Here is a 111,111-nt window from a genome sequence, read left to right as displayed (position 1 = left end):
GCCCGGCCCGCCGCTTGCCGGCCATAATCCAGGACAACAGCGGCCCCATCCGGGAGGCCGGCCTCCAGGAGAACATCCGATGAGCCGATCCAAGGGTTCCAGCAGCCGTCGCAGCTTCCTGCGCCTGGCGGCCCTGCTGCTGCCCGCCGGCGCCCTGTTCGCCGGCCTGGCGCCGGCCGGCGCCGCGACCAGGCCGCGCAAACTCTACCTGGCCGGCCCCGACGTGTTCCGCGCCGACGCCGTCGCCCACGGCGAAGCGCTCAAGGCGCTCTGCGCACGCTACGGCTTCGAGGGCCTCTACCCGCTGGACAACGCCTTGCCGAAGCGCATCGCCGATCCGCGTGAACAGGCGGCCTGGATCTACCGCGCCAATCTCGGCCTGATCGAACGCGCCGACGCGGTGCTGGCCAACCTGAACTTCTTCCGCGGCGCCGAGCCCGACAGCGGCACCGCCTTCGAGGTCGGCTACGCCACCGCCCTCGGCAAGCCGGTCTATGGCTACGTCGACGACGCCGGCAGCTACGCCGAACGAATCCGCCGCCACGCTCCCGCGCTGGTCGGCCAGGACCCGAGCCGCGACCGCGACGGCATGGCCCTGGAAGAGTTCGGCCTGCCGCTCAACCTGATGCTGGCGGTGCCGGCAACGCTAGTCGTCGGCGACGCCGAGCAGGCCCTGCGCCAACTCGCCGGGCACCACGGCTGAGCCGGCCGAAAGACTCAGGGCAGGCGGGCGATACGCTCGGCGAGCAGGTCGAAGAAACCCTGGGCGTCGCCCTCGTTGATCCAGTTGACGTTGGCCGGCTGCTTGAGGCCGCCGTACCAGTCGGCCACGGTCTGGCCGAAGGTGATGCCCTCGCGGCTGTCGACCTGCACGTTGATCCGCTTGCCCTTGAACAGCGAGGGCTCGAGCAGGTAGGCGACCACCGTGGCGTCGTGCACCGGGCCGCCCTCCAGGCCGTAGTACTTGATGTCGTACTGGACGTAGGCGTCGAGGATGTCGGCGACGGTCTTGCCGGCCCGGTTGCCGAGGTTGCGCAGCCTGGCGATGCGCTCGGGGCTGGTGAGGATCTTGTGGGTCACGTCGAGCGGCAGCATGGTGATCGGCGCCCCGCTCTTGAGCACGATCTCCGCCGCGTGCGGATCGGCGAAGATGTTGAATTCGGCGGCCGGGGTGATGTTGCCGCCGTTGAAGTGGGCGCCGCCCATGATCACGATCTCGCGGATACCCTTGACGATGTCCGGGGCCTGGGTCAGGGCCAGCGCGAGGTTGGTCTCCGGGCCGAGCATGGCCAGGGTCACGCTCTTCTCCGGCGCCGCGCGCAGGGTGCGGATCAGGTAGTCCACGGCGTTGCCTTCGGCCAGCGGCTGCTTCGGCTCATGCACCTCGACGCCGCTGATGCCTTCGCTGCCATGCACGTCGGCGGCGTAGATCGGCGTGCGCAGCAGCGGCCGCGGGGCGCCGGCGTAGACCGGGATGTCCGGGCGCTTGCCCCACTCGCGGGCCAGGCGGGCGTTGCGCGCGGTCTTTTCCAGCGGCACGTTGCCGGCGACGGTGGTCAGCGCCTGGATCTTCAGTTCCTTCGGCGAGGCCATGGCGAACAGCAGGGCAATCACGTCGTCGGCGCCCGGATCGGTGTCGATGATCAGGGTCCGCGGCGATTGCGGCGCGGCCGTTTCGGCGGCGGCGAGGGGAAGGCTGGCGGGCATCAGCAGGGCGAGTCCTAGCAGCAGGCGGCAAAAGCGGTTGCGGGGGCGGGCGGCGCGTGACATGGGGGCGGCTCCTGGTGGGAATGCCACAGTCTAGCCAGTCGCGGGCCACGCGCCGACCTATGCAAACCGACAGAGGAAGCGTAGCGCTTCCTCCGTCGGCAACCGCGTCAACCGGCGATCAGCGCGCTCGCCGCCGCGCGGTGGCGAGCGATCAGCGCGGCCAGGTCGAGGCCCTCCACGGCACCGTCGACCACTCGCCAGGTGCCGCCCACCATTACCCGGTCGGCGCGATCGGCGGCGCACAGCAGCAGCGCCGAGAGCGGGTCGTGGCTGCCCGAGAAGCGCAGCTCGTCGAGCTTGAACATGGCCAGGTCGGCCTGCTTGCCGGGGGCCAGCTCGCCGATGTCGCTGCGCCCGAGCAGGCGTGCCGAGCCACGGGTGGCCCAGCCCAGGGCGAGCGCCGGGGTGATCCGCTCGGCGCCGTAGCGCAGGCGTTGCAGGTACAGGGCCTGGCGCGCCTCGAGGATCATGTTCGAGGCGTCGTTGGAGGCCGAGCCGTCGACCCCCAGGCCGATCGGCGCGCCGGCCGCCTCCAGCTCCATGGTCGGGCAGATGCCCGAGGCCAGGCGCATGTTCGAACTCGGGCAATGGCAGATACCGGTGCCCGCCTCGCCGAGCCGGCGGATCTCCTCGGCGTTGAAGTGGATGCCGTGGGCCAGCCAGGTGCGCGGGCCGAGCCAGCCGACGCTGTCCAGGTAGTCCACGGTGCGCAGGCCGAAGCGCTGCAGGCAGAAGTCTTCCTCGTCGAGGGTCTCCGCCAGGTGGGTGTGCAGGCGCACGTCGTGGCGCGCCGCCAGCTCGGCGCTGGCGCGCATGATCTCCGGGGTCACCGAGAACGGCGAGCAGGGCGCCAGGGCGATCTGCACGCGGGCGCCCTCGCCGCGCTGGTGGTAGCGGGCGATCAGTCGCTCGCTGTCGGCGAGGATGGTCTCGGCTTCCTGCACCGTCTGCTGCGGCGGCAAGCCGCCGTCCTTCTCGCCGAGGCTCATCGAGCCACGAGTGAGCATGGCGCGCATGCCCAGCTCCTCGACCACCCCGGCCTGCACGTCGATGGCCTGTTCGAGACCGCCGGGGAACAGGTAGTGGTGGTCGGCAGCGGTGGTACAGCCGGACAGCAGCAGCTCGGCCAGCGCCACCTTGGTGGCCAGTTCGAGTTTCTCCGGGGTCAGCCGCGCCCAGACCGGGTAGAGGGTCTTCAGCCAGGGGAACAGCGGCTGGTTGACCACTGGCGCCCAGGCGCGGGTGAGGGTCTGGTAGAAGTGGTGATGGGTATTGATCAGCCCCGGCAGGACCACGTGCTGGCTGGCGTCGAACTGGCTGGCGCAGGGTTGCGCGGGGTGCTGGCCGGCGCCGAGCAGCTCGACGATGCGGCCGTCTTCGACGACCAGGCCGCCGGCGGCGTCGAGGCCGTTGGCGGTGAAGATGGCGAGGGGGTTGCGAATCCAGGTGCGGGACATGTGCGGACCTTCGTCGGATCGGCGGGCCGGCGCGAACGCTGCCGGCCCTCGGTTGATGAGAGCCAGCTCAGTGTTCACCCTGTCTGCTGATCCAGGTCCGCGGGGCGACGGGATGCCGCGCGCGTGGCGATATCCTACAAGGGATTTCTGGAGAGGTGTAAGGCTTTCCTCCCGGCGGCGGCCGGGCGCGGTTTGATGGGGGTCAACGGACGCCCCCCGGCAGGGGCATAGAGTGGGGGACTGCATAGCTGAAAACGTAGAACGGAAGGAGCCCCGCATGAGCGAAGAACCCACTGTCAGTCCCCCCTCCCCCGAGCAACCCGCCGCGCAGCCGGCCAAGCCGGCCCGACCCGCCGCCCGCCGCGCCCCGCGCAAGCCGGCGACCCGCCGCCCGCGGGTGGCCAGCCCGGCGCAGAAGGCTCGCGAGGAGATCCAGGCGATCAGCCAGAAGCCGGTGGCCCTGCAGGTCGCCAGTGCGCCCCACGGCAGCAGCGAGGACAGCACCTCGGCGAGCCTGCCGGCGAACTATCCCTATCACACGCGGATGCGCCGCAACGAGTACGAGAAGGCCAAGCACGACCTGCAGATCGAGCTGCTCAAGGTGCAGAGCTGGGTGAAGGACACCGGCCAGCGCGTGGTGGTCCTGTTCGAAGGCCGCGACGCCGCCGGCAAGGGCGGCACCATCAAGCGCTTCATGGAACACCTGAACCCGCGCGGCGCGCGGATCGTCGCCCTGGAGAAACCCTCCTCCCAGGAGCAGGGCCAGTGGTATTTCCAGCGCTACATCCAACATCTGCCCACCGCCGGCGAGATGGTCTTCTTCGACCGCTCCTGGTACAACCGCGCCGGCGTCGAGCGGGTCATGGGCTTCTGCTCGCCGCTGCAATACCTGGAGTTCATGCGCCAGGCGCCGGAGCTGGAGCGCATGCTCACCAACAGCGGCATCCTGCTGTTCAAGTACTGGTTCTCGGTGAGCCGCGAGGAGCAACTGCGGCGCTTCATCTCGCGCCGCGACGATCCGCTCAAGCACTGGAAGCTGTCGCCCATCGACATCAAGTCGCTGGACAAGTGGGACGACTACACCGCCGCCAAGCAGGCGATGTTCTTCCATACCGACACCGCCGACGCGCCGTGGACGGTGATCAAGTCCGACGACAAGAAGCGCGCGCGACTCAACTGCATCCGCCACTTCCTGCACGCGCTGGACTACCCGGGCAAGGACCGGCGCATCGCCCATGAGCCCGACCCGTTGCTGGTGGGACCGGCCTCGCGGGTGATCGAGGAAGACGAGAAGGTCTACGCCGAGGCGGCCGCCGCGCCGGGCCACGCGAACCTGGATATCCCGGCCTGAGGCCGGCGGTCGCGCCAATGAAAACGCCCGGGGCGCTGTCGCGCTCCGGGCGTTCCGCTTTCGACAGGGGGATCACTCCGGGGCGGAGGTCCGGATCAGGTGGTCGAAGGCGCTCAGCGAAGCCTTGGCGCCCTCGCCCACGGCGATCACGATCTGCTTGTACGGCACCGTGGTCACGTCGCCGGCGGCGAAGATCCCGGGCAGCGAGGTCTCGCCACGGGCGTCGACGATGATCTCGCCGCGCGGCGACAGCTCGACGCTGCCCTTGAGCCACTCGGTGTTGGGCAGCAGGCCGATCTGCACGAAGATGCCTTCCAGCTCGATCGACTTGAACTCCTCGGAGTTGCGGTCCTTGTACACCAGGCCGGTGACTTTCTGGCCGTCGCCCTTCACTTCGCTGGTCAGGGCGCTGGTGATCACCTCGACGTTCGGCAGGCTGTAGAGCTTGCGTTGCAGCACGGCGTCGGCGCGCAACTTGCTGTCGAATTCCAGCAGGGTCACGTGGGCGACGATGCCGGCCAGGTCGATGGCCGCCTCGACGCCGGAGTTGCCGCCGCCGATCACCGCCACGCGCTTGCCCTTGAACAGCGGGCCGTCGCAGTGCGGGCAGAAGCACACGCCCTTGGCCTTGTACTCCTGCTCGCCGGGCACGCCCATTTCGCGCCAGCGGGCGCCGGTGGCGAGGATCAGGCTCCTGGCCTTGAGGCTGCCGCCGCTCTCGAACTGCACTTCGTGCAGCTCGCCGGCGTTCTTCGCCGGCACCAGCTTGCTGGCGCGCTGCAGGTTCATGATGTCGACCTCGTAGTGACGCACGTGCTCTTCCAGCGCCCGCGCCAGCTTCGGCCCTTCGGTCTCCTGCACCGAGATGAAGTTCTCGATGGCCATGGTGTCCAGCACCTGGCCGCCGAAGCGCTCGGCGGCGACGCCGGTGCGAATGCCCTTGCGCGCGGCGTAGATCGCCGCCGCGGCGCCGGCCGGGCCACCGCCGACCACCAGCACGTCGAAGGCGTCGCGGGCGGTCAGCTTCTCGGCGTCGCGGGCGGCGGCGCCGGTGTCGATCTTGGCGAGGATCTCTTCCACGCCCATGCGGCCCTGGCCGAAGACTTCGCCGTTGAGGTAGATGCTCGGCACCGACATGATCTGGCGCGCCTCGACCTCATCCTGGAACAGCGCGCCGTCGATGGCGACGTGACGGATGTTCGGGTTGAGCACGGCCATCAGGTTCAGCGCCTGGACCACGTCCGGGCAGTTCTGGCAGGACAGCGAGAAGTAGGTTTCGAACTCGAAGGTGCCCTCGATGCCCTTGACCTGCTCGATCACCTCCGCGTCGAGCTTGGTGGGATGGCCGCCTACCTGCAGCAGGGCCAGCACCAGCGAGGTGAATTCGTGGCCCATGGGGATACCGGCGAAGCGCAGGCCGATGTCCGCACCCGGGCGGTTCAGCGAGAACGACGGTTTGCGCGCATCGCTGCCGTCGGTCTTCAGGGTGATCTTGTCGGTCAGGCCGACGATGTCTTGCAGCAGGCCCAGCAGCTCGCGGGATTTGTCGCTGTCATCGAGGGACGCAACGATCTCGAACGGCTGGCTGACCTTTTCCAGGTAGGCCTTCAACTGGGCTTTAAGATTGGCGTCCAACATGGTTCAGCTCCTCGAAATTCGGGCAAACGGGTCCCCGGCGGATGGAACATCCGCCCTGCACGGCGCGTTGGCTGGGTGAAGGACGGACGATCCGGGAAGGATCGTCCGCCGGAGAGGCTGGCGGCGAATGCCGCCGGCGCGGTCTTAGATCTTGCCGACCAGGTCCAGGGACGGCGCGAGGGTCTTCTCGCCTTCCTTCCACTTGGCCGGGCAGACTTCGCCCGGGTGGGCAGCGGTGTACTGGGCGGCCTTCAGCTTGCGCACGGTCTCGCCGACGTCACGAGCGATCTCGTTGGAGTGGATCTCGACGGTCTTGATCACGCCTTCCGGGTTGATCACGAAGGTACCGCGCAGAGCCAGGCCTTCTTCCGGGATGTGCACGCCGAAGGCGTTGGTCAGCTGGTGGGTCGGGTCGCCGATCAGCGGGAACTGGGCCTTGCCGACGGCCGGCGAGGTTTCGTGCCAGACCTTGTGCGAGAAGTGGGTGTCGGTGGTCACGATGTAGACCTCGGCACCGGCCTTCTGGAACTCGCCGTAGTTGTTGGCGGCGTCTTCGATCTCGGTCGGGCAGTTGAAGGTGAAGGCAGCCGGCATGAAGATCAGGACCGACCACTTGCCCTTCAGGGATTCCTCGGTCACCTCGATGAACTTGCCGTTGTGGAAAGCGTTGACCTTGAACGGTTGGACTTGAGTGTTGATCAGGGACATCAGTCGTTCCTCTCTCAGTTGAATGGGGGTGTTTCAAATCGACTGGGAGAATCTTAACGGGGTTCGACAAAAATGCCCCATTGATTTAGGCCATCAGTGAAATTATCTAAATCTATCGAAGTATATATAAATAGTTAAAACAACTAATCGTACAACCCACCTCGGTCAGAGACCCGCCTTCCACGGCTGGCCCAGGGAAACCGGGGCGTAGAGCCGGGTGCGCAAGGCGTCGCGGGAGAGCAGGACCAGCACCAGGATGGTCGCCACGTAGGGCAGCATCGCCAGCAGGTTGGCCGGAATCGCCAGGCCGCCCCCCTGGGCCACCAGGTGCAGGATGCTGGCCAGGCCGAACAGCCAGGCGCCGAGCAGCACGCGGAATACCCGCCAACTGGCGAACACCACCAGCGCCAGGGCGATCCAGCCACGCCCGGCGGTCATGTTCTCCGCCCACATCGGCGTATAGGCCAGCGACAGGTAGGCGCCGGCCAGGCCGGCCATGGCCCCGCCGAAGAGCACCGCCAGGGTGCGCACGCGCAGTACCGGCAAGCCCATCGCGCTGGCCGCGTCGGGGTTCTCGCCGACCGCCTGGAGGACCAGCCCGGCACGGCTGCGCAGGAGCATCCAGGCGACCGCGGCGAACAGCGCCAGGCTCAGGTAGACCAGCGCGTCCTGGGCGAACAGCATGCGCCCGAGCAGCGGCAACTCACCCAGCACCGGCAGCGCCAGCGGGGCGAAGCCCTGCAGTGGCTTGCCGACCCAGGCGGCGCCGACGAACGACGACAGGCCGACGCCGAAGATGGTCAGCGCCAGGCCGCAGGCCACCTGGTTGGCGTTCAGGTACAGGGCGACCCCGGCGAACAGCGCCGCCAGCAGCATCCCGGCGAGCACCGCGAGTAGCACGCCGAGCCACAGGCTGCCGCTGGAGAAGGCGACCATGAAGCCGATCACCGCGCCGAACAGCATCATCCCTTCCTGGCCGAGGTTGAGCACCCCGCTCCTCTCGCAGACCAGTTCGCCCAGCGCCACCAGCAGCAGCGGCGTACCGGTGCGGACCATGGCGAACAGCAGGTTGTTCAGCAGATCGATGTCCATCGTGGTTCCTCGACGAAGCGGTTTCAGGCCAGGGCGTCGCGCAGTGCCGGGCGCTTGCGCCAGTGCCCGTGCAGGCGCGGGCGGTAGAGGATCAGCACGTCGCAGGCGAGGAGGAAGAACAGCATCATTCCCTGGAACAGCCCGGTCAGCGCCAGCGGCAGGTTGAGGCTCATCTGCGCGGCCTCGCCCCCCAGGTAGAGCAATGCCATCAGCAGGCTGGCGGCGAGGATGCCGAAGGGGTTCAGGCGGCCGAGGAAGGCCACGGTGATCGCCGCGTAGCCATAGCCCGGCGAGACCTGCGGCACCAGCTGGCCGATCGGGCCAGCGACCTCGCAGACGCCCGCCAGCCCCGCCAGCGCCCCGGAAAACAGCAGGACGAACCAGACCAGGCGCTTCTCGCGGAAACCGGCGAAACCGGCGGCGCGGCGATCCAGGCCGAGTACGCGGACCTGGAAACCGAGGAAGCTGCGCTGCGCCAGCACCCAGACCGCCGCCAGCGCCAGCAGGCCGAACAGCGCGCCGAAGTGCACCCGGCTGTCCTCGAACAGCGCCGGCAGGCGGCTGGCTTCGCCGAACAGCGCCGACTGCGGGAAGTTGAAGCCCTCCGGGTCCTTCAACGGCCCGTGCACGCCGTACAGCAGCAGGTTCAGCGCGATGTAGTTGAGCATGATGGTGGTCAGGATCTCGTTGGCGTTGAAGCGCGTCCGCAGCCAGGCGGCGAGCCCGGCCCAGAACGCCCCGGCAGCGCTCCCGGCGAGCAGCACCCCGGCCAGCGCCCAGCGGCTCTGCCAGTCGAGCAACTGGATCGCCACCGCGCTGCCGGCCAGGGCGCCGATCAGCAGTTGGCCCTCCGCGCCGATGTTCCACACGCGCGCCTGGTAGGCCAGCGCCAGGCCGAGGGCACAAAGCAGGATCGGCATGGCTTTCACCAGCAGCTCGCCGATCCCGTAGAGATCGCTGACCGGCTGTACCAGCACGGTATGCAGGGCCTGCCACGGATCGTGACCGAGACCGGCGAACAGCAGCGCGCCGCAGACCAGGGTCAGCAGCCCCGCCAGCAGCGGAGAGGCCAGTAGTATCCAGCGCGACTGCCGGCCACGCGGTTCCAGGGACAACAGCATCACAGGCTCCCTTGGGCAACGGCGCCGGCGACCGCCGCCGGCGCCTCGAATTGTCCGGCCATCCAGCCGCCGACCTGCTGCGGCGAAGCGCTCGCGGTGGCGACCACCGGGGACAGCCGCCCCGAACACAGCGCGGCGATGCGGTCGCTGAGCAGGAACAGCTCGTCGAGGTCCTCGGAGACCACCAGGATCGCCGTACCGGCATCGCGCAAAGCGATCAGCGCGCGGTGGATCAGCGCCGCCGCGCCGACGTCCACGCCCCAGGTGGGATGCGCCGCCACCAGCAGGCGCGGGCTCTGGAGGATCTCGCGGCCGAGGATGAACTTCTGCAGGTTGCCGCCGGAAAGACTGCGTGCCGGCGCTCCGGCTCCCGGGGTCTTCACGGCGAAACGGCGGATGATCTCCTCGGCCAGCGCCAGCACCTTGCGCCGCCGGACCAACCCGCGCTTCACCAGTCCCCGCTGGAAGGCGCTGAGCAAGGTATTGTCCGCCAGGCTCATCTCCGGCACCGCGCCATGCCCCAGCCGCTCGGCGGGAACGAAGGCCTGGCCGGCGCGGCGCCGCGCATCCGCCGCCAGGTGTCCGCCGGCAGTGCCGCCGAGGCGGATACGCCCGGCCTGGACGCGCGGCAGGCGGACCTCGCCGCTGAGCAGGGCGAGCAATTCATCCTGGCCGTTGCCGGCGACCCCGGCGATACCGAGGATCTCGCCGCTGCGCACCTCCAGGTCGAGGCCGGCGAAGGACACGCCGAACGGGTCCGGGTTGCGCCAGTGCAGGTCGCGCACCTGGAGGAAAGGTGCGCCGCCGGCGACTTTCGGATACTCCGCCGCCAGGCCCTCGGCGTCGCCCACCATCAGCCGCGCCAGCTCGAGATCGGAACATTGCGCCGGCAGGCACTGCCCGGCCACCCGCCCACCGCGCAGCACCGTGGCGCGCCGGCAGAGCGCGCGAACCTCGGCCAGCTTGTGGCTGATTAAGAGGACACTGCACCCCTCCTCCGCCAGACGGCGCAGGATGACGAAGAGATCCTCGGCCTCGCGCGGGGTCAGCACCGAGGTCGGCTCGTCGAGGATCAGCAGGCGGATGTCCTGCATCAGGCAGCGCACGATCTCCACCCGCTGGCGCTCGCCGATGGACAATCCATGGACCAGCCGGCGCGGCTCCAGCGGCATGCCGTAGCGCTGCGAGACCTCGCGGATGCGCGCCTCCAGCCGGCGCGGGCCGCCCGCCTCGGTGCCCAGGGCAAGGGCGATGTTCTGCGCCACGCTGAGGGTCTCGAACAGGGAGAAATGCTGGAACACCATGCCGATCCCCAGCGCCCGCGCGCCGGCCGGGTCGCGCACCCGCACCGGCTCGCCCTGCCAGAGGATCTCGCCGGCGTCCGGCCGGGTCACACCGTAGATGATCTTCATCAGCGTACTCTTGCCGGCGCCGTTCTCACCGAGCAGGGCATGGATCTCGCCAGCGTCGATGCGCAGGTCGATGCGGTCGTTCGCCAGGCAACCCGGATAGCGCTTGCTGATCCCGCGCAATTCGAGGCGCGGCGGCGCGGGGGAGGAAACAGTAGTCATGGCGGGCTCGGTCGGTGGCTCGGCGATTGCGCCGCCGTTGCAAATACCTGGCCAGGAAGTCAGGAAAGCCCCGTGGCGCTGGTTTCCCCGCTCGCCGTCAGTGGCGGCGTGGCAGCCGCCGGCACCACGCCGGGGCACGCCCCGCAGACCACGACGCATTTGCGAGCAGCGCGGCGACGAACGAACGTGGGCATTTGTCGCGAAACAGTCATCACCACCTTGCGCACAGAGTTATCCACAGCATGCCGACAGCCGCCCGGCATCCCGGGGAGCCATCCCCGCCGACCGTCCCGGCGAATTTCACGATTACCGTGGTGGACAGAAAACAGCCAACCCGGCAGGCCATGAACGCGACCCGGCGAGACATTTTTTCCAACACTTTGCCAACAGACTTATCAACAAGCCTTCAACAGCCGCTCAGGGGAGTACGGCGGAATACCGCCCGCCGACGAGACCAGCGCTCGGCTGAATCCCCGGAGGAGACCCGGCGGCATGCATACAGCACAGTTTGCCAACAGCTTTTCCACAGGAATCGCGCCGATCGAGAGCGTCCGCGAAAATGCCTCAAGGATGTTCCCTTTCAGCGTCCGCTGGCCCGTGAACACTGGGTTTCCCGGCTTTTCAGCGAAGTCCGCGGTGATCGACGGGGGCATGCTCGGCGCGGCCATGCACGGCTGCGCTGTCCACAGTCTGGCGACGCACCATTGTGGCGCCTCCCACATCGCCCTTTCCCTGGGTTTTTCGCCGGCCAGGAGAAATCCTGCGGCCCCGCCTGAAGCCTTTCCGCCAGCCAGCGAAGCAACTTTTTCAGTGGCTAATGCGAACAGCTTTTCCACAGACAAACCCACAGAAGGGCCGGTCGCCGGCCGGGCATTTCGCAAGGCGTTTCCATGGTGCCGAAGCACTTTGCGCGGACTACCTGCCGGAGGCCGGAAGCACGCTGCCCGCGACGGCTCGCCCGGCCCTTCGCAGAAACTCTGCACACAGACTTATCCACAGCATGCGCACAGCGCATAATGACAAAGCCGGGGACCCGATGAAGACTCCGCTGGCGTTCTTCGCCGATACCTCCGGCGGGGCATCGCGCGCCAAGGGCGGGATATTTCCACCGATTTTCCGGACTAAAAGAGGCGAAAGCCCTTTCCTGCGGCAGAGGAGATGAACGATGCGGTATCGGCTGGCAACTTCGTCCCCCCGCTTGCCCTGTGTTCCGGTCACGGCGCACGCGCGATGAGCAGCTCGGCCCACCGCGGGCGCATCCTGCATTTCCTCGGCGACCCGGCGAAGCTCGGCGACAAGGCCTGGGAGTATTTCGACGACGGCCTGCTGTGGATCGAGCACGGCCAGGTACGTGCCCTCGACCACGCCGCCTACCTGCTGCCACGGCTGCCCGCCGGCCTGGCGCTGGAGGAGCATCCGGGACGCTTGCTGCTGCCCGGCTTCGTCGACTGCCATGTGCACTATCCGCAGCTCGGGGTGGTCGCCTCCTACGGCACCCAGCTGCTGGACTGGCTGGAGGCCCACACCTATCCCGCCGAGCAGCGCTTCGCCGATGCCGGTTATGCCACCGTCCAGGCCGAGCTGTTCCTCGACGAACTGCTGCGCCATGGCACCACCACCGCGCTGGTATTCGGCACTGTCCATGCGGTGTCCGCCGAAGCTTTCTTCCAGGCCGCGCAGAAGCGCCGCCTGCGGATGATCGCCGGCAAGGTGCTGATGGACCGCAACGCCCCGCCGGCACTCTGCGATACCGCGGCCAGCGGCTACGCCGAGAGCCGCGCGCTGATCGAGCGCTGGCACGGCAACGGACGCCTGCAGTACGCGGTCACCCCGCGCTTCGCGCCGACCTCCTCGCCCGGGCAGTTGGCCGCGGCGGCGCGCCTGCTGGACGAGTATCCCGGCGTCTACCTGCACAGCCATCTCTCGGAGAATCTCAAGGAAGTCGCCTGGGTCGGCGAGCTGTTTCCCCAGGCCCAGGACTACCTCGACGTCTATCACCGTGCCGGGCTGGTCGGTGAACGCAGCGTGTTCGCCCACGGCATCCACCTGTCCGAACGCGAGTGCCGCTGCCTGGCGCACAAGAACGCGGCGCTGGCGCACTGCCCCAGCTCCAACCTGTTCATGGGTTCTGGCCTGTTCGATCTTGGCCGCGCCCAGCAGTACGGCATCCGTGTCGGCATCGGCAGCGACGTCGGCGGCGGCACCAGCCTGTCGCTGCTGGCCAACCTCGCCGACGCCTACAAGATCCAGCAATTGCGCGGCGCCAGTCTCGATCCGTTCCAGGCTCTCTACCTGGCCACCCTCGGCGGCGCCCGGACGCTCGGCCTGGACGGCCTGATCGGCAATTTCCTGCCCGGCCGCGAGGCCGACTTCGTCGCCCTCGACCTCGCCGCCACGCCGATGATCGCCCAGCGCATGGAGCATGCGCGCGGACTGGCCGATACCCTGTTCGTGCTCAACACCCTGGGCGACGACCGCGCGGTGGCGGCAACCTGGGTGCTGGGGGAGCGGCGCCATGCGAAGGGGTGAGCCTCACCCACGCTGGATCGGCCTGGCGCTCCTCCACCGCCCCTCGCCCGGATGAGCAAAGGGCGCATACCGCGCCAATCTGCCGGCATCACTCCAGCCAGATCCTCATGACACCGCCACCGCCTCCAGGAACCGCTCCAGCACCAGGTTCGGCCGGCGGCCCTTGCGGGTCACGATGGTCAGCGCGATGGCGTAGTGGAAGCGCTCCGGCAGCAATGGGCGGAGCATCCCGGCGGCGACCCAGTCGGCGGCGTAGTGCGACGGCAGGTAGCCGATGAAGTTGCCGGTCAGGATCAGGAACGCCATGCCCTCGCGATCCGAGGCGCTGGCGCTGTTGTTCAGCTCCTGGTGGCGCGCCTGGGCTTCGGCGGGCAGGCGGTAGCTGGGCGCCACGGCGTCGGCGGCGAGCACCTGGTCCACCGCGATGTCGCCGTCGGCGCGCTCGAACAGCGGGTGGCCGCGGCTGCAATAGAGCTGCGCGTGCTCGTCGTACAGCGGCAGGTACTCCAGGCCCGAGAGCGGGCTGATCAACGGCACCACGCCGACATGCAGGTGACCGTCGAGCACGCCCAGCTCGATCTCGTTGGGAGTGGTCATGCCGATGTTGATCCGCACCTGTGGCCCCTGTCCCTTGAGCGTACTGAGGGCGTGGGTGATGCGCATCTGCGGCAGGGTCACCAGGTTGTTGATGATGCCGATGTTGAGCTCGCCGCGCAGGTGCTGGTGCAGGTCGTTGACCTCGGCGCGAAAGCCCTCCAGCGCCGCCAGCAGGGTCTGGGTCGCGCGATAGACCTCGCGGCCCTCGTCGGTCAGGGCGAAGCCGGCGCGGCCGCGCTGGCACAGGCGCATGCCCAGGCGCTTCTCCAGGTCGCCCATGTGCAGGCTGATCGCCGAGCGGCTGAGGCCCAGGGTGCTCTCGGCGGCGGAGAAGCTGCCGCACTCGACGATGGTCTTGAAGATGCGCAACAGGCGGATATCGAAATCGCTGACCTGGCCGAGCGAAGGGTTGCGGGATTTGCCCATTATTGTTTTACCCAGTCGAAACCAAACGTGAGAAGAATAAGCTTTATCTAACCTTTCGTCAGGGCCAAGCTTGATCCAAACGCTCCGCCGCCGCGTGCGCGGAACCCTCCAACAAGAAAGCCCGAGGATCGAACGATGAACCAGCCGCTCAACGTGGCCCCGCCGGTTTCCAGCGAACTCAACCTGCGCGCCCACTGGATGCCCTTCTCCGCCAACCGCAACTTCCAGAAGGACCCGCGGATCATCGTCGCCGCCGAAGGCAGCTGGCTGACCGACGACAAGGGCCGCAAGGTCTACGACAGCCTGTCCGGCCTGTGGACCTGCGGCGCCGGCCACTCGCGCAAGGAAATCCAGGAGGCGGTGGCTCGCCAGCTCGGCACCCTCGACTACTCGCCGGGCTTCCAGTACGGCCACCCGCTGTCCTTCCAGTTGGCCGAGAAGATCGCCCAGCTGCTGCCCGGCGAACTGAACCACGTGTTCTTCACCGGTTCCGGCTCCGAATGCGCCGACACGTCGATCAAGATGGCCCGCGCCTACTGGCGCCTGAAGGGCCAGCCGCAGAAGACCAAGCTGATCGGCCGCGCCCGCGGCTACCACGGGGTCAACGTCGCCGGCACCAGCCTCGGCGGGATCGGCGGCAACCGCAAGATGTTCGGCCAGTTGATGGATGTCGACCACCTGCCGCACACCCTGCAACCGGGCATGGCGTTCACCCGCGGGATGGCCCAGACCGGCGGGGTCGAACTGGCCAACGAACTGCTCAAGCTGATCGAACTGCACGACGCCTCGAACATCGCCGCGGTGATCGTCGAGCCGATGTCCGGCTCCGCCGGCGTGCTGGTGCCGCCGGTCGGCTACCTGCAGCGCCTGCGCGAGATCTGCGACCAGCACAACATCCTGCTGATCTTCGACGAAGTGATCACCGCCTTCGGCCGCCTGGGCACCTACAGCGGCGCCGAATACTTCGGCGTCACCCCGGACCTGATGAACGTCGCCAAGCAGGTCACCAACGGCGCCGTGCCGATGGGCGCGGTGATCGCCAGCAGCGAGATCTACGACACCTTCATGAACCAGGCGCTGCCCGAGCACGCGGTTGAATTCAGCCACGGCTACACCTACTCCGCGCACCCGGTGGCCTGCGCCGCCGGCCTCGCCGCGCTGGACATCCTGGCCCGCGACAACCTGGTGCAGCAGTCCGCCGAGCTGGCGCCGCACTTCGAGAAGGTCCTGCACGGCCTGCAAGGCGCGAAGAACGTCATCGACATCCGCAATTGCGGCCTGGCCGGCGCGATCCAGATCGCCCCGCGCGACGGCGATCCGACCGTACGTCCGTTCGAGGCCGGCATGAAGCTCTGGCAACAGGGTTTCTACGTGCGCTTCGGCGGCGATACCCTGCAATTCGGCCCGACCTTCAACGCCAGGCCGGAAGAGCTGGACCGCCTGTTCGACGCGGTCGGCGAAGCGCTCGACGGCATCGCCTGATGAGCGGCCGCCCGCAAGCCGTACCCACCGTGCAGGTGGACAACGCCGAGGTGATCGTGACCGAATGGCGCTTCGCCCCCGGCGCGGAAACCGGGCGCCACCGCCACGGCCACGACTATGTGGTGGTACCGCTGACCGACGGCACGCTGCTGCTGGAAACCCCCGAGGGCGACCGCCACGCGCCGCTGGTCGCCGGACAGGCCTACTTCCGCAAGGCCGGCGTCGAGCACAACGTGATCAACGCCAGCGCACACGAAGTGGTCTTCGTCGAGACCGAGATCAAATGATCCGCACCCGCTCCCCAGGGAGCGGGTAAAGGGAAAGGGCCACGGCCCTTTCATCACCCCTAGCGAGAAGAGAAAACAAGATGGGCATGCTCCAACACCTGATCAACGGCGAACTGGTCGCCGACAGCGGCCGCAGCGCCGACGTCTTCAACCCCTCCACCGGCGAAGCCATCCACAAGGTCCCGCTGGCCGACGGCAAGACCCTGCAGAAAGCCATCGATGCCGCCAAGGCCGCCTTCCCGGCCTGGCGCAACACCCCGCCGGCCAAGCGTGCACAGGTGCTGTACCGCTTCAAGCAACTGCTGGAGCAGAACGAGGCGCGGATTTCCAAGCTGATCAGCGAAGAGCACGGCAAGACCCTGGAAGACGCCGCCGGCGAACTCAAGCGCGGCATCGAGAACGTCGAGTACGCCTGCGCCGCCCCGGAAATCCTCAAGGGCGAGTACAGCCGCAACGTCGGCCCGAACATCGACGCCTGGAGCGACTTCCAGCCGATCGGCGTGGTCGCCGGGATCACCCCGTTCAACTTCCCGGCGATGGTGCCGCTGTGGATGTACCCGCTGGCCATCGCCTGCGGCAACACCTTCATCCTCAAGCCCTCCGAGCGCGACCCCAGCTCCACCCTGCTGATCGCCGAGCTGTTCCACGAAGCCGGCCTGCCGAAGGGCGTGCTCAACGTGGTGCACGGCGACAAGGAAGCCGTGGACGGCCTGATCCAGGCGCCGGAAGTGAAGGCCATCAGCTTCGTCGGCTCGACCCCGATCGCCGAATACATCTATGCCGAGGGCACCAAGCGCGGCAAGCGCGTGCAGGCCCTGGGCGGCGCGAAGAACCATGCGGTGCTGATGCCCGACGCCGACCTCGACAACGCCGTCAGCGCGCTGATGGGTGCCGCCTACGGCTCCTGCGGCGAGCGCTGCATGGCGATCTCGGTGGCGGTATGCGTCGGCGACCAGGTGGCCGACGCGCTGATCGCCAAGCTGGTGCCGCAGATCAAGGCGCTGAAGATCGGTGCCGGCACTTCCTGCGGCCTCGACATGGGCCCGCTGGTCACTGCCGCCGCGCAGGCCAAGGTCACCGGCTACATCGACAGCGGCGTGGCCCAGGGCGCGGAGCTGGTGGTCGACGGCCGTGGCTACCAGGTCGCCGGCCACGAGAACGGCTTCTTCCTCGGCGGCAGCCTGTTCGACCGGGTGACCCCGGAAATGACCATCTACAAGGAAGAGATCTTCGGCCCGGTGCTGTGCGTGGTTCGCGTCAACAGCCTGGAAGAGGCCATGCAACTGATCAACGACCACGAATACGGCAACGGCACCTGCATCTTCACCCGCGACGGTGAGGCCGCCCGCCTGTTCTGCGACGAGATCGAGGTCGGCATGGTCGGCGTCAACGTCCCGCTGCCGGTGCCGGTGGCCTACCACAGCTTCGGCGGCTGGAAGCGCTCGCTGTTCGGCGACCTCCACGCCTACGGCCCGGACGGCGTGCGCTTCTACACCCGGCGCAAGGCCATCACCCAGCGCTGGCCGCAGCGGGCCAGCCACGAGGCCTCGCAATTCGCCTTCCCCAGCCTCTGAAGGCTGACGACGACAGGCATGGTCGGTGACGACCATGCCTTTTTTCTTTTTCCGCAATCGGGAGTCCGCTACGTTCCACCGCCGTGAAACCTCACCCACGGCCGCGCCCATGGCGTCGCCCACAAGGCGGCCCAGACCTTGCCCAAGAACAATTAAAGGGTCTCAACGATGTCCAAAGTCGTACTGGCTTCACAACTGCCGGACAAGCGCAGCGCCTCGCTCGCGCCCGGCCTGAAACAACGCCACGTCACCATGCTGTCGATCGCCGGGGTGATCGGCGCCGGCCTGTTCGTCGGCTCCGGCCATGCCATCGCCGCCGCCGGCCCGGCCGCCCTGCTCGCCTACCTGATCGCCGGCACCCTGGTGGTGCTGGTCATGCGCATGCTCGGGGAAATGGCGGTCGCCTCCCCCGACACCGGTTCCTTCTCCACCTACGCCGACCGCTCCATCGGCCGCTGGGCCGGCTTCACCATCGGCTGGCTCTACTGGTGGTTCTGGGTGCTGGTGATCCCCCTCGAAGCGATCGCCGCCGCGGCCATCCTCAACGCCTGGTTCCCGGCCATCGACACCTGGATCTTCGCCCTCGCGGTGACCTTCCTGCTCACCGTCACCAACCTGTTCAGCGTGGCCCGCTACGGCGAGTTCGAGTTCTGGTTCGCGCTGCTCAAGGTGATCGCCATCATCGCCTTCATCGTCCTCGGCGCGGTGGCCATCGTCGGCGGCCTGCCGGAGCGCGAGGTCAGCGGCCTGTCCAGCCTGATGGTGAGCAACGGCGGCTTCGTGCCGAATGGCTACGGCGCGGTGCTCGGCGCCCTGCTGACGACCATGTTCAGCTTCATGGGCACCGAGATCGTCACCATCGCCGCCGCCGAGTCCAAGGACCCGGCGAAGCAGATCACCCGCGCCACCAACTCGGTGATCTGGCGGATCGGCCTGTTCTACCTGGTGTCGATCTTCATCGTGATTTCCATCGTGCCGTGGAACGACCCGCTGCTGATCCAGGTCGGCTCCTACCAGCGCGCCCTGGAGCTGCTGGACATCCCGCACGCCAAGCTGATCGTCGACCTGGTGGTACTGGTCGCCGTGGCCAGCTGCCTGAACTCGGCGATCTACACCTCGTCGCGGATGGTCTTCTCCCTGGCCAGGCGTGGCGACGCCCCGAGCGTGCTCAAGCTGACCAACACCGCCCACGTGCCGCGCCCGGCGGTGCTGGCCAGCACCGCGGTGGGCTTCCTCACCACCATCGTCAACTACTTCGCGCCGGAGAAGGTCTTCACCTTCCTCCTCGCCAGCTCCGGCGCCGTGGCGCTATTGGTGTACCTGGTGATCGCCGTGGCCCAGCTGCGCATGCGCAAGCAATTGCAGGCCAGCGGCCAGCCCATCGAGTTCCGCATGTGGCTGTATCCCTGGCTGACCTGGGCGGTGATCCTGTTCATCGTCGCCGCGCTGAGCACCATGCTGGTCATGCCGGAGCACCGCCACGAGGTGTTCGCCACTGCCCTGCTGACGATATTCACCGTCTGCCTCGGGCTGCTCAACGCGCGACGCAAGCCGCGCCTCGGCGAGGACTACGCCGGGAAGACGGCGCGGGTCTGAGCCCACCACCGGGGTGGCGCCACCCGGCCCGGCCCCTCCTCCCCATGGAGAGAGAACCCGGACAGCCCTCCAAAGAAAAGCCCGGCCAATGGCCGGGCTTCTTCAGGCAAGAGGTCGTCTCAGACCTTCCTGACGAATTCAGATTTCAACTTCATCGCGCCAATGCCGTCGATCTTGCAATCGATGTCGTGGTCACCGTCCACCAGGCGGATGTTCTTCACCTTGGTGCCGACCTTCACCACCAGCGAGGAGCCCTTCACCTTCAGGTCCTTGATCACGGTGATGGTATCGCCGTCCTGGAGGACGTTGCCCACCGAGTCCTTGATCACCTTGCCATCGTCGGACGCCGTAGCGGCCTCGTTCGGCGACCATTCATGGGCGCACTCAGGGCAGACCAGCAGCGCGCCATCCTCGTAGGTGTATTCGGAATTGCATTGGGGACAGGGCGGCAGCGTGCTCACGGCATTCTCTCTTCAGCAGGGGGACGAAAACCGCAGATTATATAGGGTTTCTCCCTGCCCTGCCGATCCGCCTCAGAGCCCCTTGGTCTTCGGCACGCCGACGGCCGGCCCGGGGAAGTCGAGGGTGCCCTTTTCGCTGAAGCGCACTGTGCCGAACAGGCCTCCGGCGAGCTTGCCCTTCACCACGTAGGGCAGGCCCCGGGTCGGAGCGTTGTTGCTCAGGCCCCAGGCCTGGCGGAAAGCGGAAAAGGCGGAGACGGTCAGTGGCACGCTCACCACCCGCTCGCCGAAGCGCGGCACCTCGCCGGCCTGGTCGCTGACGCCGCTGGCCAGGGGCTGGCCGTTGACGTCGAGGTCGAGGGCGATGCCGTTGTATTCGATCGGCTGATCGTTGGGGTTCTGTACCCGCAGCTTGACCATGAAGCGCATCTCCATGCCTTGCCCCGGCAGGGGTTCCAGGCCGACCAGGTCGATACGCAACGGATCGCGCTGGCCGAAGGTGCTGCAGGCGCTCAACAGGGCGCCCAGGCACAGGGCCAGCAGCAGGCGGCCGAGGTTCGCGGGCAGGCGCATGGGTTCTCCTCCTTGGGTCGAATGTACGTGCATGGTGCCACAGCCGGTAGAATTCGCCGCGCAGCCGGTCCGGCTGCGCCAATGGACAAAGGACATGCCCATGCCTACACACGTTCTGCGCGGCCTCGCCGCCGCCCTCCCGCTGCTCCTCGCCGCCTGCTCGGATCCGGCTCCGTCCAGCGAGGAGATCGCCCGCCTGCTCACCGAGCGCGGCTTCGACAAACCCGCCTGCGCCAGCTCCACCCTGTTCAAGGCGTTCCCGGTGACGCTCTCCGACAGCTTCTCCGGCCCCGGCCCGGCGAAAGGCAACGCCGCGGTCTACGACGCCCTGGTCGGCGTCGGCTTGCTGCAACGCGACGGCGATACCTACGCCCTCACGCCCGCCGGCCGCGAGGACTACAAGCCCGAGTTGAAGGCCTTCTGCTACAGCAGCGGCTTCGACGTCAGCGTCCGCTCGGTAGACCCCGCCAAGCCCGACGACCACGGCCCGGCCGTGGAAAAGGGCTGGCTCGTCACCGTCGAGGTCAGGCCACGCGGAGTGAAGGACTGGGCGAAGACCCCCGAGGTGCTCAAGCAGGCCAGCCTGACCACCCTGCAACAGATCACCCAACCGCAGGTCGGCCAGGTCTCGCTGGTCAAGCCGCGCGGCGAGGAAGGCTACAAGCTCGTCAACACCCGCTTCTCGCCCAGGCGGGGCTTCCACTTCAATCAGGCCTGGTAATCCCGCGCCGCCCTTCCGCCCGCCCCGCTCGGGGCGGGCTCCTAATCCAAGCCACTGATCGATAAAGGTTTTTTCGTCGGACGAAACAGCCTGGCATTTGCTCGCCCGATCGCTTTCGTATACATTCGTTTTCACTGTAAACACCGTATACATCGAAAACGAAGCTGATCAGAAAATGAGCACCGTAGTCTCGTTCCGCGCCGATGATGCCCTGGTCGCGGCCCTCGACGAACTGGCCCGCGCCACCCACCGGGACCGTCCGTACCACTTGCGGCAGGCGCTCGCGCAGTACCTGGAAAGGCAGCAGTGGCAGGTCGCTGCCATCGATGAAGGCCTGGCCGATGCCAATGCCGGTCGCCTGCTGGAACACCTCGAGATCGAGAAGCGCTGGGGGCTGCAATGAGCCTGAAGTGGACTCGCAAGGCGGCCGCCGACCTGGACGCCATCTATGACCACTACGTGGTGCTGATCGGCCCGGAGAAAGCGCTGAAAGCCGTCCAGGACATCGTCGAGCAGGTGAAACCGCTACAGGAGGTGGCCAACCAGGGCGCGGGGCGACCCAGCGAGGTGCCAGGCGTACGCACCCTGGCGCTGGAGCGCTGGCCGTTCAGCGCCCCATTTCGGGTAAAAGGCAAGGAAATCCAGATTTTGCGCATCGACAGGGTCGAAATTACCCCCTGAAAGTGGTCACACGGTTACAAGATGTTTCAAAACGAATATTTATCTTGACTTGTACGAATTTCTTTATTTCGAACGAAACATCCATAATTCACAAATAATGGACATTTTTCGACCAACCCAATGAGAATGATTGACTTGCGACCACGGTTAGCTGATCAGTTCTTTAATTGACTTGTTCTTCGCTCCTATCTGCGTCCGCATTTTCCGAAAGTCGACGCCCTCGCCCGCTGGGCACGCTTTCCGGCGCTTTTTCCCTGGCGGAGGTACCCATAAGGAGGAACCGGCTTGGATTCGCTGAAAGGCATGGCGATCTTCGCCACTGTGGTGGACAAGGGCTCGATGGCAGCCGCAGCGGAGAGCCTGGGCCTGACTCCTTCGGCAGTCAGCCAGCAGATCCGCAGGCTGGAGAGCCGCGCCCAGGTCACTTTGCTGCATCGCACCACCCGCCGGCTGACCCTGACCGAAGCCGGCGAGGCGTTCTATCGCAGTTGCGCGCAGATGCTGGCGATCGCCGAGGAGGCCGAGCGACGGCTTGGCGAATGGCGCGATGCGCCGGTTGGCGAGTTGCGCCTGGCAGCACCGGTGGGGCTGTCCGGCTCGCTGATCACCCAGGCGCTGAAACCGTTGCTGGAGGATCACCGCCAGCTGCGCCTGCAGCTGTTCTTCCAGGACGAACGCATCGATCTGGTCGCCGAGCGCATCGACCTGGCGATCCGCGTCGGCAATCTCGCCGACTCCAGCCTGGTGGCGCGCCATCTCGGCGACTGGAACAACATCCTCTGCGCGGCGCCGGGCTACCTGCGCCAACGCGCGCCGCTGAAACGCCCGGAACAGTTGCTCGAGCTCGACTGGATCGCCCTGAACACCGCCAGTCAGTTCAACCTCCTGACCCTCACCGGCGCCGATGGCGAAGTCTGCAAGCTGCGCCTGGAACCACGGGTCGCGGCCAACGGCATGCTCGCGGTGCGCCAGTTCACCCTGGATGGGCTGGGCGTGTCCTGCCAGCCGTTGCCGGAGGTCCGCGAGGCCCTGGACGCAGGTCGCCTGCAGCGGCTTTTGCCGGAGTGGAAGTTACCGGACCTGGGGATCCATGCGGTGACACCGCGGCGTGATGCCCAGCCGGCCAAGGTGAAGGTCGCCATCGAAGCGCTGCGGCGGGCATTCGCTACGGGGTAGGGGCGGCGGAGCTGACCGGCGGATCGCCGGCCGGCTCCAGGTGCCGTCAGGAGAAGCGGCCGAGGGTCAGGGTGACCTCGCCGATGCCGCTCCGGTGGCGTTGCCGCCGCTGCTGATACCGGCGTAGTTCTGCGACGCCGGCGTGAAGTGCCGGGTTTAAGTGGCGCCGGATTTCCGGGGATCATCCCAGCTGAAGGTACCCATCCTGGTGTTGCCGTCGTGGCAGTCGAAGCAGCCCCGGGTACCGGACGCGGCGTTCTCCCGTCCGCAGGAAGCGATCCACTGCGGGCTGCCGGCCTGCACGTTCATGCTGCTGTCTTTCTCGGCCGAGATTTCGTCGTCCCTGTTCGAGCAGCGGCAGAACATGCCCCATTGCAGGGTGGCGTTGCGGATGCCCGCCGTACCGATGGAGTTGGATACAACGACCTTCACTGCGATCCATTCTGCGTATGCCATGTCGATCTCCATTGACCATGCGCTCACAGGTTCCTGCAGACATACGGACAGGACCGGGCGCTCGCAACGGACCCTTGGCTACGCCGACCAGCACGGTGCCCCCGATCTGTTTAACCACGGGATGGCGAACAGCCACCCCCGCCTGCCAGATATGGTAGGCGGAGGAGGGTGGGAATCAGGCCTCCTGGCGCTTGTCCTGCCGACGGGCGCTCATGCCGAACGCCTTGCGCAGGTCGGTGGTGGGCGGTGGCAGGAAGCGCATGCGGGCGAACAGGCCGCGCAGGTACTCGTCCATCAGCTCGGTGGCCGCCACGCTGTCGCCGGCCTCCAGTGCATCGAGCAGGCCACGCTGCGCGACGCAGGCCTCGACACTGTAGACCGCGCCCTTGTTCAACGCGATGTCCAGCGAGGCACGCGCCACCAGGCCGCGAACGAAGCCAAGCAGCAGCGGATTCTCGGTGCATTCGGCGAGGCGCAGGTGGAAGCGCCCGGCGAGCCGGATCACCCCGGCGCTGTCGCGCGCCTCGAGACAGGCCTGTTCCTCGTCGACCAGCGCCCGCAGCTCGGCCAGGGTGGTCGCGTCCACCCCCTTGCGCAGCTGGCGCAGCACCTCGCTCTCCACCAACAGGCGCGCCTCCAGCACCTGCCGCGCCTGGCGCTCGTCCGGGCGGGCGACACTGGCGACCTCCTTCGGCGCCATCACCACCGCGCCGTCCTCGGCGAGGCGGGTGAGGGCGCGCTGGATGGTGCCGTTGCTGACCCGGAAGATCTGTCCGAGGGTTTCCTTGCTCAGCTTGGCGGCCGGCGCCAGGCGCTTTTCCAGGATCGCCGTGTAGATGCTTTCGTAGACGAAATGGCTGGTGGGGCGCAGCGCGGCGCCCTGCGGGGTACGTGCTTCGAATCCGACCATGATCACACCTGTCGAGTCATGCTTGTGGGCCGTCGCAGGCCCCGGACGAGAACCGTCCGGCCACCGCGGCGGAACCAGGTTGGAGACGTGGCGCGGGCGCTCAGCCCTGCGGCAGGCGCAGGTCGATGTTCAGCCGCGCGCCTTCGTTGAGGATGTGCTGGCGCATCGCCTGGCTCGCCCGCTCGCTGTCATGCTGGCGGATCGCGCGGAGGATCGCCTCGTGCTCCTGGAGGATCTCCTCGGCATATTCCGGCTGCCGCCGCACCAGGTTGTCGCTGCGCTCCAGGGCGCTGCCGATCTGCTCGGATACGCTGAGGAAGATCGGGTTCGAGGTCAGCTTGACCAGGCGCCGGTGGAAGGCCGTGTAGGCCTCCACCACGGCCTGCGCGGCGCCGTCCTCGACCGCCTCGCGCAGGTCCAGCAGCAACAGCCGCAGCTCGCTGATCTCGGCGGCGCCGGCGCTCTGCGCGACGATGCCGACGATGAACGGCTCCAGCGCGTAGCGCAGTTGCAGGACGTCCTCCATGGTGGCCTCGCCGGGTGCCGCGACCTCGCGCAGCGGCTCGCTGCGCTCGAGGACCATCACGCCCTTGCCCGGCATCGAACGGACCACGCCGAGGGTCTCCAGGACCATGATCGCCTCGCGCAGGCTCGGCCGGCTGATTTCCATCTGCTCCGCCAGCTCGCGCTGGCCGGGCAGCATCTGGCCGGCGACCCAGCGGCCCTGCTCGATGGTGTCGAGCAGGCGCTGGGCGACCGCGTTGACCAGCTTGGACGAAGAAAACATGTCGCCTCCCTTTACGTGCGAATCTGACTTCCCATCATGCCGCGGCCTCAGCCCTGCAGCTTGCCTTCGCCGGCCACCACGCCGCGCTCGAGCGGCTCACCGCCGGTCCTGGCCGGCGCCTCCAGGCGCCCGTCGAGTATGGCCTGGGCGCGCGGCAGGTCGATGTCGTTTTCCCAGCGGGCGATGGTCACCGTGGCCACGCAATTGCCGATCAGGTTGGTCAGCGCGCGGCCGATGCCCATGAACCAGTCCACCGAGAGCACCAGCACCAGCCCGGCCACCGGGATCGCCGGCACCGCGGTGAGGGTCGCGGCGAGGATCACCAGGGCCGAGCCGGGAATGCCATGGGCGCCCTTGGAGGTCACCAGCGACACCAGCAGGATGGTGAGCAGGTCGGTCATCGCCAGCGGCGTGCCGGTGACGTGGGCGATGAATACCACCGCCAGGGTCAGGTAGATCGAGAAACCGTCGAGGTTGAACGAGTAGCCGGTGGGAATCACCAGGCCCACCGTGGAACTGCGGATACCCATGTGCTCGAGCTTGCGCATCACCTGCGGCAGCACCGCGTCGGAGGAAGCGGTGCCCATCACGATCAGCAGTTCCTCGCGGAAGTAGCGCAGGAACGGCAGCATGCGCACCCCGGAAAGGCGCAGCACGCTGCCGAGCACGGCCATGACGAAGACCAGGCAGGTGGCGTAGAACACCAGCACCAGCGCGCCCAGGTGGCTGAGCGAGTCGACGCCGTAGCGGGCGGTGGTGAAAGCCACCGCGCCGAACACGCCGAGCGGCGCCAGGCGCACGATCATGCCCATGATGCGGAACACGATATGGCTGAATTCGTTGATCAAGCGGGCCACCCCGCTGGCCTGCTCGCCGACCAGGTTCAGGGCGCTGCCGAACAGCACGGAGAACAGCAGGACCTGGAGGATGTCGTTCTCGGCGAAGGCGCTGAACACCGAGGTCGGGATCAGGCCCATGAGGAACGCCACCGGGCCGTGGATTTCCTGGGTGCGCCCGGTGTACAAGGCGATGTCGCCGGCGGGCAGCTCGTTGAGATGGATGTTGGCGCCGCTACCCAGGCCCAGGCTGTAGGCCACCACCAGGCCGAGGACCAGGGCGATGGTGGTGAGGATCTCGAAGTAGATCACCGACTTCAGGCCGATGCGGCCGACCTTCTTCAGGTCGCCGGCGCCGGAAATGCCGTTGACCACCACGCAGAAGACGATCAGTGCGATGAGCATCTTGATCAGCTTGATGAATCCGTCGCCCAGCGGCTTCATCTGCACGGCCAGGTCGGGAATGCCGACTCCGCACAGGACGCCTATCACCAGGCCAATCACGACTTGCAGGAATATCGAGCGGGAACAGCGCTTGATGAACATCGCAGGAGTCTCCATTCGGCGCTTCCATCGGGCCTCGCGGAGGCGGGCGATGAAGGCATTTTTATTGTGGTATTACCGGTCTGACCAGTTCAGCCTATACGCAAAGAAGCCGGCCTGACAAGCCACCCACGGCGAGCGCGACGAATGGCTGGCAGCCGCGAGGAGCACGGGCCACAGCCGCGGGGAGAGCGCCTGGAGGGGCGCAACGCGGCGAGCCAGAGCGGTTCGCCGCGGGAGAAGGACAGTCAGTCGGCGAGCGCCTCGGCGACGAAATCCAGGCGGTCCTGGCCGAAGAACAGCCGGTCGCCGACGAAGAAGCTTGGCGCGCCGAACACGCCGCGCCGCACCGCCTCTTCGGTGGTCGCCTTGAGCCCCGCCTTGACCTGTTCGTCGCCGACCAGGCGGAGGAACTCATCCGGGTCGAACCCGGCCTCCGCCAGCACCTGGGCGACCACCTCGGGCTTGCCGAGGTCCCGCTGGCGCACCCACAGCGCTTCGAACACCGCCTTCAGGTAGGGATGGAAGCCTTCGCCGCCGAGATAGCCCTGGGCGCCGCGCATCAGCGTCAGGGTATTGATCGGGAAGGCCGGGTTGAAGACCAGCGGCACGCCGTAGCGTTGCGCATGGCGCGCCAGGTCGTGGAGGGTATAGCGCCCCTTGGCCGGCACCTCGATCGGCGAATGGTTGCCGGTGGCCTTGAACACGCCGCCCAGCAGCATCGGCCGCCAGGCGATGGTCGCGCCGCGTTCGGCGGCGATGCGTGGCAGTTGGGTCCAGGCCAGGTAGGTGGTGGGGCTGCCGACGTCGAAGAAGAACTCGATCTGTTTGTTCATGCGTGGCTCTTTCCGTGGCGGGGATCAGAAGGTTTCCGTCCAGGGGCGCAGGTCCAGCTCGTGCACCCAGCAATCGCGTGGCTGGCAATGGATCTGCCAGTAGGTCTCGGCGATGTGCTCGGGATCGAGGATGCCGTCCTGCTCCTTGCGCTTGTACAGCTCGGGCAGGGTTTCGCGGATGAAGTCGGTGTCGATGGCGCCGTCGATGATCGGATGGGCGACGTGGATGCCCTTGGGCCCCAGCTCGCGCGCCATGCTCTGGGCCAGGGCGCGCAGGGCGAACTTGGCGCCGGAGAACGCGGCGAAGTGCGCGCGGCCGCGCAGCGAGGCGGTGGCGCCGGTGAAGATGATCGTCCCACGCTGTCGCGGCAGCATCACCCGCGCCGCCTCGCGGCCGGTAAGGAAGCCGCCGAAGGCGGCCATTTCCCAGACCTTGCGGTAGACCCGTTCGGTGGTTTCGGTGATCGGGAACCAGACGTTGGCGCCGACGTTGAAGATCACCGCCTCCAGCGGCCCGACCTCGCGCTCGATGCGGGCGAAGAGATCGATCACCTGCTGCTCCTGGCGCGCGTCGCAAGCGCAGGCCAGGGCCTCGCCGCCTTGGTCGCGGATGGCCTGCACCAGCGGCTCCAGCTTCTCCGCGTTGCGCCGGGCGACGCAGGCCACGTAGCCCTCGCGGGCGAACCGCCGGGCGATGGCGCCACCGGTGGCGTCGCCGGCGCCCATTACCAGAACCGCTTTGCGTTGGGTCATTGCACAGGCCTCCCTCTTATAGTTCTTTTTTAGAACTTATATTGAGGGATAGTTGGTTCTTTAAAGGAACTTGTCAACTACCGAGAGTGGGGGCTCTGCGCCTGCGCTGCGATTGGTTTGCTCTTCCCGGCCTTGAAGGGAAGTGGGGCCGTGCGGAGGGGCTTGGAACGATGGCGCTTCACCCCAGTAGGGCGGCGCCAACGGCGTTATCCGCCGATTCACCGGACCGGCCAGGAAACGCCAGTTGCCGAATGGCCGGCGCAGCCTCGATCCTTTCCCTGAAAGCAGAGGAAACCGCGTGGGGCAACCCGGGGCGATGGCAGGCTACCCCAGGCAAACGGTGTATCGGTCAACCCCGCCGTAACAGGCGTCCACGCCAGAACAGCCCCTCGCGCACCGTCACGTCCCGCGCATGCAATGGCTCGCCGCATTCGGAACAGACCAGCACCCCATGCATGTGCTGGCCGCACTGCTTGTGCACGTGCTCCAGCGGCGGGCCCTCGACGCCGGCGAGGTGGCGGTCGCCCCAGTTCACCAGGGAGAGGATCGTCGGATAGAGCTCCATCCCTTTCTCGGTCAGGCGATATTCCTCGCGCAGCGGCTTCTCCTGGTAGGGCGACTTGGCCAGGATCTCCGCCTCCACCAGGCGCTTGAGGCGGTCGGCGAGGACGTGACGGGTCACGCCGAGACTGCGCTCGAAGTCGTCGAAACGGCGAATGCCCAGGAAGCAGTCGCGCAATACCAGCAGGGTCCAGCGATCGCCGACGATCGCCAGTACCCGCGCCAGCGAACAGGGTTGTTCGCTCAGTTCTTCCCAACGCATGAGACACCTCCAGCCGTTCGCCACAGGATAGCCGCGTGGGTTCTGAAACGAAACCGACCCGCCACGCCTTTCCAGCGGCCCGCCGCCCATGGCATAACCGCGTTCCTGTCCTCTGCTCCGGAATCCCGACCATGTCGCTCGACTGGACCTGCAAGCACCACGCCGACCTCACCCTGAAGGAGCTCTACGCGCTGCTGCAATTGCGCACCGAGGTCTTCGTGGTGGAACAGAAATGTCCCTACCAGGAGGTCGACGGCCTCGACCTGGTCGGCGACACCCATCACCTGATGGCCTGGCGCGACGGCCAGTTGCTGGCCTACCTGCGCCTGCTCGACCCGGTTCGCCATGAGGGCCAGGTGGTGATCGGCCGGGTGGTCAGCTCCTCGGCCGCGCGCGGCCAGGGGCTCGGCCACCAGTTGATGGAACGCGCGCTGCAGGCGGCGGAGCGGCTCTGGCTGGACACCCCGGTGTACCTCTCGGCCCAGGCCCACCTGCAGGCCTACTATGGCCGCTACGGCTTCGTCCCGGTCACCGAGGTCTACCTGGAAGACGACATCCCGCATATCGGCATGCGCCGCGCCTGAGGCGGGTCGCCCCTGGACGGGGCGGGGAGGGTCAGGCCTGCGGCTTGAGCACGCCGGGCAGCTGGGCTTCCAGCTTGGCGTTGTTCAGCGGCGCGCGGATGAAGCCGTGCTGCTCGCCGTCCGGGCCGATGATCACCAGGTTGCCGCTGTGGTCGACGGTGTAGTTGGGCTTGCTGGTGTCGGCGGGGATGTAGGGGATGCTCAAGGCGTTGGCCAGCTTCTGGATGTTCTCCGGGGTACCGGTGAGGCCCTGGAAGCCGGCATTGAAGTAACCCAGGTATTGCTTGATCTGTTGCGGCGTGTCGCGGTTCGGGTCGACGCTGACGAAGACCACCTGCAGGTCGTCGCGCACGCCCTGCGGCAGCTTGCCCTGCAGTTCGCGGAGCTGGGCGAGGGTGGTCGGGCAGACGTCGGGGCAGAAGGTGTAGCCGAAGAACAGCAGGTGCCAGCGCCCCTTGAGGCTGTCGGTGCCGACCGTCTGGCCGTCCTGGTTGGTGAACTCCAGCGCCGGCACCTTGCGCGTCTGCGGCAGGATCACGATGCCGGCGTCGAGCAGTACCGTGGGGTCGGCCTGGCGCTGGGCGGTGAGCACCTTGTGCACGGTGAGGCCGAGGACCAGGGCGACCAGGGCGGCGAGGACGAGGGCGGTCTTGTTGACTCGAGTCATGGGTGGGCAAGGCTCTAGAGTGGGATCAGAGAAGCAGCTTCAGCGGCAGATAGTGGTCCACCAGCAGCGCCATGAACAGCAGGAACAGGTAGACGATAGAGTACTTGAAGGTCCTTATCGCCGCATGTGGCCGGCTGTCACAGTAGAGCGCCCAGGCCCAGTCGAGGAAGCGTGCGCCCAGGGCCAGGGCGCAGAGCAGGTAGACCAGCCCGCTCATGTGGATGACGAACGGCATCAGGCTCACCGCGAACAGCACCAGGGTGTAGAGCAGGATGTGCAGCTTGGTGTAGCGCTCGCCGTGGGTCACCGGCAGCATCGGGATGTCGGCCTTGGCGTACTCGTCCTTGCGATGGATGCACAGCGCCCAGAAGTGCGGCGGAGTCCAGGCGAAGATGATCAGCACCAGCAGCAGCGGCTCGGCGCTCAGGTGGCCGGTGATGGCGACCCAGCCGAGCAGTGGCGGCGCCGCTCCGGCGAGCCCGCCGATGACGATGTTCTGCGGCGTGGCGCGCTTCAGGAAGCCGGTGTAGAGCGCCGCGTAGCCGAGCAGCGAGGCGAGGGTCAGCCAGGCCGTCAGCGGGTTGGTGAAGGCCAGCAGCACCGCCATCCCGGCCAGCGCCAGGAGCAGCGCGAAGCCCAGCGCCATGCTCGGCGACACCCGGCCCTCGGCCAGCGGGCGCTTGTGGGTGCGCGCCATGATCGAGTCGATGCGGCGGTCCACCACATGGTTGACCGCCGCCGCCGCGCCGGCGCAGAGGCCGATGCCGAGGTTGCCGAAGATCAGCACCTGCCAGGGCACGAAGCCATCCAGCGGTGCCTTGGTGGCGAGCAGCATGCCGATCAGCGAGGTGATCAGCATCAGCACCACGACCTTGGGCTTGGTCAGTTCGAGGAAGTCGCGCCAGGTCGGCTGGCTGTGGCGATCGATGACGGTGGCCATATCCTTACCTCCATCCTTCTGTCTGTCAGGCGGCCTTCAGCCGCGAACCCTGCGCCGGCGGCAGCGTGCGGCGCACGCGCAACGGCGACGGTGCCGGCGCGCGGACGCTGGCCGGCGCGCGCAGGCGGTAGTTGACCAGCACCAGGCTGAGCAGCAGCAGGGCGCCGCCGCCGTTGTGCGCCACCGCCACCGGCAGCGGCAGGTGCAGCAGCACGTTGCTGATGCCCAGGCCGACCTGCAGCGACAGGCCGAGCAGCATCAGCGCGGTCGGCCAGACCAGGCCGCTGCGTTGCAGGCGCCAGGCGAGCAGCAGCAGGACCAGGGTCACGCACAGCGCGCCGACCCGGTGGGTCATGTGGATCGCCGTGCGCGCGTCGCTGTCGAGCTGGCCGCCGAGGTAGTTGGGGCCGATGTGCTGGGTCAGGTGGAAACCGTTGGCGAAGTCCATCCGTGGCCACCACTCGCCGTGGCAGGTAGGCAGGTCGATGCAGGCCACCGCCGCGTAGTTGCTGCTGACCCAGCCGCCGAGGGCGATCTGGCCGATCACCAGGAGCAGGGCCAGGCCCGCCAGGCCACGGGTCGCCGCCGGGTAGCGGCGCGGCTCGAGACGCCCGGACAGGCGCAGGACGAGGAGGAACAGCAGCGCCAGGGTGGCGAAGCCGCCGAGCAGGTGGGCGGTGACCACCTGCGGCCAGAGCTTGAGGGTCACCGTCCACATGCCGAAGGCGGCCTGGGCGATCACCACCGCGAGCAGCAGCAGCGGCAGCTTCAGCGGCTGCCCGTCGCGCCCGCGGCGGACCAGAGCGTGCAGCGCCAGGCCGAGGATCAGCAGGCCGAGGGCGCCGGCGAAGTAGCGGTGGATCATCTCGTTCCAGCCCTTCTGCGCCTCCACCGGGGCGTCGGGGAAGTGCAGCTCGGCGTGGGCCAGTTGCGCCTCGCTCAGCGGCACGTGGACGAAGCCATAGCAGCCTGGCCAGTCCGGACAGCCGAGGCCGGCGTGGGTCAGCCGGGTATAGGCGCCGAGCAGGACCACCACGGCGGCCAGCAGGGTCGCCAGCACGGCGACGATGAAACCGGGTTTGCGCGTTGCGCCTGTCATTCGCGGGCCCCTTTTTCTTGTGGTTCTGTCCTCGGCGGACCGGCGCCACGCCGGCCCGCTCCGATCAGCCGATATGCGAGAGCTTGAGCAGCAGTTGCACGTCCTTCAGCAGCTTCTTGCCGTTGGCCTTGGCGTCGTAGCGCAGCACCAGGTTGCCGTGCGGGTCGACCACCCACAGCAGCGGCCGCTCACCGCCGCCGGCCTTGTCGTACAGCGCCGGATCCAGGCCGTAACGTTGCAGGCGCGGGTAGTCCAGTTTCACCAGGTTGGCGAAGTCCGCCGGCAGCTCGCCGCTGGCGGCTAGGGCGTGGCCGGCACGCGAGGCTTCGCGGCCGAGGGCGATATTGACCTGGCGGGCCAGGTAGACCAGCCGCTGGCAGTCCTCGGCGCAGCTGCCCGGCGCGGTCACCAGCAGTTGCCAGCGCTCGTCCTGGCTGCGTCCCTGCACGCCGAGGTCGGCGGGATTCTGGCCGGTGCCGATCAGCGCGCCGCTGTAGCTGCGCCCCTGCGGTACCCAGAAATTCCACTTGTACATGGCGCTGGCGAGCAGCATCGGCCCCACCACCAGGCCGATGATCGCCAGCAGTTGCAGGCGGCCGCGGGCGCGGCGCGGACGTTCAGGCATCGGAATCGCGAGACTCATGGTTTTTCTCCCGTGCGCGGCGCACGCCGAGGTAGAGGTAGAGGGCGAGCAGGGCCGCCGCCAGGGCGAACCACTGCGCGGCGTAGCCGGTGTGCCGCTCCGGCGGCATCGAGACCAGCGGCCAGTCGGTGTCGAAGCTGGCGTCGCCCGGCTCCAGGCGGATCTCCCAGGGCAACCCGGCGCGACCGAAGTCCCGCCACAGCGCGGGGATCTCCAGTTGGGTCACCAGGCGCGGCCAGCCGACGGCCGGCGCGTCGGCCAGGTGCAGGCCGCCGGGTGGCGGCAGGTAGGTCCAGGCGTCGAGCAGGAGGACGCGATCCGGAGTTTCCAGCGTCGGCGGCGAACGCCGGTCGCTCCAGGGCACCCAGCCGCGGTTGACCAGCAACCAGAGGCCGCTGGCCTGGTCGTAGAAGGGTTGCAGCACCTCCACCCCGGCCTGGCCGTTGCGCAGGCGGTTGTCCAGCAGCAGCGTATGCCGCTCGTCGAAGCGGCCGTGCAGGCGCACGCGGACGTACGCCGGGTCGCGCAAGCCCTCTAGCTGCCCGGGCGACAGCGGATCGGCGTCGCGCCGGGCCTCGTAGCTGGCCAGCAGGGCGCGCTTCTCGTCGGCCCGCTGCAGTTGCCAGGTACCCAGCCAGAGCAGCACCGGCAGCAGGCCGAGGACCACCAGGGTCGGCAGCAGGCCGGGGCGGAACGCGCCGCGCATGCTGCGTCTGTCGTTGCGTCCGGCCTCCGCGAGGCGCTGGCTATACTGCATGAATCCCCCCATCGCCGGAGTCCCACCATGTTGAAAGTGGCGATCGTCCTGCTACTGCTGGCTACCCTGGTGAGCCTGTTCAGTGGCCTGTTCTTCCTGGTCCGCGACCAGGGTCATGGTTCCCGCGTGGTCAACTCGCTGACCGTGCGCGTGGTGCTCGCCGCGGCGACCCTGGCGCTGATCGCCTGGGGCTTCTACAGCGGCGAGCTGAACAGCCACGCGCCCTGGCATTTCTGATTCCTCCGGTGGCGGTCAGATCACGTAGACGAAGATGAACAGGCCGATCCAGACCACGTCGACGAAATGCCAGTACCAGCTGGCGGCCTCGAAGCCGAAATGGTGCTCGGCATCGAAGTGACCGCGCAGGATGCGGATCAGCATGATGCCGAGGATCAGCGCGCCGAGGGTCACGTGGGCGCCGTGGAAGCCGGTGAGCATGAAGAAGGTCGAGCCGTAGATGCCGGCACCGAGGGTCAGGCCCAGCTCGTTGTAGGCGTGCACGTATTCCTCGGCCTGCAGGACCAGGAAGGCGATCCCCAGCAGCACGGTCAGCGCCAGCCAGGCCTTGAGCGGGCCGCGCCTGTTCTTCTTCAGGGCGTGGTGGGCGAAGGTCACGGTGAAGCTGGAGGTGACCAGCAGGATGGTGTTGATCAGCGGCAGCTTCCACGGTTCGATCACCGCGCTCGGCGGCGGGAACAGCTTCGGGTCCGGGGTCTGCAGCAGCGGCCAGCTGTACTGGAAGTTCGGCCAGAGCATGTGCGCCACGCCCTTGGCACCCTCGCCGCCGAGCCAGGGACCGGCGAAGTGGCGGACATAGAAAAGCGCGCCGAAGAAGGCGGCGAAGAACATCACCTCGGAGAAGATGAACCAGCTCATGCCCCAGCGGAACGAGCGGTCCATCTGCGCGCTGTAGAGCCCGGCGCGGCTTTCGCGGATGACGTTGCCGAACCAGCCGAACAGCATGTAGGCGATGATCAGCCCGCCGACGAAGAAGATCCACGGGCCGTGGGATTCCTCGTGCCCGGCGGTGAGGTCGTTGAACCAGGTACCCAGGCCGAACACCGTCACCAGCAGGCCGATGCTGGCGATGATCGGCCACTTGCTCTGGGCGGGGACGTAATAGTGTTCGTGGCTTGCCATGTCGTTCTCCCTATCGTCCCGCAACCGGTACGGGCGGATTGCGCGCAGTGATATCGAAGAGGGTGTAGGCCAGCGTCACGTGCCGCACATCCTTGGGCAGATCGCGGTCGACGATGAAGCGCACCGGCATCTCGATGCTCTCGCCGGGTTGCAGCACCTGCTGGGTGAAACAGAAGCATTCGGTCTTGTGGAAGTAGGCGGCGGCCTCGGCCGGAGCGATGCTCGGGATGGCCTGGGCGGTCATCGGCTTGTCGCTCGGGTTGCGCGCGTAGAACACCATCTGGTTCACCGCGCCGGGGTGCACCACCAGTTGGTCGCCGGCGGAGCGGAACTCCCAGACCATGTCGATATTGTTCGAGGTCATGAACTGCACCTTCACCTCGCGCCCCACGTCCACCTGCTGCTCGCCGCTGTAGGCGCTGCCGGCGGTCTTGCCATTGATCCCCAGGGCCCGGCACATCACGTCGTAGATCGGCACCAGGGCGAAGCCGAAGGCGAACATCAGCACGGTCACCAGCAACAGGCGGCCGACCAGGCGGCGGGTATCGACCTTGGCATCGCTCATGGCACGCTCCTCACTTGACCTCGGGCGGGGTGCTGAAGGTGTGGTAGGGCGCCGGCGAGGGAATGCTCCACTCCAGGCCCTCGGCGCCATCCCAGGGCTTGGCCGGGGCCGGCTTGCCGCTGCGGATGCACTTGATGACGATGAACAGGAACAGCAGCTGGGTGGTGCCGAACATGAAGGCGCCGATCGACGAGACCATGTTGAAGTCGGCGAACTGCAGGTTGTAGTCCGGGATCCGTCGCGGCATGCCGGCGAGGCCGACGAAGTGCATCGGGAAGAACGCCAGGTTCATGCCGACGAAGCTCATCCAGAAGTGCAGCTTGCCGAGGGTCTCGTCGTACATGTGGCCGGTCCACTTCGGCAGCCAGTAGTAGGCCGAGGCGAAGATGCCGAAGATCGCCCCGGGCACCAGCACGTAGTGGAAGTGGGCGACCACGAAGTAGGTGTCGTGGTACTGGAAGTCCGCCGGGGCGATCGCCAGCATCAGGCCGGAGAAGCCGCCGATGGTGAACAGGATGACGAAGGCCACGGCGAACAGCATCGGTGTCTCGAAGGTCAGCGAGCCCTCCCACATGGTGGTCACCCAGTTGAACACCTTCACCCCGGTGGGCACGGCGATCAGCATGGTGGCGTACATGAAGAACAGCTCGCCGGTGACCGGGATGCCGACCACGAACATGTGGTGCGCCCAGACAACGAAGGAGAGGAAGGCGATGCTGGCGGTGGCGTAGACCATCGAGGTGTAGCCGAACAGCGGCTTGCGCGCGAAGGTCGGGATGATCGCGCTGACCGCGCCGAACGCGGGCAGGATCATGATGTACACCTCGGGGTGGCCGAAGAACCAGAACACGTGCTGGAACAGCACCGGGTCGCCGCCGCCGGCGGCGCTGAAGAAGCTGGTGCCGAAATGGATGTCCATCAGCATCATGGTCACCACCCCGGCCAGCACCGGCATCACCGCGATCAGCAGGAACGCGGTGATCAGCCAGGTCCAGACGAACAGCGGCATCTTCATCAGGGTCATGCCCGGCGCGCGCAGGTTGAGGATGGTGGCGATCACGTTGATCGCGCCCATGATCGAGCTGATCCCGGCCAGGTGGATGGCGAAGATGAAGAAGGTCACGCTGTGCGGGGCGAAGGTGGTCGACAGCGGCGCGTAGAAGGTCCAGCCGAAGTTGGGGCCGCCGCCGGGCATGAACAGGGTGCTGACCAGCAGGCCGAAGGCCGCCGGGAGCAGCCAGAAGCTGAAGTTGTTCATCCGTGGCAGGGCCATGTCCGGCGCGCCGATCATCAGCGGGATCATCCAGTTGGCCAGGCCGACGAAGGCCGGCATCACCGCGCCGAAGACCATGATCAGGCCGTGCATGGTGGTCATCTGGTTGAAGAACGCCGGCTCGACGATCTGCAGCCCGGGCTGGAACAGCTCGGCGCGGATCACCATGGCCATCGAGCCGCCGAGCAGGAACATCATGAAGCTGAACCACAGGTAGAGGGTGCCGATGTCCTTGTGGTTGGTGGTCAGCACCCAGCGCATCAGGCCCTTGGCCGGCCCGTGGTGGTGGTCGCCGGCATGGTGGTCGGGCGTATCGATCACAGCACTCATGGCGGTCTCCTATTGTTGTTTCTGCTTGTAGGCGACGACGTCTTTGGGGTGACCATGTCGCCGTCGTCGTTGCCCCAGGCGTTGCGCTCGTAGGTGATCACCGCTGCCAGGTCGACCTCGTTGAGCTGCTTGCCGAAGGCCGCCATGGCGGTGCCGGCCACGCCATTGAAGACCACTTCCAGGTGATGTTCCTTCGGCCCGGTGACCACCTTGGAGCCCTTCAGCGCCGGGAACATCGGCGGCATGCCCTGGCCCTCGGCCTGGTGACAGGCGGCGCAGATGGTGTGGTAGACCTTGTCGCCGCGGGCGACCAGTTCTTCCTTGGTCCACTCCTTGCTGGTCAGTTCCTTGACCTTGGCCGCCTCTTCCTTGCGCTTGGCCAGCCACTGGTCGAACTCGGCCTTGGGCTTGACGTCGACCACAATCGGCATGAAGCCGTGGTCCTTGCCGCACAGCTCGGCGCACTGGCCACGGTAGATGCCGGGCTCGTCGACCTTGGTCCAGGCCTCGTTGACGAAGCCGGGGATGGCGTCGCGCTTGACCGCGAAGGCCGGCACCCACCAGGAATGGATCACGTCGCTGGAGGTGATCAGGAAGCGCACCTTGGTGCCCACCGGCAGCACCAGCGGCTCGTCCACTTCCAGCAGGTAGTGCTCGTCCTTCGCCTGCTGGTTGCGGATCTGCTCCTGCGGGGTGGCCAGGTTGCTGAAGTACTCCACATCCTGGCCCAGGTACTTGTACTGCCACTTCCACTGATAGCCGGTGACCTGCACGTCCAGCTCCGGCTCGGAGGTGTCGTAGATGTGGATCAGGGTGCGGGTGGCGGGCACCGCCATCACCACCAGGATCACGAACGGCACCACCGTCCAGAGAATCTCCACCGTGGTGCTCTCGTGGAAGTGCGCCGGCTGCTGGCCGGTGGAGCGGCGGTGGACGATCATCGACCAGAACATCGCGCCGAAGACCAGCACGCCGATCACCACGCAGATCCAGAAGATGGTCATGTGCAGGTCGAAGACGGACCGACTCACCTCGGTAGCGCCCGGGGCCATGTTGACCGTCCAGGCGGCGTTCGCCTGGCTGATCGCCGAGAGCAAAAGGAAGCCCATCCAGACTCGTGGATGTCGCAGCATTCGGGTTCCCCTTATCGTTGTTTTTATCCCGCCGGCAGACGCCAACGGCCAAGGGGTGGACCGCCAAGACAGCGAACTTTGACCGTCTCACCTCGGCACACAGCAAGGCAGGCCGGGTTCATCAGGTTCAGCATTCGAGTGGGAGTATAGACAGCGGCTGCGACATAACAACGCAGCGTAAAAACGTCGCTGGAAAGTGCCGATTATTCTCTAAAAGCCGCGGGCGGCGTGGCTTTGCAGGCGAATAGTGGCCGCCTGATATATCATCCTCGCATAACCATCGGACGATTATGACAATCGCGTCTTAGCCGGCGCGCGCCGCCGGCTATGTTTCACCTCTTCCTCACCATCCCCGTTGTATGGGAGAACCCATGAACACCGCCGCCCTCCGCGAGCTCATCCAGCAGGCGCACCTCAGCGAAGCCCGCCACGGTTACCTGGCTGATCTGATAGCCAGCCGCCTGCCCCACCTGCACCGCACCATCCGGCCGCAAGGAGAGAACACGGAAGACATCCTCACCCGCTTCGTCCACGCCTATGTCGAACAGGTACCGGACCTGCTCGACGCCGCCAACAGCGTGGCCCGCGAGGCCGGCATAGAGGACCGGATCAAGCCGGTGCTGAAGGTCGCCGAACAGTTCTTCCTCACCCCGCCGGCGCTGCTGGCCGGCCACGACGGCCTCGACGCGCTGCTCGACGAGGCCTACCTGGCGCACCGCCTGGTGGAGGAAGTGAACGACCGCTACATCGCCCATTTCGGTCAGGCGCTGATCCCGCTGGACACCACCGTGGCCAACCTGGTGGCCCACCAGCTGATCGGCGAGCCCTTCGCCAACCAGCTCGATGAGGCCGTCCGCCACGCGCTGGAGCACATGCTCGACGCCGATACCTTCGACGCCGAGTCGGCCCGCGCCTACCGCGAGAACCTGAAGAACCCGCGGGTGGTCGCCGCCTGGCAGCAGTGGCCGTGCCTGTCCAGGCAGCTCGGCGTGGAACTCAGCCTGGGCTGACCGCTCCGCCGCTGCGCGCGCCGCCCAGCCCGGCGTTGCTGCGCAGGCGACCCTCCAGGCGCCGTTTCAGCGCGCGCGGCTCGATCACCAGGCGCGAACCCTGCACCGGCGCCATCCGCCCCCAGTCCTCGAGCAGCTCCATGCAGGCGTGATCGACGTAGCTGAGGTTGTCCATCGGCACGTGCAGGGTGGTGCCCGGCTTCACCTGGTCGAGCATCCGCGACAGCGCCGGCACCTTGAGGAAGGTCGCGGCGCCGCTCAGGCGCAGCTCGGCCTCGTGCTCGCCGGTGTAGCGCAGGACGATCTTCAGCCGCGCGGCCTTCAGCACCAGCTTCAGCAGGGTCAGGGCGAAGCCCACCAGCACGCCGGTCAGCAGGTCGGTGAAGACGATCGCCAGGGCGGTGGCGGCATACACCAGCATCGGCATCCGTCCGTAGCGACCGAGGTTGCCCAGGGCCTTGAAGTCGACCAGCTTGATCCCGGTGTAGACCAGCACCCCGGCCAGGCTCGCCACCGGGATCTGCCGCAGCAGGCTGCCGAGCAGGAGGACGAAGGCCAGCAGCCAGAGGCCATGGAAGATCGCCGAGGCGCGGGTCCGCGCGCCGGCGTTGACGTTGGCCGAGCTGCGCACGATCACCCCGGTCATCGGCAGCGCGCCGAGCAGGCCGCAGAGCATGTTGCCGACGCCCTGGGCGGACAGCTCGCGGTCCATGTCCGAGCGCGGGCCGTCGTGCAGGCGATCCACCGCCGCCGCCGAGAGCAGGGTCTCCGCACTGGCGATGAAGGCCACCACCACCGCCGCCAGCAGCAGGGAGGGATCGGCCAGGGCCAGCAGGTCGGCCGGGCGTAGCCAGTCGATGGCCTCGCCGAGGTTGGCCGGTACCTCGACCCGCCGCACGTCCAGCGCCAGCCAGAGGCTGGCCAGGGTCGCCAGGCTCACGCCGAGCAGCGCGCCGGGTAGGAAGCGCAGGCGTTGCGGACGCAGCTTGTCCCAGCCCCACATCACGGCGATGGTGCCCAGCCCGAGCAGCGCCGCGTCGAGGCCGCTGTCCATGCCCAGCGAACCGAGCGCGGCGAACGCCGCCTGGGGGAATGCCAGCAGGTTGTCGAGGCCGGAGGCCTTGGGCGCCAGATCGAGCATCACGTGCAGTTGCGAAAGGACGATGAGGATGCCGATGCCGGCGAGCATCCCGTATACCACCGCCGGCGAGGTCACCCGGAACCAGCAGCCCAGGCGCAGCCGCCCGGCGAGCAGCTGGATGGCGCCGGCGAGCAGCAGGATCGGCCCGAGCATGGCCACCCCGTAGGTACGCACCAGTTCGAAGACCAGCACCGCGAGGCCGGCCGCCGGGCCGCTGACCTGTAGCGGCGAGCCGGCCAGGAAGCCGACCACCAGGCCACCGACGATGCCGGTGAGCAGGCCCTTGGCCGGCGGCATCCCGGAGGCGATGGCGATGCCCATGCACAGCGGCAGGGCGACGAGGAACACCACCACGGAGGCCATCAGGTCCCGTGGCAACGTGTCCCGGAGGGACGGAAACACCTTTGAAACATGCATGGCACAGTTCTCCTGCGAATTTTTTTCCACGACGAGGGAGCGACGCCGGGGCGGACCCGGCACCGGTTGTGTGTGCGCAGTGTGTTTTTCTTGTAATAGCGACCCGTTCAGCCCCGGAACGGGGCTTCCCAGAGGTCGTCCATGGCAGGAACGGCGAAAGGTGACGCGAAAACGCTGTTGTTATCCGGCGGCCCGCACGGCCGCCGCTGTCATTGGTTCAGGTAGCGCGGCGCGGGCGTGGCCATCGGCACCGGGTGTTCGCCGTCGAGCGGCAGGAAGCGGCCCTGCTTGGCGTCATAGGCGCGGATCTGCGCGCTCTCGATGTCGTACACCCAGCCATGGATGAACAGCTGCCCGCTGGCCAGGCGCGAGGCCACCGAGGGGTGCGTGCGCAGGTGGTCGAGCTGCGCCACCACGTTCTCTTCGGTGAGCACCCCGAGGGTGTCGTGGTTGGCGCCGCAGTCGCAGTTGTCCGCCACCACCGTGCGCGCCACTTCGGCATGGCGCAGCCAGGCCTTGACCGTCGGCATGCGCTCCAGCGTCTGCGGGTCGAGCACCGCGCGCATCGCGCCGCAATCGGAGTGGCCGCAGACGATGATGTGGTGCACGCCCAGCGCCAGCACGGCGTACTCGATGGCGGTGGAGACGCCGCCGTTCATCTGCCCGTAGGGCGGCACCACGTTGCCGACGTTGCGGGTGACGAACAGGTCGCCGGGGGAACTCTGGGTGATCAGTTCGGGGACGATGCGCGAGTCCGCGCAGGTGATGAACATGGCCCGCGGCCGCTGGCTCTTGGCGAGCTTCTTGAACAGTTCCTGCTGCTCCGGGAAGACCTCCCGGCGGAAGTGCTGGAACCCATCGACGATCCGTTTCAGCGCGTCGTCCGCGCTTTCCTGTTCCGGTGAATCGGTCTTAACGCCCCGCATACGGTCTGGCATGGTTCAGAACCTCGATGAGTGGATCGATTGAATTTTCCCACGTCTGCCGACGCTTTCCCCATAGGAAAAAGGCACAACAAACGCAGAGCAACCTTCGTGACCGTTCGGTCACTTCCGGTACTCAACGCTAATGCCAGAAGCTTAACCATAAATTAAAAGAAGCCTCTATCTCGCACTTTGTAAGCTTTTTTCACGATATTTCCAGACGATATCGGCAGGCTATCATGGCAAACGAGTGGCATTCCCATTCATCCCGCATAAGAGGTGAAAGGTTTCAGTCAACCGGCAGGCTTCGTGCGGGGAAAATCGTCGAATGGGAAAAGCCGGTGCGAGCGGATAGCACCCGACCCGCCGCTGCCGGCGACAGCCAGCTATCAGAACAGGGCCAGTTGCCGGCGCACCGGCGCGCTGGTGGGAGACAGCGGCAGGCCCGGCACGAAGCGCGCCAGCAGGCACGCCGCGGCCATCCGCTGGCGTTGCTGGCCATCGCGCAGGACCTCGCGGCAACGCGCCTCGCCCAGCGGCTCGCCGAGCAGGTAGGCGCGCCCGGCGACGAAGCGCGCGCCGTTGTCCCGCCACCAGGCGGAGACTCGCTCCGCCTCCGGCCAGGTAAGGTTCTCGTCGTCGTCGAGGGCGACGTTCTCGTCGTCGGGATCGTCGTTGGGGCCAGGGTCGTGGTCGGGCAGAACCTCCAGCTCCAGGTCGAGCAACGCCAGGTCGGCACCAGTGATCAGGCTGAAGGCCTCGCCGGCGACCCGCGCCAGGCTCTCGTCGCGCATCTGCTGGATCAGCCACGGCACCGCCACCGGATCGCCGAACAGGCCGGTGGCCTGGATGCCGATCCGCCGCGTCTCCGCCGCCTGCATCAGTTGGCGAATCCAGGCCATGCTGGTATCGCGCGGCTGCCAGGCGAGCAGCACCATGGTCGCCGGCAGCTGGAACGGGCCGGGCTGCCCGGCGAACGCACGCAATGGCCCCAACGCCTCCTCGTCGCCCATCTGCGCGGTAGCCCAGTTGGCCCAGAAGCGCAGGCTCGGGTCGTCGTGGGCGCGGTAGGCGCGGATATCCGCCATCAGGTCGCGCCGACGCAGCTCGCCGGCGGTGCGCGCGGCGCGCGCCAGCACCGCCGGGTCGGCATGGCCGAGGGCGGACAGCAGCGCCGGCCCCGGATCCTGCCGGTGCATGCCGCACGCGGCCAGGCCGAGGCTGCGGAACAGCGGTTCCGGCGAGGCCAGCAGGCGCTCGACCCAGGGCTGCACGCGCTCCCAGTCGAGCCAGCCGAGGGCGGCGGCGAAACCGCGCCGGGCTTCCCTAGACTCCGCCAGGCAGGCGCGCATCCGCCCGATCACCGCCTCGTCGCCAGCCTGCATGGCCAGCGCCGCGAGGGCGAACGCCTCGCCCTGGGCATGCGCATCGAGTTGCTCGAACAGCGCTTCGTATCCAGCCTGGCCGGCGATGGACAGGCCATCCAGGTGCGCCTCGATGCGCTGGTCGAGTTCGGCGAGCTCTTCCAGGTCGTAGTGCGGCGCGCACACGGCGTAGTCGCGGAGCAGGGCGAGGAAGGCGGCTTCCTCGGCGTGCTGATCGAGCATAGAGACGATTGGCAGGCTCATTCTCGGCATCGCTTCGTTGATCACTGAATCTCGAGAATCCGCTTCCAGGATTGTCCGTCGAACTCCATGACATCTTTCGCTCCGACCGACCACATGATTCCGTCTGCCGCGCTCAGGTGATAGCAGGAGGCTGGGACATCATCGCCAAAGTCCACTCGCTCCAAGCGTCCGTCCACCAGCCGATAGACGAAGTGCGTCGAGGAAACGTAAAGGTGGCCGTCGAAGTATTCCATGCCCCAGAGGTCCTCCCGAGTGGACTCATGCTCGATGATTTCCCACTTGTCGCCGCGACCACGCAACAAGGTGCCCAGTTGTCCACAGGCATAGGCGTAACCGTCGCCAGCGCAACGCACCTTGTACAAGGCGAGGTTGGTGGGGCTGCTTACCTGAGTGAAAACAGAACCATCGTAACTCCAGATTTCTCCCTCCCAGCCAACCGTATAGATTTCCTGTTCGCTGAAGCCATCGATGGATTCGAAGCTGGTGTCGGTTAGCGCCACATCTCCGCCCTGGGCAGTCTGATCGATGCAACGCCATACCCCTTCATCTTCACGAACATAAGCCTGACGACAAGTGCCCACGGCATAAGCGCGCCCCCTGGCGACGCCTCTCACTTCCCTCAACGGTCCTCTCGAACGAGGATCCCTACCGCTGTTCGAAATCGACTCATCGCTCTGGGAGCCACCTCCCATTACCCGCACCTGGCCCTGGACGCCCAGCGCAACATAACGCTCACTCGGAAGATGGCAGACCGTACCCGAGCAGGCCAGCCAGTCCAGGCTCGCAGCTCCCGGCGTACCACGGTCGATAGTGAACAGGAGGGTGCCAACCAACCCCTCTTGGATATCCTCATCGCTGGTAGCCAGCAGATAGGCCAGATCCGAATACCGAAGTACGCCGGTACTCAGACTGAACCCACTGAAGCGGCGGTCATTCGCATCCATGAATTGCTCCTGATTATCTGAGAGTTACTTGTTCGAACATCTCGACACGGGCAGCGGCCCTCTCACCGACATCACTGGTCATTGAGGCATTCGCCTTGATGGGCTTTTCCGCCCCGTCATCCTTTGCGGTGTCGTGATACTTGTTCAGTTGCGCCTCCAAGCACTCCTGCGAGCAGTTGGAGTCCGGAAAAGTCTTTCGCGCCGCTTTTGCCCCTACCTGGGTAGCTCGCCCTCTCGGCCATTCCCCCTTGTCATCTTGCTCATGCAGTGCAACCACGCCTCTCCGCGTATGCAATTGTCCATGCGTCGCCGTCGTCTGGTTCGGCCCCTCGGCGCAGATACAAGGCGCCTTGTTGGTCTGGTACTTGCTCCAGCCGGTTATTTTCTTCCCTTTGCGCGGGCCGAACGAGGCAGCGTCAACCAAGTGGTCGCCGGTCTGCCCAGGGCAGCAGCGGTTCGGCCTGTAAGGGGCCAGGAAACAGCGCAAGGCCTTCTGGCAGGGGTCGTTATTGATCTTTTCGGCCAAGGCGGAAAATTCGCGTTGCACCTCCTGATGCCGACTCTGGTAATCGGCATTGTCCTTGAACTTGTCACCGGCTTTTTTCTTGGCGGCGGCACGAGCAGCGGATGCCTTTTTCAAGGCGGAGATATCCGGGCAGACCACCTTCTTGCTGGTGTCTCCACAAGCATCCTTGGCACGCGTCCTCTCATCGTCGCACTGACTCAGGCCCTTGGCGTAGGCCATGCGGTCGGCATAGGTCCAGGTCATGGTATTTCCCGGTTGGGAACCGTGATTGTGAGTCGTCAGATCCATGTGCCGGACAACGTTCTTGCTCTCGAACTTCACGTTCATCGACCAGGAGGTGAAGTACACCTTGCCCTTGATCTTGCTGGTAATGACCCCCTTCTTCGGCGCCCGCCCGGCTTCATCGCCATAGCTGGTCTTGAAGTAGCTCTTGTTCTTCAGCATCACTTCCTTGCGGGTGATCCGAACGGTCCGGGTTCCCTTGGTCGTGTCCTTTGCCAAACCCGTATTGGGATAGGGGATCGGCACCCCCATCGGCGTCGGCGGCGCCTGCGGTGGGGTGAAGCAGACGTCCGGGAAGGCCGCGATGGACTTGCCGCTCGCCGCCTTGCAGGAGATCTCCATGTCGTTGGCGTACACCTCGTTGGCCATCAGGCAGCCCTCACCCGTCGATAGCTGAGCAGCGCGGCGGCGCGTTCGCCGGCGTCGTTGCCCAGGTGGCAGAACACGTTCGGCCCGTCGCCGTAGCCCTTGCGCGAAGCGGCCAGGGCCACGGCGAGCAACGCCGGACCGATGGCGGCGCCGCATTCGCCGATGCAGTCGGCGGGGTGCCAGAGGTCGAACTTCGGCTTGAGCACGCGCAGGTTGCGGCTCAGGGTCAGCGAGGCTTCCTTGAAGTAGTACTGCTCGCCGGAAATATCGGTGAGCCGGTAGTCCATCTGCTCCAGGCCGCAGCCAGCCTCGGCGAGGGCGGCGCGCACAGCCTGGGTCAGGCCGTCGGCGCGTAGCGGCAGGTCCTCGCTCTCCACCGTGGCCTTCTCGATGCCGAAGCCGAGGCCGATGCAGAGCAGCTGCGGCGCCTCCTCGTGGAGCGGCGCGGCGACCAGCACGGCGGCAGCGCCTTCGCCGGGAATGAAGCCGTTGGAGTTCTGGCTGCTCAGCAGCCGCTCGCGCGCTTCGTAGGCCGCCAGGGTCGGCCCGTTGAGGAAGGAGTCGACGCCGGCCAGCAGGACCTGCCGACAACCGCCCTGGACCAGCTTGCGCGCGTTGAGCAGGGCCACCGCACCACCGACCCGGCCACGGGCGATAAGCGCCGAGGAGGGGTGGAAGCGTCGTCCCAGCTCGTTTTCCAGGTCGCGCAGGAAGGACTCGTCGAGCCCCGCGCAGCGTCCGGGACGGTCGCCCTCGGCGACGCAGAGCAGCAGCGGCAGCTCCGTGCAATCGAGATCGGGCTGGCCGCGCAAGGCCTCGTCGATGGCTCGCGCAGCCATCTTCAGCAGCTTGGCGCGGCCGCGCCAGGGCTGCTCCAGCGGCACGCTGGCGGCAAGCAACCATTCGCCGCCCTGGTCGATGAAACGGGTTTCCTGGAAGTTGTCCAGGGCGCAGCGGATCGCCGCGCAGCTGGCCGGCGCGCTGAGACCCACCGCGCTGACCATGCCGGAAGCGACGATGCTCAGGGCCTGGCTCATGCCTCGTCCTCCTCGGCCTGGCGGCTGCGTGCCAACGCGGCAAGCGAGGGGTAGTAGTCCTTGCCCAGCTCGCGGGCGCGCCACCAGGCGGCGGACTTGCTGCCGACCAGCACCTGGGCGATCTCGAACAGGTTGCGCTTCAACGGCCGGCGAATGCGCCAGGTGACTTCCACGCGACGGGCGTCGCAGTCCACCAGCAGGGTATCGATCCGTGCCTGCGCGGTTTCGTGGCCACCCTTTTTCAGGAAGAAGGTCACCGGCACCTCCCTGCGCGGCACGCGGAAGGCCGCGCGCTCCTCGCCGGTGAGGTTGAGTAGCAGGACCTCCTCGCCGCCGCGCAGATGGTCGGTCCACTGGTCGGCCGGCGCGGACTGGAAGTAGCGCTCGTCGAAGTCGGCGGGCAGGAACGGGAAGCGCTCGGCCAACCAGGCGTCGTCGTAGCGGCCGGCGAAGCCGACCCGGGCCTGCCAGTGGCGACCCAGCGGGCCGAGCGCCATCGGCGTGAAGCGGCCGTGGGGGCTGTCCACCGGCTCGCCGAGCTTTTCCGTGGCCGGCATCGGCGTGCCGACGATCTCGGCGGTGTCGGCGCTGCGTGGAAACCAGCCACATCCGGCCGGATTGGCCATGTAGCAATCCATGAAACCGGGGTTGTCCGGCGAGGCATGGCTGCCGCCGAAGGCGCTGGCATAGGAAATGTCCTGGCGCTGGAACGGCTGCGCGACGCCCGCACCGGCACCGAGCAATCCCGGCTCCCACTGGCGCGGCCCATGCACCGTCAACGCCTTGCCGACCCGGCCGACGCGGATGCCCGCGGTCAACTGCTGTACCGGCCGCCCACCGGGCGCCTGGGCGCTACCCAGCACCAGCACATCGCAGAACGGCTTGAAGGGGACGAAGTCGCACTCCCGGCGCGGCGCGGAAAGCCCCGGCTCGCCGAAGAACTCGTCCATCATCAGCAACGCCTGCTGCTCGTCCAGCAGGCGCGCCTCGCGGCCGTCCAGCGGCAGGTCGAAGCTGCCCTTGGCGATCACCACCAGCGACTCCCGGCCTGCGGCGTCGAGCCCCTGGTTGTAGGCGGCGGCGAGCGGGGTGGCATTCAACAGTTCCATGTCGGGCCCGCCGCGTTCAGTTGATCTGCACCGAGCCGCCCTTGATCCGGTTGACCCCGGTGGACCGGCTGGAAAGGTAGGCGCCACGGATGATCACCTTGCCGGCACGGGTCAGGGTGATGCTGGCCTTGCCGCAGCGCAGGACGATCTCGCGCTCGGCGCTGAACTCCAGGCGTTCGCCGTCCAGCTGCGCGGACGCTCCCTGCGGCAGGCGCTGGATACGCCCGATCAGCAGGGGCTGGCGCGGGTCGCCGGCGACGAACATCAACGCTACCTGGGCGCCGATGTCGGCGCGACCGAGCTGGGTGGTGGTGGCCGCCGCCAGGCCGTGCTCGTTCGGACAACCGGGATAGGCGACCACCGGCGCGGCGGCGTCCGGCACGTCGAGGAGGATGCCGATGACCACGCCGTCGAGGCGGGCGGGGAGGGCCGACGCGGGCCCCGGTAGATGGATCTCGACACTCATGCGCTGCACTCCCTGGCTCTGCGCCGCTTCAGTTCTGGAGAATCTTGCGACCCTTCATCACCACGTTCTTGTCGGCCTTGATGTTGATCGCCCCGGAACCGTCGATGGTGATGTTCTTGCCGCTGATGACGATGCTGCCGTCCTTCTTCATGCGGATGCTGGCGGCGCCGGTGACCAGGGTGATCGAGTCGCCGGCGTTGAGCGTGAAGCTCTTGCCCACGTCCAGGCTATCGTCCTTGCCCACCGAGGTATCGCGGCCCTGGCCGACGCTGCGCGACTCGTTCTTGCCGATGCTCGTGCTCTGGTTGCCGCCGATATCGATGCTCTCGTTGGCGCCCACCGACTCGCTGCGGTCGGCGCCGATGCTGATCGTCTCGTTGTTGCCCACCGACTCGCTACGGTTCGCGCCGATGCTGATGGTCTCGTCGTTGCCGACGTCCTCGGTGCGATTGGCACCGATGCTGATCTTCTCGTTGCTGCCGACCTTCTCGGTGCGGTCGACGCCGATGCTGATGGTCTCGTTGCTGCCGACGTCCTCGGTGCGGTTCGCGCCGATACTGATCTTCTCGTTGTTGCCGACCTTCTCGGTGCGGTCGACGCCGATGGTGATGGTCTCGTTGTTGTCCACGGTCTCGGTGCGATCGTGCTTCACGTGCACGGTCTCGTCGTGGTCGATGGTCTTGGTCCGGTCGTGGCCGACCCAGTGGGTCTCGTCGTTCTCGACCTCGATGTCCTGGTTCTTCTCGGCGTGGATGAACAACTGCTCGGCGCCCTTCTTGTCCTCCATGCGGATCTCGTTGAAGTTGGCCGGCGTGCCGCCCTTGCTCGAGCGGCTCTTGGTGCCGCTCTGGGTGGCGTTCGCCGGCAGCTCGTAGGGCACCGTCTGCTCGGCGTTGTAGACCCGCCCGGTGATGATCGGCCGGTCCGGGTCGCCTTCGAGGAAGCTGACGATCACCTCCTGGCCGATCCGCGGGATCTGGATCGAGCCCCAGTTCTTCCCGGCCCAGGCCTGGGACACGCGCATCCAGCAGGAGCTGTTCTCGTTCGACTGGTCGTGGCGGTCCCAGTGGAAGTGCACCTTGACCCGGCCGTACTGATCGGTCCAGATCTCCTCGCCCTTGGGCCCGACCACCACCGCGGTCTGCGGGCCGCGGACGATCGGCAACGGGGTGGTCGGCAAGGGGCGGTAGGCCTGGCCGCCATCGATGCAATCCAGCTCGCTCTCGAACTGTGCGCCGACCCCGCCGCCGCCGGTCTCGTAGAGTTCCTGGACCACCCGGTACTCGGCGCCGACCACCAGGTACTCGCGGTTCTGGTCCTCGCGCGGGTAGCCGCTGAGCTTGAACAGGTGGCCGGAACCCAGGCCACGGGCGCGGCCGCGCAGGCGCACCCGCTCGTAACGCGCCTGCAACGCCTCGATGCGGGTCCGCGCATACTGCTCGCCGTCCTGGCTCTGCACGTACTCGCCGGGGTAGTCGTACAGCGGGTAGTCGGCCGCCACATGCGAACGGGCGATGTTCGAGCGCACTTCCAGGCGCGCGCCGGGGCGCTGGAAGTCGTAGTCGTTGAGGCTCAGCGAGCCGGACTGCACCTCGCGCGCCATGTGCCAGTCGTAGAAGTGGTCGCGCTCGCGCTGCTCCAGGGTCGGCGGGTAGTAGGGCACACTGGCGTAGCCCGGCGGGCTCCGGTGCGCGCCATAGGCGTCGGAGAGCACCAGGATGTGACGGCTCTGCTCGTGGCGGAACCAGTAGTAGATGCCCTCCTGCTCCATCAGCCGGCTGACGAAGTCGAAGCTGGTCTCGCGGTACTGCACGCAGTATTCCCACTCGCGGTAGGAGCGACTCAGGGCATCCTCGAAGTCGGAGAAGCCGAGGTCGCGGAACACCTGCTTGATGATGTCCGGGACCTTCTGGTTCTGGAAGATGCGGCAGTCGGAGGTGCGCGTGAGCAGCCACAGCCAGGGCCGCAGGGTGACCTGGTAGCTGGCGAACTGGCCATTGCCGGAACCCTGGCTGTAGGCGGCGACGATGCCGTGGAAGTGGCGCCGGCTGCCATCGTGCAGCTCCAGCGCCAGGCTGGCCGGCTTGCCCAGCAGGCCGTCGAGCTGCAGGTCGGGGTCTTCCGAGATCAGTTCCAGCTCGTAGGCGAACGGCCGGCCGAGTTCTTCGCGGCCCTCCATTCGCTGCAGTTGCAGGACATCCGCACCGAGCGGACTGTCCACCCGGACCAGGCGGGTCTGTTGCGCAAGTGCCATGAAATCATCCTTGATCCACGTCCATCACTGGCGCCGTTCGGACGGCGTCACCCACGCAGCATAGGCGCTGATGGGGCGGGAAGGGAGATGCGTGGCACAGATTCCGACGAGTGCCCCGACCGACGGCGAACAGGCACAGGGCCATCATCGAGCGGCGAAGCCGCACAGGAAAACCTTGATTCCCAGGCAACATTCCGTAAAGATTTTGTCCAGCAACGACGCACTCAGAATCCTAGGGAAGGGGTTAACACGGTGACGCTCTATCGCCTCCACGAAGCCGATCTCGAGATTCCCGATGCCTGGCAGGACCAGAGCATCAACATCTTCAAGCTCCCCGCCAGCGGCCCCGCCCGCGAAGCCAGCTTCGTCATCAGCCGCGACGCCAGCCAGGGCGACGCGCCCTTCGCCGACTACGTCGCGCGCCAGCTGGAGAACGCCGAGAAACAATTACCCGGCTTCAAGCTGCACAAGCGCTGGGATATCAACATCCACGGCCACGCCGCCGTGCTCCTCGACTACCAGTGGCAGCGCGAAGGCCGCGACCTGATGCTGCGCCAGGTGTTCATCGAGCGCCGCCCGGCGGTGCTGATCACCACCCTGACCACCACCCCCGGGGACCTGCCGCACCACGAGCCGGCCTGGAAGCAGGCGATGCAGACCCTGGTTCCGCGCCCCGCCGGCCACTGATTCGAGCGCCAACGCATGGATGCGCAAGCCGCCGCCCGCCTGGGCGACGAGATCGCCCACGGCTTCGGTGTCGCCGCGATGGTCGCCGGGGCCGTGGCCGGAGCCCTGATCGGCGCCGCCGTGGTCGCCGCCACTGCCGCCACCGGCGGCCTGGCCGCGGTGATCCTGGCCGGCTCGATCGCCGCCGGCGGGCTGTCGATGTTCCAGATCGTCAAGGGCCTGACCACTATCTTCGAGCTGCCCGAACCCACCACCGGGGTGCTCATACGCGGCAGCTTCAATGTCTACGTGAACAGCCGCAACGCGATGCGCGCCGGCGACGACGTCTCCGCCACCTGCAGCGGCCTGCCGCTGAACCATCCGCTGTGGCCGTTCCCGGTGATCATCGCCGAGGGCAGCGCCACCGTGTACATCAACGGCAAGCCCGCCGCGCGCTTGCAGAGCAAGATGGTCTGCGGTGCGCACATCAAGACCGGCAGCCAGGACACCTTCATCGGCGGCCCCACCGAGCGGGTGGCCTTCGTCCTCGACCTGGAGGAATGGCTGCACACCGGACTCGAGGCGCTGGGCCTGGCGGCCCTTGCCGGCGGCCTGCTGCTGGCGGCGATGGCCGGGGTCGCGGCGCTGGCCGGTTTCGTCGCCATCGGCGGGCTGATGATGGGCGGCATGGCCCTGCTCGGCGACCTTGGCGATCGCCTCGGTCCCGGTTACCGCGATCTGTTCCAGGGCGTGGCGGGGATGGCATTGCTGGGCTTCGGGCCGAAGATGGCCCGGCTCGGCCGGGCCTCGGCGGCCGGCGAGGTACGCACGCCCGCCTACAAGCGCGGCAGGACCGAAGCGGATATCCTGGGCCTGGCCAAGGGCAAGCGGCCGCCTCCCAGCGAGTACCTGAAGAAGTCCTATATCGACAAGCACCTGAAGGTGTTCAAGGAAGAGGGCGGCGCCTTCCTTTTCACCACCGACGACATCGCCAACCCGAACTACACCTCGTTCAACCCGAACAAGTTCGTCATGGCCAAGTCCGACCTGAACTCCGTGGTCGCCGAGTACAAGCGCACCGGCGACGTCTCCGTGCTGGAGTCGGCGCTGGGGTACGATCCAGGCTCGCTGGCCGGCAAGGAGATCTACATGCTGAACCTGGAGAACCCGAAGGTGCTGATGCCGACCGGCAACGAGGGCGGGGTCAACTCGCTGTGGCGGCCCGGCGGCCTCACCCACCCGGGCGGCATGCGCGAAGCGGTTCTGGACAATGTGGCGATCCCCCATGGAAACGATGTAAACGTACTGATGTCGACCCACGACATCGCGAGAATCCAATGAGCATGAACCCGGACAACGTTCTGACCCTGGCATTGGCCAACGACGAGCTGGATCGCTTCCTCGTCGGCGAACCCTTCTACTTCCTCGAGGCCCGCAGCGACAACGAGGAGCCGCAGAACGTCAGCCAGGCGTTCGACCAGTTGCTGATGCCGTACTGGCGCGCCACCCGCGATCCGGACTTGCCCTTCCGCTTCGTCGCCGCGCTGCTGAAGATCCTCGCCACCTATCCCGATCGCAACCGGGCGATCTACGTCGCCCAGAACTGGATCTGGTACTACCGCTTCTGCCTGTCGAAGAAACGCGCGAATCCGCAGGGCCCCTACGGTGATCTGTTCGAGGTCGACCTCGGCGCCGTCGCGGTCGCGCTGAAGCGGCAGCTCGAGGCGAACAAGGACGAGCTGATCCGCGACACCCGCTGGGCCGGCGCGGCCTGGAACAGCAGCAACGGCCTGTGGGGGCCTCTCCTGCGCACGTCCACGACGGTACGCGACAAGCTCGGCGGGCCGGATTTCGTTCCCGACAATCCATGAGGCGCCGACGATGGTGCCGCTCGGGCATCAACCGAACCGCGCCGCGCTGCACCGGATCGGGATCGGCGCGATCGCCGTGAAGGAATTCGACGAGACCGATGTCGAGCTCGCCGAAGCGCTCAAGGCTGCCCACTAGGTCGCCGTGCGCAGCGCACGCGGCCTGAAGATCGACCAGACCAGCGAGAAGCGAACGATGAATTTCCAGGCCCACCTGGCCAGCCGCGGGGAATACCAACGCGGCTTTCCCCTCCGCTGAGCCGTCTCAGGCCTTCGGCGGCGGCGGGAACATCGCCTGCACCTGGCCGTCGATGGTGCCCTGCACGCCCTTGCCGTTGGCGTCGACCTCGCTGGCGCCGCCGGAATTGAGGTCGAGGCGGCCGCCGGTGTCGATGTTGCCGTTGCCGCTGGCGTAGAGGTTGAAGGCGCTGCCGGAGATGTTGATGGTGCCGTCGGCGTTGAACTCCACCACGCTCTTGCCGCAGACCAGGCGGATCTGCGCGCCGGCCTCGATCAGGTAGGTGCCGCTGACGCTATCGCTCTTCGCCCCGCCCACCAGCAGGGTGTCGTTGAGCTTCACCGCGCGGGTGCGGTTGTGGCCGATGCGCGCCAGTTCGTCGTTGCCGACGCTCTTGTTGCGGTCGTGGCCGACGATCAGCGAGGCATCGTTCTCCACCAGGTTGTCCTGGTTGCGTTCGGCATGGATGTACAACTGCTCGGCGCCCTTCTTGTCCTCCATGCGGATCTCGTTGAAGTTGGCCGGCGTGCCGCCCTTGCTCGAACGGCTCTTCATCCCGCTCTGGGTGGCGTTCGCCGGCAGCTCGTAGGGCACTGTCTGCTCGGCGTTGTAGACCCGCCCGGTGATGATCGGCCGGTCCGGGTCGCCTTCGAGGAAGCTGACGATCACTTCCTGGCCGATCCGCGGGATCTGCATCGAACCCCAGTTCTTCCCGGCCCAGGCCTGGGACACGCGGATCCAGCAGGAGCTGTTCTCGTTCGACTGGTCGTGGCGATCCCAGTGGAAGTGCACCTTGACCCGGCCGTACTGGTCGGTCCAGATCTCCTCGCCCTTGGGCCCGACCACCACCGCGGTCTGCGGACCGCGCACCACAGGCACCGGAGTCTGCGGCAAGAGACGGAACGACTGGCTGGCGTCGATACAGTCCAGCTCGCTCTCGAACTGCGAGCCGGCGCCGCCGCTGCCGGTTTCGTAGAGCTCCTGGACCACCCGGTATTCGGCGCCGACCACCAGGTACTCGCGGTTCTGGTCTTCGCGCGGATAGCCGCTCAGGCGGAACAGGTGCCCGGCGCCGAGGCCGCGCACCACGCCGCGCAGGCGCACGCGCTCGTGCTGCGCCTGGAGCGCCTCGATGCGGTTGCGCGCGTACTGCTCGCCGTCCTGGCTCTGCACGTACTCGCCGGGATAGTCGTACAGCGGGTAGTCGGCCGCCGCGTGCGGCCGGGCGATGTTCGAACGTACCTCCAGGCGCGCGCCGGGGCGCTGGAAGTCGTAGTCGTTGAGGGTCAGCGAACCGGGCTGGACCTCGCGCGCCACCTGCCAGTCGAAGAAGTGGTCGCGCTCGCGATGGCCGAGGGTCGGCGGGTAGTACGGCACGCTGGCGTAGCCGCCAGGGCTGCGATGCGCGCCGTAGGCGTCGGAGAGCACCAGGATGTGGCGCTTCTGCTCATGGCGGAACCAGTAGTAGATGCCCTCCTGTTCCATCAGCCGGCTGATGAAGTCGAAGCTGCTCTCGCGGTACTGCACGCAGTATTCCCACTCGCGGTAGGGGCGCGTGAGGGCATCCTCGAAATCGGAAAAGCCGAGGTCGCGGAATACCTGCCTGATGATCTCCGGCACGCTCTGATTCTGGAAGATCCGGCAGTCCGAGGTCCGCGTCAGCAGCCACGGCCAGGGCCGCAGGGTGGCCTGGTAGCCGGCGAACTGGCCGTGCCCGGCCACCTGGCTGCAGCGCGCGACGATGCCGTGGAAGAAGCGCCGGCCGCCGCCGGGCAGCTCCAGCGAGAGGCTCATCGGCTTGCCGAGCAACTGTTCCAGCGGCAGGTTGGGGTTCTCCGAGACCAGGTGCAGCTCGTAGGCGAACAGCCGCCCCAGTTCCTCGCGGCCCTCCATGCGCTGCAACAGCAGCACGTCCGCCCCCAGCGGGCAATCCACCTGGACCAGGCGGGTCAGTTGCATCAATCCCATCGACGCTCCTCTCTACTGCTGGTCTCGATGGCGCTCAGTCGGCCGTGGCGAAGTCGTAGTGGAACTGGTTGTCGCGGCTGCTGATGCGCACCCCGGCCAACGGCTTGCCTTCGAGCATGCGGGTGAGGAACTCGCGGCTCATGTCCGGCAGCAGCGTGTTGGTGAGGATGGCGTCGATCATCCGCCCGCCGCTCTCGGTCTCGGTGCAGCGCGAGACGATCAGGTCGACGACGCCCTCGTCGAACTCGAACGGCACCTTGTGGGTCGCCTCCACGCGCTTCTTGATCCGCCCCAGTTGCAGGCGCGAGATGGCCTTGAGCATGTCGTCGCTGAGCGGGTAGTAGGGGATGGTCACCAGGCGGCCGAGCAGCGCCGGCGGGAAGATCTTCAGCAGCGGCTCGCGCAGCGACTTGGCGATGGCTTCCGGCTCGGGCATCAGTTCCGGATCGGCGCAGAGGCTGGCGATCATCTCGGTGCCGGCGTTGGTGGTGAGCAGGATCAGGGTGTTCTTGAAGTCGATCAGCCGGCCTTCGCCGTCCTCCATCACGCCCTTGTCGAAGACCTGGAAGAAGATCTCGTGGACGTCCGGATGGGCCTTCTCCACTTCGTCCAGCAGCACCACGCTGTAGGGCTTGCGGCGCACCGCCTCGGTCAGCACGCCGCCTTCGCCGTAGCCGATGTAGCCGGGCGGGGCGCCCTTGAGGGTGGAGACGGTGTGGGCTTCCTGGAACTCGCTCATGTTGATGGTGATGACGTTCTGCTCGCCGCCGTACATGGCCTCGGCCAGCGCCAGCGCGGTCTCGGTCTTGCCCACCCCGGAGGTGCCGGCGAGCATGAACACGCCGATCGGCTTGCTCGGGTTGTCGAGGCCGGCGCGGGAGGTCTGGATGCGCTTGGCGATCATCTCCAGCGCATGGTCCTGGCCGATGATGCGTTTCTTCAGGTGGCTGTCGAGGTTGAGCACGGTTTCGATCTCGTTGCGCGCCATGCGCCCGACCGGAATCCCGGTCCAGTCGGCGACCACCGAGGCCACTGCCTGATAGTCCACGGTCGGCAGGATCAGCGGTTCCTCGCCCTGCAACGCGCTCAGTTGCGCCTGCAGTTCCGCCAGCCGCGCATGCAGCGCCTGGCGCTGTTCCTCGTCGAGACGCGCCTCGCCTTCGCCCAGCGGCACGCCGCCGGCGTCCACCGCTTCGGCGGCGGCACGTAGACGGGCGCGGGTCTCCAGCAGTTCGTCGACCAGGCGTTTTTCCTCGGCCCAGCGCTGCTCCAGGCCGGCCAGGCGCTCGCGCTCCTCGGCCAGCAGGGTCTCGGCGTTGCGCTGGCGTTCGCCGGTGGCGACGCCGATGGCGCTCTCGCGGCGGATGATCGCCAGTTCGGTTTCCAGCGCCTCGATGCGCCGGCGGCTGTCGTCGACCTCGGCCGGCACCGCGTGCAGGCTGATGGCGGTGCGCGCGCAGGCGGTATCCAGCAGGCTCACCGACTTGTCCGGCAGCTGGCGCGCCGGGATGTAGCGGTGCGACAGCCGGACCGCCGCCTCCAGCGCCTCGTCGAGGATCTGCACCTGGTGGTGCTGCTCCATGGTCGAGGCGACGCCGCGCATCATCAGGATCGCCTTGTGCTCGGACGGCTCGTCCACCTGCACCACCTGGAAGCGCCGGGTCAGCGCCGGGTCCTTCTCGATGTGCTTCTTGTACTCGGCCCAGGTAGTCGCCGCCACGGTGCGCAGGGTGCCGCGCGCCAGGGCCGGCTTGAGCAGGTTGGCGGCGTCGCCGGTGCCGGCCGCGCCGCCGGCGCCGACCAGGGTGTGGGCTTCGTCGATGAACAGGATGATCGGCTTCTCGGAACTCTGCACATCTTCGATCACCTGGCGCAGGCGCTGCTCGAACTCGCCCTTCATGCTCGCCCCGGCCTGCAGCAGGCCGACGTCGAGGGCGCGCAGTTCGACGTCCTTCAGCGCCGGCGGGACGTCGCCGGCGACGATGCGCAGGGCGAAGCCTTCCACCACCGCGGTCTTGCCGACGCCGGCCTCGCCGGTGAGGATCGGGTTGTTCTGCCGGCGGCGCATGAGGATGTCCACCAGCTGGCGGATCTCCTCGTCACGCCCGACGATGGGATCGAGCTTGCCGCTGCGGGCCTGCTCGGTGAGGTCCACGGTGAAGCGCTTGAGCGCCTCCTGCCTGCCCATCGCGCTCGGCGCCATGGCGCCGCTGGCCTCGCCCGGGGCGGCGCCGGCGTTGAAGCCGTCGCTGGCCGACAGGCCGTTCTCCGGCGAGGCGCCGACGTACTCGTCGAAGCGCTCGGTGAGCGCCTCGACCTTGAGCTTGGCGAATTCCGCCGACAGCCCGGTGAGGGCATGGCGCAGGCTCGGCGTCTTGAGGATGCCGATCACCAGGTAGCCGGTGCGCACCTGGCTCTCGCCGAACATCAGGCTGCCGTAGACCCAGCCGCGCTCCACCGCCTCCTCGACATGGGAGGACAGGTCGGTGATCGAGGTCGAGCCGCGCGGCAGGCGGTCGAGGGCCTCGGTCAGGTCCTTGGCCAGGCGCGCCGGGTCGATCCCGGACTGGCGGACGATCTGGTGCAGGTCCGAGTCCGGCAACTGGAGGATCTGGTGGAACCAGTGCACCAGCTCGACATAGGGATTGCCGCGCAGCTTGCAGAATACCGTGGCGGCCTCGATGGCCTTGTAGGCCAGGCTGTTCAGCTTGCCGAACAGCGCAACGCGACTGATCTCACTCATGTTCCTTCTCCTTGTGCTCATGCGGCCGCGCAGTGGCGTACTGGCGGGCCAGCAGTAGATCCCTGGCATCCTGGCCGGGATCGCCCAGCCAGGTGTTGAAACCGAGCCGCCCGCCGCCCTGCAGGCCCAGCGGGGGTATTTCCTGGCGTTGCAGGACCAGGTTGACGTCCCAGTCCAGCTCCTCGCCCAGGTATTCGGCGACCCAGGCGGCCAGCTCGACGAAGTGGTCGCCGTCGGGCAGGAAGCGCTGGTACTGATCGAGGTCCAGCGGCCCCAGGCGCAGGCGGAACTTGTGCTGGCGATCCCAGACATGGGTGCCCAGGCAGACGTCCATGCCCAGGCTCGTCGAGTCGACGCCGAGGCGGCTGCGCTCGGGTAGCTCCAGCCACTGGCCGACGTACTCCTCGACCGCCACCGGGACCTCGAAATACTCCGCGAGGATCACCCGCAGGCCGTCCGGGTAGCGGGTCTGCGCGGCGAGGTGGCCGGTGTAGTAGTAGCGCGCGGTGTCCGCCAGCGGCACGCGAGCGCGCAGGCTCGGCATGCCGCGCCCGGACAGCGCGGCGAGGCGTGCCGACCAGTAGTCGTCGTCGATCCGGTCGTGGCTGATCTCCGGTCGCGCCTCCGCCCAGGCCCGGTAGAACAGGGTCAGCAGGCGGTGGTGGAAGACGTCCATGAAGCGCTTGAAGGTCGCATCGTTGACGTTGCGCTGGCGTTCCCGGGCGTATTCGGTGAGGTGCAGCGGTAGCGGCCCGTTGGGCCCGGTGAGGCCGAAGAAGAACTGGTCCAGGCGCGGCGCCGCGTCGGCGCCGGCCTGGCTCACCGAGGCCAGGGTCGAGGGCGCGAAGGTGCAGTCGGGCTTCTGCCCGAGGCGCAGCGGATCGTCCGCCAGCCGCACCGAATGCCCGAGGCGCGGCAGTTGCGGCGACTCGCACTCGATGCGCCGCAGCGCCTGGAAGAAGTCGTAGTCCCAGGGCGCCGCCGCCATCCCGGCGAGCAGGCTCAGAGGTTCGGACGGCTGCCCGGCTTCGCCTGCCATCTCATCACCTCGCCCCGTTCGCCGGTGCGCAGCACCGTCTCGGTAAAGCTGTTGATCGACACGTAGCGTGCCAGGAAGCGCTCGAACACCGCGCCGAGGAGGAACACCCCGGTACCGCGGAACGCGTTCTCGTCGAAGTCCAGGGTAATCTCCAGGCCGCGGCCGAAGACGATCGGCCCGGGCATCGGCAGGCGCCGCGTGCAGGGCTTGCTGCTGACCTCGCGCAGGCCCTCGATCTGCAATTGCAGCGCCGGATCGCCGCTGTCGCCATAGAGCCGCAGCAGTTCGCGCAGGGCGGCGGCGCCCTGGCCGCGCTCGGCCAGCGACAGGTAGTTCAGCGACAGCTGGCTGATCAGCCGCCAGGCGCTGGCATCGTGGGCACGGCTGGCGCGCGGCCGGCTCGGTCCGGCGAGGCAGCGCACCTGCATGACCGGCGCGCTGTCCTCCAGGGTGAAGTCGCTCCTGTGCGCGCCGATCGGCATGAACAGCGGCAGGTCGCGGTTGGTGCACAGCGCGGCGATGCCGAGCTGGCGCAGGTCGTGGCGATAGGGCGCCTGGCTGGCGTCGACCAGGGCGACGAAGGTCTCACTGCCGACATAGGTCGAACGCGGGCCCTTGCGCCGCTGCTTGCTGGACAGCACGCGCGGTTCGCGGCGCACGCTGAAGTAGGCCTGCTCACGACCGTAGCGCGCCGGATCGCGCACCGCGTAGAACGGCTGGAAGGGTTGCTCCGGACCGCTGCCGTGGCCGCTGACCTGCTGCAGCGAATGCACCTCGAAGTCCAGCGGCCGGGTGCGGTCGACGATCACATGGTGCTCGTTGACCCGGTCGGACAGGTGGATGCGGTCGCAGCGACGCGGGAACAGGTTGATCGCCGGGGTGCAGAACGGCACCAGTTGCTCGGCGTCCACCGTGCCCTCCAGGCGCGCGTCGTGCTTGCCGAACAGCACGATCAGCTCCAGTTCCTCGCCGGCGCAGCGACGCAGGGCGCGATTCAGCCCGGAGAACTCGACGAACAGGAAGCGCGCCGGCAGGGCGAAGTATTCCTGCAGCAGGCGGTAGCCCTGGAACGCCCGCGGCACCACCGGCAGCAGCGCGTCCTCGTCGTCGAAGCCGCGCGGCCGCAGGCTGCTCGCCGGCAGGCGCTCGACCCAGGCGTTGTCCGGGGCGCGGACGAACACCGCGCAGGCGTTGCCGAGCAACTGCTCGTAGAGACGATAGGGCTGTTCGTCGGCCCCGTGCAGGTAGAGCGGCAGGGCGTCCAGCGACAGGCTGTGGAACGGAATGCCGGCGCCGCTGCGCAGGCGGATGCGCAGGCCGGCCTTGGCCCGCGGCTCGCTGGCGGCGAGACGCCCGAGCACCGCGGCCGGGTTGCCGAAGTAGTCGGCCTGGGCCACTTCCAGCGGCCACAGGGTCACCGGGTGCGCGGTGCGGTACTCGCAGGCGGTCTGGTCCTCGGGGCCGAGCTGGCCACGCAGGGAGGCCCCGCGCTCGACGCTGAAACCGCTGCTCAGGGCGCCTTCGTTGGGGTCCGGGCGCAACTGCACCACGGTCATCGAGGGGGTCGGCGCCAGGTAGTGCGGATAGGCGATTTCCAGCAGGTTGTGGGTGAAGGTCGGGTATTCCGCGTCGAGCTTCAGCTGGACCCGCGCGGTGAGATAGGCGAAGCCTTCCAGCAGGCGCTCGACATAGGGGTCGGCGCACTCGAAGCCGGACAGCGACAGGCGCCCGGCGATCTTCGGGAATTCCTCGGCGAATTCCGCGGCGCTTTCGCGGATGTGTTGCAGTTCCTGGTTGTAGTACTCGAGCAGGCGCGGGTTCATGCACGCCTCCGCTCGCCCTGGGCGACCCGCACGTGGCCGGTCTCCAGGTCCAGGTTGGTGGTCAGCAGCAGGCGCAGCGGCGCTGGCTCGGCCCAGAGATCGCCCTCGATCTCGAAGCTCAGGGCGTTGTGGTCCATCTCGCCGGGCAGCAGTTGCGCGCGCACTCGCAGCGAAGAACGGATGATGCGCGGCTCGAAGGTGGCGATGGTCTCGGTGAGCAACGCCTCGATGGCATGCACGTCGACGCTCGACGCGGTGTGCCCGGCCAGCGCCGGCAGCCCGTAGTTGAGCACCGAGTTGCCGGCCGGCATGCGCGCCGCCAGGTCGTGGTCGAACAGCGAAGTGGTGTTGAACAGCCACGCCAGGTCGCGCAGCACCGAGGCCTTCAGCTGGCTCAGGGTCAGCACGCGGCGCTCCGCGGCTTCCTTCAGGTTGCCCGGTTCGTCGTCGGTGAGGCGGTCGAGCAGCGACGGCTGCAGGCGCTCCTGGAGGGTCAGCTCGGCCATGTCAGGCGTCCGTCGCCTCGAAGTCCAGGCGGCGCAGGTCGAACAGCGCGGTTTCGCCGGCGTCGGTGACGAACAGCCGCTGGCCGAGCGGCAGGCCGCTGTCCAGCCACTCGGTCTTGCGCCCGAGGCGCGCGGCGTCGTCGCCGTGCTCGACGGTTTCCGCGTAGCGCGCCGGCAACAGCGCGACGGTGGCGCCGCCGTTGGCCAGGGTCAGTTCGGCCGGCAGCCAGACCAGGTCGCGCAGGTCGCTCGGCGCCTCGACCTGGAGGCTGCGCAGGTTGCTCATCGGCAGCCAGGCATAGCGGCCGTTGACGATCACCTCGAGTACCGGGCCGAGCCGGGTGTCGGCGTCGGCCAGCCAGGCGAAGGGCGTCTCGCCGATCCGCCCGGGCACCGCCGGCGCCGCGTCGAAAGCCTGCTCGCGCAAGCCCTGGGCGGCTTCGCCATGGCCCTCGGCGTCCAGGCTCAGGGCCTGCAGCAGCGGGGCGATCCATTCCGCCGGCTGGCCGAGGATCACCGGGGTCAGGCGCCCGGCGAACACCTCGCGGCGCAGCGCCTCGCATTCGATGGCGGTGGAGTAGGTCTGCACCATCGGCAGTGCCGAGGCGTCCAGTTCGCCGACCACCTTGAGCTGGTTCAGCGCCCGCGTCCACTGGCCCATCACCGCCAGCAGCTGGAACAGGAAGATCCGCAGGGTGGCGTTCGACGGCTGGCTGCGCACCTGCTCCTGCAAGGCTTTCAGCGCGTCGTCCAGGCGCCCGGCACGCAACAGTTCTTCGGCGATCATCGCGTTACTTCCCTGTAGCCGGGAGCCCAGGCGCCCGGAACGAGTGAAGGGTCGGACACGGCGCCCGACCCGGTGCAATTGGGTACCTCACGCGGGAGGTCAGGCGGGCGCACCGGCCAAGGCCTGGCGCGGCCAGGCCATGACCGGTGGCCGGCGCATCAGGCCTGTACGTTCTGGCGAATGTTCCAGCCGTACTTGATCGGACCGCCGTCCTTCGCGCCATCGGCCTTCTGCGGCTGGTAGTCGACCTGGACCTGGGCGAAGTTCAGGGTCACGTTCTCGGTCAGGCGGTCTTCGCCGCCGCTGCCGCCGGTGCTCACCGAGGACACCAGGACTTCCTTCAGGGTGATGATCAGGTACTCGACCTGGTTCTCGCCGCCGGCCTTGCGGATGGTCAGCTTCGCCTGCGGATAGTGCTTGCCGCTGGAGCAGGCCATCATCAGGTTGGGCGTGGACTTGTCGATGTACTTGGTGAACGACAGGTCCTGCACGTTGACCTTGCCGGCGCCGCCGCCACCGCCCATGTGCATCGACCCGGACTGGGACATGCCCCAGCTCCATGCCAGCACGTCGATTTCCTCGGCGTGAGTCTTGTCCTTGGACTCACCCTTGACGTCGCCGATCTTGATGAACATATCAACAGCCATCTTTCCTCCCGTGTGGCTCGCGCCACTACGCTATGCAAGCGCCCGCCACCATGGCAGGCGCTGTCGTTGAACGCCTCAGGCCTCTTTGGCCGAAGGCAGCTTGGATACCAGGCGTAGCGATACAGTCAGTCCCTCGAGCTGGTAGTGCGGGCGAAGGAAGAACTTCGAGTTGTAGTAACCCGGGTTGCCTTCGACTTCCTCCACCACCACCTCGGCCGCCGCCAGCGGGTGCTGGGCCTTGGTGGTCTCGGTGGAGTGGGCCGGGTCGCCGTCGACATAGTTGAGGATCCAGTCCTGCAGCCAGCGCTGCATCTCGTCCTTCTCCTTGAACGAGCCGATCTTGTCGCGAACGATGCACTTCAGGTAGTGGGCGAAGCGGCAGGTGGCGAACAGGTAGGGCAGGCGCGCCGCCAGGTTGGCGTTGGCGCTGGCGTCCGGATCGTCGTACTCGGCGGGTTTCTGCAGCGACTGCGCGCCGATGAAGGCGGCGAAGTCGGTGTTCTTCTTGTGCAGCAGCGGCATGAAGCCGTTCTTCGCCAGCTCCGCCTCACGACGGTCGGAAATGGCGATCTCGGTCGGGCATTTCATGTCCACGCCGCCGTCGTCGGTGGGGAAGGTGTGCGCCGGCAGGCCCTGCACCTCGCCCCCGGACTCGACGCCGCGGATCCGCGAACACCAGCCGTAGAGCTTGAAGGAACGGTTGATGTTGACCGCCATGGCGTAGGCCGAGTTGGCCCAGGCGTACTTGCTGCTGTCGGCGCCGTCGGTCTCTTCCTCGAAGGCGAACTCTTCCACCGGGTCGGTCTTCGCCCCGTACGGCAGGCGCGCCAGGAAGCGCGGCATGGTCAGGCCGATGTAGCGGGAGTCCTCGGACTCGCGCAGCGAGCGCCAGCCGGCGTATTCCGGGGTGGTGAAGATCTTGGTCAGGTCGCGCGGGTTGGACAGTTCCTGCCAGGAACCCATGCCCATCACCGTCGGCGAGGCGGCGGAGATGAACGGCGCGTGCATCGCGGCGGAGATCTTCGCCATCTCGCCGAGCAGCTCGACGTCCGGCGGCGACTGGTCGAAATAGTAGTCGCCGACCAGGCAGCCGTAGGGCTCGCCGCCGAACTGGCCGTATTCCTCTTCGTAGAGCTTCTTGAAGATCGGGCTCTGGTCCCAGGTGGTGCCCTTGAACTTCTTCAGGGTCTTGTGCAGCTCCGGCTTGGAGATGTTCAGCACACGGATCTTCAGTTGCTCGTCGGTCTCGGTGTTGTTGACCAGGTAGTGCAGGCCGCGCCAGGCGCTTTCCAGCTGCTGGAAGTCGGCGTGGTGCATGATCAGGTTGACCTGCGCGGTGAGCTTGGCGTCGATCGCCGCGATGATCGACTCGATCGACTTGATCGCGTCGTTGGAGATCAGGCTGGTCTGCTCCAGGGCGTGTTCGGCGAGGGTACGCACGGCGGTTTCCACCGCCTCGCGGGCGCGCTCGGTCTTGGGCTTGAATTCCTGCAGCAGCAGGCTGGCGAACTCGCTGGTCTGCTCGGTGGTGGTCTGGCCCTGGGCCAGGTTCTCGGTGCTCAATTCGGCCATGCTGGAATCCTCTTACGCCTGCGGCTCGTCGTCTTTGGGCTTCGGTGCGCTGGCCAGGGCCTGCAACAGGGCCGGGTCCTTGATCGCCTTCATGATCATGTCCTCGGCGCCGGTCTTGCCGTCCATGTAGGTCAGCAGGTTGGCCAGCTGGGTGCGCGCCTCGAGCAGCTTGTTCAGCGAGTCGACCTTGCGCGCCACCGCGGCGGGGCTGAAGTCGTCCATGCTCTCGAAGGTGATGTCCAGGCTCAGGTTGCCTTCGCCGGTCAGCACGTTCGGCACGTTGAAGGCCACCCGCGGCTTCATCGCCTTGAGCCGGGCGTCGAAGTTGTCCGCGTCGATCTCCAGGAACTTGCGGTCGGCGACCGCCGCCTGGGGCTCGGCGGGCTTGCCGGCGAGGTCCGCCATCACGCCCATGACGAAGGGCAGCTGGACCTTCTTCTCGGCGCCGTACAGCTCCACGTCGTACTCGATCTGCACGCGTGGCGCCCGGTTCCTGGCGATGAACTTCTGACTGCTGGTAGTGCTTCCCATCTCGTTTCTCCCTCGCGCGACGGCGGTTGTTAGCGCCGGCGGAATCGCCCCGGCGGCTTGCAGCGTTGGCCCGGACGGCCGCTAGGCGTTACTCGTTCTCCGGGCCCCGCAGGGTTTCGAACTGAGTGATCCCATCGGGGATGAGATTCCTCACGATTTCGGCGAAGTCCGCCGTCACCAGCGTCTTGGCGCGCTTGAGCAGCACCGGCACCGGGCTCGATGGCTCGTGGCGAACGTAATACTCGAGCAGGCGGTCGAGCTGGCGCAGGACATCCTCGCGGTTGCCGATCTCGCCGCTGGCGCGCGCTGCCGGCACGGCGGCGGCGACAGGCGCTGCGCCGGGCTCTTCGGCGGGGGCCGCTTCGGCGCCCGGCACGACGGATGCGCCGGCGCCCTGCGGGCCGTACAGGTCGAACACCTGGAGGGCCTGGCGAAGCAGTTGGCGAAGGGGGGCGAGGTCGAGGCCCTGGGCCGAGCCGACCCGTTCGGCGACACCGCCCTCGATGGCCAGGGCATGTTCCTGGGCGCCTTCCAGGGCGCGCCGGGTGGCGGCCAGCGCATCGGCGTCGGCATCGGCGAAGGCGCCGGCGATCTGCTCGGGGCTCAGGGTCTCGCTGGCGAAGCGTTGCAGGCCGGCGGCGTTCAGCGCGGCGCGCAGGTTGACCGGGCCGAACGCCCGCGAGCGCACCAGCGGGATCGCCCAGACCAGTTGCAGCAGCGGCTCGGCGACCAGGCCGGTGAGGGCGTTGATGCGGAAGGTGGGGTCGTTGTCGTCATCGGCGTCGAGCAGCGGATAGACCCCGTCCCAGTACTGGTCGAGCAGTTCGCGGACCAGCAACAGGCCCTCGGCGAGCCCGTCCAGGCCGTCGAGGGCGACATTGCTCTGCAGCAGCAGGTTGGCCACCCGCAGGTCCTTGCTGCGGCCGAACAGCTCGCAGGCCAGCGCGCGCACGCGCGGCCACTCCGGCGGTTCGGCGGGCAACACGGCGTCGCCCATCTGCCGCTCGGGCTGGCCCTGGGCGATGCGTTCGAGCTCGAGGAAGGCGGCGTCGTACTCCAGGTCCTCGCCACAGGGCGAGTCCGGGGCTACGGCGGCCAGCAAAACGGGTACATCCAGCACGGTGACGATCTCCCTATCATCGGAGCCGCTACGCGGCCCTCACCTTCGCTTGTAAGATCCACTCCGTCGGATCTTGTAGGAGCCATTGATGAATATCGGATGACTCGAAAGGTTGGCAAAATTCTTGTGGCATGCCGCAATGCTTGTCAAGGAAGGCACAAGGCCACTAGTTGCATGACACCGCAGATCGGACAAATCTTTTAAAGACGTAGGATTAGTCTTTTATAATCCGGTACAACCCGATGTGTCTTCCCGAGGCGACGAAACGCCGGAAAGCCATTGGGCCAGCCTGGATGCGAACCGAAACCCCTCGGGCACGAGGGTGGGCGCCTGGAAGAGCCGGGCGCTGGCAATGCAAGGAGTAGCAATGCCGCTGCGATTGACCATCACCAGCTACCACAAGCTGACCCCCGGTCAGTGTTCGGAAAAGGTACTGGACCAGGGACAGCTGACCATCGGTCGGGGCCCGGACAACGACTGGGTCCTGCCGGACCCGGAGCGCCTGGTCTCCAGCCGCCACTGCACCATCCTCAACCGCGACGGGGTGTACTACCTCACCGATACCAGCACCAACGGCGTGCTGCTGGTCAACGCCGGACATCGCCTGCGCCGCGGCAACAGCGAACCGCTGCAGGACGGCGAGACCGTCCGCCTCGGCGAGTACGACATCCTCGTCCAGCTCGGCCACGACATCGCCCTGCCCGGCAGCGGCAACCCGCAGACCGATCCATTCACCAGCTTCGATGCGCTGATGAGCCGGCAGAACGCCGCCACGGCGCCGGCATTTCCCGAGCCGGCGGCCACCCCGCACCCGGCGGTGGCGGCGCATTTCCAGGGCGGCTCGCCGCTGGATACCAGGCCCGACCTGTTCGACTTCCTCACCCCGCCGCCGCCCGGCGCGGCACCGCGCCCGGACCACGTGCCGGCCGAACAGCACGACTTCCGCCCGCCGGAACCGGTGATCCCGCCACCGCCCGCGATCACTCCGGCGCCAGCGCCCGCTGGCGGCGCGCCGCTGATTCCGGCCGACTGGGACCCGTTCGCCGAGCTGCTCGGCAATACGCCCGCTGCGGGCCCGGCGCCTGCAACGGAACCCCTCGCCACGCCGCTGCCGACGCCGGAGCCGGCACCCCTGGCGATGCCCTTCGCCGACCCCGGGATCACCCAGCAGCCGCCACAGCCACAGCCACAGCCACAGCCACAGCCACAGCCACAGCCACAGCCAGCGAGCGTGGCGCCGCCGACGCCGCCGGCAAGCGCCGCCCCCACGGCCGGCGCCGACCTGCTGCAGGCGTTCCTGCGCGGCGCCGGGATGACCCAGCTGAAGGTCGACCCGGCCGGCGCCGAGGCGCAGATGGAAGCCATCGGCCGCAGCTATCGCGGCCTGGTGGAAGGGCTGGTCGACGTGCTGCGTGCGCGCGCCAGCCTGAAGGGCGAGTTCCGCATGGCGCAGACCATGATCCAGCCGGTGCAGAACAACCCGCTGAAATTCGCGCCGAACGTCGACGAAGCCATGCTGCTCCTGCTGCGCCGCGACAACCAGGCGTTCATGGCGCCGGACCGCGCGGTGGCCGACAGCTTCGAGGATCTCAAGGCGCACCAGCTGGCAGTGATGGCCGGCGTGCAGGCGGCCATCCGCCACCTGCTGGCGCGCTTCGAACCGGCCGCGCTGGAAGCCCGCTTCGGCAAGCCGGCCGGGCTTTCCGGCCTGCTGCCGGGGGCCCGCCAGGCACAGAACTGGGAAAGCTTCACCGAGCTCTACGCGAAGATCCTGCGCGAGGCGGAGGATGACTTCCAGGAGCTGTTCGGCCGCGAATTCAGCCGCGCCTACGAGGAACACAGCGCTCGACTACGGCGTTCCTGACGCCGACGAACACTAGGAGAAACAACGTCAATGAGGACGACACCATGCAGAAACTGATGATCGCGCTGTTCGGGCTGCTGCTCGCCGCCTGCTCGTCCAGCCCGCCGGAAACCCCGCCGACGCGGGTGGTGATCTGGCTCCACGCCGCGCCCAACCTCAACCCGTCCGCCGCCGGCCAGGCGGCGCCGCTGCGCCTGCGGCTGTACGAGCTGAAGAAGGACACCGCGTTCGGCCGCGCCGACTACTTCGCTCTCACCGACAACGCGCCGTCCACGCTCGGCGGCGACCTGGTGGAGCAGGACGAGTTCCTCCTGCGTCCGGGCGAGGAGCGGCGCATCGAGCGCACCCTCGACGAGCAGACCCGCCAGCTCGGCTTCGTCGCCGCCTACCGCGACCTCGACCGCGCCACCTGGCGCCAGGTCCTGGACATCCCGGGGCAACGCACCAGCCATCTCGACGTCACGCTCGGCGCGCAGGCCATCGGCATCGTCGCGCGTCCCGCGCCCTGAACCTTCGGAGTTCCCTATGTCCTGGAATAACCGCGTGGTGTGGTCCGAAGGCATGTTCCTGCGGCCACAGCATTTCCAGCAGCACGACCGCTACCTGGAAACCCTGGTGGATGGCCGCTGCCGCTCGCTCCTGGCGGGTGGCTGGGGCTTCTCCGAACTGAAGCTGGACGACGCCCTGCTGACCCAGGGCAAACTCGCCGTGCTCAGCGCCCGCGGCGTGCTGCCGGACGGTACGCCGTTCAACATCCCCGCCGACGACCCGGCGCCGGCACCGCTGAACGTCGAGGAAAGCCTGCGCGACGGCATCGTCTACCTCGGCCTGCCGCTGAAACGGGTCGGCACCCGCGACACGGCGGAGGAGGGCGAGGCCCTCGGCGGCGCCCGCTACGTCAGCCAGGTGCAGGAAGTGCGCGACGACAACGCCGCCTTCGAGAGCCGCGCGCCGGTGGCCCTGGGCAGCCAGGCGTTCCGCCTGCTGACCGAGCGCGACGGCCTCGGCGAGTACGCCGCGCTGGGCATCGCGCGGGTCCGCGAGAAGCGCGCCGACCAGGCCCTGAGCCTGGACGAGGACTACCTGCCGCCGGTACTCGATATCGCCGCCGCGCCGCCCCTGGCGTCCTTCGCCAAGGAACTGCTGGGCCTGCTCCACCAGCGCGGCGAGGCCCTCGCCGGACGGGTGGTGGCCTCCAGCGCCGGTGGCGCCTCGGAGATCGCCGATTTCCTGCTGCTGCAACTGGTCAACCGCGCCGAGGCGCTCACCGGCCACCTGTCCCGCGTGCGCCCGCTGCACCCGCAGGAGCTGTACCGCGAGCTGGTGGCCCTGGCCGGCGAGTTCTGCACCTTCACCGCCAGCCAGCGGCGTCCCGAGGAGTACCCGGTGTACAACCACGACGACCTGGCCGCCAGCTTCGCCCCGGTGATGCTCGCCCTGCGCCAGGCGCTGGCGACGGTGATCGACGCCAAGGCGATCGCCATCCCGATCGTCGAGAAGGCCTACGGTGTGCATGTCGCCATGCTCAGCGACCGCAACCTGATCGACAACGCCAGCTTCATCCTGGTGGTGCGCGCCGACGTGCCCGGCGAGACCCTGCGCGGGCACTTCCCGCAGCAGGCCAAGGTCGGCTCGGTGGAACACATCCGCGACCTGGTCAACCTGCAGCTGCCGGGCATCGGCCTGCTGCCGATGCCGGTGGCGCCGCGGCAGATCCCCTACCACGCCGGCTCCACCTATTTCGAACTGGACCGCGGCAGCGCGCACTGGAAGCAGCTGACGCACTCCGGCGGCTTCGCCTTCCACATCGCCGGCCAGTTCCCCGGGCTGAACCTGGCCTTCTGGGCCATTCGAGGATAAGCAACGATGTCCCCCATCGACGATCCCTTCGGCACCCCGGCCGGCGGCGGCAACGGAAGCCCGCCCGACGACCGCACCATGATCATGCCGCGCCCCGGCGGTCGCGCGCCGGAACCGGCCAGCGGCCCCCGCGCCGGCGACCCCTACACGCCGCCGCCGATGGCCAGCCTGGCACCGCTGGCCAGCCGGGGCGACGGCCTCAACCCGCTGGAGCAGGCCGCCGGCCCGCTGCTGGCGATGCTCACCCGCCTGCGCAGCACCATCGCCCACCCGGCGCCGGCCAGCCTGCGCGCACAGCTGCTCGGCTACCTGCGCCAGTTCGAGGAGAAGGCGCGCCAGGCCGGGGTCGCCGCGGACGAAGTGATGCTGGCGCGCTACGTGCTCTGCACCGCCCTCGACGAAGCGGTGCTCAGCACGCCCTGGGGCAGCGCCAGCGACTGGGGCAAGCAGAGCCTGTTGATCACCCTGCACAACGAGGCCTGGGGCGGCGAGAAGGTCTTCCAGCTGCTCGAGCACTGCCTGCAGAACCCGCACCAGCGCCTGCATCTGCTGGAGCTGCTGTACCTGTGCACCAGCCTCGGCTTCGAAGGCCGCTACCGGGTCATGCACGACGGCCGCAGCCAGCTGGAGACGCTGCGCGAGCGCACCGCGGCGGTGATCCGCAGCACCCGCGGCGAATACGAGCGCGAGCTGTCGCCGCACTGGCGCGGCCTCAGCGTGATGCGCGACCGCCTTTCGCAATACCTGCCGCCGTGGGTCGGCATCGCCATCGGCCTGGCCCTGCTGCTGGCCCTGCTGTTCGGCCTGCGGATGAAGCTGGCCGCCGACGCCGAGCCGGTGTTCAGACGCATCCACGCCATCGGCGAGATCCCGGTACAGGCCATCGACCGCCCGGCGATCCAGCCGCGGGTGATCGAGCGGCCGCGCCTGGCGCGCTTCCTCGCCGAGGACATCAAGGCCCAGCGGGTGGCGGTGGAAGACGCCGTCGATCGCTCGGTGGTGACCATCCGCGGCGACGAGCTGTTCGCCAGCGCCAGCGCCAGCGTGCGCGACGAGTTCCAGCCGCTGCTGCTGCGCATCGCCGACGCCCTGCGCAAGGTCAAGGGCCAGGTACTGGTCACCGGCCATAGCGACAACCGGCCGATCGCCACGCTGCGCTACCCGTCCAACTGGAAACTGTCCCAGGCCCGCGCCCAGGAGGTCGCCGACCTGCTCGGCGCGACCACCGGCGAAGCCGGCCGCTTCACCGCCGAAGGGCGCAGCGACACCGAGCCGGTGGCGACCAATGCCAGCGCCGAAGGCCGCGCACGCAACCGCCGGGTGGAAATCACCGTATTCGCGGAGGGTGCGCAATGAAAGGCTTCCTCAACTTCTTCACGCGCTGGGTGGTGCCGGTGCTCGGCCTGCTCGCCCTGAGCCTGGTCATCTGGTTCCTCGGCCCGCTGCTGCGCCTGGGCAACTACGAGCCGCTGGCCTCGGCGACCAGCCGCTGGGCGCTGATCGCCCTGCTGTTCCTGGTCTGGATCGGCTTCCGCGTGCTGCGCATCGTGCAGGCCCGGCGCAACGCGGCGAAGGTCATGCAGAGTCTCGCCGAGGTCAGCGCACCGGACGCCGCCAGCGTCGCCACCGCCGAAGAGCTGGCGACCCTCAAGCAACGCATGGACGAGGCCCTGGCCCTGCTCAAGCGGGCCAAGCTGGGCGGCAGCGAGCGGCGCAACCTGTACGAGCTGCCCTGGTACGTGATCATCGGCCCGCCCGGTTCGGGCAAGACCACCGCGCTGATGAACTCCGGCCTGGACTTCCCGCTCGCCGCGCAGATGGGCGCCGGGGCGATCCGCGGGGTCGGCGGCACGCGCAACTGCGACTGGTGGTTCACCGACGAAGCGGTGCTGCTGGACACCGCCGGCCGCTATACCACCCAGGACAGCCATGCCCAGGTGGACAAGGCCGCCTGGCTGGGCTTCCTCGACCTGCTCAAGACCCAGCGCAAGCGCCGTCCCATCGATGGCGCGTTCATCGCCATCAGCCTCTCCGACCTGCTGCTGGGCAGCGACGCCGAGCGCGCCGCCCACGCCCAGGCGATCCGCGCGCGGATCCAGGAGCTGTACCAGCAGCTCGGCGTGCGCTTCCCGATCTACGTGATGCTGACCAAGTTCGACCTGGTGCCGGGCTTCATGGAGTTCTTCGACAGCCTGAACCGCGAGGAGCGCGCCCAGGTCTGGGGAATGACCTTCGCCCTCGACGACGGCAAGAGCGCGGAAGGCCCGCTGGCGGGTTTCGCCAGCGAGTTCGCGCTGCTCGAGCAGCGCCTCACCGCGCGCCTGGTCGAGCGCCTGCAGCAGGAACGCGACCCGGCGCGGCGCGACCTGGTCTACGGCTTCCCGCAGCAGTTCGCCGCCCTGCGCGAGTGCCTCGGCGAGTTCCTCAATGGCGTGTTCAAGCCCAACCCCTACGAGGAACGCCCGCTGTTGCGCGGCCTGTACTTCACCAGCGGAACCCAGGAAGGCAGCCCGATCGACCGCCTGATCGGCAGCATGGCGCAGTCGATGAACCTCGACCGCCAGCACCTGGCGCGGCAGACCGGCACCGGGCGCAGCTACTTCATCGAGCGGCTGTTCCGCGAAGTGGCGTTCGGCGAGCGCGGGCTGGTCGGCACCAACCCGAAGGTCGAGCGCCGCCGCAAGTGGCTGACCATCGGCGCGCTGAGCGCCACCGCGCTGGTGGTGCTGGCGGTGACGGCGGTATGGATCGCCAGCTACCGCGCCAACCAGAGCTACATCGCCGCGGTCGACCAGCGCGTCGACCCGCTGGCGCGCGGCATCGAGTCGCTGAGTCCGGCGCAGCGCGACGTGCTCGCCGTGCTGCCGCAGCTCAACGCGGTGCAAAACCTCGCCAACGACGCGCCGGGCTGGGCCGAAGGCTACGGGCTGTACCAGGGCGACATGCTCGGCGAGGAGTCCGCCAGCGTCTACCGCAAGCTGCTGATCGCGGTGTTCGCCCCGCGCCTGGTGACCCGCATCGAGGAACAGCTGCGCTCCGGCGGCAGCAGCGACTTCCTCTACGAGGGCCTGAAGGCCTACCTGATGCTCGGTAGCCCCGACCACTACGACGCCGACTTCATCAAGGCCTGGATCAGCCTCGACTGGGAACGCAACCTGCCGCGCGACCTCTCGCCGGAACAGCGCCAGGCGCTGCACGCGCACCTCGACGCGTTGCTCGAGCGGCGGCCGCCGTCGGCGCGCCTGGACCAGGACCTGGTCGAGGACCTGCGCCGCCAGTTGCAGCAACTGCCGGTGGCGCAGCGGGTCTACGACCGGGTCAAGCGGCAGAGGCTGCCCAAGGACGTGCCCGACTTCCGCATCAGCGACGCCGCCGGCCGCGACGCGCCGCTGGTGTTCGCGCGCAAGAGCGGCAAGCCGCTCACCGACCCGCTCAGCGGCTTCTTCACCTACCGCGGCTACCGCGAGGTGTTCCTCACCGCCAGCCTCAGCCAGGCCGGCACCATCGCCGAGGAACAGTGGGTGCTCGGGCGCAACCTGAACGATGCCGGCGACGCCGCCAACCTGGCCCTCGACGTGCGTCGCCTGTACTTCCAGGACTACCTGCGGCAGTGGGACGACCTGCTCGCCGACCTCACCGTGGTGCCGATCACCAACGTCACCCAGGCCGCCGACGTGCTGCGCATCCTTTCCGGACCGACCTCGCCGTTCCGCAAGCTGCTCGAGGCGGTGGCCCGCGAGACCGACCTGCAGAAAGGCGACCGGCTGGTCGCCGCGCAGGTGAAGAAGGCCGCCGACGGCACCGTGGACAAGCTCAAGCAGCGCCTCGGCTCGCTGGTCGGCCAGGAAGAGGAGGGCGTCCGCGAACAGCCGCAACAGGCCGACAGCGACCCGATCAGCGCGCACTTCGCCGAACTCAACAGCCTGGTCAGCAAGGGCGAGGGCGACAACGAGCCAGCGCCGATCGACAGCCTGCTGGAGGACATGAACACCCTCTACGTACAGGTCAGCGCCATGGCCGGAGCCAGCGGCGACTCGCTGCTCGGCGACGCCAAGAACCAGGTGGCCGCCGCCGCCTCGCGCGTGGCTCTGAGCGCCGAGCGCCAGCCGCCGGTGGTCCAGGGCCTGGTGAAGAAGGTGGTCAACTCCACCACCAGCAGCATGATGGGCAGCGTGCGCAACCAGCTCAACGCGGCGTGGATCAGCGACGTGGTCAGCGTCTACCGGCAATCCCTGGCCGGGCGCTACCCGATCGCCGCCGGCAGCTCGCGCGACGCCACCCTGGAGGACTTCGGCCACTTCTTCGGGGCCGGCGGGGTGATGGACAGCTACTTCCGCCAGTACCTGCAACCCTACGTCGACACCTCCGCCAGCACCTGGCGCTGGCAGCCCGGCGCGGCGCAGAAGCTCGGCATCAACCCCGGCGTGCTGCACACCTTCCAGCGCGCGGCGGCGATCCGCGACGCCTTCTTCCGCTCCGGCGGCATGCAACCGACGGTGCGCTTCGAGCTCAAGCCGGTGACCATGGACGCGGCGATCAGCCAGTTCATCCTCGACCTCGACGGCCAGCAACTGACCTACGACCACGGCCCGAGCCGCCCGGTGGCGATGCAGTGGCCGAGCGCCAACGGCCTCGGCGTGGTCCGCCTGACCGTGACGCCGCCGCCCAGCAGCGGCCGCTCCGGGCTGACCCTGGAAGGCCCCTGGGCCTGGTTCCGCCTGCTCGACCAGTCGGACCTGGAGCGCGGCAACTCGCCGGACCGCTTCACCCTGCGGCTGCGCATCGACGGCTCCAGCATCGCCTGCGAACTGCGCGCCAGCAGCGCCTTCAACCCCTTCAAGAGCCGGGTCGTGTCCGGTTTCAGCCTCCCGGAGCGCCTTTGAACAGCGTCGGTTTCTACGGCAAGCTGGCCGGCCGCGGCGACTTCGTCAGCCGCGGCCTGCCGAACACCTTCGTCGAGCCCTGGGACGCCTGGCTGGCCAGCGGCATGCGCGCCAGCCAGGACGAACTCGGCGCGGCCTGGCTCGACGCCTACCTGACCAGCCCGCTGTGGCGCTTCGCCATCGCCCCCGGCCTGCTCGGCGACGATGCGGTGGCCGGAGTGGTGATGCCGAGCATCGACCGGGTCGGCCGCTACTTCCCGCTCACCGTGGCCTGCCTGCTGCCGGCGAACGCCGACCTCGGCGCGCTGGTCGGCGGCGACGACGGCTGGTTCGAGCAGGTCGAGGGCCTGCTGCTCTCCACCCTGGAACCGGAAGCCGAGGTCGAAGCCTTCGAGCAGGCGGTGGCGCAGCTCCCGGCGCCGCCCTGCGGCCCGCGCATCGAGCAGTCGCTGATCAGCGGCAACCTGCTGCGCAGCGAGGCGGTGACCCCGGCACAGCGCCTCGCCGCACTGGCCCAGCACGCCTGCGACGGCGCCAGCCACTGGTGGGGCCGCGGCTCGGCGCGGATTTCCGCAGGCCTGATGCGCTACCAGGGACTGCCGCCGGCGCCGGCGTTCGGACGTTTTCTCACCGGCGAGGGCGAGGTGATCCCGCTCTTTCCCGGCATACCCGGTTAAGGACAACTGATGGTGCCCAACTCAGTCAGCTACTACAGATCGGCCAGCTACAGCCACGTCGGCATGGTCCGCAAGGTCAACGAGGACGCCAGCCTCGACGCCCCCGAGTCCGGGCTCTGGGTGGTCGCCGACGGCATGGGCGGCCACGCCGCCGGCGACTTCGTCAGCAGCCTGATCGTCGACACCCTGCGGCGCATCCCCGCCGCCTCCTCGCTACCGGCCTACGTCGGCGCGTTGCGCACCGGCCTGGCCCAGGTCAACGAGCGGGTCCGCCAGGAGGCCGGCCTGCGCGGCGTCAGCGTGATGGGCAGCACCCTGGTGCTGCTCGCCGCGCGCGGCAACCAGGCAAGCTGCCTGTGGGCCGGCGACAGCCGCCTGTACCGCCTGCGCGGCGGCGTGCTGGAAGCCATCTCGCGGGACCACAGCTACGTCCAGGAACTGCTCGACAACGACCTGATCAGCGAGGACGAGGCGCGCCACCATCCGCGCGCCAACGTGGTCACCCGCGCGGTCGGCGTGCACGAGCGACTGGAGCTCTCGGAAGCCGCGCTGCACGTGCTGCCCGGCGACAGCTTCCTGCTCTGCAGCGACGGCCTCAACAAGACCGCCGACGACAGCGAACTGCGCGACGTGCTCGGCCACAGCGATCCCTACGCGGTGGTGCGCAGCCTGGTCCACCTGGGCCTGACCCGCGGCGCCCCGGACAACATCACGGCCCTGGTGGTCAGGGCCTTCTGAGACGGACATGGACATAGAACTTCCGGGTTTCGACATCGAACGCGAACTGGGCGAAGGCGCCATGGCCACGGTCTACCTGGCCACCCAGCGCTCGCTGCAACGCAAGGTGGCGCTCAAGGTCATGGCCGCGGCGCTGGCCGCCGACCCGAGCTTCGCCGAACGCTTCCTGCGCGAAGGTCGGACCCTGGCGCGGCTGTCGCACCCGAACACGGTGACCATCCACGACATCGGCAACGTCGGCAGCTGCTACTACATGGCCATGGAGTACCTGCCCAACGGCACGCTCAAGGAGCGTATCCAGCAGGGCCTCGATCCCGAGCTGGGCCTGGCCTACGTGCGGCAGGTGGCCGCCGCGCTCGGCTACGCGCACTCCCAGGGCCTGGTGCATCGCGACGTGAAGCCGGCCAACATCCTGTTCCGCGCCGACGGCACCGCGGTGCTCTCGGACTTCGGCATCGCCAAGTCGATCGAGGACAATACCCAGTTCACCCAGGTCGGCTTCGCCGTCGGCACCCCCAGCTACATGAGCCCGGAGCAGGCCCGCGGCCAGGAGATCGACGGCCGCGCCGACCTCTACGCGCTGGGCGTGGTGCTCTACGAGATCCTCACCGGCAAGCTGCCCTACAACGGCAAGGATTCGCTCTCCACCGCCCTGGCCCACCTCACCGAGCCGCTGCCGGAACTGCCGATCGAGCAGGGCCGCTACCAGGACATCCTGCGCCAGTTGCTGGCCAAGGACCCGGCCGAGCGCTTCCCCACCGCCGGCGCGCTGATCGCCGCCCTCGACCGCCTGGCGCCGAGCGCCCTGGAAGCCACCCAGATCCGTCCGCTGGCGACGCCGCAGGGCTCGCCGCGAGCGACCGACCCGCCGCCGGCCGGGCCCGCGCCCATGCCGCCCGCCGACCTCGGCGGCCTGCAACCGGTGTCGATCCAGTTGCCGCCGGTCACGCCCAGCGCCGGCGGCGCCACGCCGCCTCCACCTCCGCCGTCGCAAGCGGCGAAACCGCCATCGCCCCCGCCGCCTCCGTTGCCGCCGGCGAAGCCACGTGCCGGCGGCAGCCGCACGCCGCTGATCGCCGCCGCCGCGGCCGCCGTGCTCCTGGCGATCGGCGGCGGCGCCTGGTGGCTGCTGGGCTCGGGCGACGCGCCGAACGCTGCCGATCCAGCGCCGCTGGGACAGACGCCGACGGACAAGCCGCCGCAGCAGACTCCGATGGCCGACGCCGAACAGGACGGCGGCGAGCGTCCGCTGCTGATGCCGGGCAAGAAGACCCTGTTCCAGCGCGTCCTGACCAAGCCCGGCGCGGCCATCTCCGCCGAGGCTGGCGGCCCGCCCCGGGCCGGCGCGGTGCCGGCCTTCTCGGTGCTCTACGTGTACGCCCGCAAGCAGGTCGGCGGCAGCCCCTGGCTGCGCGTCGGCGCCTCGAGCAACGGCGCGGGCGACGGCTGGCTGCCGGCCAGCGCGGTGAGCGACTGGAAGCAGAGCCTGGTGCTGAAGTTCACCGAACGCTCCGGCCGCGCGCCGGTGATGTTCCTCAACAGCGCCGAGCAGGTCGAGCGCCTGCTCGGCGATACCCGCGCGGCGCGCGACACCCTGACCCAGGCGGTGGACCACGAGGGCGATCCGCAGGTGGTCGCGGTCGAGCCCAACGACCGGGCGATCCCCCAGGACCAGTTCTACCTGCTGCCGATCTTCGATTCGAAGGAGAGCTTCGACGCCGACGGCCAGCCGGCGCAGTTGCTGGAGGTCGCCTCGATCGACCCCGGCGGCAGCGCCGCGGCACCCCAGGCGCCGGGCCAGGCCGGGCAGGGCGGCGCCAGCGGCGCGGCGAGCGACACCTTCCGCACCGGCATCGTCCTGGTGGTGGACACCTCGGTGTCGATGCAGCCCTACATCGACCGCGTGCGCGAGGTGATCGATGGCCTGCAGCGGCAGATCGGCGAGCGCGGCGACCTGGACAAGGTCAGCTTCGGCCTGGTCGGCTTCCGCAACAACACCGACAAGACCCCCGGTCTGGAATACGTCAGCAAGACCCTGGTGCCGCTGCAACCGGGCAACGACGCACAGCGCTTCGCCGAGCTGAGCAGCCAGGTGCGCGCCACCGACGTCTCCAGCCACTCGTTCAACGAGGACGCCTTCGCCGGGATCATGCAGGCGGTCGACGAAATGGACTGGTCGCCCTACGCCGGGCGCGTGGTGCTGCTGGTCACCGACGCCGGCGCGCTGCGCAAGAACGACCCCCTCGGGCGCACCCAGATGAACGAGGCCGAGGTCCGCCAGGCGGCGCTGCGCAAGGGCGTGAAGATCTATGCCCTGCACCTGCGCACCCCGGCCGGGAAGAACAACCACGGCTACGCCGAGCAGCAGTACCGCAGCCTCACCGCCGACGCCAACCCGAAGATCGCCGACCTCTACATCCCGGTGGCCGGCGGTGAGGTGAACGCCTTCGGCAACACGGTGAAGGAGATCGGCACGGTGTTCGCCGACCTGGTCCACGACGCCGGCAACCGCAAGCCGCAGGCGCCGCGCTTCGACGCCGCGCCGAGCGTGGCGAGCAAGTCGGCGGCCATCGGCTACGCCATGCAGATGGAATTCCTCGGCCGCCGCGACCCGGTGCGCGCGCCGCAGGTCGTCACCGCCTGGACCGCCGACCGCGACCTGACCAACCCGGCGCTGCCGGCGTTCCAGGTCTGCGTGCTGCTGAGCAAGCTGCAACTCAACGAATTGCAACAGTCGCTGAAACTGATCGTCGACGCGGCCAAGCGCACCCAGACCTCGCCCAAGGACTTCTTCCAGGAGATCGCCAGCGCCAGCGCCTACATGAGCCGCGACCCGGCGCAGCTGGTGAAGGGCAGCAACCTGGCGCAGAGCGGCGTGCTCGGCGAATACCTGGAAGGCCTGCCGTACCGCAGCAAGTCGCTGAACATGACCCAGGACCTCTGGTTGTCGCTGAGCGTCGCCGAGCAGGAGGACTTCATCGACGAGCTGGAGTCGAAGATCCGCCTCTACGAAACCTTCCACAACGACGTCGCCAACTGGGTCCGGTTCGGCGACGCCGACGCCGGCGACGCGCTGTACCGCGTGCCGCTGTCGACCCTGCCATGATCCTGCGCCTGCATGAGGTCGCCCGCAGCCACGGCGCCGGCCGCCAGCGCTACCGCCTGCGGGTGCCGGCGCTGGAGTTGCGCGCGGGTCGCCAACTGGCCATCGTCGGCCCCAGCGGCTGCGGCAAGAGCACCCTGCTCGACCTGCTGGCGCTGGCCCTGGCGCCGGACCCGGGCGGGCGCTTCGAATTCCTCGCCGGGGAGCGCCCCCAGGACATCGCCGCGCTCTGGCGCGACGGCCGCCAGGACCGCTTGGCGACGCTGCGCCGGCAGCACTGCGGCTACGTCCTGCAAAGCGGCGGGTTGCTCGAGTTCCTCGATGTGCGGCGCAACATCGGACTGCCCTGCGCGTTGCTCGGCGCCCCGTCCGCCGAGCGCGTGCAGACGCTGGCCGAGCGACTGGAAATCGGCGACCAGCTGGACAAGAAACCGGCGGCGCTATCGGTCGGCCAGCGCCAGCGGGTCGCCATCGCCCGCGCCCTGGTGCATGCGCCGCGCCTGTTGCTGGCCGACGAACCGACCGCGGCGCTCGACCCGCTGAACGCCGAACGGGTGATGCGCCTGCTGGTGGAGCAGGCCCGCGAGCGCGGCGCCTGCACCGTGGTCGCCACCCACGACGAGCGCCTGGCCCGCGCCGCCGGCCTGGAGGTCCTGGCCATCCGCTGGCAACGCGAGGCCGACGACAGCGTCGGCGCCTGCCTCGAGGATGCCGGCTGATGCGCGCCGGGCTGCTGCTCTCGCTGGCCTGGGCCGACTATCGCGGCGAGGCGCGCCTGTCGCTCTGCGCGATCTTCGCCCTGGCGGCGGTGATCACTCCACTGCTGGTGCTGTTCGGCCTCAAGTACGGCCTGGTCGGTACCCTCACCGAACGCCTGGAACGCGCGCCTTCGGTGCGCGAGATCATTCCGGTCGGCGGCGCCCGCTACCGCGCCGGGGAGATCGCCGCCCTGGCCGCACGCGCGGACGTCGCCTTCGCCGTGCCGCGCACCCGGCAGATCGCCGCCAGCGCCGACCTCAGCGGTGGCGGCGAGACCGTCCTCAGTGTCGAGATGATTCCCAGCGCCGCCGGCGACCCGCTGCTGGCCGGCCTGCAGCAACCCGACCGGCCGACCCGCGTGGTGCTCAGCCACGGCGCCGCGGAAAAGCTCGGCGCCCAGCCTGGCGAGCGCATCGTCGCGCGCATCGGCCGACGCATGGACGGCCAGGCACAGAGCCAGCGCCTGGAGCTGGAAGTACTGGCGGTGCTGCCGCAGGAACGCTTCGCCCGCGACGCGCTGTTCGCCCCGCTGGCCCTGCTGGAAGCCGCCGAGGATTACCGCGACGGCCGCGCCGTGCCCGCCTACGGCTGGCCGGGGAAGGCCGGCGGAGCACCGCGCGAACGCATCTACCCGGGCTTCCGCCTGTATGCCCGCGACCTCGACGCGGTGGAAGGGCTGCGCCGGCATTTCGTCGCCAGCGGTGTGGAAGTCGCCACCCAGGCCGAGGCCATCGCCCAGGTGCGCAGCCTCAGCCGCAACCTCGGACTGGTGTTCTGGATCGTCGCCGCGCTGGCCATCGGCGGCGCCTTCGCCGCCATCGCCGCCAGCAGCCTGGCCGCCGTCGAGCGCAAGCGCCGCGCCCTGGCGGTGCTGCGTCTGCTGGGCTTCCCGACCGCCGCGCTGGTCGGCTTCGTCATGCTCCTGGCGCTGTTCAGCGCCGTCTTCGGCCTGTTCCTCGCCGGGCTGCTGTACGCCGCCACGGCCGGCGCGCTGAACCACCTGTTCGACAACCAGAGCGGCGAGTTCGTCTGCCGCCTGCTGCCCAGCCACTTCCTGGCGGCGCTGCTCGCCACGCTGCTGTGCAGCGTGCTGGCCGCCGCCAGCGGCGGCTGGCGCGCGGCGCGGATCGAAGCCGCAGAGGGATTACGCGATGTTTGAGAAAGCCATTCTTCCGCTCGCCCTCGGCGCCTGCCTGGGGTTCGCCGCGCCGGCCTGGGCCGAAGGCGACTCGCCGGACAATCCCAGGCCGCTGGCCGACGACGTCGCCCTGCCGCTGCCGTGCGGCGGCGAGATGGTCTTCCGGCATGTCTACGTACTCGCCGAAGGCGCCCTCGACGATCGCGAGGTCAACCTCGGCTACGCCTTCAACGAAGGCGAGGCGGGCTACCAGCAGTCGTTCATCTCCGGCTACCGGCGCGACTACGTGAACGGCCAGTTCAGCCTCGCCGACCTGGCACCGGCCTGGCAGCAGAAGCTCTCCGCCAGCCTGCCGAAGCCCGCCGCCGGCACCCCGCTGAAGCCGATGCTGTACTTCATCGGCAAGTACGAGGTGACCGCCCGCCAGTACGCCGCGGTGATGAGTCAGGCCGCCGCGCTCGCCGGCCAGGGCGAGGCGCCGGCCTGCGACGTGCCGAGCGGGATGGCCGCGCGCCTGCCCAAGGTCGACCTCTCGCGCTTCGACGCCGAACGCTTCGGCGCGGTGTACAGCGCCTGGCTGCTGAAGAACCACCCGGACCTGCTGCCGGTCAGCGGCCGTGGCAAGAATCCCGAGGACGGCGGCACCGGTTTCGTCCGTCTGCCCACCGAGGTCGAGTGGGAGTTCGCCGCGCGCGGCGGCCAGGCGGTCAGCCGCCAGGAGCTGGAAGGCCGGCTGTTCCCGCGCAAGGTCGAGGGCAGCGACCAGGAAGGCCCGCTGGCCGACTGGGCGGTGTACAACCAGGTCGCCGGCGGCACCGGCCAGGCCGCGCGGCTGCTGCCGGTGGGGATGAAGCGGCCGAACCCGCTGGGCCTGTACGACGTGATCGGCAACGCCGCGGAGATGGTCCAGGAGTCCTTCCAGCTGGTCCACGCCGGTCGCCGGCAGGGCACTTATGGCGGTTTCGTGGTGAAAGGCGGGAACTATCTCGAAGGCGAGATGACTCTATTCACCGGGATGCGCCGCGAATATCCGCTGTTCGCCGCCGACGGCAGCGAACAGCGCAACGCGACCACCGGTTTCCGCGTCGCCATCGGCGCGCTGTCCGCGCCGCGCTCGCGCTATCCCGAGCTGTTCGCCCAATGGCAGAAGGAAGGCCGACTAGCGGCATTGACCGATGCCATCGATGACGCTCAAGATCCCACCAAGCAATTGGACGGAATCATTGCCGCCACCCGCGACCCGCAGATGCAGGCGCAGTTGGCCCAGATAAACGAGGAACTCAAGCGTAACGTTTCGTTGATCGCCCGGCAGCGCGAAGAAGCCGCCGGAAACCTGATACAGTCGGCGGCACTGGTCGCCGAGACGATCAACAACTACAACATACGCCTGACCAACCTCAAGAAGGACAGGGAGAAAGCCGTGGCAGCCAGGGATCAGGCGACCGCCCAACTCTATGCCGGCGCCATCGCCAACGGGCGCAGCGCCCTCGACGGCGCATTGGCCATCTACATCGACAACCTCGCCACCGGCACCCGTTACACCGACGCGGTGATCCAGGCGCAGTTCCAGCGCATCCAGGAAGAACTCAATCGCAACCCGGTTCTGGGCAAGAGCCTGGTCAAGCGCGCGACCCTGTTCGTCAAACACGTCGGAGATTATCGCCAGCAGCACCGGGCCGAGCCGGAGGCGGTATTGAAGGAATTGCTCGCGTCCAGCGGGCGTTGAAGGAGCTCCGTCCGGCACCTCTCGGCAGCCGGACGGTTCGTCAAACCAGGAGTGAGATGCAATGAGCCAACCCAGCGAAAACCGTTTGATCACCTCGGCGCGCTACGCGCTCTGCCTGTTGACCGCCAGCGGCGTGCTGCTCAGCGGCTGCGCCAGCAGCGGCGTAGGCTCGGTCGCCCAGACCACCCGCGCGGAGTACTACCCGTCCTGCTACGAGCCGGTGGGACACCTGCGCAGCACCGATAACGCGGTGCGCAACTCGGCCATCACCGGCGCCATCACCGGCGGCCTGCTGGGCGGCCTGGCCGGCGGCCTGGCCAGCGACGAGAACCGTGGCCGCAATGCCGCCCTCGCCGCGGCCGGTGGCGCCCTGGCCGGCGGCGCGGCGGGCTACTACATGGAGAAGCAGAAGCAGATCAGCGACGACCGCGCGCGCATCGGCTCCTACGGCACCGACGTCGACCGCAGCACCGTCGAGATCAACCGCAGCGTGGCCTACGCCAAGTCGGCGCAGAGCTGCTACCAGAGCCAGTTCAAGGCCCTGCTCGACGGCCGCAAGAACAAGTCGATCAACGAGGCCGAAGGGCGCAAGCGCCTGGCCGAGATCGTCAGCGGCCTGCAGGAGACCAACGCCCTGCTGGTCGCCGCCAACGGCCGCGCCGGCGAGAACATCAGCAACTACACCCAGGCCTACGAGAAAGACCTGCAGCAGGTCGGCGTACCGCGCGCCGAGGTGACCAAGGTCGCCGAGGCCGAGAACCGCGCCAGCACTACGAAAGGTGGCAACAAGCCCAAGACCGGCAGCAATCCCAAGGTGCCGAAGGAAGCGGTCGCCACCGAGCAGACCATCCGCAAGGCCCAGGACGCGCAAAGCGAAGGCAACAAGGTGGCCTCCCAGGGCCAAGGCATGATCCGGGAAGTCTGCAACAGCCCGGACATGGGCGACTGGGCGCCGCCGAGCTGCGCCAAGGCCTGATCGGCCTCGCTACGGCAGAACGCGACGGCGACCTCCGGGTCGCCGTTGTCGTTGATGGGTGGGTAATCCGCCGATACTCCGCCCTACCCGAATCCTGCTCGTCGGGGAAAACGCTAGAACAGCGCCATCTGCGCCCCCGGCACGGCGAACCGGCTGCAATCCAGCCCGAATCCCGTGCGCCGGTCCAGCCCGAGGCGCTTCAGCGCCACCGCGAAACGCTGCGCCAACAGGTCGGCGAACGGCCCCTGGCCGCGAAAGCGGTGGCCGAAGCGGCTGTCGTAGACCTCGCCGCCACGGCATTGGCGGACCAGGCTCATCACATGCTCGGCACGCTGCGGGTAGTGCGCCGCCAGCCATTCCTCGAACAGCGGGCCGACTTCGCGCGGCAGGCGCAGGAGCATGTACGCGGCGCTGCGCGCGCCAGCGTCCCGCGCCGCCTGGAGCAGGCGCTCCAGCTCCATGTCGTTGACCATCGGGATCATCGGCGAGCAGAGCACGCCCACCGGGATGCCGTTGCCGCTGAGCGTGCGGATCGCCCGCAGCCGCGCCGACGGCGCCGCCGCGCGCGGTTCGAGAATGCGCTTGAGCTCGTCGTCGAGGGTGGTCAGGCTGATCATCACCGCCACCAGGTTCTGCTCGGCCAGCTGGCGCAGCAGGTCGAGGTCGCGAAGGATCAGCGAGCCCTTGGTGACGATGGTCAGCGGATGACGGAAGCGCAGCAGCACCTCCAGCACCTGGCGGGTCAGGCGGCGTTCGCGTTCCAGCGGCTGGTAGGGGTCGGTATTGGCGCCCAGGTTGATCGGCGCGCAGCGATAGCCGGGCTTGCTCAGTTCCTGCTCCAGGGCGCTGGCGACGTTGCTCTTGGCGATCAGCCGGGTCTCGAAATCGATCCCCGGCGAGAGGTCCCAGTAGGCATGGCTGGGCCGCGCATAGCAGTAGATGCAGCCATGCTCGCAACCACGGTAGGGATTGATCGAGCGATCGAAAGGAAGGTCCGGCGACTGGTTGCGGGAGATCACCGTGCGGGCGATCTCCTCGCGCACCTCGGTGAGCTGGATCGGCGGCACGTCCTGCTCCCAGCCATCGTCGAAGGCCTCGCTGTGGGTAGGGGCGAAGCGGTTGAGGGGGTTGCTGGCGGTACCGCGACCGCGCGGGGGCAGGGGAGCGCTCATGAGGGAAACCCGGCGAAATACTGTATATGGATACAGTATCGCACCGGGCCCCGGCGCACAGCCATCGCCGCCGGTCGGCGGCGAGCGGTCAGGCGTCGGGCTTTTTCTTCAGCTTGGGATTGGGGAAGAACTGCACCGACTGCACCTTCGGGTTGGCCGGCTTCGGCGCGTTCCGGTTGACCCGCGTACCCAGTTCCTTCGGGATCGACTGGCCCTGGGCGTTGAGCGTGTCGGCGTAGCCGCAGGCCACGCATTCGCGGTGCGGCACGCCGTCCTCTTCCCACATCTGGATCTTGTCCTGTTCGCTGCACGCCGGGCAGACCGCCCCGGCGATGAAGCGCTTCCTGGTGATCACCGGGCTCATGCGGCCTCCCCGACCAGCCCGGAGTGACGCAGCAGTGCGTCGATGGACGGCTCGCGACCGCGGAAGTCGACGAACAGCAGCATCGGCTCCTGCGAACCGCCGCGGGCCAGGATCGCCTCGCGGAAGGCGCGGCCGGTATCCGGGTTGAACACGCCGTCTTCCTCGAAACGCGAGAAGGCATCGGCGGACAGCACCTCGGCCCACTTGTAGCTGTAGTAACCGGCCGCGTAGCCGCCGGCGAAGATGTGCGCGAAGCTGTTGGCGAAGCGGTTGTACGCCGGCGGGCGCATCACCGCCACTTCGTCGCGGATGCCCTCGAGCACCTGCAGCACGCTGCGGCCGTCGCCGTGGGTGGCGTGCAGCTCGAAGTCGAAGAGGGAGAACTCCAGCTGGCGGACCATCATCATCCCGGACTGGAAGTTCTTCGCCGCCAGCATCTTCTCCAGCAGGTCCTGCGGCAGCGCCTCGCCGGTCTCGTAGTGGGCGGAGATCAGCGCCAGGCCTTCCGGTTCCCAGCACCAGTTCTCCATGAACTGGCTGGGCAGCTCGACGGCGTCCCAGGCCACCCCGTTGATCCCGGAGGCGGCGGCATGCTCGACGCGGGTCAGCAGGTGATGCAGGCCATGGCCGAACTCGTGGAACAGGGTGGTGACCTCGTCGTGGGTCAGCAGCGCCGGCTTGCCGTTCACTGCCGGGGTGAAGTTGCACACCAGGTAGGCCACCGGGTCGATCAGCCGGCCCCGGGCGTCGCGCCGGCGGTCGCGGGCGCCGTCCATCCAGGCACCGCCGCGCTTGTTGGCGCGGGCATAGAGGTCGAAGTAGAAGCGGCCGACGTGCTCGCCGTTCTCGAGGATCTCGAACAGGCGCACGTCGGCGTGCCAGCGCTCGAAATCGTGCAGCTCGCGGATCTGGATGCCGTAGAGGCGCTCGACGATGGCGAACAGGCCGGCAAGCACCTTGTCCACCGGGAAGTAGGCGCGCAGCGCCTCCTGGGACACGCTGTAGCGCGCCTCGCGGAGTTTCTCGGCGTAGTAGCCGGCATCCCAGCTCTGCAATTCGGCGCAGCCCTGCTCGGCGGCGTAGGCGCGCAGCTGCTCCAGGTCGCGGGCGGCGAACGGCTTGCTGCGCACCGCCAGGTCGCGGAGGAAGCTGAGCACCTGGTCGCCGGACTCGGCCATCTTGGTCGCCAGCGACAGCTCGGCGTAGTTGGCGAAGCCGAGCAGGCCGGCCAGCTCCTGGCGCAGGTCGAGGATCTCTTCCATCACCGGACCGTTGTCGTTCTGTCCGGCGTTCGGGCCCTGGTCGGAGGCGCGGGTGCAGTAGGCCGCGTATACCTCTTCGCGCAGGGCGCGGTCATCGGCATAGGTCATCACCGCGTAGTAGCTGGGGAACTCCAGGCTGATCAGCCAGCCGTCCAGACCCTTGGCCTCGGCGGCCTGCTTCATCTGGGCCTTGGCCGAATCGGTCAGGCCGGCCAGCGCGGCTTCGTCGGTGACATGCTTGGTCCAGGCCTGGGTGGCGTCGAGCAGCTGGTTGGAGAAACGGCTGCCCAGCTCGGACAGGCGCGACTGCACCTCGGCGTAGCGCTTCTGCTTGTCCGCCGGCAAGTCGATGCCGGACAGGCGGAAGTCGCGCAGGGCATGTTCGAGGATGGTTTTCTGGGCCACGTCGAAGCCGGCCGCCTCGGGGCTTTTCGCCAGCGCCTCGTAGGCCTCGAACAGGGCGCGGTTCTGCCCCAGCTCGGTGGAGTAGGCCGACAGCTCCGGCAGGCAGGCCTCGTAGGCCTCGCGCAGCTCGGCGCTGTTGCACACCGCGTTGAGGTGGCTGACCGGACTCCAGGCGGCGCCTAGGCGGTCGTTGAGTTCGTCCATCGCCAGCACCAGGCCCTTCCAGGTCGGCTGCTCGCGCTGGGTTTCCAGCAGGCGGGCGATGGCGGCGCGGTTATCGGCGAGGATCCGCTCGATGGCCGGCTTCACGTGTTCCGGGCGAATGGAGGAGAAAGGCGGCAGGTCGTAGGCCTGCAGAAGGGGATTCGCGCTCACGTTGGCAACCTTGGCTAAGGAAATACCCGACCATCTTAAATACAATCGGCGGCATCCGCAGCCTGAGGAAAACTATCGTGACCATTCGTTCCTACCAGGGCAAGACGCCACTGCTCGGCGAGCGGGTCTTCGTCGATCCCTCGGCCGTGCTCGTCGGCGACATCGAGATCGGCGCCGACAGCTCGGTCTGGCCGCTGGTGGTGATCCGCGGCGACATGCACCGCATCCGCATCGGCCAGCGCAGCAGCATCCAGGACGGCAGCGTGCTGCACATCACCCACGCCGGTCCCTTCAACCCGGACGGTTTTCCGCTGAGCATCGGCGACGAAGTGACCGTCGGGCACAAGGTCCTGCTGCACGGTTGCAGCATCGGCAACCGGGTGCTGGTGGGGATGGGCTCGATCGTCATGGACGGCGCGGTGATCGAGGACGAAGTGATCCTCGGCGCCGGCAGCCTGGTGCCGCCGGGCAAGTTGCTGGAGAGCGGCTTCCTCTACGTCGGCAGCCCGGCGAAGAAGGCCCGTCCGCTGAGCGACAGGGAGCGCGGCTTCTTCGCCTACACCGCCGGCAACTACGTGAAGCTCAAGGACCAGCACATCGCCGAGGGCTACCATGCGTGACGCCGCGCTGCGCTACCCGCACATCCTCTTCGACCTCGACGGCACCCTCACCGACCCGCGCGAGGGCATCACCCGCTCGGTGCAGTTCGCCCTCGCCCGCCTGGGCATCGACGAGCCGGACCTGGCGCGCCTGGAACACTTCATCGGCCCCCGCTGTTGCAGTGCTTCATGCAGACCTACGGCTTCGACGAAGCGCGCGCCTGGGAGGCGGTGAACCACTACCGCGAGCGCTTCAGGGTCACCGGGCTCTACGAGAACCGCGTGTTCGACGGCATTCCCGAGCTGCTCGAAGCCCTGGTCGGGCGCGGCCACACGCTCTACGTCGCGACCAGCAAGCCCGGCGTGTTCGCCCGCGAGATCGCCCGCCACTTCGCCTTCGACCGTCATTTCAAGGCGATCTACGGCAGCGAGCTGGACGGCACCCGCACGCACAAGGACGAACTGATCCGCCACCTGCTCGACAGCGAAGGCCTGGCGGCGGAGCAGTGCCTGATGATCGGCGACCGCATGCACGACCTGCTCGGCGCCAGCCGCAACGGCGTCGCCTGCATCGGCGTCGGCTACGGCTTCGGCAGCGAAGACGAACTGCGCGCGCACCAACCGACCCATTACTGCGCCGACCTCGCCGCCCTGCGGCAGGTATTGGAATCCCACTGACCCATGCTCCGTTTCAGACAAGGACGCCTGACATGACCGACAATCCCTTCGCCACCCCCAGCGCCCCGGTGCAGCCGCCGACCCGCGAGGTGCCCGCGACCACCCAGCCCTACGCGTTCATCGCGGTGCTGGCGCTGGTCACCTGCCTGTCCTTCGCCCTGAGCCTGGGCATCCAGTGGTACAACGACATCGGCGAGGTCCGCCAGCGCTTCTCCGAGCACCTGCAACTGACGGCGCCGCACTGGTTCACCGGCCTGGTGTTCTACGCGGCGGCCAACCTCCTGGCGCTGCACGCCTACCGCGAACAGCGGCGGCTGGTCGAATTCCGCCCGCTGGCGCTGCTGCTGATCGGCTACGGCCTGCTCAACCTGGTCTGCGGCATGCTCGCCGGGATCGGCCTGACGCCGCTGACGCTGCCGTTCTACCAGTGGGCGACGGTGCAAGCCAGCTACACCGCCTGGCTGCTGGCGTTCAACGAAGCGATGAGCTGGGTCTACCTGCTTCTCGGCAGTCTGCTGCCGCTGGGCCTGGTGCTGCTCGGCAGTCGGGTGAACTCGCCGCGCCTGGCCGAGGGCGAGGAGGCTGGCGTCGGCGCCTGGCAGGTCGCCCTGGCCGCCGCGCTGTGTTTCGCCACGCTGTGCTTCAAGCTGTTGCAGTTCCTTCCCTACGCCTTGCTGCGCTACGACGAGCCCTGGCTGTACGGCCTGTACCTGAGCGGCGTGGCGCTGCCCGCGGCGCTGCTCTTCGGCGCCATCTGCACGCGCCTGCCGGCGCGCCTGCAACGCTTCGCCGCCGGGCGCGCGCTGCTGCTCGCGGTAGTCGCCATGCTGCTGTGGAGCGTGGCGCTGCTGGCGGTCGGCGGGGGGCTGGCGCTGCTGATGATCCTCGGCCTGGCGCCCGCTGGCATCGGCTATACGCTGCTGGTGGCGCTGCTCGGCGTCGGCCTGCTGGCGCTGCTCTGGCCGATCGGCCGGCTGGCCACGCGCTGGTGCTACGCCGACCAGCTCGCCGCCTGAGCAGGCGTCAGGGCGCTGCGGCGGCCAGCCGCTGCAACGCCGCCTGGCGCTCCGCCAGGGGTAGCTGGCCAAGGGCACGGACCCGCGCATAGAACGCTGGCCAGTTGCCGCCGACCTGGCGGAACAGCACGGCGAACGCCGGCACCCATTGGTCGTAGAGGCCGAAGGGAAGCAGCTTGGCATTGTTGAACGGCGAGTCGATCCAGGCCTTGAACGGCGACTCGCCGCCCCATTCGCGCTGGCTCAGCGCCGCGTACTCGCGGCGCAGGCGCTGGAATTCGGCAGCCTTGCCGGCACGTTTGGCGGCATCGTCCAGCGGCCCGGCATAAAGTGCTTCGAGGCGCGCACGACTGGCCAGGACCAGCGCGGTGAACTGCTCGCGGCGCTTCTCCTCGCGGCCGTCCGCCGGCGGCAGTCCACGATACTCGCGCCACTGGCGGGTACCTTCCTGTTCGACGAAGGTGGCGAAGGATTCGTTGAAGGCGGTGTCGTCGCGCAGGTAGAACTTCTGGTGCGCCAGTTCGTGGAAGATCAAGGTCGCCAGCCGTTCGTCGTCCCAGCGCAGCATGCTGCTGAGGATCGGATCGTCGAACCAGCCGAGGGTCGAGTAGGCCTGCACCCCGCCGACGTAGACGTCGTCGCCGAGCGCCCGCTGGCGCGCCGCCTCGGCGCGCGCGGCGGCCTCGCTGTAGTAGCCGCGGTAGGCCACGCAGCCGGCGATGGGGAAGCAATGGGTGACCGGTTGCAGCGACAGCTCCGGGGTGGCGAATACGTTCCATACCACGTAGGGCCGGCCGATATCGGCGTACAGGCGATAGCTGCGGTTGTCCGGCAGGTCGAGGCGTTCGCTGGCGAATTGCCGGGCCTTTTCCGCCCGCGCCAGGCGTTCGCGCAAGCGCGCGTCGCGCTGCGGGTCGGCGATCACCGCGGCGGCCGGCTCGCGGGCGCGCAGCAGGGCGAACTGGCCGCTGGCCAGTTGCCCGTAGTAGGAGACGGTCGAGCAACCGCTCAGCGCCAACAGCGCCAGGCAGGGAACCCAGCGGGGCAGTCGAAGGTCAGCAAGCGGATGGCGAAGGCGGCGTGGCATGGGCGGAACATAGCACAGCACGCGGACCGCCCGCCGCCCTACCAGCACCGGTCCGCGATCCGGCGAGGCGGAGGAACGCAAGGCGTTTTTCCAAGGCGCGACGGATGGCGGCCGGGTTAAAGGAGCTTCGGAGTCTTCTATGCGTACGCTGCTGCTTGCCGGTGGCCTGCTCGTCCTGAGCGGCTGCTCACTGCTGATGCCCACCCCCGACCCGAACCGCGCCTGGGTCGACCTCGCCACCCGGCCCGACGCCGATCTGGCCGCCGTGGAAGTCGACGACAAGACCTGGGACCGCACGCGCTACTTCGAGGTCGATCCCGGCACCCGCGAACTCACGGTGCGCTACCAGTTCACCGTCGACCCGACCAACATCGGTCCGGTGGACAGCCCGCTCTGGCGCGATTGCCAGCTCAACCTCAAGTTCAAGGACTTCAGCGCCGGCCAGCGCTACCGCCTGGAGGCCGGGCACATCGGCTTCCGTCCCTGGGCGAAGCTCTACGACCAGGACAACAGGGAACTGGCGCGCGGCCGCGAGGGGCGCTGCGCGAAGGTCTGAACGGCGCGAGGCGAGGGCGCTATGCTAAGGGCTGAACCCCCTCCGGAACCCGCCCTATGCGTCCATTCACCCGTCTCGTCCCGCTCGCGCTGCTGCTCCTCGCCGGCTGCGCCGGACCGCTGCCGCAGCCGGACCCGAAGATGGCCTGGGTCGAGCTGCGCAGTGCGCCGGCCAACACCCTGCTGGCCGAGCGCCTGGACGGCGAGCGGTTGAGCGACGGGCGCTACTTCCAGGTCACGCCGGGACGCCATGTGCTGGAGGTGCGCTTCCAGTACGAACTCTATGGCGGTTCCGGCGGCGGGGGCGGCGGCTTCGGCGAGCCGGTGCAGATCAACTGCTACCAGCAGGTGGTCTATGACGGCTTCGAGGCGGGCCGGCGCTATCGCCTGGAGGTGCGCCCGCAATTGCGCAGGGCGCTGGCGCTACTGCGCGACGAACGCGGCGCGGTGGTCGCCCGTTCGAACTTCCAGACCAGCCGCTGCCCGCCGTACTGACAACGCAGCGGCTCAGTCGTCGTTCTTCTGGTAGATGATCTTCTTGGTGCCGTTCTCGCAACTGCCGACCACCATGTTCGGGTCGCTGACTTCGTCGTTGCGCACGATCTCCAGGGTGTAGGAGATCACCCCGGCCGACTGGATCTTGGTCTCGATCTCCGCCTTGAGTTCCTCGCACGGCTTCGGCGCGGCCAGCGCCGTGGCGCTGAACAGCAAGGCGGCTATCCCCAGCCCGATGGTTTTCATGACCCGTCTCTCCTCGTCGATGCCTGGCAGCCGAGTGCTGCGCAGCGCATCCTGCCGCATTCGACTGCGGCAGGCCAGGGCCGGTTCGCCGGGCCGGGGAAGCGTTCCGCTCAGCCGTCGAGGCTGGCGTCCAGGCTGATCTTCGCGTTGAGCACCTTGGATACCGGGCAACCGGCCTTGGCCTTGTTGGCGATCTGCTCGAAGGTCTGCGCGTCCGCCCCCGGCACGCGCGCCCGGAGCACCAGGTGCACGGCGGTGATGGCGAAACCGTCGGACTGCTTGTCGAGGGTGACCTCGGCGCGGGTCTCGATACGTTCGGCGGTCAGGCCGGCCTCGCCGAGCATCATCGACAGGGCCATGCTGAAGCAGCCGGCGTGGGCCGCGCCGATCAGCTCTTCCGGGTTGGTTCCCGGTGCGCCCTCGAAGCGGGTATTGAAGCCATAGGGGTTGTCCTTGAGCGCGCCGCTTTCGGTGGAAAGGGTGCCCTTGCCGTCTTTCAGGCCGCCTTGCCAGACCGCCGATGCCGTCTTCTTCATGTCGACTCCTCCGGAGCTGTGGATGGACATCCGCTCGCGTCGGCGAGCGGGCATGTCTACATGGGAGGACGACGCAGCCGGACAAGTTCAGTCCGCTTGCGCGGCGGCGGGATTCAAGGGCAACCGTCGATGCCGCAGAATGGAGCCGGCACGCCGCTTGTCAGGGTAGAGCTGGCGATGTCCTTTTGCGTCTCGAGGAAAGCCCGCCACTCGTCCGGCTGGCCGAGGTAGCGCCCGGTGTCGAGCACCTGCAGGCGACCATCGCGCTCCAGGGCGAAGGTCGGGAAGCCGGCGGCGCCGAGACGGTTCATCAGCCGCCGACTGTCGGCGAAGTGTACGCGCAGCGGTTCGCCGGAGCAGGCGTCGAACGCCTCGGCGAAACCCTGGCCAAGCCCCAGTTCGGCAGCCAGCCCGAACAGTACCGGACGCTCGGCGATACGCCGGCCCTCGACGTAGTGGGCGCGCTGGATCCGCGCCAGCATCGCCGCGCCGAGGCCGCCGAGCGCTTCGGCGGCAAGCACCGCGGCGGTCGGCGGGGCCGAGTCGAACACCGCGCCGGTGTCGCGCAGCAGGCCGTCGAAGTAGTCCTTGCCGAACAGCTGGCCGGTCAGCTGGGCGATCCGCAGGTCGTGGGGCATCACGTAGTGGCGCAGGCCGGCGCCGACCGGCTGGCGGTTGGCATCGGTCATCATGCCGCCGCCATGCAGGCGTACGTCCAGACCCGTCACCTCGCGGGCGGCGGCGAGCAGCGGCGAGGCGCCGTAGCACCAGCCGCAGAGCGGATCGTAGAGGTAATGCAGAGTGAGGTCGTTCATCTCAGTCTCCACGAGACGCCCCGCAGGGGGACGCCTCGATCAGCGGCTAGCGGCGGGCACGGCTCAGGGCCACTGCATCTCGCCCTTGAGCACCTTGGCGCTCAGCTCCAGGCCTTCCTCGCCCGGCAGGTTCGGGTAGCGGCGCTTCATCGCCTCGACCAGCGCGGCGGAATCCCTGGCCTTGGGCAGTTCGGCTTCCAGGGCCTTCAAGTAGTCACGGGTGAAGCGCACGCCGTCCAGGCCCTTCGGCTCCTCGCCGGTGAAATGGCCGGGCACCACGCGGCGCGGTTGCAGCGCCTCGATCCGCTCGAGCATCGCCACCCAGGCCTGGCGCGAGGCCTTGGTCTGGGTATCGGCGGTCCAGACGTGCGAACCGGATTCCACCAGCACCCCACCGACCACCGTCTTCAGCGACGGGATCCACAGCACCGTGCGGTCCGGGCTCGGCCCCTTCAGGTCGACCACCTTCAGGGCATGGCCTTCCAGCTTCAACTGGTCGCCCTTCAGCGGCTCCGGCACCACCAGCGAGGTCGGCGCGTTGTCCTTGAGGATCGGCCCCCAGTAGGCCAGCTTGGCGTCCTTGGTCGCCTGGATGTGCGCGACGGTCTGCGCCGTGGCGAGGATCTTCGCCTCGGGGAAGGCGGCCTTCAGCACGTCGAGGCCGAAGTAGAAATCCGGGTCGCCGTGGCTGATGTAGATAGTGCTGAGGGTCTTGCCGCTGGCCTGGATACGCTTGACCAGTTGCTCGGCGTCGGCGCGGGAGAACTGCGCGTCGATCAGCATCGCCTCGCGCTGGCCCACCAGCAGTTCCGAGGACACGGCGAAGATCGCCTTCTCGCCGGGGTTGTAGACTTCCAGCCGCAGCGGCTCGGCGCTGGCGGCGAAGACGCCGGCGGCACCCAGCAGGGCGGCGGCGGCGAACAGGGAACGAAGCAATCCATGGCGCGACATGAGCGGTTCTCCAGGCAGTGGGATCAGAGGCTTGCCATGTTAGTTGCTTGAAAGCGCGCAAAAAGCCCCGCGATAATCACAGCTTTGTTGCATGGATCGAGCGAATCATGGACCGCCTGACCGCTACCCGCGTCTTCGTCGAAGTCATCGACAGCGGCAGCCAGACCGCCGCCGCCGAGCGCCTGGACATGTCCCGGGCGATGGTCTCGCGCTACCTCGCCGAGCTGGAGGAATGGGTCGGCGCCCGCCTGCTGCACCGCAGCACCCGCCGCCTGAGCCTGACCGACGCCGGCGCGGAACTGTTGCCGCAGTGTCGCGAGATGCTCGCCGTGGCCGACTCCATGCAGGCCACCGGCCAGACCCGCCGCGACAGCCCGCGCGGCACCCTGCGCATCACCAGCAGCTTGTCTTTCGCCCAGGCCTGGCTGACCCGCGCCGCCGCCGCCTTCGTCGAGCGCTTTCCGGGCACCGCCATCGACCTGCAGGTCAACAGCCAGGTGGTCAACCTGGTGGAGGAGCGCATCGACCTGGCCCTGCGCATCACCAACCAACTCGACCCCAACCTGATCGCCCGCCGCCTCGGCGAATGCCGCTCGGTGATCTGCGCCGCGCCGGATTACCTGCGCCGCCACGGCACCCCGCGGCGCCCGGAGGACCTGGCGCTGCACAACTGCCTGACCTACTCCTACTTCGGCCGCAGTCTCTGGCAGTTCGAGCGCGATGGCGAGCCGACCAGCGTGCCGGTGGGCGGCAGCCTCAGCGCCAACGAATCCACCGTGCTGCTGGAGGCCGCCGCCGCCGGTGCCGGGATCAGCCAGCAGCCGCTGTACTCGGCAGCCCCGCTGATCCGTAGCGGACGCCTGGTGGCGCTGCTGCCGGAATGGTCGCCACAGGTGCTCGGCATCCACGCCGTGTATGCCTCGCGCCGGCAGATGCCACCGGCGCTGCGGGCGCTGCTGGACTTCCTGGTCGAGCGGATGGCCGCCGATCCGCACTGGGACGAGGCGGGCCCGCTGGCGCTGGCGTGAAAGCCGGGTAGACTGCTGGACGCACCGCCTTCGGCGCACCTTTATCCCCTGTCTGGAGCACGTCCATGTCCCTGTCGATCTACCAGGCTTCGATCCCGACCTTCCTGCGCACCCTCGGCAACCTCTCGGCGATCCTGAAGAAAGCCGCCGCCCACGCCGAAGCGAAGAACATCGATCCGCGCATCTTCATCGACGCCCGGCTGGCGCCGGACATGTTCCCCCTGGCGCGCCAGGTGCAGATCGCCAGCGACGCCGCCAAGGGTGCCGGCGCCCGACTGGCCGGGCTGGAAGTGCCGAGCTACGCGGATACGGAAACCACCTTCGACGAACTCCAGGCGCGCATCGCCCGCACCGTCGAGTTCCTCGAGGGCATCCGCGAGGAACAACTGGACGGCGCCGAAGAGCGCAACGTGACCCTCAAGGTGCGCGGCCAGGAGATCAGCTTCAACGGCCGCGACTATCTCTTCGGCTTCGCCCTGCCCAACTTCTTCTTCCACGTCACCACCGCCTACGCCATCCTCCGCCATAACGGCGTCGAACTGGGCAAGATGGATTTCCTCGGCGGCGCCTGAGGTTCCCGCGCCGGGATGGCACGCACAAGGACCATGGAATGGATCGGAAAACCCTCGACGATACCAGCAGGTTCCTCAGCCATGTCCTTCGCCACCAGCCCGAGGCCATCGGCCTGACGCTGGACGGCGAAGGCTGGGCCGACATCGACGCCCTGATCGCCGGCGCGGCGCGGGACGGCCGCGCCCTCGACCGCGCGCTGCTCGGCGCGGTGGTCAGGAGCAACGACAAGCAGCGCTTCGCCTTCTCCGCCGACGGCCAGCGCATCCGCGCCGTGCAAGGCCACTCGCATGCCGCGGTGGCCATCGCCTACGCCCCCGCGGTCCCGCCCGCAGTGCTCTACCACGGCACCGCCCGGCGCTTCCTCGACTCCATCCGCGAGCACGGCCTGGTTCCTGGCAGCCGCCACCACGTCCACCTCTCCGCCCGCCGCGCCACCGCCCTGGAAGTCGGCCGCCGCTACGGCAGCCCGGTGCTGCTGGAAGTCGACGCACGCGACATGCACCTGGCCGGGCACCTATTCCACCAGGCGGAGAACGGCGTCTGGCTGGCCGGGCAGGTGCCCGTGCGGTTCATCCGCGAGGCTTGAGAAGGCGTCGTTGCGGGGGCCTTCTCCGAGGAACCGCAAACGGCCATTCGCCCAACCCAACGCCAAGCCTCCCATCGGGAAACCGTAGGGCGCATAACGCGCAGCGTTATCCGCCGATACGCCGAGGCTCAAGGAGGAGGCCGCCACCTGGCGATGAACCAACCGCCCCTTGATGGCCCGCTGCCGCCTAGCAGAAGCGGCAGTGGAGCGCGCGGCGAAAGCCGGCTTGACTGAAGGAAAATACCGACAAGCGCAGGACGCCCGATGGACCTCCGCCCCAGCCACGTGCATGTGTTCCCACCCAGCCGCGACCTTCCGGCCGAAACCCATCCGCACCGCGAGACCCTGCTGCGCAGCGGCTGCGCCTGGAACGGCTCGCTCTACCTCGGCTATCCCCTCGGCCAGCCGCAGCTCACCGTGCAGCGCCTGAGCCTGGCCGCCCACGAACGCCTGGATTGGCAGGTCCATCCGATGCCCAGCGCGCTCTACGTGCTCAAGGGCGAACTGCGCCTGGAGACCCGCGACGGCGCGCAGAACACCCGGGTGCTGGAAGGCGAGGCGGCGGGCTGCCTGATGAATATCATCCATCGCCTGGTCGCCGGTGCCGAGCCGGTGGAGGCGTTGCTGTTCCATGCGGGGGTGGAGGGCATGCCGGTCGGGCTCGGCGACCGCGGCGAAACGCCCGCCGGTTGAAGGCCCTGGCGAGCCGCCCGGCATGCCCGGAGCAGACAGGCGGACTACCGCAAGGGCATGCGCAGGTCGACGGCCCCGGCCAGCGAAGACCAGCGCGGTCGACGCACGCGCCATGGTGGGTTGCCGCAACGCCGGCGAAAACACCGGGGCAGGGCGCTTCGGCACCGGTCCGCCATCAACTTTTCCTATCCCCGGCGGCCACATAAATTCGTTGGACGCCCCGCGCCGGCGCCTCCAAGAATGCCGCACGGGTGCGAAGTCCGGCCGTGCACCCACCGACGCCCCACAACAGCAAGAACAACGATCGGTGCATCCATGGCAAAGGAACTGACGTCCCCCGGCGCTTCCGCCACTCCACGCAATCCGCTCTCCGCGCGTAGCCGCCCCGCAGCGACGCGCTCCCCCTAGCCGTTCCCCACCCGCAAGCGTTCCACCGGGTCACGCGTTTCGTCCGCGCCGGCGGACGCCGCTCGCCCGCGTTTCGCCCACCGCACCGATCGACCCATGTACCGGACAAGAACAGGAGTCCAACCGATGCGCTACGCCCGTTTCGCAAGCCGACACCCCCTCCTCGCCCTGGCCGTCGCGGCAGCCCTGCTGCCCGGCGCCAGCTGGGCCGCCAGCGGCGAGCGCGCCGCCGCCCGCAAGCCACCCAGCGTCGCCTGCGCCTGGAACCGCGACGCGCCGCTCTCCTACGAGGAACGCCGGCTCGACACGCCACTGCCGTTCAGCGGCGCCAACGTCGTCACCCATGACCAGACGCCGCTGGCCGAGCGCATCGTCAAGGGCGCCGGCTTCGACGGCTTCGAACCGGCCTTCGCCAGACGCCTGTGCGCCGACAACGGCCGCACTCCTGTCACCAGCTACGCCAAGGCGCTGAAACTGGTGACCGAAGAGGGCCGCGCGCTGTGGCGCGCCGCCGTCGACCGGGTCCAGGGCCGCCGCGCCATCCCCGCCGGCGCGCTGCCGGCCAGCGACGACCGCATGCTCTACTGGACGCGCACCTACATGACCCGCACCCTGCGCCAGTGGGCACCGTCCTTCCGCCTGAGCCAGGCCCAGGCCCAGGCGCTGCAATGGCGCTTCGAACGCGCCTCGCGCGGGCAACTGGACATCGACCTGCCGCGCCGCTACGCCGCCGACGGCTCGCGCTACCGGCGCATGATCATCAGCGGTTTCGACGTCTTCACCCTGGGCGCTCCCGGCACGCCGAACACCGGCCTGCGCAACGGCAATCCCTCGGGCGCCACCGCCCTGGCGCTGGACGGCCGCGAGATCCGCCTGAGCGACGGCAGCCTGCTGCGCATCGAGGCCTACCTGCTACCGGTCAGCTACGACCCGTTCAACCGCGGCATGCAGGAAGACACCCTCGGCCCCTGGTTCCGCCCCGGCCCGCGGCGGGTCGACGCCTCGATCACCATCAGCCAGGGCGGCGCCAACCAGTTCTGGCTGGAAGCCTGGAACGGCCGCTTCCACGGTTCCTCCGCCGGCAACGACGGCATCGTCTACTGCCCCGCCGACAAGGCGCTGCCCAACTACGTGCTGCCCCTGGGCAGCGTGACCAACCCTGGCAGCGCGCCGATTTCCCTGCCCGGCTCCGGCTGCAACATCAACCCGCCGCGCCGCTGGCTCGGCTACGACAGCGCCAGCCACTGGCGACGGAACCTGCCGGCGCAGTTCTCCAGGGCCTCGCTGCCGGTCCGCCAGTTGCTCGCCGCCGATACCTGGCGCGGCATCGAGCGACCGCCGGGGGCCACCAGCCAGGCCGCGGAAGGCTTCGACGTCACCTGGCACACCAACTACGCCTTCTTCCCCGACTGCGCCAACCCGCAAACCGAGAGCGTACCGAGCAACGGGGTGATGAACGCGATGCCCGACCCCGCCCTGGTCCTGCCGCCGAACCGCCGGATCTGCGCACGCAACGGCGGCGGCGGCGACTACCTGTCCAACGAGAGCGCCTATCGCAACACCGTGCTGCGCGACGCGTTCGGCCTGGACATCCCCGCCGGCCATATCCATGTCCCGGTAATGAACAACTACTACACCGGCTCACCGGCGAGCGGCGGCGGCGCACGCAACGACAACGCCATCAGCGACGCCCGCTACGAGGCCTACCGCAGCGCCATCGTGGCGCAGACCCGGGCGCTGCTGGTGGGCGTCGGCAACGCCCTGGCGCAGGGCGCGAAAGCGGACTAACCGACGCCAGGTGGAAGGCTCCGCGCCACGCGCCGGCGCCTTCCCGCCGCCAGCCCGGAGGCCAGGACCTTCCCCCGCCAGTCCAGCACGGCAGGTCAGAGAAGAGCGCCGGAAAAAGCGAGGCCGCGTCCACCGCCTGAGACCCGGCCGGCATCCGGTCGCGCCGCGCACAAGCGCAGCTGCCGCGACCCGCACGAGCGACGCGAGGGCCCGCGGGGTGAGTCTGTACTGGAGCAAGGAAACCCCGGACGCGCGACACGGCGCTTTCCCAGGCCCGCATCGGAACGGTAGGGCAGAAGCCCGAATCGCCACGCCGGATGATGGAGACAACCGCCAACGCTCGCACCACCTCGACGCTGGCACGACTTGCCCTGACCCGGAGAGATATCCATGAGCTTCTCGCAGAACGTCCTGCGCCTGCGCCGGCAGAACGCCCTGACCCAACGGCAGATGGCCGAGCGGCTGGGCGTCACCCTGAGCCAGTTCCGCCACTTCGAGACCAAAGGCGGGCAGCCGTCGCTGGCGGTACTGAAAACCTTCGCCGGACGCTTCGGGGTGTCCCTCGACTGGCTGATCTGCGACCGCGGCGAACGGCGGGCGCTGCAGGCAGACCTGCAATTGCAGTTCGAGGCCATCGGCCGTCTGCGGCTGGACGAGCGGCGCGCCATCCGCGCGCTGCTCGACGAGCTGATCCGCCAGTACATGGCCAAGCGCAACCTGCCAGCGAAGCCCCGGCCAGCGCCCGGGGCGCCGCCACCACCGGTGCGTCCGGCGAACCGCGCCGAGGCCACGGACGCGCCGCCGTAGCCTCGGCGCGCGCTTCAGTCGCTGCCGTACTTCGGCGAGCGCGGGCCATACAACAGTCCACCCGGCTGGCCGGCCGAGAGCAGGCGCGCGCTGGTCATCCCGGCGATCGGGTAACCGGCGTCCTCCACCGAACTGTTGATGATCTGCTTGACCGCCGCGGTGATCAGCATGCCCACCAGGCCGCCGTTGTTGCCGCCGTTGTTCTCCTCGCTGGAGGCGGTCGCCGTGCCGGTCCACAGGGTGGTGCCGGAGCGCAGGTCGACCAGCCTGGCGCTGGCGGTGACGATGGTCGCGCTGCTGATCACCATGTAGCGCGTGCCGTAGTCGCTCACCGTGACGTACAGTGCCGCATCGGCGCCATAGATTTCGCGCAGCTTGGCCGGGGACACCTGGTGCACGTCGCCGGCGCTGGTCAGGCCGTTCTGGCGGAAGGTCTCGTCGGCCAGCGCCACCGGCACCACGTAGTAGCCGGCCTCGGCCAGCGGGAAGGTGACCTGCGAGAGCATGCTGTAGGTCGCCTTCACGTCGGGCGACTCGTTCAGCGGCGGCAGGACCAGGATCGAGCGCGGCTTGGCCTGCTTGAACGCCGAGTAGTCGACGCTCTTGGTCGGCGCGCAGCCGCCGAGCAGGGCCAGCAGGGTGAAACCGGCCACCAGGCCGGACAGTCGGGCGAGCTTCAACGGGCACCTCCACGGGCGTTGTTCAGCAGGAAGTCCATGTAGGTGGCCGACTCGGGAAACAGCGCCTTCTCGGTCTCGAACTCGCGGACCATCTGGTCGTCCTTGCCGAGGCTGGAATAGAGCAGCCCCAGCTGGGCGTGATAGCCCGGCGGCACCGCGCCGTTCTTCGCCCGGATCTTCTCGAGGTCGGCTTCCAGCGCCTGCGCCTGGGCCTCCTTGGATTCACCCTTGAAGTATTCATGGACCTGGGCCTGGTAGCCCTCCCACTGGTACAGCGTCTTCGGTCCGCTGCACCCGGCCAGCGCCATGCTCCCCAGCAGCGCCGCCGTCCATGTGATCGTCTTGCTCATGTGTGCCGTGATTCCCTGGTTTCTAGTGGATTATTGGTTCTGTGGCTTCCAGGCGCCGCTATCGACCGCGTTGACCAACTTGTTCACCGCCTCGCGCATGGCCAGGTCGAGGACCTTGCCGTTGAGGGTCGAGTCGTAGCTGGCGGTGCCGCCGAAGCCGATCACTTCGCGGTTGGACAGGGCGTACTCGCCAGCGCCCTGGGTCGAATAGACGACCTCCGAGGTAGAGATGTTGACGATGTTCAGCGCCACCTTGGCGTAGGCGATCTGCGACTTGCCGCGGCCGAGGATGCCGAACAGCTGGCGGTCGCCGACTTCCTTGCGGCCGAACTCGGTGACGTCGCCGGTCACCACGTAGTCGGCACCCTTCAGGCGCTGGGCCTGGCCCTTGATCGCCGCTTCCTGCTGGATCTCGCTCATGTTGTCGCGGTCCAGCACGTTGAAGCGATTGGTCTGCTGCAGGTGGGTGATGAGAATGGTTTTAGCCTGGCCGCCGAGGCGGTCGACGCCATCGGAAAAGATCCCGCGCATGTAGCTGGAGCGGTTGTCGAACTTGCCCACCGCGATCGGCGAACGCACGCCGCTGTAGGGTCGGTTGACGCTCTCGACCTGCTGTACCGGCAACGCGGTGGAGGTCTCGGTGGCGCAGCCCGCCAGGCCGGCCAGGGTGGCGGCGGCGAGGAGCGGCAGTAGTGCTTTCTTGGCGCTGTGACTCATGGGGTTCTCCTGGAAAAAACGCTGGCGCCACGGAACGGTTTCCAGCCGTCCCGAGTGCGGAAAAGAGGGCGTAGTGAAAGTCGAGGAAGGCCGGGCGGCATGGCGGCGCGCCAAGGCAAGGGGCGAAATGGGGTGGCCACGATTTCTTTCCTTGAAATACGAATGCGTCGAACAACCGGCGCTCCCGGCCGGCCTTTGGAAATCCGAAAGGATCGTGCGATGCACGAACCGTATGCGCCATCAATAGGCCATCTCGGTGGGCGGCAAAGTTACCACAGTTGCCCCGGTCGTTTCGTTATGCAGGAAACATATTCGGGGAATTCTGATTGCATCTCGTTCGCTTATACGAAGGAAGCCGGGCCCCCGGGGGAGCGCTACACCTTCGACCGGATGCCCCAGGTTGGAAAACACCGCGGGGTCGTCTGCTGCTATGGTGCCCACAGGCATCTTGCCATCTTCTCTTCCGGCGAATGGAATCGAGCATGACGCTTTCCCTGGATCTGTTGCTGAGCCTGTGCACGGCCCTCGCCATCGGCCTGCTGATCGGCGCGGAGCGCGGCTGGCAGGCGCGCGACCGCGAAGATACGCGGCAGATCGCCGGCATCCGCACCTTCAGCCTGGTCGGCCTGCTCGGCGGCTTCGCCACCCTGCTCGCGGGCGAACTCGGCAGCGCGGTCTGGGTGGCGCTGCTGCTGGCCCTGGCGGCGCTGGTCGTGGCCGGCTACGTGAGCGACGTCAGGCGAGGCGGCGACCAGGGCATGACCACCGAGATCGCCCTGCTGACGACCTTCCTGCTCGGCAGCCTCGCCCTCACCGAGCAGCGCCTGATGGCCGCCGCCGGCGGCATCGTGCTGACCCTGCTGCTGAGCCTCAAGGACAAACTCCACGCCGTGCTGAAGCGCCTGACCGCCGAGGAGCTGTCGGGCACCCTGAAGCTGCTGTTCATCTCCGTGGTCCTGCTGCCGGTGCTGCCCGACCGGGGCTACGGCCCCTGGGCGTTCTTCAACCCTTACCTGACCTGGTGGATGGTGGTGCTGATCGCCGCCCTCGGCTTCTCCGCCTACCTGGCCATCCGCCTGGTCGGCTCGCGCAAGGGCCTGCTGCTGACCGCGGTGCTCGGCGGCCTGGTGTCCTCCACGGTGATGACCCTGACCCTGGCGCGCCTGCGCCAGCGCATGCCCGACGCGCTGCTGGCGTGCGGCCTCCTGGCGACCTCGGCGCTGATGTTCCCGCGCATCCTCGTCGAGATCGGCGCGCTTCGCCGCCCTGCTCAGCGCGATCCTGCTGCTGGTGGAGGCCGGCCGGCGACTGTTCGGCGATGCCGGCATCTACGCGGTCGCGCTGCTCTCCGGCCTCGCCGACGTCGACGCGATCACCCTGTCCCTGGCCCGCGCAGCGCAGGGCGAACTCGATCCCGGCGTGGCCAGCCGCGGCATCGCCCTCGCCGCCCTGAGCAACAGCCTGGTCAAGGCCGGCCTGGTCGTGCTGGTCGGCGGCAAGCGGCTGGCCCTGCTAACGCTGCCCTTCAGCCTGGCGGGGCTGCTGGTCGGTGCGCTGTTGATCCTGCTGTGAGGCGCCGGGGAAACTCGGACCGCTCCACCAGACCTTTCCGGAGCCATGCTGTGAAGCCCGAGGCTTGGCGGAAAAAATGGAAAGCGGATGACGGGAGGCTGTCGCTTGTCGATCCGCCGAGAAAGATCGATCCGACCGGGCAGCACGAGGTTCCGTGAGCAGATAACTCGCTGGAGCCGCTCGCCCTCGCCTAGGCATCGCGGAGTCTCCTTATGGCGTCTGCGCTGGAGCCTTCCTGCTTAGAAAATTAGAGTAGGGAAAATAAATCTGTCCCCTTTATGCTCAAAGCAAATAACTCGTTAAACTACTCGCCCTTAATTAAGCATCACGGATGCCTCCTTGCTCAGAAAACTAGAGCCAGAAAAATAAATCATCCCATTATAGCCAGTCTCTTTATTTAAGCATTACAGTGAATCTTCATTCTCTAAAGCTTGGGGCAAAAAAGATTCCGCTCTACCATATATTTCATAGAATTCTTCAGAGCTTAGGGAAAAATTATCAGCTCTAGAATAAAAAACAAACTCAATCTTTCTTTCTTGATTCACTGATATCTCCATAAAAGGCTCTCTCTCCCCCTCCTTATATACACAAAGATATGGATAATCACTATTAATATCTCCAACTTTTTCAAAAACCAAATTTAGCTTCATTTTTGCATCCCTCTAAATCCAATAAATTTACAAGAAAAGGGGACAGATTTATTTTCCCTACTCTAATCTCGGTCGCCCTTGCCCACGCCGCTCTATTCTCACCCCGGCTACCCGCTCGATCTCGTCCACGAACCGTTGATTGCCCGTCAGTTGTCCACGCTGAACCGCCTCGCGAATCAGCTTCAATTCCTCGGCCGGTATCGCCTCTTTCACGAACGTTACGTATCGCCGATATCGCTCTTCGGCCGTCTGACCTAGCCCAATGAAGCAGGGATCCATATCCAACCAGTTTGGCTCCTTCAACCAACCCGCCCGCAGCCCATAACTTGACCAGGGATAGGCCGCCACATCGTCCACCATCCGCGCCCGAACAGGGTTCAGTTCGATGTACCGGCAACACGCCAGCAGGTAGGCATCGCTCTGTACGACACTCGATTTATAGCGACTTTCCCACAACGTTCCGGAACGGCCCTCCAAGCGATTCCGATATCGTGTCGTGCGCGCCGCCAGCGTTTTCATCAGTTGCGCCAAGCCAGACAGCGAATCACCAGGCGCCAAGAGCAGATGGACATGGTTGGTCATCAGGCAAAATGCGTAGACCTTGATACCGAAGGCATCCTTGAGGTCCCGTAGATCGGAGAGGTAACGCTGGTAGTCCTCGTCCTCGGCGAATACCACTTGCCGATTGTGTCCCCGCTGGACCACGTGAAGCGGATAATTCGGTAAAACCACTCGCCCTTGCCTAGGCATCGCGGAGCCTCCTTACAGCGTCTGCGCTGGAGCCTCCTTGCTTAGAAAATTAGAGTAGGGAAAATAAATCTGTCCCCTTTATGCTTTTATGAATTTCCAACATAAACACTATTATCCGGGAGATTCATCACCCAAGGCTCAGAAAAGGAAGAACAGAATACATCTAGCCTTCTGCCATCAGAAAGGATAAATGACGGATCAATAGGCTGGCCACTCGTAACCCATGACATATCAACAATTGAAAGCCCTACTAATCCTTCTGTACGTGTATCTACTTGATCATCCCAACATGCAAACAATAGCTCTTTACCTTGAGATATTCTCCAAGCACTACTAGTGATAAAGCTCCAATTGTCGCCAGAGATAACCAAGGAATCACCATCCCACTCAACAGTTTTAATGCAAAGCGGGAGGAAGTATATAACAAGCCTTAATAAGTCAAACATTAGTCTACCTGCTCAATATGAGTTCTTTCTCTAATCCACTGTTTCCTTTCAGCTTTAGAAAGCCCTTTCGGTGGCTGCGGTGGCTTACCCGTCGTCGGGTCTATTGGCCCACCATTAGCATTTTCAAATAGCAGAAAATCACTGAAAGGAGGAAGCCTACCTGCCTTTTAGACTTAGAGTAGTAAAAATAAATCTTTTCTTTTTGGCTTACCCCCTTTGGGCTCCTTTACCCCTTATGGTCATAGTGATTCGTCATCCAAAGGTTTCCTGACGTTTTTTAAAAATTCCCGCTTTATCGCTCCATATTTAAAAAAGTTCTCTTTGGCATTGTTCAGACTTATCACGTTAGCACCACCATCATAATCAGGGTCTTTATTCTGAGCAATGTCATCTTCCCAGTAACACACGGGACATATTTCATAAGTTCCGCACAGCTCCTCATCAAAAGTTAAGTATCCACAGCACGGGCAAGGATATCTCACTGGGCTCTCCTTACTGCCTATTCGAGAAAAAAGGGGACAGAGAAAGAAAAAAGGGGACAGATTTATTTTCCCTGCTCTAATCTCGGCCGCCCTTGCCCACGCCGCTCTATTCTCACCCCGGCTACCCGCTCGATCTCGTCCACGAACCGTTGATTGCCCGTCAGTTGTCCACGCTGAACCGCCTCGCGAATCAGCCTCAATTCCTCGGCCGGTATCGCCTCTTTCACGAACGTTACGTATCGCCGATATCGCTCTTCGGCCGTCTGACCTAGCTCAATGAAGCAGGGATCCATATCCAACCAGTTTAGCTCCTTCAACCAATCCGCCCGCAGCCCATAACTTGACCAGGGATAGGCCGCCACATCGTCCACCATCCGCGCCCGAACAGGGTTCAGTTCGATGTACCGGCAACACGCCAGCAGGTAGGCATCGCTCTGTACAACACTCGATTTATAGCGACTTTCCCACAACGTTCCGGAACGGCCCTCCAGGCGATTCCGATATCGTGTCGTGCGCGCCGCCAGCGTTTTCATCAGTTGCGCCAAGCCAGACAGCGAATCACCAGGCGCCAAGAGCAGATGGACATGGTTGGTCATCAGGCAAAATGCGTAGACCTTGATACCAAAGGCATCCTTGAGGTCCCGTAGATCGGAGAGGTAACGCTGGTAGTCCTCGTCCTCGTCCTCGGCGAATACCACTTGCCGATTGTGTCCCCGCTGGACCACGTGAAGCGGATAATTCGGTAAAACCACTCGCCCTTGCCTAGGCATCGCGGAGCCTCCTTACGGCGTCTGCGCTGGAGCCTCCTTGCTTAGAAAATTAGAGTAGGGAAAATAAATCTGTCCCCTTTATGTGCCTTTATGTGTAGCGATCCGTCTTTGAAAGGCAATTTCGTCGCATCAGCACGGATGCCTGATTGAATATCGGCGCGGATATCTACGTTTATTGCGCCGGGAGTCTGCGCATTCTTCCCGCCGAACAGCTCAACGGTGGGCTTCCCGCCTGTTGCTTTTGCACCAGTCGCTTTAGAAAAAGGGACAGATTTATTTTTACTACTCTAGTTTCGGCGACTGCGCCCACGCCGAACCACTCAAAGCGAATAACTCGCTAAACCATGCGCCCTTACCTAGGCATCGCGAAGTTCCTTTACGGCATCTGCACTGGAGCCTCCATGCTCAGAAGATTAGAGTAGAGAAAATAAATCTGCCCCCTTTATTCTTCCTTTATTTTTTACTTCTACAACAGCAGGCCCAGCAGAGCAGCGGATTGTAGCAAACCAGTATGATCATGAGGGCCGTATTTCATTTAAAAAATTCATAATAAGCTGTCGATCAGATTCGTTTTTTGCAAATTTGTTAAGGACTGGGATCAAGTAATACAGCAGCAAGCTTGCATCAGAAGCGCTCATTGGCAAGCGTTCCCTAACACAATCCAGAAAAGTCTTTACAGACATAAATGAAGCAAACGCCTCATACCCTCCCGCACCAGAGAAAGGCAATTTTCTAAAATAATGCTGAGCCAGTCGCTTCTGGTCGGATCGCCTCCAAGATCGATGCGGGATCAACAACAGAGCCTCGCCATAATCTATGGAGTCTACCGGATATCTGTTTATTAACCATTCGGCAGCCTGCTCAGATCCCATTTTAACAAGCTGTGCACATAATACTTTCTGCCGTTCATCCATAATCTGATCTACCTCGGATTAAATAGGCTCTGCGGCAACCCAGCATTACTACTTAAAGCTGCAGGCGGTTGGTAATGCCCAGAATTGTTAGTCCACTGAGTTATTTTTCCTCTACTTGGACCGTCATTATTCCCGAATCGTACAGAGCCCGCATATTTAACCTCTCCACCACCACTCAGCCCAAGGTGGGTTGAAAAGTCCTGATTCACATTCGGCCTGGCAACCCGAATACTTCCATCTGGCATCGTTACAAAATCATATGAACCTGATGGCGTTATTCTCTTTCCGGTTGAGGTTTTCAGCCAGTAGCGACCAGACTCATCTTGTACAAGCGTTCTTACTGGTCGCTGTGCAATAGCAACATCATTAGGTCGCAGATTAACCAACGTGCCCCGCTCAGTAATATTCGGAACAGAACCTGTCGAACCCGCTCCAACACTCCCCCTCCCTCCAAGAAGCGCCATAGCCGCCGCGCCCCCCAACTCCGAGAGCAGGTAGGGACGAAAAAAGGGGACAGATTTATTTTCCCTACTCTAATCTCGGTCGCCCTTGCCCACGCCGCTCTATTCTCACCCCGGCTACCCGCTCGATCTCGTCCACGAACCGTTGATTGCCCGTCAGTTGTCCACGCTGAACCGCCTCGCGAATCAGCTTCAATTCCTCGGCCGGTATCGCCTCTTTCACGAACGTTACGTATCGCCGATATCGCTCTTCGGCCGTCTGACCTAGCCCAATGAAGCAGGGATCCATATCCAACCAGTTTGGCTCCTTCAACCAATCCGCCCGCAGCCCATAACTTGACCAGGGATAGGCCGCCACATCGTCCACCATCCGCGCCCGAACAGGGTTCAGTTCGATGTACCGGCAACACGCCAGCAGGTAGGCATCGCTCTGTACGACACTCGATTTATAGCGACTTTCCCACAACGTTCCGGAACGGCCCTCCAAGCGATTCCGATATCGTGTCGTGCGCGCCGCCAGCGTTTTCATCAGTTGCGCCAAGCCAGACAGCGAATCACCAGGCGCCAAGAGCAGATGGACATGGTTGGTCATCAGGCAAAATGCGTAGACCTTGATACCAAAGGCATCCTTGAGGTCCCGTAGATCGGTGAGGTAACGCTGGTAGTCCTCGTCCTCGGCGAATACCACGTGCCGATTGTGTCCCCGCTGGACCACGTGAAGCGGATAATTCGGTAAAACCACTCGCCCTTGCCTAGGCATCGCGGAGCCTCCTTACGGCGTCTGCGCTGGAGCCTCCTTGCTTAGAAAATTAGAGTAGGGAAAATAAATCTGTCCCCTTTATTCTTTAGATTTAGAGTGGCAGAAAATAAATCTGCCCCCTTTGCTGCTCGTGGTCTATTTGTGGTCATGGCTTGGGATTCCAGGGCGAACGCATTTGAGACAGACCCACATCCAGATCGCCTTTTTCATAAAGCTCTTTAAAAACCGCTTCAGCTATTGATATATCTGTACATACAGTTCTGGAGTCGAAATCATCATCACCAAATTTTATCATCCCTCTATAAGGGGACTCATCCAACTCCCACCACTCAAGATATTCTTCTTTAGGGTTAGTTGAACGAGTCAGTATATTTACCCTAAACCTTCCAGGCAAAGACTTCATACTTAGCTGACGAACAAAAGATTTTTTCGGACGAATAACCTCTACCCTTACAAATCCGCCAAACTTAAATGAGTTAACTATTCCTTTCTCTATGCTTTCCCAGACTGGCTGCTCAACCACTACCGCTAGAGAGGAGGCAGAATTGTCACCGCAGTGCAACTCAAGGACCGGCTCCAAATCATCTTCATAATCAAGTATCATTATCGCCACCCATCAATACCACGTGTCCAAGTGAAAGTTTTCCCCGTTCTGGATTTACCTGCTGGCACACAGCCTGATTCGCCTGATCATGGCGCAATCGGCCTTGATGGCTGACTGACTCCCCGTGAATTGAGCTTCAAGCACAGCCTCCAGCTATGGCTGGCGTGGCGGCAATTCGACGATGATCCTGACGGAGGTACGACTCTTCGAGGCCTGCTGGTTCTGGTCGCGCAACAGCGTGTAGGCAATCGCTCCGGGCGAGTTGAACCCAGAGCCCTCAAGCGAAGTCCAAAGCCCTACCCATTACTGACCTGTACACGTCAATCTGCTCGGGCAGCGATCAAGAAACACGGTCATCCGAAAAGGGTTAAGTTACTGCCATTCAAATCTGTCCCCTTTGTTCTTTCATTCCTAGAACATTTCATGCCTGAGCAGCTTAAAGCATGCACCCTTCTTGATTACCCCCTCTATGGCAGATGAACGTGTCGTGGCGTTTATATAGAGCAAAATAGGGTAGTCAGGAAAATTTCACTCTACTGGTTCATCATCAAGAGGGTCAAGATTGGCTTTCAGAATAAAATTCTCCGAATCATTACTGCCAAGCATGTAGCAATCCCCTCCTTGATAAAAACTATTTCTTTCATCAAGAGACACTCCAAAAATTTTCTCTATATGCTCTCTTGCCAGCAAAAGGCTGAGATTTTTCGTTCCGTACAAGTCATATGCAATCATTTTGGAAGTACCAAGCTCGGAGCGCGGCTTGCAGCCGTTGCCGCAGAATCATAAATCATAAAGTTAACTTCACGCCCTGCTTGTGCACTTGGAAAAAGGGGACAGTTTTATTTTCCCTGCTCTAATCTCGGCCGCCCTTGCCCACGCCGCTCTATTCTCACCCCGGCTACCCGCTCGATCTCGTCCACGAACCGTTGATTGCCCGTCAGTTGTCCACGCTGAACCGCCTCGCGAATCAGCTTCAATTCCTCGGCCGATATCGCCTCTTTCACGAACGTTACGTATCGCCGATATCGCTCTTCGGCCGTCTGACCTAGCTCAATGAAGCAGGGATCCGTATCCAACCAGTTTGGCTCCTTCAACCAATCCGCCCGCAGCCCATAACTTGACCAGGGATAGACCGCCACATCGTCCACCATCCGCGCCCGAACAGGGTTCAGTTCGATGTACCGGCAACACGCCAGCAGGTAGGCATCGCTCTGTAAGACACTCGATTTATAGCGACTTTCCCACAACGTTCCGGAACGGCCCTCCAGGCGATTCCGATATCGTGTCGTGCGCGCCGCCACCGTTTTCATCAGTTGCGCCAAGCCAGACAGCGAATCACCAGGCGCCAAGAGCAGATGGACATGGTTGGTCATCAGGCAAAATGCGTAGACCTTGATACCAAAGGCATCCTTGAGGTCCCGTAGATCGGAGAGGTAACGCTGGTAGTCCTCGTCCTCGGCGAATACCACTTGCCGATTGTGTCCCCGCTGGACCACGTGAAGCGGATAATTCGGTAAAACCACTCGCCCTTGCCTAGGCATCGCGGAACCTCCTTACGGCGTCTGCGCTGGAGCCTCCTTGCTTAGAAAATTAGAGTAGGGAAAATAAATCTGTCCCCTTTATTCTCTGTCCCCTTTATTCTCTTTATTCTATCTGGGTTGCTCCTTGGGCTCGGTGTGTGTTCGCAACTATCACCGTAGACCAAGAGCAGCCTTTCTTTTCTGAATCAATCGCTTAGCGCTTAAGTAAGTGCCATTCAAATCTGGCCCTTTTATTCGGCGAAAAAGACGCGGGCCGTAGGTGCAGGCCCGCTAACCACAAGCAGCTAAGAAGGAGCTGACCATGGCTAAGGCCGATCATAGGGCAGTCACGCCCAGAACTGAACGTTTCGCCACTGTCACCACCGATTCAATAGCCCCGGGAGTGCCGGGGCTATTTTTATTGAAAACAACACTACTTACCGTAGTTGAATTCAATACCAAATTTCATTTCATCAACGTGTAATTTAATTACACATCCAGCCCCCCCCTCTCCAGCGGTCAAATTGTTGGCTGAAAAATAATCGCGCAATTGGACCAGCAACTCTGTCAAATCCCCTACAGCACGCCCATCCGGATCAAACCAGTTGAATTCACCAGACTGATCAACATAGTCAAACTCATACTTCCCTCCATCGCCCTCTGAGAAAAGCTCCGCCCGAACTATTATTTCCCTAGCATCCGCTGGGCCAGCATCTACTAAAAGCTTTCCAATTTTCTGATATAACTCTTGATCGCCCATCAAATACCACCC

Annotated in this window: 106 protein-coding genes and 4 pseudogenes; 43 read left to right on the top strand and 67 right to left on the bottom strand. The window is 66.9% G+C overall.

The genetic code is table 11. The features are described from left to right. Nucleotides 1-79: 79 nt before the first annotated feature. Nucleotides 80-703: a nucleoside 2-deoxyribosyltransferase gene (locus tag B7D75_RS00775; protein ID WP_107113646.1), complete on the top strand. Its 624-nt coding sequence runs from the start codon at nt 80-82 to the stop codon at nt 701-703. A gap of 14 nt (nt 704-717) precedes the next feature. Here B7D75_RS00775 and B7D75_RS00770 read toward each other — a convergent pair whose 3' ends face one another. Continuing rightward, nucleotides 718-1,770 (bottom strand): nucleoside hydrolase, encoded by a 1,053-nt coding sequence (locus B7D75_RS00770; RefSeq protein ID WP_053813190.1) that lies wholly within the window; start codon nt 1,768-1,770, stop codon nt 718-720. Between the two features lie 107 nt (nt 1,771-1,877). Continuing rightward, nucleotides 1,878-3,227 (bottom strand): 8-oxoguanine deaminase, encoded by a 1,350-nt coding sequence (locus tag B7D75_RS00765; protein WP_034083087.1) that lies wholly within the window; start codon nt 3,225-3,227, stop codon nt 1,878-1,880. Between the two features lie 454 nt (nt 3,228-3,681). Here B7D75_RS00765 and ppk2 point away from each other — a divergent pair, with 454 nt between their 5' ends. Then, nucleotides 3,682-4,578, top strand: coding sequence for a polyphosphate kinase 2 (gene ppk2 / locus B7D75_RS00760; RefSeq protein WP_079383537.1), 897 nt, complete (start codon nt 3,682-3,684; stop codon nt 4,576-4,578). 72 nt (nt 4,579-4,650) lie between these two features. Here the strand turns inward: ppk2 and ahpF are convergent, their stop codons facing one another. The 6 genes from ahpF to B7D75_RS29300 form a co-directional block, all read right to left on the bottom strand. Beyond that, complete coding sequence (gene ahpF / locus B7D75_RS00755; protein ID WP_107113645.1) at nt 4,651-6,216, bottom strand: alkyl hydroperoxide reductase subunit F; 1,566 nt, start codon at nt 6,214-6,216, stop codon at nt 4,651-4,653. A gap of 144 nt (nt 6,217-6,360) precedes the next feature. Beyond that, entirely contained in the window at nt 6,361-6,924 is a 564-nt protein-coding gene (gene ahpC / locus B7D75_RS00750; RefSeq protein WP_003083828.1) for an alkyl hydroperoxide reductase subunit C, read from the bottom strand. A gap of 165 nt (nt 6,925-7,089) precedes the next feature. After that, nucleotides 7,090-8,016 carry an ABC transporter permease gene (locus tag B7D75_RS00740; RefSeq protein ID WP_107113644.1) on the bottom strand — a complete coding sequence of 309 codons (927 nt, stop codon included), beginning with the start codon at nt 8,014-8,016 and terminating at the stop codon, nt 7,090-7,092. 23 nt (nt 8,017-8,039) lie between these two features. Then, on the bottom strand, nt 8,040-9,137 hold the full coding sequence (locus B7D75_RS00735; protein ID WP_011979176.1) for an ABC transporter permease: 1,098 nt from the start codon (nt 9,135-9,137) through the stop codon (nt 8,040-8,042). After that, nucleotides 9,137-10,708 (bottom strand): ABC transporter ATP-binding protein, encoded by a 1,572-nt coding sequence (locus B7D75_RS00730; RefSeq protein ID WP_107113643.1) that lies wholly within the window; start codon nt 10,706-10,708, stop codon nt 9,137-9,139. The genes B7D75_RS00735 and B7D75_RS00730 overlap by 1 nt, the downstream gene beginning before the upstream one ends. 395 nt (nt 10,709-11,103) lie before the next feature. Beyond that, entirely contained in the window at nt 11,104-11,544 is a 441-nt protein-coding gene (locus B7D75_RS29300) for a hypothetical protein (protein WP_162600462.1), read from the bottom strand. 322 nt (nt 11,545-11,866) lie between these two features. Between B7D75_RS29300 and guaD the strand changes: the two genes are divergently transcribed. Continuing rightward, on the top strand, nt 11,867-13,237 hold the full coding sequence (guaD, locus tag B7D75_RS00725; protein ID WP_074197354.1) for a guanine deaminase: 1,371 nt from the start codon (nt 11,867-11,869) through the stop codon (nt 13,235-13,237). Between the two features lie 105 nt (nt 13,238-13,342). Here guaD and bauR read toward each other — a convergent pair whose 3' ends face one another. Beyond that, nucleotides 13,343-14,260 carry an HTH-type transcriptional activator BauR gene (gene bauR / locus B7D75_RS00720; RefSeq protein ID WP_011979172.1) on the bottom strand — a complete coding sequence of 306 codons (918 nt, stop codon included), beginning with the start codon at nt 14,258-14,260 and terminating at the stop codon, nt 13,343-13,345. 135 nt (nt 14,261-14,395) lie between these two features. Between bauR and bauA the strand changes: the two genes are divergently transcribed. From bauA to gabP, 4 genes are all read left to right on the top strand, one after another. Then, nucleotides 14,396-15,742 carry a beta-alanine--pyruvate aminotransferase gene (gene bauA / locus B7D75_RS00715; RefSeq protein WP_003156103.1) on the top strand — a complete coding sequence of 449 codons (1,347 nt, stop codon included), beginning with the start codon at nt 14,396-14,398 and terminating at the stop codon, nt 15,740-15,742. After that, nucleotides 15,742-16,029: a beta-alanine degradation protein BauB gene (gene bauB / locus B7D75_RS00710; protein ID WP_003083790.1), complete on the top strand. Its 288-nt coding sequence runs from the start codon at nt 15,742-15,744 to the stop codon at nt 16,027-16,029. The genes bauA and bauB overlap by 1 nt, the downstream gene beginning before the upstream one ends. An 80-nt stretch (nt 16,030-16,109) precedes the next feature. After that, complete coding sequence (locus tag B7D75_RS00705; RefSeq protein ID WP_033998080.1) at nt 16,110-17,603, top strand: CoA-acylating methylmalonate-semialdehyde dehydrogenase; 1,494 nt, start codon at nt 16,110-16,112, stop codon at nt 17,601-17,603. A gap of 168 nt (nt 17,604-17,771) precedes the next feature. Beyond that, nucleotides 17,772-19,199 (top strand): GABA permease, encoded by a 1,428-nt coding sequence (gene gabP, locus B7D75_RS00700; protein WP_107113642.1) that lies wholly within the window; start codon nt 17,772-17,774, stop codon nt 19,197-19,199. A gap of 119 nt (nt 19,200-19,318) precedes the next feature. On the opposite strand, the gene B7D75_RS00695 is transcribed toward gabP, so the two are convergent. After that, the gene (locus tag B7D75_RS00695; RefSeq protein ID WP_003101229.1) at nt 19,319-19,660 is read right to left on the bottom strand and encodes a zinc ribbon domain-containing protein YjdM; all 342 of its coding nucleotides are present in this window, start codon (nt 19,658-19,660) and stop codon (nt 19,319-19,321) included. A gap of 72 nt (nt 19,661-19,732) precedes the next feature. Continuing rightward, nucleotides 19,733-20,233, bottom strand: a complete 501-nt coding sequence (locus tag B7D75_RS00690; RefSeq protein ID WP_034081042.1) for an LEA type 2 family protein — start codon at nt 20,231-20,233, stop codon at nt 19,733-19,735. 100 nt (nt 20,234-20,333) lie between these two features. Here B7D75_RS00690 and B7D75_RS00685 point away from each other — a divergent pair, with 100 nt between their 5' ends. The 4 genes from B7D75_RS00685 (at nt 20,334) to B7D75_RS00670 (ending at nt 22,811) form a co-directional block, all read left to right on the top strand. Further along, on the top strand, nt 20,334-20,954 hold the full coding sequence (locus B7D75_RS00685; protein WP_107113641.1) for a hypothetical protein: 621 nt from the start codon (nt 20,334-20,336) through the stop codon (nt 20,952-20,954). A gap of 175 nt (nt 20,955-21,129) precedes the next feature. Then, the gene (locus B7D75_RS00680; RefSeq protein ID WP_034081045.1) at nt 21,130-21,357 is read left to right on the top strand and encodes a CopG family ribbon-helix-helix protein; all 228 of its coding nucleotides are present in this window, start codon (nt 21,130-21,132) and stop codon (nt 21,355-21,357) included. Next, a complete protein-coding gene (parE, locus tag B7D75_RS00675; protein WP_003156094.1) occupies nt 21,354-21,635 on the top strand; it encodes a type II toxin-antitoxin system toxin ParE in 282 nt (93 codons plus the stop codon). Before B7D75_RS00680 ends, parE begins: the two co-directional genes overlap by 4 nt. Nucleotides 21,636-21,920: 285 nt before the next feature. Beyond that, nucleotides 21,921-22,811 carry a LysR family transcriptional regulator gene (locus tag B7D75_RS00670; RefSeq protein ID WP_043099741.1) on the top strand — a complete coding sequence of 297 codons (891 nt, stop codon included), beginning with the start codon at nt 21,921-21,923 and terminating at the stop codon, nt 22,809-22,811. A gap of 156 nt (nt 22,812-22,967) precedes the next feature. On the opposite strand, the gene B7D75_RS00665 is transcribed toward B7D75_RS00670, so the two are convergent. The 7 genes from B7D75_RS00665 to B7D75_RS00635 form a co-directional block, all read right to left on the bottom strand. Then, nucleotides 22,968-23,267, bottom strand: a complete 300-nt coding sequence (locus B7D75_RS00665) for an aegerolysin family protein (RefSeq protein WP_234420743.1) — start codon at nt 23,265-23,267, stop codon at nt 22,968-22,970. A 175-nt stretch (nt 23,268-23,442) separates the two neighbouring features. Further along, nucleotides 23,443-24,177 carry a GntR family transcriptional regulator gene (locus B7D75_RS00660; protein WP_058145532.1) on the bottom strand — a complete coding sequence of 245 codons (735 nt, stop codon included), beginning with the start codon at nt 24,175-24,177 and terminating at the stop codon, nt 23,443-23,445. 100 nt (nt 24,178-24,277) lie between these two features. After that, the gene (locus B7D75_RS00655; RefSeq protein ID WP_011979163.1) at nt 24,278-24,964 is read right to left on the bottom strand and encodes a FadR/GntR family transcriptional regulator; all 687 of its coding nucleotides are present in this window, start codon (nt 24,962-24,964) and stop codon (nt 24,278-24,280) included. Between the two features lie 47 nt (nt 24,965-25,011). After that, entirely contained in the window at nt 25,012-26,361 is a 1,350-nt protein-coding gene (locus tag B7D75_RS00650) for a C4-dicarboxylate transporter DctA (RefSeq protein ID WP_023443219.1), read from the bottom strand. A 230-nt stretch (nt 26,362-26,591) separates the two neighbouring features. Beyond that, nucleotides 26,592-27,179 carry a 2-hydroxychromene-2-carboxylate isomerase gene (locus B7D75_RS00645; RefSeq protein WP_107113640.1) on the bottom strand — a complete coding sequence of 196 codons (588 nt, stop codon included), beginning with the start codon at nt 27,177-27,179 and terminating at the stop codon, nt 26,592-26,594. Between the two features lie 24 nt (nt 27,180-27,203). Then, nucleotides 27,204-27,932, bottom strand: a complete 729-nt coding sequence (locus B7D75_RS00640; protein ID WP_053816476.1) for an SDR family oxidoreductase — start codon at nt 27,930-27,932, stop codon at nt 27,204-27,206. A 349-nt stretch (nt 27,933-28,281) separates the two neighbouring features. Beyond that, complete coding sequence (locus B7D75_RS00635; RefSeq protein WP_043099747.1) at nt 28,282-28,755, bottom strand: winged helix-turn-helix transcriptional regulator; 474 nt, start codon at nt 28,753-28,755, stop codon at nt 28,282-28,284. 131 nt (nt 28,756-28,886) lie between these two features. On the opposite strand from B7D75_RS00635, the gene B7D75_RS00630 reads away from it, so the two are divergent. Beyond that, the gene (locus B7D75_RS00630; protein WP_003156078.1) at nt 28,887-29,339 is read left to right on the top strand and encodes a GNAT family N-acetyltransferase; all 453 of its coding nucleotides are present in this window, start codon (nt 28,887-28,889) and stop codon (nt 29,337-29,339) included. Nucleotides 29,340-29,370: 31 nt separating this feature from the next. Here B7D75_RS00630 and senC read toward each other — a convergent pair whose 3' ends face one another. From senC to B7D75_RS00605, 5 genes are all read right to left on the bottom strand, one after another. Further along, nucleotides 29,371-30,006 (bottom strand): cytochrome c oxidase copper chaperone SenC, encoded by a 636-nt coding sequence (senC, locus tag B7D75_RS00625; protein ID WP_034081050.1) that lies wholly within the window; start codon nt 30,004-30,006, stop codon nt 29,371-29,373. 25 nt (nt 30,007-30,031) lie between these two features. Next, complete coding sequence (gene cyoE, locus B7D75_RS00620) at nt 30,032-30,946, bottom strand: heme o synthase (protein ID WP_011979160.1); 915 nt, start codon at nt 30,944-30,946, stop codon at nt 30,032-30,034. Nucleotides 30,947-30,971: 25 nt separating this feature from the next. Further along, nucleotides 30,972-32,045 (bottom strand): COX15/CtaA family protein, encoded by a 1,074-nt coding sequence (locus tag B7D75_RS00615; protein WP_043099749.1) that lies wholly within the window; start codon nt 32,043-32,045, stop codon nt 30,972-30,974. Nucleotides 32,046-32,109: 64 nt separating this feature from the next. Further along, nucleotides 32,110-32,688 (bottom strand): hypothetical protein, encoded by a 579-nt coding sequence (locus B7D75_RS00610; RefSeq protein WP_034081053.1) that lies wholly within the window; start codon nt 32,686-32,688, stop codon nt 32,110-32,112. Further along, nucleotides 32,663-33,457, bottom strand: coding sequence for an SURF1 family protein (locus B7D75_RS00605; RefSeq protein ID WP_074197355.1), 795 nt, complete (start codon nt 33,455-33,457; stop codon nt 32,663-32,665). Before B7D75_RS00605 ends, B7D75_RS00610 begins: the two co-directional genes overlap by 26 nt. A gap of 15 nt (nt 33,458-33,472) precedes the next feature. On the opposite strand from B7D75_RS00605, the gene B7D75_RS00600 reads away from it, so the two are divergent. After that, nucleotides 33,473-33,682, top strand: coding sequence for a twin transmembrane helix small protein (locus B7D75_RS00600; RefSeq protein ID WP_011979156.1), 210 nt, complete (start codon nt 33,473-33,475; stop codon nt 33,680-33,682). 15 nt (nt 33,683-33,697) lie between these two features. Here B7D75_RS00600 and B7D75_RS00595 read toward each other — a convergent pair whose 3' ends face one another. From B7D75_RS00595 to coxB, 4 genes and pseudogenes are all read right to left on the bottom strand, one after another. Beyond that, nucleotides 33,698-34,585 carry a cytochrome c oxidase subunit 3 gene (locus B7D75_RS00595; RefSeq protein WP_107113639.1) on the bottom strand — a complete coding sequence of 296 codons (888 nt, stop codon included), beginning with the start codon at nt 34,583-34,585 and terminating at the stop codon, nt 33,698-33,700. Nucleotides 34,586-34,595: 10 nt separating this feature from the next. Continuing rightward, the gene (locus B7D75_RS00590) at nt 34,596-35,150 is read right to left on the bottom strand and encodes a cytochrome c oxidase assembly protein (RefSeq protein WP_003157691.1); all 555 of its coding nucleotides are present in this window, start codon (nt 35,148-35,150) and stop codon (nt 34,596-34,598) included. Nucleotides 35,151-35,160: 10 nt separating this feature from the next. Then, the gene (ctaD, locus tag B7D75_RS00585; protein ID WP_003157690.1) at nt 35,161-36,753 is read right to left on the bottom strand and encodes a cytochrome c oxidase subunit I; all 1,593 of its coding nucleotides are present in this window, start codon (nt 36,751-36,753) and stop codon (nt 35,161-35,163) included. Nucleotides 36,754-36,762: 9 nt separating this feature from the next. Further along, nucleotides 36,763-37,886: pseudogene (gene coxB, locus B7D75_RS00580) on the bottom strand (cytochrome c oxidase subunit II). Nucleotides 37,887-38,257: 371 nt separating this feature from the next. Between coxB and B7D75_RS00570 the strand changes: the two are divergent. Beyond that, nucleotides 38,258-38,896: a hypothetical protein gene (locus tag B7D75_RS00570; protein WP_011979153.1), complete on the top strand. Its 639-nt coding sequence runs from the start codon at nt 38,258-38,260 to the stop codon at nt 38,894-38,896. Here B7D75_RS00570 and B7D75_RS00565 read toward each other — a convergent pair. The 9 genes from B7D75_RS00565 to vgrG1b form a co-directional block, all read right to left on the bottom strand. Beyond that, a complete protein-coding gene (locus tag B7D75_RS00565; protein WP_043099753.1) occupies nt 38,883-40,454 on the bottom strand; it encodes a SulP family inorganic anion transporter in 1,572 nt (523 codons plus the stop codon). The genes B7D75_RS00570 and B7D75_RS00565 overlap by 14 nt on opposite strands. 209 nt (nt 40,455-40,663) lie before the next feature. Beyond that, nucleotides 40,664-41,392, bottom strand: coding sequence for a carbonic anhydrase (locus B7D75_RS00560; RefSeq protein WP_034081058.1), 729 nt, complete (start codon nt 41,390-41,392; stop codon nt 40,664-40,666). Between the two features lie 374 nt (nt 41,393-41,766). Continuing rightward, nucleotides 41,767-43,014, bottom strand: a complete 1,248-nt coding sequence (locus B7D75_RS00555; RefSeq protein ID WP_107114647.1) for a TIGR02270 family protein — start codon at nt 43,012-43,014, stop codon at nt 41,767-41,769. Between the two features lie 11 nt (nt 43,015-43,025). Then, nucleotides 43,026-43,949 carry a hypothetical protein gene (locus B7D75_RS29665; protein WP_034081059.1) on the bottom strand — a complete coding sequence of 308 codons (924 nt, stop codon included), beginning with the start codon at nt 43,947-43,949 and terminating at the stop codon, nt 43,026-43,028. Between the two features lie 13 nt (nt 43,950-43,962). Then, entirely contained in the window at nt 43,963-45,126 is a 1,164-nt protein-coding gene (locus tag B7D75_RS00545) for a PAAR-like domain-containing protein (RefSeq protein WP_034081060.1), read from the bottom strand. Continuing rightward, a complete protein-coding gene (locus B7D75_RS00540; protein WP_107113637.1) occupies nt 45,126-46,163 on the bottom strand; it encodes a hypothetical protein in 1,038 nt (345 codons plus the stop codon). The genes B7D75_RS00545 and B7D75_RS00540 overlap by 1 nt, the downstream gene beginning before the upstream one ends. After that, complete coding sequence (locus tag B7D75_RS00535; protein WP_221411132.1) at nt 46,160-47,272, bottom strand: DUF2169 family type VI secretion system accessory protein; 1,113 nt, start codon at nt 47,270-47,272, stop codon at nt 46,160-46,162. Before B7D75_RS00535 ends, B7D75_RS00540 begins: the two co-directional genes overlap by 4 nt. Before the next feature lie 16 nt (nt 47,273-47,288). After that, nucleotides 47,289-47,738 carry a DUF6484 domain-containing protein gene (locus B7D75_RS00530; RefSeq protein ID WP_053816472.1) on the bottom strand — a complete coding sequence of 150 codons (450 nt, stop codon included), beginning with the start codon at nt 47,736-47,738 and terminating at the stop codon, nt 47,289-47,291. 28 nt (nt 47,739-47,766) lie between these two features. Then, the gene (vgrG1b, locus tag B7D75_RS00525) at nt 47,767-49,992 is read right to left on the bottom strand and encodes a type VI secretion system spike protein VgrG1b (RefSeq protein WP_107113635.1); all 2,226 of its coding nucleotides are present in this window, start codon (nt 49,990-49,992) and stop codon (nt 47,767-47,769) included. Between the two features lie 252 nt (nt 49,993-50,244). On the opposite strand from vgrG1b, the gene eagT6 reads away from it, so the two are divergent. Genes eagT6 through B7D75_RS29295 form a run of 4 tightly spaced genes read left to right on the top strand, consistent with a single transcriptional unit; the run spans nt 50,245 to nt 52,665 of the window. Further along, nucleotides 50,245-50,679: a type VI secretion system effector EagT6 gene (eagT6, locus tag B7D75_RS00520; RefSeq protein WP_011979144.1), complete on the top strand. Its 435-nt coding sequence runs from the start codon at nt 50,245-50,247 to the stop codon at nt 50,677-50,679. A gap of 15 nt (nt 50,680-50,694) precedes the next feature. Next, nucleotides 50,695-51,999: a PAAR domain-containing protein gene (locus tag B7D75_RS00515; RefSeq protein WP_011979143.1), complete on the top strand. Its 1,305-nt coding sequence runs from the start codon at nt 50,695-50,697 to the stop codon at nt 51,997-51,999. Next, nucleotides 51,996-52,529 (top strand): hypothetical protein, encoded by a 534-nt coding sequence (locus B7D75_RS00510; RefSeq protein WP_011979142.1) that lies wholly within the window; start codon nt 51,996-51,998, stop codon nt 52,527-52,529. The genes B7D75_RS00515 and B7D75_RS00510 overlap by 4 nt, the downstream gene beginning before the upstream one ends. 10 nt (nt 52,530-52,539) lie before the next feature. Next, on the top strand, nt 52,540-52,665 hold the full coding sequence (locus B7D75_RS29295; RefSeq protein ID WP_011979141.1) for an immunity protein Tsi6 family protein: 126 nt from the start codon (nt 52,540-52,542) through the stop codon (nt 52,663-52,665). Nucleotides 52,666-52,791: 126 nt separating this feature from the next. On the opposite strand, the gene vgrG1a is transcribed toward B7D75_RS29295, so the two are convergent. From vgrG1a to tssA, 10 genes are all read right to left on the bottom strand, one after another. Beyond that, nucleotides 52,792-54,723: a type VI secretion system spike protein VgrG1a gene (gene vgrG1a, locus B7D75_RS00505; RefSeq protein ID WP_079741020.1), complete on the bottom strand. Its 1,932-nt coding sequence runs from the start codon at nt 54,721-54,723 to the stop codon at nt 52,792-52,794. Between the two features lie 43 nt (nt 54,724-54,766). Next, nucleotides 54,767-57,475 carry a type VI secretion system ATPase TssH gene (tssH, locus tag B7D75_RS00500; protein WP_107113634.1) on the bottom strand — a complete coding sequence of 903 codons (2,709 nt, stop codon included), beginning with the start codon at nt 57,473-57,475 and terminating at the stop codon, nt 54,767-54,769. Then, a complete protein-coding gene (gene tssG / locus B7D75_RS00495) occupies nt 57,468-58,514 on the bottom strand; it encodes a type VI secretion system baseplate subunit TssG (RefSeq protein ID WP_107113633.1) in 1,047 nt (348 codons plus the stop codon). Before tssG ends, tssH begins: the two co-directional genes overlap by 8 nt. After that, on the bottom strand, nt 58,478-60,337 hold the full coding sequence (gene tssF, locus B7D75_RS00490; protein ID WP_033998060.1) for a type VI secretion system baseplate subunit TssF: 1,860 nt from the start codon (nt 60,335-60,337) through the stop codon (nt 58,478-58,480). The genes tssG and tssF overlap by 37 nt, the downstream gene beginning before the upstream one ends. Continuing rightward, nucleotides 60,334-60,843 carry a type VI secretion system baseplate subunit TssE gene (tssE, locus tag B7D75_RS00485; RefSeq protein ID WP_003151421.1) on the bottom strand — a complete coding sequence of 170 codons (510 nt, stop codon included), beginning with the start codon at nt 60,841-60,843 and terminating at the stop codon, nt 60,334-60,336. Before tssE ends, tssF begins: the two co-directional genes overlap by 4 nt. A 1-nt stretch (nt 60,844) precedes the next feature. After that, nucleotides 60,845-61,630, bottom strand: a complete 786-nt coding sequence (tagJ, locus tag B7D75_RS00480; protein WP_053816468.1) for a type VI secretion system accessory protein TagJ — start codon at nt 61,628-61,630, stop codon at nt 60,845-60,847. 158 nt (nt 61,631-61,788) lie between these two features. Beyond that, nucleotides 61,789-62,277 (bottom strand): type VI secretion system receptor/chaperone Hcp, encoded by a 489-nt coding sequence (gene hcp, locus B7D75_RS00475; RefSeq protein ID WP_003151423.1) that lies wholly within the window; start codon nt 62,275-62,277, stop codon nt 61,789-61,791. Between the two features lie 75 nt (nt 62,278-62,352). Continuing rightward, complete coding sequence (gene tssC, locus B7D75_RS00470; protein ID WP_003151425.1) at nt 62,353-63,849, bottom strand: type VI secretion system contractile sheath large subunit; 1,497 nt, start codon at nt 63,847-63,849, stop codon at nt 62,353-62,355. A 12-nt stretch (nt 63,850-63,861) separates the two neighbouring features. Next, nucleotides 63,862-64,380, bottom strand: coding sequence for a type VI secretion system contractile sheath small subunit (gene tssB / locus B7D75_RS00465; RefSeq protein WP_011979134.1), 519 nt, complete (start codon nt 64,378-64,380; stop codon nt 63,862-63,864). Between the two features lie 88 nt (nt 64,381-64,468). Next, nucleotides 64,469-65,500: a type VI secretion system protein TssA gene (tssA, locus tag B7D75_RS00460; RefSeq protein ID WP_011979133.1), complete on the bottom strand. Its 1,032-nt coding sequence runs from the start codon at nt 65,498-65,500 to the stop codon at nt 64,469-64,471. 367 nt (nt 65,501-65,867) lie between these two features. On the opposite strand from tssA, the gene tagH reads away from it, so the two are divergent. The 12 genes from tagH (at nt 65,868) to tagQ (ending at nt 83,224) form a co-directional block, all read left to right on the top strand. Continuing rightward, a complete protein-coding gene (gene tagH, locus B7D75_RS00455; protein WP_107113632.1) occupies nt 65,868-67,364 on the top strand; it encodes a type VI secretion system-associated FHA domain protein TagH in 1,497 nt (498 codons plus the stop codon). A gap of 44 nt (nt 67,365-67,408) precedes the next feature. Further along, a complete protein-coding gene (tssJ, locus tag B7D75_RS00450; RefSeq protein WP_011979130.1) occupies nt 67,409-67,873 on the top strand; it encodes a type VI secretion system lipoprotein TssJ in 465 nt (154 codons plus the stop codon). Nucleotides 67,874-67,889: 16 nt separating this feature from the next. Continuing rightward, a complete protein-coding gene (gene tssK, locus B7D75_RS00445; protein ID WP_011979129.1) occupies nt 67,890-69,224 on the top strand; it encodes a type VI secretion system baseplate subunit TssK in 1,335 nt (444 codons plus the stop codon). Nucleotides 69,225-69,230: 6 nt separating this feature from the next. After that, entirely contained in the window at nt 69,231-70,580 is a 1,350-nt protein-coding gene (locus B7D75_RS00440) for a DotU family type VI secretion system protein (protein WP_011979128.1), read from the top strand. After that, on the top strand, nt 70,577-74,107 hold the full coding sequence (gene tssM / locus B7D75_RS00435) for a type VI secretion system membrane subunit TssM (protein WP_107113631.1): 3,531 nt from the start codon (nt 70,577-70,579) through the stop codon (nt 74,105-74,107). The genes B7D75_RS00440 and tssM overlap by 4 nt, the downstream gene beginning before the upstream one ends. Next, nucleotides 74,104-74,784: a type VI secretion system-associated protein TagF gene (tagF, locus tag B7D75_RS00430; RefSeq protein WP_034081072.1), complete on the top strand. Its 681-nt coding sequence runs from the start codon at nt 74,104-74,106 to the stop codon at nt 74,782-74,784. Before tssM ends, tagF begins: the two co-directional genes overlap by 4 nt. Nucleotides 74,785-74,793: 9 nt before the next feature. Beyond that, entirely contained in the window at nt 74,794-75,522 is a 729-nt protein-coding gene (gene pppA / locus B7D75_RS00425) for a serine/threonine phosphatase PppA (RefSeq protein WP_003157819.1), read from the top strand. A gap of 7 nt (nt 75,523-75,529) precedes the next feature. Beyond that, on the top strand, nt 75,530-78,628 hold the full coding sequence (gene ppkA / locus B7D75_RS00420; RefSeq protein ID WP_107113630.1) for a serine/threonine protein kinase PpkA: 3,099 nt from the start codon (nt 75,530-75,532) through the stop codon (nt 78,626-78,628). Then, nucleotides 78,625-79,344 (top strand): type IV secretion associated ABC transporter ATP-binding protein TagT, encoded by a 720-nt coding sequence (gene tagT, locus B7D75_RS00415; protein WP_011979124.1) that lies wholly within the window; start codon nt 78,625-78,627, stop codon nt 79,342-79,344. The genes ppkA and tagT overlap by 4 nt, the downstream gene beginning before the upstream one ends. Then, nucleotides 79,344-80,543, top strand: coding sequence for a type IV secretion associated ABC transporter permease TagS (tagS, locus tag B7D75_RS00410; protein ID WP_107113629.1), 1,200 nt, complete (start codon nt 79,344-79,346; stop codon nt 80,541-80,543). The genes tagT and tagS overlap by 1 nt, the downstream gene beginning before the upstream one ends. Further along, a complete protein-coding gene (gene tagR / locus B7D75_RS00405; RefSeq protein ID WP_003156897.1) occupies nt 80,536-82,248 on the top strand; it encodes a type VI secretion system-associated regulator TagR in 1,713 nt (570 codons plus the stop codon). The genes tagS and tagR overlap by 8 nt, the downstream gene beginning before the upstream one ends. A 61-nt stretch (nt 82,249-82,309) precedes the next feature. After that, the gene (gene tagQ, locus B7D75_RS00400; protein ID WP_011979121.1) at nt 82,310-83,224 is read left to right on the top strand and encodes a type VI secretion system-associated lipoprotein TagQ; all 915 of its coding nucleotides are present in this window, start codon (nt 82,310-82,312) and stop codon (nt 83,222-83,224) included. A 113-nt stretch (nt 83,225-83,337) separates the two neighbouring features. On the opposite strand, the gene B7D75_RS00395 is transcribed toward tagQ, so the two are convergent. From B7D75_RS00395 to prlC, 3 genes are all read right to left on the bottom strand, one after another. Then, nucleotides 83,338-84,396, bottom strand: coding sequence for a PA0069 family radical SAM protein (locus B7D75_RS00395; protein ID WP_034081078.1), 1,059 nt, complete (start codon nt 84,394-84,396; stop codon nt 83,338-83,340). Nucleotides 84,397-84,484: 88 nt separating this feature from the next. After that, a complete protein-coding gene (locus B7D75_RS00390; RefSeq protein WP_107113628.1) occupies nt 84,485-84,760 on the bottom strand; it encodes a YheV family putative zinc ribbon protein in 276 nt (91 codons plus the stop codon). After that, on the bottom strand, nt 84,757-86,802 hold the full coding sequence (gene prlC / locus B7D75_RS00385) for an oligopeptidase A (protein WP_107113627.1): 2,046 nt from the start codon (nt 86,800-86,802) through the stop codon (nt 84,757-84,759). Before prlC ends, B7D75_RS00390 begins: the two co-directional genes overlap by 4 nt. A 77-nt stretch (nt 86,803-86,879) precedes the next feature. Here prlC and B7D75_RS00380 point away from each other — a divergent pair, with 77 nt between their 5' ends. The 3 genes and pseudogenes from B7D75_RS00380 (at nt 86,880) to B7D75_RS00370 (ending at nt 89,095) form a co-directional block, all read left to right on the top strand. Beyond that, nucleotides 86,880-87,422 carry a gamma carbonic anhydrase family protein gene (locus B7D75_RS00380; protein WP_107113626.1) on the top strand — a complete coding sequence of 181 codons (543 nt, stop codon included), beginning with the start codon at nt 86,880-86,882 and terminating at the stop codon, nt 87,420-87,422. Continuing rightward, nucleotides 87,415-88,079 (top strand): annotated as a pseudogene (locus B7D75_RS00375) (HAD family hydrolase). Before B7D75_RS00380 ends, B7D75_RS00375 begins: the two are co-directional and overlap by 8 nt. Before the next feature lie 32 nt (nt 88,080-88,111). Beyond that, the gene (locus B7D75_RS00370; protein ID WP_107113625.1) at nt 88,112-89,095 is read left to right on the top strand and encodes a hypothetical protein; all 984 of its coding nucleotides are present in this window, start codon (nt 88,112-88,114) and stop codon (nt 89,093-89,095) included. A 7-nt stretch (nt 89,096-89,102) separates the two neighbouring features. Here B7D75_RS00370 and B7D75_RS00365 read toward each other — a convergent pair whose 3' ends face one another. Then, nucleotides 89,103-90,230 (bottom strand): aminopeptidase, encoded by a 1,128-nt coding sequence (locus tag B7D75_RS00365; RefSeq protein WP_052151112.1) that lies wholly within the window; start codon nt 90,228-90,230, stop codon nt 89,103-89,105. Nucleotides 90,231-90,321: 91 nt separating this feature from the next. Here B7D75_RS00365 and B7D75_RS00360 point away from each other — a divergent pair, with 91 nt between their 5' ends. Next, on the top strand, nt 90,322-90,738 hold the full coding sequence (locus B7D75_RS00360) for a PA0061/PA0062 family lipoprotein (protein ID WP_034081086.1): 417 nt from the start codon (nt 90,322-90,324) through the stop codon (nt 90,736-90,738). A gap of 56 nt (nt 90,739-90,794) precedes the next feature. After that, a complete protein-coding gene (locus B7D75_RS00355; protein ID WP_034081087.1) occupies nt 90,795-91,232 on the top strand; it encodes a PA0061/PA0062 family lipoprotein in 438 nt (145 codons plus the stop codon). Between the two features lie 12 nt (nt 91,233-91,244). Here B7D75_RS00355 and B7D75_RS00350 read toward each other — a convergent pair whose 3' ends face one another. From B7D75_RS00350 to B7D75_RS00335, 4 genes are all read right to left on the bottom strand, one after another. Beyond that, entirely contained in the window at nt 91,245-91,478 is a 234-nt protein-coding gene (locus B7D75_RS00350; protein WP_003157864.1) for a DUF1161 domain-containing protein, read from the bottom strand. Nucleotides 91,479-91,588: 110 nt separating this feature from the next. Next, nucleotides 91,589-92,044 carry an OsmC family protein gene (locus B7D75_RS00345; RefSeq protein WP_003118563.1) on the bottom strand — a complete coding sequence of 152 codons (456 nt, stop codon included), beginning with the start codon at nt 92,042-92,044 and terminating at the stop codon, nt 91,589-91,591. 83 nt (nt 92,045-92,127) lie between these two features. Then, on the bottom strand, nt 92,128-92,829 hold the full coding sequence (locus B7D75_RS00340; protein WP_053813163.1) for a DsbA family protein: 702 nt from the start codon (nt 92,827-92,829) through the stop codon (nt 92,128-92,130). A 63-nt stretch (nt 92,830-92,892) separates the two neighbouring features. Next, complete coding sequence (locus tag B7D75_RS00335; RefSeq protein ID WP_033997725.1) at nt 92,893-93,780, bottom strand: MBL fold metallo-hydrolase; 888 nt, start codon at nt 93,778-93,780, stop codon at nt 92,893-92,895. Between the two features lie 107 nt (nt 93,781-93,887). Between B7D75_RS00335 and osaR the strand changes: the two genes are divergently transcribed. The 6 genes from osaR to B7D75_RS00305 all read left to right on the top strand — a co-directional run bounded on the left by osaR (nt 93,888) and on the right by B7D75_RS00305 (nt 99,663). Beyond that, nucleotides 93,888-94,808: an oxidative stress response transcriptional regulator OsaR gene (gene osaR / locus B7D75_RS00330; protein ID WP_053816461.1), complete on the top strand. Its 921-nt coding sequence runs from the start codon at nt 93,888-93,890 to the stop codon at nt 94,806-94,808. A 65-nt stretch (nt 94,809-94,873) separates the two neighbouring features. Further along, on the top strand, nt 94,874-95,380 hold the full coding sequence (locus tag B7D75_RS00325; RefSeq protein ID WP_011979077.1) for a DUF1993 domain-containing protein: 507 nt from the start codon (nt 94,874-94,876) through the stop codon (nt 95,378-95,380). Nucleotides 95,381-95,418: 38 nt separating this feature from the next. After that, nucleotides 95,419-95,967 (top strand): RNA 2'-phosphotransferase, encoded by a 549-nt coding sequence (locus tag B7D75_RS00320; protein ID WP_107113624.1) that lies wholly within the window; start codon nt 95,419-95,421, stop codon nt 95,965-95,967. Between the two features lie 264 nt (nt 95,968-96,231). Beyond that, on the top strand, nt 96,232-96,660 hold the full coding sequence (locus B7D75_RS00315; RefSeq protein ID WP_107113623.1) for a cupin domain-containing protein: 429 nt from the start codon (nt 96,232-96,234) through the stop codon (nt 96,658-96,660). 534 nt (nt 96,661-97,194) lie between these two features. Then, nucleotides 97,195-98,856: a hypothetical protein gene (locus B7D75_RS00310; RefSeq protein ID WP_107113622.1), complete on the top strand. Its 1,662-nt coding sequence runs from the start codon at nt 97,195-97,197 to the stop codon at nt 98,854-98,856. Nucleotides 98,857-99,246: 390 nt separating this feature from the next. Continuing rightward, nucleotides 99,247-99,663, top strand: coding sequence for a helix-turn-helix domain-containing protein (locus B7D75_RS00305; protein ID WP_003154016.1), 417 nt, complete (start codon nt 99,247-99,249; stop codon nt 99,661-99,663). Nucleotides 99,664-99,677: 14 nt separating this feature from the next. On the opposite strand, the gene B7D75_RS00300 is transcribed toward B7D75_RS00305, so the two are convergent. Genes B7D75_RS00300 through B7D75_RS00290 form a run of 3 tightly spaced genes read right to left on the bottom strand, consistent with a single transcriptional unit; the run spans nt 99,678 to nt 101,410 of the window. Continuing rightward, nucleotides 99,678-100,343 carry a DUF799 domain-containing protein gene (locus B7D75_RS00300; RefSeq protein ID WP_003154014.1) on the bottom strand — a complete coding sequence of 222 codons (666 nt, stop codon included), beginning with the start codon at nt 100,341-100,343 and terminating at the stop codon, nt 99,678-99,680. After that, nucleotides 100,340-100,693 carry a DUF4810 domain-containing protein gene (locus tag B7D75_RS00295; protein ID WP_003154012.1) on the bottom strand — a complete coding sequence of 118 codons (354 nt, stop codon included), beginning with the start codon at nt 100,691-100,693 and terminating at the stop codon, nt 100,340-100,342. Before B7D75_RS00295 ends, B7D75_RS00300 begins: the two co-directional genes overlap by 4 nt. A 30-nt stretch (nt 100,694-100,723) precedes the next feature. Then, on the bottom strand, nt 100,724-101,410 hold the full coding sequence (locus tag B7D75_RS00290) for a CsgG/HfaB family protein (protein ID WP_003154010.1): 687 nt from the start codon (nt 101,408-101,410) through the stop codon (nt 100,724-100,726). A gap of 482 nt (nt 101,411-101,892) precedes the next feature. On the opposite strand from B7D75_RS00290, the pseudogene B7D75_RS00280 reads away from it, so the two are divergent. Further along, nucleotides 101,893-102,982, top strand: a pseudogene (locus tag B7D75_RS00280) (MgtC/SapB family protein). Nucleotides 102,983-103,386: 404 nt separating this feature from the next. On the opposite strand, the gene B7D75_RS29290 reads toward B7D75_RS00280, so the two are convergent. The 7 genes from B7D75_RS29290 to B7D75_RS29285 form a co-directional block, all read right to left on the bottom strand. Beyond that, nucleotides 103,387-103,632, bottom strand: a complete 246-nt coding sequence (locus tag B7D75_RS29290) for a hypothetical protein (protein ID WP_124082743.1) — start codon at nt 103,630-103,632, stop codon at nt 103,387-103,389. A gap of 57 nt (nt 103,633-103,689) precedes the next feature. Continuing rightward, nucleotides 103,690-104,382, bottom strand: a complete 693-nt coding sequence (locus tag B7D75_RS00275) for a transposase (protein ID WP_058174775.1) — start codon at nt 104,380-104,382, stop codon at nt 103,690-103,692. Nucleotides 104,383-105,067: 685 nt separating this feature from the next. Beyond that, the gene (locus B7D75_RS00270; protein ID WP_071537290.1) at nt 105,068-105,310 is read right to left on the bottom strand and encodes a CPCC family cysteine-rich protein; all 243 of its coding nucleotides are present in this window, start codon (nt 105,308-105,310) and stop codon (nt 105,068-105,070) included. Between the two features lie 62 nt (nt 105,311-105,372). Continuing rightward, on the bottom strand, nt 105,373-106,080 hold the full coding sequence (locus B7D75_RS00265) for a transposase (RefSeq protein WP_107113621.1): 708 nt from the start codon (nt 106,078-106,080) through the stop codon (nt 105,373-105,375). Between the two features lie 515 nt (nt 106,081-106,595). Next, on the bottom strand, nt 106,596-106,994 hold the full coding sequence (locus B7D75_RS00260) for a hypothetical protein (protein WP_107113620.1): 399 nt from the start codon (nt 106,992-106,994) through the stop codon (nt 106,596-106,598). Nucleotides 106,995-107,522: 528 nt separating this feature from the next. Continuing rightward, entirely contained in the window at nt 107,523-108,215 is a 693-nt protein-coding gene (locus tag B7D75_RS00255) for a transposase (RefSeq protein WP_107113619.1), read from the bottom strand. Nucleotides 108,216-108,360: 145 nt separating this feature from the next. Further along, nucleotides 108,361-108,819 carry a DUF6911 family protein gene (locus B7D75_RS29285; protein ID WP_162600461.1) on the bottom strand — a complete coding sequence of 153 codons (459 nt, stop codon included), beginning with the start codon at nt 108,817-108,819 and terminating at the stop codon, nt 108,361-108,363. A 49-nt stretch (nt 108,820-108,868) separates the two neighbouring features. Here B7D75_RS29285 and B7D75_RS29660 point away from each other — a divergent pair. After that, nucleotides 108,869-109,191, top strand: a pseudogene (locus B7D75_RS29660) (IS4 family transposase); the annotation flags it as partial. Between the two features lie 156 nt (nt 109,192-109,347). On the opposite strand, the gene B7D75_RS29280 reads toward B7D75_RS29660, so the two are convergent. From B7D75_RS29280 to B7D75_RS00245, 3 genes are all read right to left on the bottom strand, one after another. Continuing rightward, on the bottom strand, nt 109,348-109,551 hold the full coding sequence (locus B7D75_RS29280) for a hypothetical protein (protein WP_124082740.1): 204 nt from the start codon (nt 109,549-109,551) through the stop codon (nt 109,348-109,350). Nucleotides 109,552-109,658: 107 nt separating this feature from the next. Further along, nucleotides 109,659-110,360: a transposase gene (locus B7D75_RS00250; RefSeq protein WP_107113618.1), complete on the bottom strand. Its 702-nt coding sequence runs from the start codon at nt 110,358-110,360 to the stop codon at nt 109,659-109,661. A gap of 412 nt (nt 110,361-110,772) precedes the next feature. Continuing rightward, entirely contained in the window at nt 110,773-111,099 is a 327-nt protein-coding gene (locus B7D75_RS00245; protein WP_071549150.1) for a hypothetical protein, read from the bottom strand. Nucleotides 111,100-111,111: the final 12 nt, after the last annotated feature.

The organism is Pseudomonas paraeruginosa (assembly GCF_003025345.2).
Lineage (GTDB): Bacteria > Pseudomonadota > Gammaproteobacteria > Pseudomonadales > Pseudomonadaceae > Pseudomonas > Pseudomonas paraeruginosa.
This window is presented reverse-complemented; position numbering and strand designations above follow the sequence as displayed.

Coding starts and splice junctions, on each gene's coding strand:
- B7D75_RS00775 (WP_107113646.1), top strand. CDS start 80: ATGAGCCGATCCAAGGGTTCCAGCAGCCGTCGCAGCTTCCTGCGCCTG.
- B7D75_RS00770 (WP_053813190.1), bottom strand. CDS start 1,770: ATGTCACGCGCCGCCCGCCCCCGCAACCGCTTTTGCCGCCTGCTGCTA.
- B7D75_RS00765 (WP_034083087.1), bottom strand. CDS start 3,227: ATGTCCCGCACCTGGATTCGCAACCCCCTCGCCATCTTCACCGCCAAC.
- ahpF (WP_107113645.1), bottom strand. CDS start 6,216: ATGTTGGACGCCAATCTTAAAGCCCAGTTGAAGGCCTACCTGGAAAAG.
- ahpC (WP_003083828.1), bottom strand. CDS start 6,924: ATGTCCCTGATCAACACTCAAGTCCAACCGTTCAAGGTCAACGCTTTC.
- B7D75_RS00740 (WP_107113644.1), bottom strand. CDS start 8,016: ATGGACATCGATCTGCTGAACAACCTGCTGTTCGCCATGGTCCGCACC.
- B7D75_RS00735 (WP_011979176.1), bottom strand. CDS start 9,137: ATGCTGTTGTCCCTGGAACCGCGTGGCCGGCAGTCGCGCTGGATACTA.
- B7D75_RS00730 (WP_107113643.1), bottom strand. CDS start 10,708: ATGACTACTGTTTCCTCCCCCGCGCCGCCGCGCCTCGAATTGCGCGGG.
- guaD (WP_074197354.1), top strand. CDS start 11,867: ATGAACGATGCGGTATCGGCTGGCAACTTCGTCCCCCCGCTTGCCCTG.
- bauR (WP_011979172.1), bottom strand. CDS start 14,260: ATGGGCAAATCCCGCAACCCTTCGCTCGGCCAGGTCAGCGATTTCGAT.
- bauA (WP_003156103.1), top strand. CDS start 14,396: ATGAACCAGCCGCTCAACGTGGCCCCGCCGGTTTCCAGCGAACTCAAC.
- bauB (WP_003083790.1), top strand. CDS start 15,742: ATGAGCGGCCGCCCGCAAGCCGTACCCACCGTGCAGGTGGACAACGCC.
- B7D75_RS00705 (WP_033998080.1), top strand. CDS start 16,110: ATGGGCATGCTCCAACACCTGATCAACGGCGAACTGGTCGCCGACAGC.
- gabP (WP_107113642.1), top strand. CDS start 17,772: ATGTCCAAAGTCGTACTGGCTTCACAACTGCCGGACAAGCGCAGCGCC.
- B7D75_RS00690 (WP_034081042.1), bottom strand. CDS start 20,233: ATGCGCCTGCCCGCGAACCTCGGCCGCCTGCTGCTGGCCCTGTGCCTG.
- B7D75_RS00685 (WP_107113641.1), top strand. CDS start 20,334: ATGCCTACACACGTTCTGCGCGGCCTCGCCGCCGCCCTCCCGCTGCTC.
- B7D75_RS00680 (WP_034081045.1), top strand. CDS start 21,130: ATGAGCACCGTAGTCTCGTTCCGCGCCGATGATGCCCTGGTCGCGGCC.
- parE (WP_003156094.1), top strand. CDS start 21,354: ATGAGCCTGAAGTGGACTCGCAAGGCGGCCGCCGACCTGGACGCCATC.
- B7D75_RS00665 (WP_234420743.1), bottom strand. CDS start 23,267: ATGGCATACGCAGAATGGATCGCAGTGAAGGTCGTTGTATCCAACTCC.
- B7D75_RS00660 (WP_058145532.1), bottom strand. CDS start 24,177: ATGGTCGGATTCGAAGCACGTACCCCGCAGGGCGCCGCGCTGCGCCCC.
- B7D75_RS00655 (WP_011979163.1), bottom strand. CDS start 24,964: ATGTTTTCTTCGTCCAAGCTGGTCAACGCGGTCGCCCAGCGCCTGCTC.
- B7D75_RS00650 (WP_023443219.1), bottom strand. CDS start 26,361: ATGGAGACTCCTGCGATGTTCATCAAGCGCTGTTCCCGCTCGATATTC.
- B7D75_RS00645 (WP_107113640.1), bottom strand. CDS start 27,179: ATGAACAAACAGATCGAGTTCTTCTTCGACGTCGGCAGCCCCACCACC.
- B7D75_RS00640 (WP_053816476.1), bottom strand. CDS start 27,932: ATGACCCAACGCAAAGCGGTTCTGGTAATGGGCGCCGGCGACGCCACC.
- B7D75_RS00635 (WP_043099747.1), bottom strand. CDS start 28,755: ATGCGTTGGGAAGAACTGAGCGAACAACCCTGTTCGCTGGCGCGGGTA.
- B7D75_RS00630 (WP_003156078.1), top strand. CDS start 28,887: ATGTCGCTCGACTGGACCTGCAAGCACCACGCCGACCTCACCCTGAAG.
- senC (WP_034081050.1), bottom strand. CDS start 30,006: ATGACTCGAGTCAACAAGACCGCCCTCGTCCTCGCCGCCCTGGTCGCC.
- cyoE (WP_011979160.1), bottom strand. CDS start 30,946: ATGGCCACCGTCATCGATCGCCACAGCCAGCCGACCTGGCGCGACTTC.
- B7D75_RS00615 (WP_043099749.1), bottom strand. CDS start 32,045: ATGACAGGCGCAACGCGCAAACCCGGTTTCATCGTCGCCGTGCTGGCG.
- B7D75_RS00610 (WP_034081053.1), bottom strand. CDS start 32,688: ATGAGTCTCGCGATTCCGATGCCTGAACGTCCGCGCCGCGCCCGCGGC.
- B7D75_RS00605 (WP_074197355.1), bottom strand. CDS start 33,457: ATGGGGGGATTCATGCAGTATAGCCAGCGCCTCGCGGAGGCCGGACGC.
- B7D75_RS00600 (WP_011979156.1), top strand. CDS start 33,473: ATGTTGAAAGTGGCGATCGTCCTGCTACTGCTGGCTACCCTGGTGAGC.
- B7D75_RS00595 (WP_107113639.1), bottom strand. CDS start 34,585: ATGGCAAGCCACGAACACTATTACGTCCCCGCCCAGAGCAAGTGGCCG.
- B7D75_RS00590 (WP_003157691.1), bottom strand. CDS start 35,150: ATGAGCGATGCCAAGGTCGATACCCGCCGCCTGGTCGGCCGCCTGTTG.
- ctaD (WP_003157690.1), bottom strand. CDS start 36,753: ATGAGTGCTGTGATCGATACGCCCGACCACCATGCCGGCGACCACCAC.
- B7D75_RS00570 (WP_011979153.1), top strand. CDS start 38,258: ATGAACACCGCCGCCCTCCGCGAGCTCATCCAGCAGGCGCACCTCAGC.
- B7D75_RS00565 (WP_043099753.1), bottom strand. CDS start 40,454: ATGCATGTTTCAAAGGTGTTTCCGTCCCTCCGGGACACGTTGCCACGG.
- B7D75_RS00560 (WP_034081058.1), bottom strand. CDS start 41,392: ATGCCAGACCGTATGCGGGGCGTTAAGACCGATTCACCGGAACAGGAA.
- B7D75_RS00555 (WP_107114647.1), bottom strand. CDS start 43,014: ATGCCGAGAATGAGCCTGCCAATCGTCTCTATGCTCGATCAGCACGCC.
- B7D75_RS29665 (WP_034081059.1), bottom strand. CDS start 43,949: ATGGATGCGAATGACCGCCGCTTCAGTGGGTTCAGTCTGAGTACCGGC.
- B7D75_RS00545 (WP_034081060.1), bottom strand. CDS start 45,126: ATGGCCAACGAGGTGTACGCCAACGACATGGAGATCTCCTGCAAGGCG.
- B7D75_RS00540 (WP_107113637.1), bottom strand. CDS start 46,163: ATGAGCCAGGCCCTGAGCATCGTCGCTTCCGGCATGGTCAGCGCGGTG.
- B7D75_RS00535 (WP_221411132.1), bottom strand. CDS start 47,272: ATGGAACTGTTGAATGCCACCCCGCTCGCCGCCGCCTACAACCAGGGG.
- B7D75_RS00530 (WP_053816472.1), bottom strand. CDS start 47,738: ATGAGTGTCGAGATCCATCTACCGGGGCCCGCGTCGGCCCTCCCCGCC.
- vgrG1b (WP_107113635.1), bottom strand. CDS start 49,992: ATGGCACTTGCGCAACAGACCCGCCTGGTCCGGGTGGACAGTCCGCTC.
- B7D75_RS00515 (WP_011979143.1), top strand. CDS start 50,695: ATGGATGCGCAAGCCGCCGCCCGCCTGGGCGACGAGATCGCCCACGGC.
- B7D75_RS00510 (WP_011979142.1), top strand. CDS start 51,996: ATGAGCATGAACCCGGACAACGTTCTGACCCTGGCATTGGCCAACGAC.
- B7D75_RS29295 (WP_011979141.1), top strand. CDS start 52,540: ATGGTGCCGCTCGGGCATCAACCGAACCGCGCCGCGCTGCACCGGATC.
- vgrG1a (WP_079741020.1), bottom strand. CDS start 54,723: ATGCAACTGACCCGCCTGGTCCAGGTGGATTGCCCGCTGGGGGCGGAC.
- tssH (WP_107113634.1), bottom strand. CDS start 57,475: ATGAGTGAGATCAGTCGCGTTGCGCTGTTCGGCAAGCTGAACAGCCTG.
- tssG (WP_107113633.1), bottom strand. CDS start 58,514: ATGGCAGGCGAAGCCGGGCAGCCGTCCGAACCTCTGAGCCTGCTCGCC.
- tssF (WP_033998060.1), bottom strand. CDS start 60,337: ATGAACCCGCGCCTGCTCGAGTACTACAACCAGGAACTGCAACACATC.
- tssE (WP_003151421.1), bottom strand. CDS start 60,843: ATGGCCGAGCTGACCCTCCAGGAGCGCCTGCAGCCGTCGCTGCTCGAC.
- tagJ (WP_053816468.1), bottom strand. CDS start 61,630: ATGATCGCCGAAGAACTGTTGCGTGCCGGGCGCCTGGACGACGCGCTG.
- hcp (WP_003151423.1), bottom strand. CDS start 62,277: ATGGCTGTTGATATGTTCATCAAGATCGGCGACGTCAAGGGTGAGTCC.
- tssC (WP_003151425.1), bottom strand. CDS start 63,849: ATGGCCGAATTGAGCACCGAGAACCTGGCCCAGGGCCAGACCACCACC.
- tssB (WP_011979134.1), bottom strand. CDS start 64,380: ATGGGAAGCACTACCAGCAGTCAGAAGTTCATCGCCAGGAACCGGGCG.
- tagH (WP_107113632.1), top strand. CDS start 65,868: ATGCCGCTGCGATTGACCATCACCAGCTACCACAAGCTGACCCCCGGT.
- tssJ (WP_011979130.1), top strand. CDS start 67,409: ATGCAGAAACTGATGATCGCGCTGTTCGGGCTGCTGCTCGCCGCCTGC.
- tssK (WP_011979129.1), top strand. CDS start 67,890: ATGTCCTGGAATAACCGCGTGGTGTGGTCCGAAGGCATGTTCCTGCGG.
- B7D75_RS00440 (WP_011979128.1), top strand. CDS start 69,231: ATGTCCCCCATCGACGATCCCTTCGGCACCCCGGCCGGCGGCGGCAAC.
- tssM (WP_107113631.1), top strand. CDS start 70,577: ATGAAAGGCTTCCTCAACTTCTTCACGCGCTGGGTGGTGCCGGTGCTC.
- pppA (WP_003157819.1), top strand. CDS start 74,794: ATGGTGCCCAACTCAGTCAGCTACTACAGATCGGCCAGCTACAGCCAC.
- ppkA (WP_107113630.1), top strand. CDS start 75,530: ATGGACATAGAACTTCCGGGTTTCGACATCGAACGCGAACTGGGCGAA.
- tagT (WP_011979124.1), top strand. CDS start 78,625: ATGATCCTGCGCCTGCATGAGGTCGCCCGCAGCCACGGCGCCGGCCGC.
- tagS (WP_107113629.1), top strand. CDS start 79,344: ATGCGCGCCGGGCTGCTGCTCTCGCTGGCCTGGGCCGACTATCGCGGC.
- tagR (WP_003156897.1), top strand. CDS start 80,536: ATGTTTGAGAAAGCCATTCTTCCGCTCGCCCTCGGCGCCTGCCTGGGG.
- tagQ (WP_011979121.1), top strand. CDS start 82,310: ATGAGCCAACCCAGCGAAAACCGTTTGATCACCTCGGCGCGCTACGCG.
- B7D75_RS00395 (WP_034081078.1), bottom strand. CDS start 84,396: ATGAGCGCTCCCCTGCCCCCGCGCGGTCGCGGTACCGCCAGCAACCCC.
- B7D75_RS00390 (WP_107113628.1), bottom strand. CDS start 84,760: ATGAGCCCGGTGATCACCAGGAAGCGCTTCATCGCCGGGGCGGTCTGC.
- B7D75_RS00370 (WP_107113625.1), top strand. CDS start 88,112: ATGACCGACAATCCCTTCGCCACCCCCAGCGCCCCGGTGCAGCCGCCG.
- B7D75_RS00360 (WP_034081086.1), top strand. CDS start 90,322: ATGCGTACGCTGCTGCTTGCCGGTGGCCTGCTCGTCCTGAGCGGCTGC.
- B7D75_RS00355 (WP_034081087.1), top strand. CDS start 90,795: ATGCGTCCATTCACCCGTCTCGTCCCGCTCGCGCTGCTGCTCCTCGCC.
- B7D75_RS00350 (WP_003157864.1), bottom strand. CDS start 91,478: ATGAAAACCATCGGGCTGGGGATAGCCGCCTTGCTGTTCAGCGCCACG.
- B7D75_RS00345 (WP_003118563.1), bottom strand. CDS start 92,044: ATGTCCATCCACAGCTCCGGAGGAGTCGACATGAAGAAGACGGCATCG.
- B7D75_RS00340 (WP_053813163.1), bottom strand. CDS start 92,829: ATGAACGACCTCACTCTGCATTACCTCTACGATCCGCTCTGCGGCTGG.
- B7D75_RS00335 (WP_033997725.1), bottom strand. CDS start 93,780: ATGTCGCGCCATGGATTGCTTCGTTCCCTGTTCGCCGCCGCCGCCCTG.
- osaR (WP_053816461.1), top strand. CDS start 93,888: ATGGACCGCCTGACCGCTACCCGCGTCTTCGTCGAAGTCATCGACAGC.
- B7D75_RS00325 (WP_011979077.1), top strand. CDS start 94,874: ATGTCCCTGTCGATCTACCAGGCTTCGATCCCGACCTTCCTGCGCACC.
- B7D75_RS00320 (WP_107113624.1), top strand. CDS start 95,419: ATGGATCGGAAAACCCTCGACGATACCAGCAGGTTCCTCAGCCATGTC.
- B7D75_RS00315 (WP_107113623.1), top strand. CDS start 96,232: ATGGACCTCCGCCCCAGCCACGTGCATGTGTTCCCACCCAGCCGCGAC.
- B7D75_RS00310 (WP_107113622.1), top strand. CDS start 97,195: ATGCGCTACGCCCGTTTCGCAAGCCGACACCCCCTCCTCGCCCTGGCC.
- B7D75_RS00305 (WP_003154016.1), top strand. CDS start 99,247: ATGAGCTTCTCGCAGAACGTCCTGCGCCTGCGCCGGCAGAACGCCCTG.
- B7D75_RS00295 (WP_003154012.1), bottom strand. CDS start 100,693: ATGAGCAAGACGATCACATGGACGGCGGCGCTGCTGGGGAGCATGGCG.
- B7D75_RS00290 (WP_003154010.1), bottom strand. CDS start 101,410: ATGAGTCACAGCGCCAAGAAAGCACTACTGCCGCTCCTCGCCGCCGCC.
- B7D75_RS29290 (WP_124082743.1), bottom strand. CDS start 103,632: ATGAAGCTAAATTTGGTTTTTGAAAAAGTTGGAGATATTAATAGTGAT.
- B7D75_RS00275 (WP_058174775.1), bottom strand. CDS start 104,382: ATGCCTAGGCAAGGGCGAGTGGTTTTACCGAATTATCCGCTTCACGTG.
- B7D75_RS00265 (WP_107113621.1), bottom strand. CDS start 106,080: ATGCCTAGGCAAGGGCGAGTGGTTTTACCGAATTATCCGCTTCACGTG.
- B7D75_RS00260 (WP_107113620.1), bottom strand. CDS start 106,994: ATGGATGAACGGCAGAAAGTATTATGTGCACAGCTTGTTAAAATGGGA.
- B7D75_RS00255 (WP_107113619.1), bottom strand. CDS start 108,215: ATGCCTAGGCAAGGGCGAGTGGTTTTACCGAATTATCCGCTTCACGTG.
- B7D75_RS29285 (WP_162600461.1), bottom strand. CDS start 108,819: ATGATACTTGATTATGAAGATGATTTGGAGCCGGTCCTTGAGTTGCAC.
- B7D75_RS29280 (WP_124082740.1), bottom strand. CDS start 109,551: ATGATTGCATATGACTTGTACGGAACGAAAAATCTCAGCCTTTTGCTG.
- B7D75_RS00250 (WP_107113618.1), bottom strand. CDS start 110,360: ATGCCTAGGCAAGGGCGAGTGGTTTTACCGAATTATCCGCTTCACGTG.
- B7D75_RS00245 (WP_071549150.1), bottom strand. CDS start 111,099: ATGGGCGATCAAGAGTTATATCAGAAAATTGGAAAGCTTTTAGTAGAT.